This window comes from Streptococcus oralis, from assembly GCF_003943415.1.
GTDB lineage: Bacteria > Bacillota > Bacilli > Lactobacillales > Streptococcaceae > Streptococcus > Streptococcus oralis_BJ.
This window is the reverse complement of the sequence record NZ_RJPK01000006.1, coordinates 1-115,343: the sequence shown is the minus strand read 5'-3', so window position 1 is coordinate 115,343 and position 115,343 is coordinate 1. Positions and strand designations below refer to the sequence as shown.

General features: G+C 41.4%; 102 protein-coding genes, 1 tRNA gene, 1 rRNA gene, 4 pseudogenes and 1 CRISPR repeat array (1 of these 109 running past the window's edge). Of the genes and pseudogenes, 84 read left to right on the top strand and 24 right to left on the bottom strand.

Annotated elements, in window-relative coordinates; all coding sequences use genetic code 11:
• The 18 genes and pseudogenes from comA to purB all read left to right on the top strand — a co-directional run.
• On the top strand, positions 1-815 hold the 3' portion of the coding sequence (gene comA / locus D8801_RS08335) for a peptide cleavage/export ABC transporter ComA (protein WP_125849136.1). 1,339 nt of this gene lie to the left of the window's left edge; the window shows 815 of its 2,154 coding nt (coding positions 1,340-2,154); the start codon falls outside the window, past its left edge; its stop codon occupies positions 813-815.
• 12 nt (positions 816-827) lie between these two features.
• Positions 828-2,177: a competence pheromone export protein ComB gene (gene comB, locus D8801_RS08330; RefSeq protein WP_125849134.1), complete on the top strand. Its 1,350-nt coding sequence runs from the start codon at positions 828-830 to the stop codon at positions 2,175-2,177.
• Between the two features lie 167 nt (positions 2,178-2,344).
• The gene (gene purC, locus D8801_RS08325) at positions 2,345-3,052 is read left to right on the top strand and encodes a phosphoribosylaminoimidazolesuccinocarboxamide synthase (protein ID WP_038804295.1); all 708 of its coding nucleotides are present in this window, start codon (positions 2,345-2,347) and stop codon (positions 3,050-3,052) included.
• A 66-nt stretch (positions 3,053-3,118) separates the two neighbouring features.
• Positions 3,119-6,844 (top strand): phosphoribosylformylglycinamidine synthase, encoded by a 3,726-nt coding sequence (locus tag D8801_RS08320; protein WP_125849132.1) that lies wholly within the window; start codon positions 3,119-3,121, stop codon positions 6,842-6,844.
• A gap of 93 nt (positions 6,845-6,937) precedes the next feature.
• Positions 6,938-8,380 (top strand): amidophosphoribosyltransferase, encoded by a 1,443-nt coding sequence (gene purF / locus D8801_RS08315; protein WP_125416438.1) that lies wholly within the window; start codon positions 6,938-6,940, stop codon positions 8,378-8,380.
• Between the two features lie 44 nt (positions 8,381-8,424).
• Positions 8,425-9,447, top strand: a complete 1,023-nt coding sequence (purM, locus tag D8801_RS08310; protein WP_125416440.1) for a phosphoribosylformylglycinamidine cyclo-ligase — start codon at positions 8,425-8,427, stop codon at positions 9,445-9,447.
• Positions 9,444-9,995: a phosphoribosylglycinamide formyltransferase gene (gene purN, locus D8801_RS08305; protein WP_125416442.1), complete on the top strand. Its 552-nt coding sequence runs from the start codon at positions 9,444-9,446 to the stop codon at positions 9,993-9,995. The genes purM and purN overlap by 4 nt, the downstream gene beginning before the upstream one ends.
• Positions 9,996-10,039: 44 nt before the next feature.
• Positions 10,040-10,504, top strand: coding sequence for a GNAT family N-acetyltransferase (locus tag D8801_RS08300; RefSeq protein ID WP_000571268.1), 465 nt, complete (start codon positions 10,040-10,042; stop codon positions 10,502-10,504).
• A gap of 1 nt (position 10,505) precedes the next feature.
• Complete coding sequence (purH, locus tag D8801_RS08295) at positions 10,506-12,053, top strand: bifunctional phosphoribosylaminoimidazolecarboxamide formyltransferase/IMP cyclohydrolase (protein ID WP_125849130.1); 1,548 nt, start codon at positions 10,506-10,508, stop codon at positions 12,051-12,053.
• 121 nt (positions 12,054-12,174) lie between these two features.
• Positions 12,175-13,440, top strand: a complete 1,266-nt coding sequence (purD, locus tag D8801_RS08290; protein WP_125849128.1) for a phosphoribosylamine--glycine ligase — start codon at positions 12,175-12,177, stop codon at positions 13,438-13,440.
• 191 nt (positions 13,441-13,631) lie between these two features.
• Positions 13,632-14,120 carry a 5-(carboxyamino)imidazole ribonucleotide mutase gene (purE, locus tag D8801_RS08285; RefSeq protein WP_125849125.1) on the top strand — a complete coding sequence of 163 codons (489 nt, stop codon included), beginning with the start codon at positions 13,632-13,634 and terminating at the stop codon, positions 14,118-14,120.
• Positions 14,107-15,186, top strand: a complete 1,080-nt coding sequence (gene purK / locus D8801_RS08280; protein ID WP_125849123.1) for a 5-(carboxyamino)imidazole ribonucleotide synthase — start codon at positions 14,107-14,109, stop codon at positions 15,184-15,186. The genes purE and purK overlap by 14 nt, the downstream gene beginning before the upstream one ends.
• Positions 15,187-15,192: 6 nt before the next feature.
• A complete protein-coding gene (locus tag D8801_RS08275; protein ID WP_084975715.1) occupies positions 15,193-15,774 on the top strand; it encodes a hypothetical protein in 582 nt (193 codons plus the stop codon).
• 249 nt (positions 15,775-16,023) lie between these two features.
• Positions 16,024-16,248, top strand: a complete 225-nt coding sequence (locus tag D8801_RS08270; protein WP_084975716.1) for a phosphoribosylaminoimidazole carboxylase — start codon at positions 16,024-16,026, stop codon at positions 16,246-16,248.
• A 31-nt stretch (positions 16,249-16,279) separates the two neighbouring features.
• Positions 16,280-16,648 (top strand): hypothetical protein, encoded by a 369-nt coding sequence (locus D8801_RS08265; RefSeq protein WP_084975717.1) that lies wholly within the window; start codon positions 16,280-16,282, stop codon positions 16,646-16,648.
• Between the two features lie 107 nt (positions 16,649-16,755).
• Positions 16,756-16,985: pseudogene (locus D8801_RS08260) on the top strand (phosphoribosylaminoimidazole carboxylase).
• Between the two features lie 75 nt (positions 16,986-17,060).
• Positions 17,061-18,380, top strand: coding sequence for a hypothetical protein (locus tag D8801_RS08255; RefSeq protein ID WP_084975718.1), 1,320 nt, complete (start codon positions 17,061-17,063; stop codon positions 18,378-18,380).
• Between the two features lie 309 nt (positions 18,381-18,689).
• Entirely contained in the window at positions 18,690-19,988 is a 1,299-nt protein-coding gene (gene purB / locus D8801_RS08250) for an adenylosuccinate lyase (protein WP_000610729.1), read from the top strand.
• A 57-nt stretch (positions 19,989-20,045) separates the two neighbouring features.
• Here purB and strH read toward each other — a convergent pair whose 3' ends face one another.
• Together strH and D8801_RS08240 are read right to left on the bottom strand one after the other, a co-directional pair.
• Positions 20,046-24,077, bottom strand: a complete 4,032-nt coding sequence (gene strH / locus D8801_RS08245; protein WP_084975720.1) for an LPXTG-anchored beta-N-acetylhexosaminidase StrH — start codon at positions 24,075-24,077, stop codon at positions 20,046-20,048.
• Between the two features lie 299 nt (positions 24,078-24,376).
• Positions 24,377-25,093 (bottom strand): GntR family transcriptional regulator, encoded by a 717-nt coding sequence (locus tag D8801_RS08240; RefSeq protein WP_001007187.1) that lies wholly within the window; start codon positions 25,091-25,093, stop codon positions 24,377-24,379.
• A 315-nt stretch (positions 25,094-25,408) separates the two neighbouring features.
• Between D8801_RS08240 and D8801_RS08235 the strand changes: the two genes are divergently transcribed.
• The 13 genes and pseudogenes from D8801_RS08235 (at position 25,409) to D8801_RS08170 (ending at position 37,249) form a co-directional block, all read left to right on the top strand.
• Positions 25,409-27,196: a glycoside hydrolase family 35 protein gene (locus tag D8801_RS08235; protein WP_125849121.1), complete on the top strand. Its 1,788-nt coding sequence runs from the start codon at positions 25,409-25,411 to the stop codon at positions 27,194-27,196.
• A complete protein-coding gene (locus D8801_RS08230; protein ID WP_000156968.1) occupies positions 27,193-27,669 on the top strand; it encodes a PTS sugar transporter subunit IIB in 477 nt (158 codons plus the stop codon). Before D8801_RS08235 ends, D8801_RS08230 begins: the two co-directional genes overlap by 4 nt.
• Before the next feature lie 26 nt (positions 27,670-27,695).
• Positions 27,696-28,601, top strand: coding sequence for a PTS mannose/fructose/sorbose/N-acetylgalactosamine transporter subunit IIC (locus D8801_RS08225; protein WP_045616654.1), 906 nt, complete (start codon positions 27,696-27,698; stop codon positions 28,599-28,601).
• On the top strand, positions 28,588-29,409 hold the full coding sequence (locus D8801_RS08220) for a PTS system mannose/fructose/sorbose family transporter subunit IID (protein ID WP_000185284.1): 822 nt from the start codon (positions 28,588-28,590) through the stop codon (positions 29,407-29,409). The genes D8801_RS08225 and D8801_RS08220 overlap by 14 nt, the downstream gene beginning before the upstream one ends.
• Before the next feature lie 3 nt (positions 29,410-29,412).
• Entirely contained in the window at positions 29,413-29,817 is a 405-nt protein-coding gene (locus D8801_RS08215) for a PTS sugar transporter subunit IIA (RefSeq protein WP_081102481.1), read from the top strand.
• Between the two features lie 104 nt (positions 29,818-29,921).
• Positions 29,922-31,088, top strand: coding sequence for an SIS domain-containing protein (locus tag D8801_RS08210; RefSeq protein WP_125849119.1), 1,167 nt, complete (start codon positions 29,922-29,924; stop codon positions 31,086-31,088).
• Between the two features lie 10 nt (positions 31,089-31,098).
• On the top strand, positions 31,099-32,094 hold the full coding sequence (gene lacD, locus D8801_RS08205) for a tagatose-bisphosphate aldolase (RefSeq protein WP_125449455.1): 996 nt from the start codon (positions 31,099-31,101) through the stop codon (positions 32,092-32,094).
• A 146-nt stretch (positions 32,095-32,240) separates the two neighbouring features.
• On the top strand, positions 32,241-33,278 hold the full coding sequence (locus D8801_RS08200) for an aldose epimerase family protein (protein ID WP_125849117.1): 1,038 nt from the start codon (positions 32,241-32,243) through the stop codon (positions 33,276-33,278).
• Positions 33,279-33,389: 111 nt separating this feature from the next.
• Positions 33,390-34,244: pseudogene (locus D8801_RS08195) on the top strand (VOC family protein).
• Between the two features lie 450 nt (positions 34,245-34,694).
• Complete coding sequence (locus D8801_RS08185; protein WP_000185156.1) at positions 34,695-34,952, top strand: metal-sensitive transcriptional regulator; 258 nt, start codon at positions 34,695-34,697, stop codon at positions 34,950-34,952.
• 53 nt (positions 34,953-35,005) lie between these two features.
• The gene (locus D8801_RS08180) at positions 35,006-36,319 is read left to right on the top strand and encodes a DUF6630 family protein (protein ID WP_125849115.1); all 1,314 of its coding nucleotides are present in this window, start codon (positions 35,006-35,008) and stop codon (positions 36,317-36,319) included.
• Between the two features lie 31 nt (positions 36,320-36,350).
• On the top strand, positions 36,351-36,629 hold the full coding sequence (locus tag D8801_RS08175; RefSeq protein WP_125398986.1) for a hypothetical protein: 279 nt from the start codon (positions 36,351-36,353) through the stop codon (positions 36,627-36,629).
• Positions 36,630-36,760: 131 nt separating this feature from the next.
• On the top strand, positions 36,761-37,249 hold the full coding sequence (locus D8801_RS08170) for a prolyl-tRNA synthetase associated domain-containing protein (protein ID WP_125849113.1): 489 nt from the start codon (positions 36,761-36,763) through the stop codon (positions 37,247-37,249).
• A 44-nt stretch (positions 37,250-37,293) separates the two neighbouring features.
• On the opposite strand, the gene D8801_RS08165 is transcribed toward D8801_RS08170, so the two are convergent.
• The 3 genes from D8801_RS08165 to D8801_RS08155 are packed head-to-tail and all read right to left on the bottom strand — an operon-like array spanning position 37,294 to position 39,564.
• Entirely contained in the window at positions 37,294-37,590 is a 297-nt protein-coding gene (locus D8801_RS08165; protein WP_125849112.1) for a rhodanese-like domain-containing protein, read from the bottom strand.
• Entirely contained in the window at positions 37,580-39,235 is a 1,656-nt protein-coding gene (locus D8801_RS08160; RefSeq protein ID WP_125849110.1) for an FAD-dependent oxidoreductase, read from the bottom strand. Before D8801_RS08160 ends, D8801_RS08165 begins: the two co-directional genes overlap by 11 nt.
• Positions 39,236-39,255: 20 nt before the next feature.
• Complete coding sequence (locus tag D8801_RS08155; protein WP_125849108.1) at positions 39,256-39,564, bottom strand: rhodanese-like domain-containing protein; 309 nt, start codon at positions 39,562-39,564, stop codon at positions 39,256-39,258.
• A 177-nt stretch (positions 39,565-39,741) separates the two neighbouring features.
• Between D8801_RS08155 and D8801_RS08150 the strand changes: the two genes are divergently transcribed.
• Entirely contained in the window at positions 39,742-40,305 is a 564-nt protein-coding gene (locus D8801_RS08150) for a sugar O-acetyltransferase (protein ID WP_125849106.1), read from the top strand.
• Positions 40,306-40,592: 287 nt separating this feature from the next.
• Entirely contained in the window at positions 40,593-41,828 is a 1,236-nt protein-coding gene (locus D8801_RS08145) for a carbohydrate-binding domain-containing protein (RefSeq protein WP_125849104.1), read from the top strand.
• Between the two features lie 62 nt (positions 41,829-41,890).
• Here the strand turns inward: D8801_RS08145 and D8801_RS10065 are convergent.
• Positions 41,891-42,025, bottom strand: a pseudogene (locus tag D8801_RS10065) (low temperature requirement protein A); the annotation flags it as partial.
• A gap of 230 nt (positions 42,026-42,255) precedes the next feature.
• On the opposite strand from D8801_RS10065, the gene D8801_RS08130 reads away from it, so the two are divergent.
• From D8801_RS08130 to D8801_RS08020, 20 genes and pseudogenes are all read left to right on the top strand, one after another.
• On the top strand, positions 42,256-42,972 hold the full coding sequence (locus tag D8801_RS08130) for an ABC transporter ATP-binding protein (RefSeq protein ID WP_000854376.1): 717 nt from the start codon (positions 42,256-42,258) through the stop codon (positions 42,970-42,972).
• Position 42,973: 1 nt separating this feature from the next.
• Complete coding sequence (locus D8801_RS08125) at positions 42,974-44,056, top strand: ABC transporter permease (RefSeq protein ID WP_125849102.1); 1,083 nt, start codon at positions 42,974-42,976, stop codon at positions 44,054-44,056.
• Between the two features lie 39 nt (positions 44,057-44,095).
• The gene (locus D8801_RS08120; RefSeq protein ID WP_000361924.1) at positions 44,096-44,719 is read left to right on the top strand and encodes a TetR/AcrR family transcriptional regulator; all 624 of its coding nucleotides are present in this window, start codon (positions 44,096-44,098) and stop codon (positions 44,717-44,719) included.
• Between the two features lie 272 nt (positions 44,720-44,991).
• A complete protein-coding gene (locus tag D8801_RS08110) occupies positions 44,992-45,756 on the top strand; it encodes a nucleoside phosphorylase (RefSeq protein WP_125849098.1) in 765 nt (254 codons plus the stop codon).
• 33 nt (positions 45,757-45,789) lie between these two features.
• Complete coding sequence (locus D8801_RS08105) at positions 45,790-47,169, top strand: TrkH family potassium uptake protein (RefSeq protein WP_125849095.1); 1,380 nt, start codon at positions 45,790-45,792, stop codon at positions 47,167-47,169.
• A gap of 13 nt (positions 47,170-47,182) precedes the next feature.
• The gene (locus D8801_RS08100; protein ID WP_125426005.1) at positions 47,183-47,848 is read left to right on the top strand and encodes a potassium channel family protein; all 666 of its coding nucleotides are present in this window, start codon (positions 47,183-47,185) and stop codon (positions 47,846-47,848) included.
• Between the two features lie 155 nt (positions 47,849-48,003).
• A complete protein-coding gene (locus tag D8801_RS08095; RefSeq protein WP_125849094.1) occupies positions 48,004-50,091 on the top strand; it encodes an SSURE domain-containing protein in 2,088 nt (695 codons plus the stop codon).
• 80 nt (positions 50,092-50,171) lie between these two features.
• Entirely contained in the window at positions 50,172-50,870 is a 699-nt protein-coding gene (locus tag D8801_RS08090; RefSeq protein WP_125849091.1) for a response regulator transcription factor, read from the top strand.
• Entirely contained in the window at positions 50,867-51,901 is a 1,035-nt protein-coding gene (locus tag D8801_RS08085; RefSeq protein ID WP_042768210.1) for a sensor histidine kinase, read from the top strand. Before D8801_RS08090 ends, D8801_RS08085 begins: the two co-directional genes overlap by 4 nt.
• 202 nt (positions 51,902-52,103) lie before the next feature.
• Positions 52,104-52,715: a 30S ribosomal protein S4 gene (rpsD, locus tag D8801_RS08080; protein ID WP_000092756.1), complete on the top strand. Its 612-nt coding sequence runs from the start codon at positions 52,104-52,106 to the stop codon at positions 52,713-52,715.
• A gap of 212 nt (positions 52,716-52,927) precedes the next feature.
• Positions 52,928-53,440, top strand: a pseudogene (gene tnpA, locus D8801_RS08075) (IS200/IS605 family transposase).
• Positions 53,441-53,606: 166 nt separating this feature from the next.
• Positions 53,607-54,842, top strand: a complete 1,236-nt coding sequence (locus D8801_RS08070) for a toll/interleukin-1 receptor domain-containing protein (RefSeq protein WP_125849089.1) — start codon at positions 53,607-53,609, stop codon at positions 54,840-54,842.
• A 1,095-nt stretch (positions 54,843-55,937) separates the two neighbouring features.
• Entirely contained in the window at positions 55,938-56,255 is a 318-nt protein-coding gene (locus D8801_RS08055) for a hypothetical protein (protein WP_125849085.1), read from the top strand.
• 59 nt (positions 56,256-56,314) lie between these two features.
• Positions 56,315-56,527, top strand: coding sequence for a hypothetical protein (locus D8801_RS08050; protein ID WP_125849083.1), 213 nt, complete (start codon positions 56,315-56,317; stop codon positions 56,525-56,527).
• Complete coding sequence (locus D8801_RS08045) at positions 56,520-56,735, top strand: hypothetical protein (protein WP_125849081.1); 216 nt, start codon at positions 56,520-56,522, stop codon at positions 56,733-56,735. Before D8801_RS08050 ends, D8801_RS08045 begins: the two co-directional genes overlap by 8 nt.
• A gap of 3 nt (positions 56,736-56,738) precedes the next feature.
• Positions 56,739-58,052, top strand: coding sequence for an FtsK/SpoIIIE domain-containing protein (locus D8801_RS08040; RefSeq protein ID WP_125849079.1), 1,314 nt, complete (start codon positions 56,739-56,741; stop codon positions 58,050-58,052).
• A 525-nt stretch (positions 58,053-58,577) separates the two neighbouring features.
• A complete protein-coding gene (locus D8801_RS08035) occupies positions 58,578-58,997 on the top strand; it encodes a hypothetical protein (RefSeq protein ID WP_050104975.1) in 420 nt (139 codons plus the stop codon).
• Between the two features lie 4 nt (positions 58,998-59,001).
• Positions 59,002-60,018 carry a replication initiation factor domain-containing protein gene (locus tag D8801_RS08030; protein WP_125849077.1) on the top strand — a complete coding sequence of 339 codons (1,017 nt, stop codon included), beginning with the start codon at positions 59,002-59,004 and terminating at the stop codon, positions 60,016-60,018.
• Between the two features lie 61 nt (positions 60,019-60,079).
• On the top strand, positions 60,080-60,328 hold the full coding sequence (locus D8801_RS08025; protein WP_000571454.1) for a hypothetical protein: 249 nt from the start codon (positions 60,080-60,082) through the stop codon (positions 60,326-60,328).
• A gap of 15 nt (positions 60,329-60,343) precedes the next feature.
• Positions 60,344-61,840 carry a tyrosine-type recombinase/integrase gene (locus tag D8801_RS08020; protein WP_125849075.1) on the top strand — a complete coding sequence of 499 codons (1,497 nt, stop codon included), beginning with the start codon at positions 60,344-60,346 and terminating at the stop codon, positions 61,838-61,840.
• An 87-nt stretch (positions 61,841-61,927) separates the two neighbouring features.
• On the opposite strand, the gene D8801_RS09965 is transcribed toward D8801_RS08020, so the two are convergent.
• The 4 genes from D8801_RS09965 to rpmF all read right to left on the bottom strand — a co-directional run bounded on the left by D8801_RS09965 (position 61,928) and on the right by rpmF (position 63,812).
• Entirely contained in the window at positions 61,928-62,521 is a 594-nt protein-coding gene (locus D8801_RS09965) for a hypothetical protein (RefSeq protein ID WP_260468150.1), read from the bottom strand.
• A gap of 39 nt (positions 62,522-62,560) precedes the next feature.
• Entirely contained in the window at positions 62,561-63,310 is a 750-nt protein-coding gene (locus D8801_RS09960) for a hypothetical protein (RefSeq protein WP_260468149.1), read from the bottom strand.
• Positions 63,311-63,464: 154 nt separating this feature from the next.
• The gene (gene rpmG / locus D8801_RS08010) at positions 63,465-63,614 is read right to left on the bottom strand and encodes a 50S ribosomal protein L33 (RefSeq protein WP_001265622.1); all 150 of its coding nucleotides are present in this window, start codon (positions 63,612-63,614) and stop codon (positions 63,465-63,467) included.
• 15 nt (positions 63,615-63,629) lie between these two features.
• On the bottom strand, positions 63,630-63,812 hold the full coding sequence (gene rpmF, locus D8801_RS08005) for a 50S ribosomal protein L32 (protein WP_000290418.1): 183 nt from the start codon (positions 63,810-63,812) through the stop codon (positions 63,630-63,632).
• A gap of 230 nt (positions 63,813-64,042) precedes the next feature.
• Between rpmF and ilvD the strand changes: the two genes are divergently transcribed.
• The gene (gene ilvD, locus D8801_RS08000; protein ID WP_000137343.1) at positions 64,043-65,746 is read left to right on the top strand and encodes a dihydroxy-acid dehydratase; all 1,704 of its coding nucleotides are present in this window, start codon (positions 64,043-64,045) and stop codon (positions 65,744-65,746) included.
• A gap of 175 nt (positions 65,747-65,921) precedes the next feature.
• Here ilvD and D8801_RS07995 read toward each other — a convergent pair whose 3' ends face one another.
• Positions 65,922-66,263, bottom strand: coding sequence for a metal-sulfur cluster assembly factor (locus D8801_RS07995; protein WP_084859277.1), 342 nt, complete (start codon positions 66,261-66,263; stop codon positions 65,922-65,924).
• A 123-nt stretch (positions 66,264-66,386) separates the two neighbouring features.
• Here D8801_RS07995 and rgg point away from each other — a divergent pair, with 123 nt between their 5' ends.
• From rgg to D8801_RS07930, 12 genes are all read left to right on the top strand, one after another.
• On the top strand, positions 66,387-67,238 hold the full coding sequence (gene rgg, locus D8801_RS07985; RefSeq protein ID WP_125849071.1) for a quorum-sensing system transcriptional regulator Rgg: 852 nt from the start codon (positions 66,387-66,389) through the stop codon (positions 67,236-67,238).
• 304 nt (positions 67,239-67,542) lie between these two features.
• Entirely contained in the window at positions 67,543-68,790 is a 1,248-nt protein-coding gene (locus tag D8801_RS07980) for an MFS transporter (RefSeq protein WP_125849069.1), read from the top strand.
• 78 nt (positions 68,791-68,868) lie between these two features.
• Positions 68,869-70,149, top strand: a complete 1,281-nt coding sequence (gene hisS / locus D8801_RS07975; RefSeq protein WP_125849067.1) for a histidine--tRNA ligase — start codon at positions 68,869-68,871, stop codon at positions 70,147-70,149.
• 143 nt (positions 70,150-70,292) lie between these two features.
• Positions 70,293-70,496 carry a helix-turn-helix transcriptional regulator gene (locus D8801_RS07970; RefSeq protein ID WP_084945484.1) on the top strand — a complete coding sequence of 68 codons (204 nt, stop codon included), beginning with the start codon at positions 70,293-70,295 and terminating at the stop codon, positions 70,494-70,496.
• Positions 70,496-70,684: a hypothetical protein gene (locus tag D8801_RS07965; RefSeq protein WP_038804241.1), complete on the top strand. Its 189-nt coding sequence runs from the start codon at positions 70,496-70,498 to the stop codon at positions 70,682-70,684. Before D8801_RS07970 ends, D8801_RS07965 begins: the two co-directional genes overlap by 1 nt.
• Complete coding sequence (locus D8801_RS07960; RefSeq protein ID WP_001046133.1) at positions 70,671-70,868, top strand: hypothetical protein; 198 nt, start codon at positions 70,671-70,673, stop codon at positions 70,866-70,868. Before D8801_RS07965 ends, D8801_RS07960 begins: the two co-directional genes overlap by 14 nt.
• A 2-nt stretch (positions 70,869-70,870) precedes the next feature.
• Complete coding sequence (locus D8801_RS07955; protein WP_125849065.1) at positions 70,871-71,221, top strand: PspC domain-containing protein; 351 nt, start codon at positions 70,871-70,873, stop codon at positions 71,219-71,221.
• Positions 71,222-71,239: 18 nt separating this feature from the next.
• Positions 71,240-71,974, top strand: coding sequence for a DUF3169 family protein (locus tag D8801_RS07950; RefSeq protein WP_162284863.1), 735 nt, complete (start codon positions 71,240-71,242; stop codon positions 71,972-71,974).
• A gap of 9 nt (positions 71,975-71,983) precedes the next feature.
• On the top strand, positions 71,984-72,625 hold the full coding sequence (locus tag D8801_RS07945; RefSeq protein ID WP_084947401.1) for a CPBP family intramembrane glutamic endopeptidase: 642 nt from the start codon (positions 71,984-71,986) through the stop codon (positions 72,623-72,625).
• 17 nt (positions 72,626-72,642) lie between these two features.
• Positions 72,643-72,861, top strand: coding sequence for a hypothetical protein (locus D8801_RS07940; RefSeq protein ID WP_000832176.1), 219 nt, complete (start codon positions 72,643-72,645; stop codon positions 72,859-72,861).
• A 151-nt stretch (positions 72,862-73,012) separates the two neighbouring features.
• Positions 73,013-74,776 (top strand): aspartate--tRNA ligase, encoded by a 1,764-nt coding sequence (gene aspS / locus D8801_RS07935; protein ID WP_125849063.1) that lies wholly within the window; start codon positions 73,013-73,015, stop codon positions 74,774-74,776.
• Positions 74,754-75,695, top strand: a complete 942-nt coding sequence (locus D8801_RS07930; RefSeq protein WP_125849061.1) for a YitT family protein — start codon at positions 74,754-74,756, stop codon at positions 75,693-75,695. Before aspS ends, D8801_RS07930 begins: the two co-directional genes overlap by 23 nt.
• A gap of 33 nt (positions 75,696-75,728) precedes the next feature.
• Here the strand turns inward: D8801_RS07930 and D8801_RS07925 are convergent, their stop codons facing one another.
• The 5 genes from D8801_RS07925 to D8801_RS07905 all read right to left on the bottom strand — a co-directional run bounded on the left by D8801_RS07925 (position 75,729) and on the right by D8801_RS07905 (position 81,235).
• Positions 75,729-76,715, bottom strand: coding sequence for a LacI family DNA-binding transcriptional regulator (locus D8801_RS07925; RefSeq protein ID WP_045618053.1), 987 nt, complete (start codon positions 76,713-76,715; stop codon positions 75,729-75,731).
• 9 nt (positions 76,716-76,724) lie between these two features.
• Positions 76,725-77,525 carry a DUF1189 domain-containing protein gene (locus D8801_RS07920; RefSeq protein ID WP_125849059.1) on the bottom strand — a complete coding sequence of 267 codons (801 nt, stop codon included), beginning with the start codon at positions 77,523-77,525 and terminating at the stop codon, positions 76,725-76,727.
• A 180-nt stretch (positions 77,526-77,705) separates the two neighbouring features.
• Positions 77,706-78,548, bottom strand: a complete 843-nt coding sequence (locus tag D8801_RS07915; protein ID WP_125849057.1) for a sugar ABC transporter permease — start codon at positions 78,546-78,548, stop codon at positions 77,706-77,708.
• A 1-nt stretch (position 78,549) separates the two neighbouring features.
• On the bottom strand, positions 78,550-79,842 hold the full coding sequence (locus D8801_RS07910) for a sugar ABC transporter permease (protein WP_185758513.1): 1,293 nt from the start codon (positions 79,840-79,842) through the stop codon (positions 78,550-78,552).
• A gap of 124 nt (positions 79,843-79,966) precedes the next feature.
• On the bottom strand, positions 79,967-81,235 hold the full coding sequence (locus D8801_RS07905) for an extracellular solute-binding protein (protein ID WP_084874248.1): 1,269 nt from the start codon (positions 81,233-81,235) through the stop codon (positions 79,967-79,969).
• 473 nt (positions 81,236-81,708) lie between these two features.
• Between D8801_RS07905 and malQ the strand changes: the two genes are divergently transcribed.
• Entirely contained in the window at positions 81,709-83,226 is a 1,518-nt protein-coding gene (malQ, locus tag D8801_RS07900) for a 4-alpha-glucanotransferase (RefSeq protein ID WP_125849053.1), read from the top strand.
• 22 nt (positions 83,227-83,248) lie between these two features.
• Positions 83,249-85,507: a glycogen/starch/alpha-glucan family phosphorylase gene (glgP, locus tag D8801_RS07895; protein ID WP_125849051.1), complete on the top strand. Its 2,259-nt coding sequence runs from the start codon at positions 83,249-83,251 to the stop codon at positions 85,505-85,507.
• Positions 85,508-85,569: 62 nt separating this feature from the next.
• On the opposite strand, the gene D8801_RS07890 is transcribed toward glgP, so the two are convergent.
• Positions 85,570-86,418: a putative RNA methyltransferase gene (locus tag D8801_RS07890; RefSeq protein WP_125450486.1), complete on the bottom strand. Its 849-nt coding sequence runs from the start codon at positions 86,416-86,418 to the stop codon at positions 85,570-85,572.
• A 151-nt stretch (positions 86,419-86,569) separates the two neighbouring features.
• Here D8801_RS07890 and D8801_RS07885 point away from each other — a divergent pair, with 151 nt between their 5' ends.
• Together D8801_RS07885 and D8801_RS07880 are read left to right on the top strand one after the other, a co-directional pair.
• Positions 86,570-86,848, top strand: coding sequence for a DUF6110 family protein (locus tag D8801_RS07885; protein WP_000910908.1), 279 nt, complete (start codon positions 86,570-86,572; stop codon positions 86,846-86,848).
• Between the two features lies 1 nt (position 86,849).
• Complete coding sequence (locus D8801_RS07880) at positions 86,850-88,913, top strand: heavy metal translocating P-type ATPase (protein WP_125849049.1); 2,064 nt, start codon at positions 86,850-86,852, stop codon at positions 88,911-88,913.
• A 77-nt stretch (positions 88,914-88,990) separates the two neighbouring features.
• Here D8801_RS07880 and tyrS read toward each other — a convergent pair whose 3' ends face one another.
• A complete protein-coding gene (tyrS, locus tag D8801_RS07875) occupies positions 88,991-90,247 on the bottom strand; it encodes a tyrosine--tRNA ligase (RefSeq protein WP_000546899.1) in 1,257 nt (418 codons plus the stop codon).
• A gap of 140 nt (positions 90,248-90,387) precedes the next feature.
• Here tyrS and pbp1b point away from each other — a divergent pair, with 140 nt between their 5' ends.
• From pbp1b to D8801_RS07845, 6 genes are all read left to right on the top strand, one after another.
• A complete protein-coding gene (gene pbp1b / locus D8801_RS07870) occupies positions 90,388-92,850 on the top strand; it encodes a penicillin-binding protein PBP1B (RefSeq protein WP_125849047.1) in 2,463 nt (820 codons plus the stop codon).
• A gap of 80 nt (positions 92,851-92,930) precedes the next feature.
• Positions 92,931-93,839: a DMT family transporter gene (locus D8801_RS07865; RefSeq protein WP_093587106.1), complete on the top strand. Its 909-nt coding sequence runs from the start codon at positions 92,931-92,933 to the stop codon at positions 93,837-93,839.
• Between the two features lie 85 nt (positions 93,840-93,924).
• The gene (gene dapD / locus D8801_RS07860) at positions 93,925-94,623 is read left to right on the top strand and encodes a 2,3,4,5-tetrahydropyridine-2,6-dicarboxylate N-acetyltransferase (RefSeq protein ID WP_125849045.1); all 699 of its coding nucleotides are present in this window, start codon (positions 93,925-93,927) and stop codon (positions 94,621-94,623) included.
• 67 nt (positions 94,624-94,690) lie between these two features.
• Entirely contained in the window at positions 94,691-95,821 is a 1,131-nt protein-coding gene (locus D8801_RS07855; RefSeq protein WP_125849043.1) for an N-acetyldiaminopimelate deacetylase, read from the top strand.
• A gap of 11 nt (positions 95,822-95,832) precedes the next feature.
• Positions 95,833-96,372 (top strand): 5-formyltetrahydrofolate cyclo-ligase, encoded by a 540-nt coding sequence (locus D8801_RS07850; protein ID WP_125849042.1) that lies wholly within the window; start codon positions 95,833-95,835, stop codon positions 96,370-96,372.
• Positions 96,356-97,036, top strand: a complete 681-nt coding sequence (locus tag D8801_RS07845) for a rhomboid family intramembrane serine protease (protein WP_093587114.1) — start codon at positions 96,356-96,358, stop codon at positions 97,034-97,036. Before D8801_RS07850 ends, D8801_RS07845 begins: the two co-directional genes overlap by 17 nt.
• Before the next feature lie 48 nt (positions 97,037-97,084).
• Positions 97,085-98,176: direct repeats of the CRISPR family, unit length 36 nt; unit sequence GTTTTGGAACCATTCGAAACAACACAGCTCTAAAAC.
• A gap of 90 nt (positions 98,177-98,266) precedes the next feature.
• On the opposite strand, the gene csn2 is transcribed toward D8801_RS07845, so the two are convergent.
• The 6 genes from csn2 to D8801_RS07815 all read right to left on the bottom strand — a co-directional run bounded on the left by csn2 (position 98,267) and on the right by D8801_RS07815 (position 106,771).
• On the bottom strand, positions 98,267-98,929 hold the full coding sequence (gene csn2, locus D8801_RS07840; protein ID WP_125849040.1) for a type II-A CRISPR-associated protein Csn2: 663 nt from the start codon (positions 98,927-98,929) through the stop codon (positions 98,267-98,269).
• The gene (gene cas2, locus D8801_RS07835) at positions 98,919-99,263 is read right to left on the bottom strand and encodes a CRISPR-associated endonuclease Cas2 (protein WP_125849038.1); all 345 of its coding nucleotides are present in this window, start codon (positions 99,261-99,263) and stop codon (positions 98,919-98,921) included. Before cas2 ends, csn2 begins: the two co-directional genes overlap by 11 nt.
• The gene (cas1, locus tag D8801_RS07830; protein ID WP_125849036.1) at positions 99,260-100,126 is read right to left on the bottom strand and encodes a type II CRISPR-associated endonuclease Cas1; all 867 of its coding nucleotides are present in this window, start codon (positions 100,124-100,126) and stop codon (positions 99,260-99,262) included. The genes cas2 and cas1 overlap by 4 nt, the downstream gene beginning before the upstream one ends.
• Complete coding sequence (cas9, locus tag D8801_RS07825; protein WP_125849034.1) at positions 100,126-104,307, bottom strand: type II CRISPR RNA-guided endonuclease Cas9; 4,182 nt, start codon at positions 104,305-104,307, stop codon at positions 100,126-100,128. Before cas9 ends, cas1 begins: the two co-directional genes overlap by 1 nt.
• A 517-nt stretch (positions 104,308-104,824) precedes the next feature.
• On the bottom strand, positions 104,825-105,733 hold the full coding sequence (gene galU, locus D8801_RS07820) for a UTP--glucose-1-phosphate uridylyltransferase GalU (RefSeq protein ID WP_000811032.1): 909 nt from the start codon (positions 105,731-105,733) through the stop codon (positions 104,825-104,827).
• Positions 105,734-105,754: 21 nt separating this feature from the next.
• Complete coding sequence (locus tag D8801_RS07815) at positions 105,755-106,771, bottom strand: NAD(P)H-dependent glycerol-3-phosphate dehydrogenase (RefSeq protein ID WP_125849032.1); 1,017 nt, start codon at positions 106,769-106,771, stop codon at positions 105,755-105,757.
• A gap of 206 nt (positions 106,772-106,977) precedes the next feature.
• On the opposite strand from D8801_RS07815, the gene D8801_RS07810 reads away from it, so the two are divergent.
• The 8 genes from D8801_RS07810 to D8801_RS07775 form a co-directional block, all read left to right on the top strand.
• Positions 106,978-108,684: an ABC transporter ATP-binding protein gene (locus D8801_RS07810; RefSeq protein ID WP_125849030.1), complete on the top strand. Its 1,707-nt coding sequence runs from the start codon at positions 106,978-106,980 to the stop codon at positions 108,682-108,684.
• A 1-nt stretch (position 108,685) separates the two neighbouring features.
• Complete coding sequence (locus D8801_RS07805; RefSeq protein WP_125849028.1) at positions 108,686-110,452, top strand: ABC transporter ATP-binding protein; 1,767 nt, start codon at positions 108,686-108,688, stop codon at positions 110,450-110,452.
• 139 nt (positions 110,453-110,591) lie between these two features.
• Positions 110,592-111,281 (top strand): gamma-glutamyl-gamma-aminobutyrate hydrolase family protein, encoded by a 690-nt coding sequence (locus D8801_RS07800; protein ID WP_125849026.1) that lies wholly within the window; start codon positions 110,592-110,594, stop codon positions 111,279-111,281.
• A 168-nt stretch (positions 111,282-111,449) separates the two neighbouring features.
• The gene (locus D8801_RS07795) at positions 111,450-112,799 is read left to right on the top strand and encodes a glucose-6-phosphate isomerase (RefSeq protein WP_049551029.1); all 1,350 of its coding nucleotides are present in this window, start codon (positions 111,450-111,452) and stop codon (positions 112,797-112,799) included.
• Positions 112,800-112,926: 127 nt separating this feature from the next.
• Complete coding sequence (gene gltX, locus D8801_RS07790; protein ID WP_125849024.1) at positions 112,927-114,387, top strand: glutamate--tRNA ligase; 1,461 nt, start codon at positions 112,927-112,929, stop codon at positions 114,385-114,387.
• Between the two features lie 12 nt (positions 114,388-114,399).
• Positions 114,400-114,834 (top strand): cytidine deaminase family protein, encoded by a 435-nt coding sequence (locus D8801_RS07785; RefSeq protein WP_125849022.1) that lies wholly within the window; start codon positions 114,400-114,402, stop codon positions 114,832-114,834.
• A 116-nt stretch (positions 114,835-114,950) separates the two neighbouring features.
• A tRNA-Glu gene (locus D8801_RS07780) sits at positions 114,951-115,022 on the top strand.
• A gap of 242 nt (positions 115,023-115,264) precedes the next feature.
• Positions 115,265-115,343 (top strand): 16S ribosomal RNA (locus D8801_RS07775); the annotation flags it as partial.

Genomic DNA, 115,343 nt, shown 5'->3' with positions numbered 1-115,343 from the left:
AACTTCAGACAGCGCAGGTTGCCAATAATCGCTTAAATGAGGTTTATCTAGTAGCTTCGGAGTTTGAGGAGAAGAAAACGGTAGAAGATCTGAGCATGATGAAGGGAGAGATGACCTTCAAGCAGGTTCACTATAAGTATGGCTATGGTCGTGACGTCTTGTCGGATATCAATTTGACCATTCCGAAAGGATCTAAGATGGCTTTCGTGGGGATTTCAGGGTCGGGAAAGACCACCTTGGCCAAGATGATGGTTAATTTTTACGATCCAAGTCAGGGAGAGATTAGTCTGGGTGGTGTCAATCTCAATCAGATTGATAAAAAAGCTTTGCGCCAGTACATTAACTATCTGCCTCAACAGCCTTATGTCTTTAACGGGACGATTTTGGAGAATCTTCTCCTTGGAGCCAAGGAGGGGACGACACAGGAGGATGTTCTGCGAGCAGTCGAGTTAGCTGAGATTCGGGAAGATATTGAGCGCATGCCACTGAATTACCAGACAGAGTTGACTTCGGACGGAGCTGGAATTTCTGGCGGACAACGGCAGCGAATCGCTTTGGCGCGTGCTCTCTTGACGGATGCACCTGTCTTGATCTTGGATGAGGCAACTAGCAGTCTGGATATTTTGACAGAGAAGCGGATCGTGGATAATCTCATGGCTTTGGACAAGACCTTGATTTTCATCGCCCACCGCTTGACCATTGCTGAGCGGACAGAGAAAGTTGTTGTCTTGGATCAGGGCAAGATTGTCGAAGAAGGTACCCATGCAGACTTGCTTGCTCGAGGTGGATTTTACGCTCATTTGGTCAATAGCTAGAAAGAGGAGAAGATGAAACCAGAATTTTTAGAAAGTGCGGAGTTTTACCATCGTCGTTACCATAATTTTTCCAGTCGGGTGATTGTACCCATGTTTCTTCTGCTCGTGTTTTTACTTGGCTTTGCAGTTTATGCAGAGAAGGAGATTAGTTTGTCTACCCGAGCTACTGTCGAACCTAGTCGGATCATTGCCAACATCCAGTCGACTAGCAATCAACGCATCGTGGCCAATTATCTAGAAGAAAACAAACTAGTCAAGCAGGGAGATCTACTGGTTCAGTACCAGCAAGGGGCGGAAGCTGTTCAGGTTGAAGCATACACCAGTCAGTTGGAGATGTTTAAGGATCAAAAAAAGCAGTTGGGTTATTTGCACTCCAGTTTGAAAGAGGGGAGTGATCAATTTCCAGAGGCGGATAAGTTTGGTTATCAGGAGATGTTTCGAGACTATCTCAGCCAAGCTAGTAGTCTTAGGAGTAATGTTTCTCAGCAAAATGCCAGCATCTCCTCACAGAATGCGGCAGCAAGTCAGAGTCAGTCCGAGATTGGCAATCTTATCAGACAAACACAGGATAAAATCCGAGACTACAACACAGCTAAGTCAGCGATTGAAAAGGGAGATCAACTGGATAGTCAGAATCCAGCCTACTCTTTTTACCAGACCTATAAAAACCAAGCTGGAGAAGATCCGCAAGCTAAATCGCAAGTTATTGCACAGGTGGATGCTCAAATTGCCCAGCTAGAGTCTAGTTTAGCTACTTATCGTGTACAGTATGCGGGATCTGGAGCTCAACAAGCCTACGCAAGTGGACTGGATAGTCAGCTTGAATCCCTTAAGTCCCAGCACCTAGTCAAAGTCGGTCAGGAATTAACCCTTTTGGATCAGAAAATTTTAGAAGCGGAGTCGGGTAAGAAAGTCCAAGGAGGTCTCCTAGATAAGGGGAAGATTACAGCAAGCGAGGATGGGGTACTTCACCTTAATCCTGAGACCAGTGATTCTACCATGGTTGCAGAAGGAACCCTGCTAGCCCAACTCTACCCGGCCTTGGAACGAGAAAGAAAAACCAAACTCACAGCTTATCTCAGTTCAAAAGATGTTGCAAGACTTAAGGTAGGTGATTCTATCCGTTTTACTACAAACAAGGATGCCAACAAAGAGCTCGTTCTTGTTTCTGCGATTACGAATATTGATGCGACAGCTACCAAGACTGAAAAGGGAAATTTCTTTAAAATAGAGGCAGAGACAAGTCTGGCTCCTGAACAGGCAGAAAAACTTCGCTACGGTTCAGAAGGACGTTTGACACTAATCACAGGAAAGAAGAGTTATTTGCGCTATTATTGGGATCAATTTTTGAATAGAGAATAATGTTTGTCTTTAACGCAATATTATACTTTTAAAACTGTAAAATGTTTCGATTTTACAGTTTTTCTTAATGTTAAAAAGAGCTACCTTCGCCGTCGTTCGCAAATTCTTGCTATTTCCGTTATTTTGTAGTAGAATGAAGTAAAGAAATATGAAAGGCGAACTTTAAAATGTCAAAAGAATTGATCTATTCGGGAAAAGCCAAGGATATCTATACAACTGAGGATGAAAATCTCATTATTTCAACTTACAAGGACCAGGCGACTGCTTTCAACGGTGTCAAGAAGGAGCAGATTGCGGGCAAGGGAGTTTTAAATAATCAGATTTCATCTTTTATTTTTGAAAAGTTGAATGCTGCTGGTGTAGCGACTCACTTTGTGGAGAAACTTTCGGATACGGAACAACTCAATAAAAAGGTTGAGATTATTCCTCTAGAAGTTGTGCTCCGCAACTACACGGCTGGATCCTTTTCAAAACGTTTTGGCGTTGATGAGGGCATCGCATTTGAGACTCCGATTGTCGAATTTTACTATAAAAATGATGATTTGGATGATCCGTTTATCAATGATGAGCATGTGAAATTCCTAAAGATTGCAGATGACCAGCAGATTGCTTACTTGAAGGAAGAAACCCGTCGTATCAATGAACTTTTAAAGGCTTGGTTTGCTGAGATTGGACTTAAATTGATTGACTTTAAGCTAGAGTTCGGTTTTGACAAGGATGGTAAGATTATCTTGGCAGACGAATTTTCACCAGATAACTGCCGTTTGTGGGACGCAGATGGCAACCACATGGACAAGGATGTTTTCCGTAGGGGGCTAGGTGAATTAACAGACGTTTATGAGATCGTCTGGGAGAAGTTGCAAGGATTGAAATAATCGGTTTGCAAGACTCTCAAGGTCGTTGGGAACATTGCAAGAGCTGAAATAAAGGAATAAGAATTGATGGATAAACGTATTTTTGTTGAGAAAAAGGCTGATTTTCAGGTCAAGTCAGAGAGTTTGGTAAGGGAGCTCCAGCACAACTTGGGACTTTCAACCTTAAAAAGTATTCGCATTGTGCAGGTTTATGATGTCTTTGATTTGGCAGAGAACTTGTTTGCACCTGCGGAAAAACACATCTTCTCTGAGCAGGTGACGGATCATGTCTTGGACGAAGCGGCCGTGCAAGCGGATCTTGCCAACTATGCTTTCTTTGCCATTGAAAGCCTGCCTGGTCAATTTGACCAGCGTGCAGTTTCTTCACAGGAAGCCTTGCTTTTACTGGGAAGTTCAAGTGATGTAACAGTCAACACAGCCCAGCTTTATCTGGTCAATAAAGATATTGATGCGACTGAGTTAGAGGCGGTCAAGAACTACTTGCTCAATCCAGTTGATTCTCGTTTCAAGGACATCACGACAGGGATTGCCAAGCAGGAATTTTCAGAGTCGGACAAGACCATTCCTAAATTGACTTTCTTTGAAAGCTATACAGCAGACAACTTTGCTCGCTACAAGGCCGAGCAAGGGATGGCCATGGAAGTGGATGATTTGCTCTTTATCCAAGACTATTTCAAATCAATCGGGCGCGTGCCGACGGAGACGGAACTCAAGGTTTTGGACACTTACTGGTCTGACCACTGCCGTCACACGACTTTTGAGACCGAGTTGAAACACATTGATTTCTCAGCTTCTAAATTCCAAAAGCAATTGCAAGCGACTTATGACAAGTATATTGCCATGCGTGAGGAACTAGGTCGGTCTGAAAAGCCACAAACCTTGATGGATATGGCAACTATTTTCGGTCGTTATGAGCGTGCTAATGGTCGTTTGGACGATATGGAAGTGTCTGACGAAATCAATGCATGCTCGGTTGAAATTGAAGTGGACGTTGATGGTGTCAAGGAACCTTGGCTCCTCATGTTTAAAAACGAAACCCACAATCACCCAACGGAGATTGAGCCATTTGGTGGTGCTGCTACCTGTATCGGTGGGGCTATTCGTGACCCATTGTCAGGCCGTTCCTACGTTTACCAAGCTATGCGTATCTCAGGTGCTGGTGATATTACAGCTCCGATTTCAGAAACGCGTGCTGGGAAATTGCCACAACAAGTCATTTCTAAAACAGCGGCTCATGGTTATTCTTCATATGGTAACCAGATTGGGCTTGCGACGACTTACGTTCGTGAATACTTCCACCCAGGATTTGTAGCTAAACGCATGGAGCTAGGTGCAGTTGTTGGTGCGGCTCCTAAGGGCAATGTTGTCCGTGAAAAACCGGAAGCCGGTGACGTGATTATCTTGCTCGGTGGTAAGACTGGGCGTGATGGTGTCGGTGGTGCGACAGGGTCTTCCAAGGTTCAAACGGTTGAGTCTGTAGAGACTGCTGGTGCTGAGGTTCAAAAAGGGAATGCCATCGAAGAACGCAAGATTCAACGTCTTTTCCGTAATGGCGATGTCACTCGTCTTATCAAGAAATCCAACGACTTTGGTGCTGGTGGTGTCTGTGTGGCTATCGGTGAATTGGCAGATGGTCTTGAAATCGACCTTAATAAAGTGCCTCTTAAATACCAAGGTTTGAACGGTACAGAAATTGCCATTTCTGAATCACAGGAACGGATGGCAGTTGTGGTGCGTCCTGAAGACGTAGATGCCTTCGTTGCGGAATGTAATAAAGAAAATATTGACGCTGTTGTTGTGGCAACAGTGACTGAAAAACCAAATCTTGTCATGCACTGGAATGGTGAAATCATTGTCGACTTGGAACGTCGTTTCCTTGATACAAACGGTGTGCGCGTAGTCGTTGATGCCAAGGTTGTGGACAAGGATGCCAAACTTCCAGAAGAACGCACAACCAATGCTGACACACTTGAAGCTGATACCCTTGTGGTTCTGTCTGATTTGAACCATGCGAGTCAAAAAGGCTTGCAGACCATCTTTGACTGCTCGGTCGGTCGTTCAACGGTTAATCACCCACTTGGTGGTCGCTACCAACTCACACCAACTGAGGCATCTGTGCAGAAATTGCCAGTTCAACACGGTGTGACTCATACTGCGTCAGTCATGGCGCAAGGATTTAACCCTTATGTGGCAGAATGGTCTCCATACCACGGTGCTGCTTATGCGGTTATCGAAGCAACTGCTCGTTTGGTGGCTACTGGTGCAAACTGGTCCAAGGCTCGTTTCTCTTACCAAGAGTATTTTGAGCGCATGGACAAGCAAGCTGAGCGTTTTGGTCAGCCAGTAGCGGCTCTTCTAGGCTCTATCGAAGCACAAATCCAACTTGGCTTGCCATCTATCGGTGGGAAGGACTCTATGTCTGGTACCTTTGAAGAATTGACCGTACCGCCAACCTTGGTTGCCTTTGGGGTGACGACGGCAGATAGCCGTAAGGTCCTCTCTCCTGAGTTCAAGAATGTTGGTGAAAACATCTACTACATTCCAGGTCAAGCCTTGGCACAAGAGATTGATTTTGACTTGATCAAGCAAAACTTTGCTCAGTTTGAAGCCATCCAAGCTGGCCATAAAGTAACATCTGCATCAGCTGTCAAATACGGCGGTGTCATTGAAAGCTTAGCTCTTGCTATCTTTGGGAATCATATCGGTGCAGAGGTAACCTTGACTGAACTTGAAACGGCATTAACAGCTCAGCTAGGCGGATTTGTCTTCACCTCTCCTGAAGAAATTGCTGGAGTGGAGAAAATCGGTCAAACGACATCAGACTTTACACTCCTTGTCAACAGTGTGAAGCTAGATGGACACAAGCTTGACAGTGCTTTCCAAGGAAAACTGGAAGAAGTTTATCCAACAGAATTTGCCCAAGCTACAGAATTGGAAGAAGTTCCAGCTGTCGCTTCTACCGCAGTCATCAAAGCTAAAGAAACTATTGAAAAACCAGTGGTTTACATCCCAGTCTTCCCAGGAACCAACTCAGAATATGATTCAGCCAAGGCCTTCGAAAAAGAAGGAGCAGAGGTCAACTTGGTGCCATTCGTGACCCTGAATGAAGAAGCCATTGTCAAGTCAGTTGAAACCATGGTTGACAATATCGGCAAGGCTAACATCCTCTTCTTTGCAGGTGGTTTCTCAGCTGCGGACGAGCCAGATGGATCAGCTAAATTTATTGTCAATATCCTGCTCAATGAAAAAGTGCGTGCAGCCATTGATAGTTTTATCGCTCGTGGTGGCTTGATTATCGGTATCTGTAATGGATTCCAAGCCTTGGTCAAATCAGGTCTTCTTCCATACGGGAACTTCGAGGATGCCAGCAGTACTAGTCCAACCCTTTTCTACAATGATGCCAACCAGCACGTGGCCAAGATGGTGGAAACTCGGATTGCCAATACCAATTCGCCATGGTTGGCTGGCGTGCAAGTGGGTGATATCCATGCTATCCCTGTTTCGCACGGTGAAGGGAAATTTGTCGTGACGGCTGAAGAATTCGCGGAGCTCCGTGACAATGGTCAAATTTTCAGTCAATACGTTGACTTTGACGGCAAACCAAGTATGGATTCTAAGTACAATCCGAATGGTTCGGTAAATGCTATCGAAGGAATTACCAGCAAGAATGGTCAAATCATCGGTAAAATGGGACACTCAGAACGTTATGAAGATGGTCTTTTCCAAAACATCCCAGGAAATAAAGACCAGCACCTGTTCGCATCAGCTGTTCAATACTTTACTGGAAAGTAAGATTTGCAGATTTTCTAATAGATAGTATCAGTAATGTAAAAGTCAAGTAGATCTAGCTCTTGGTGCTACACAAATAAAAATTAGGTATAAAAAATGACATACGAAGTAAAATCTCTTAATGAAGAATGTGGTGTTTTCGGTATCTGGGGGCATCCAGATGCCGCTAAAATGACCTATTTTGGGCTCCACAGTCTTCAGCACCGTGGTCAGGAGGGGGCAGGAATCCTCTCCAATGACCAAGGACAATTGAAGCGCCATCGTGATATGGGGCTTTTGTCAGAAGTATTCAGAAACCCGGCTAATTTGGATAAATTGACAGGATCTGCTGCTATTGGACATGTGCGTTATGCGACTGCAGGAGAAGCTTCTGCGGATAATATCCAGCCTTTCATTTTTCGCTTTCATGATATGCAGTTTGGGCTGGCTCACAATGGGAACCTGACCAATGCAGAATCTCTTAAGAAAGAATTGGAACAAAGAGGTGCTATTTTCAGCTCAACCTCTGATTCAGAAATCTTAGCTCATTTGATTCGTCGGAGTCACAATCCTAGTTTGATGGGCAAAATCAAGGAAGCGCTCAGTCTTGTTAAAGGTGGCTTTGCTTATATCTTGTTGTTTGAAGATAAGTTGATTGCGGCCCTTGACCCTAATGGCTTCCGTCCGCTTTCGATTGGGAAAATGACCAACGGAGCGGTAGTGGTTTCCTCAGAAACCTGTGCTTTTGAAGTTATTGGTGCTGAGTGGATTCGAGATTTGAAGCCTGGAGAGATTGTGATCATTGATGATAAGGGCATCCAGTATGATAGCTATACAGATGATACACAGTTGGCGATTTGCTCTATGGAGTATATCTATTTTGCTCGCCCTGATTCTAATATCCACGGTGTCAATGTCCATACAGCTCGCAAACGTATGGGGGCTCAATTGGCGCGTGAATTTAAGCACGAAGCGGATATCGTGGTCGGTGTGCCAAATTCCTCACTCAGCGCAGCTATGGGATTTGCGGAGGAGTCTGGTCTGCCAAATGAAATGGGTCTCATCAAGAACCAATACACGCAACGCACCTTTATCCAACCGACTCAAGAATTGCGGGAGCAAGGGGTACGGATGAAACTGTCTGCCGTTTCGGGTGTTGTCAAAGGCAAACGTGTGGTTATGATTGATGATTCCATTGTCCGCGGGACAACCTCTCGCCGTATCGTTCAGCTTTTGAAAGAAGCAGGTGCGTCTGAGGTTCACGTTGCTATTGGAAGTCCTGCGCTAGCTTATCCATGTTTCTACGGGATTGATATCCAGACGCGTCAGGAGCTGATTGCGGCTAATCATACGGTCGAAGAAACCTGCCAAATCATTGGTGCGGATAGCCTGACCTATCTTTCTGTTGAAGGTTTGATTGATTCGATTGGTATTGAAACAGATGCGCCGAACGGTGGTCTCTGTGTCGCTTACTTTGACGGTGACTACCCAACTCCTCTCTACGACTATGAGGAAGAATATCGAAGAAGTTTGGGTGACAAGATCAGTTTTTACAAATAGACGGATAAAGACTCTCCATTAAATGAAAGGAAGAGGAGACAAAGATGACAAATAAAAATGCTTATGCCCAGTCGGGTGTGGATGTTGAAGCGGGTTATGAAGTTGTTGAACGAATTAAAAAGCATGTAGCTCGTACGGAGCGTGCAGGTGTTATGGGAGCTCTAGGTGGTTTCGGTGGCATGTTTGACCTTTCAAAAACAGGTGTCAAAGAGCCGGTCTTGATCTCAGGGACTGATGGTGTCGGAACCAAGCTCATGCTGGCCATCAAGTACGATAAACACGATACAATCGGTCAGGACTGTGTGGCCATGTGTGTCAATGATATCATCGCTGCAGGTGCGGAGCCTCTTTACTTCCTTGACTACGTCGCGACTGGCAAGAATGAACCAGCTAAACTAGAACAAGTCGTTGCTGGTGTGGCAGAAGGTTGTGTGCAGGCAGGCGCTGCTCTCATCGGTGGAGAAACGGCTGAAATGCCTGGTATGTATGGCGCAGATGACTACGATCTGGCTGGTTTTGCGGTCGGCGTGGCTGAAAAATCTCAAATCATAGACGGCTCAAAAGTAGCTGAAGGTGATGTTCTTCTCGGGCTTGCTTCGAGTGGTATTCACTCAAATGGTTACTCACTCGTGCGTCGTGTTTTTACCGACTACACAGGTGAGGAAGTCTTGCCAGAATTGGAAGGAAAGAAACTTAAGGAAGTCCTTCTTGAGCCGACTCGTATCTATGTCAAGGCTGTCTTGCCACTCATCAAGGAAGGGTTGGTCAACGGCATTGCCCACATCACGGGTGGTGGCTTTATCGAAAATGTTCCTCGTATGTTTGCCGATGACCTAGCTGCTGAGATTGAGGAAAGCAAAGTTCCAGTGCTTCCGATTTTCAAAGCCCTTGAAAAATACGGTCAGATCAAACACGAAGAAATGTTTGAAATCTTCAATATGGGTGTGGGGCTTATGTTTGCAGTTAGCCCTGAAAATGTAGGTCGTATTAAGGAATTACTGGATGAACCAGTCTATGAAATTGGTCGCATCGTCAAGAAAGAAAACGAAAGTGTCATCATCAAATGAAAAAAATAGCGGTTTTTGCCTCTGGTAATGGCTCAAATTTTCAGGTGATTGCCGAAGAATTTCCAGTGGAGTTTGTCTTTTCAGACCATCGTGATGCCTATGTGCTCGAGCGTGCAGAAAAGCTCGGCGTCCTGTCCTATGCTTTTGAACTCAAGGAGTTTGAGAACAAGGCGGACTACGAAGCTGCTCTTGTCGAACTCTTGGAAGAACACCAGATTGACTTGGTTTGCCTCGCTGGCTACATGAAAATCGTTGGGCCAACCTTACTTGGAGCCTACGAGGGGCGTATTATCAATATCCATCCAGCCTACCTGCCCGAATTTCCAGGAGCTCATGGGATTGAGGATGCTTGGGATGCTGGGGTTACTGAGAGTGGCGTGACCATTCACTGGGTGGATTCAGGTGTAGATACTGGAAAGATTATCAAGCAGGTCCGTGTGCCACGGCTAGATGATGATACTATCGAAAGCTTCGAAGCTCGTATTCATGAGGCTGAGTACAAGTTGTATCCAGAGGTGCTGGATAGCTTGGGAGTGGAGAGAAGGTAAGAAGTAAATCAAGTTTTGATTGCGCAATCTTGCTAGGAGAAAAAATGATTGAACTGAAATTGGTAGATGAGAGCAGTTTTCAGGCAGTGCTGGATTTGAAAATATCAGAAGCTGATGAACGAGCACGTTTCGTAGCTCCAAATGTGCGCTCTTTAGCTGATGCATGGCTCTACCGGAAAAACGAAGATGTGTTTCCGATGGCAATCTATTGGGATAAGCAAGTGGTTGGCTTTCTCCTGCTAGAAATAGACAAGGATGAAGCGGAATACTTTATCTGGCGGATAATGATTGGTCAGCAGTACCAAGGAAGAGGTTATGGTCGAAAAGCCTTGGAAGTTCTAATCAAAGAGGCCCAGATGGATAGAGCTTGCAGTCATATTACCGCAGATTATGTGGTTGGAAATGAAAAAATGAAGCACCTGTTGACTAGTCTGGGTTTTCAGGAAACAGGATTTATAGAAGAAAATAACGAAGTCGCTATGCGCTTGGATCTAAAGAAAGAGGAATAGAATGACGAAAAAGGCCTTAATCAGCGTCTCAGACAAAGCGGGTATTGTTGAATTTGCCCAAGAACTTAAAAAACTCGGTTGGGAGATTATCTCGACAGGTGGAACTAAGGTTGCCCTTGATAATGCTGGGGTGGAGACCATTGCGATCGATGATGTGACGGGCTTCCCAGAGATGATGGACGGTCGCGTCAAGACTCTCCACCCAAATATCCATGGTGGGCTCCTCGCTCGTCGTGATCTCGATAGCCACCTTGAGGCGGCTAAGGGCAATAAGATCGAGCTTATCGACCTTGTAGTGGTCAACCTCTATCCTTTCAAGGAAACAATCCTCAAACCAGACGTGACGTACGCTGACGCAGTTGAAAATATCGATATCGGTGGGCCATCCATGCTTCGTTCAGCGGCTAAAAACCATGCCAGCGTGACGGTTGTGGTAGACCCTGCTGACTATGCAGTGGTTTTGGACGAGTTGTCAGCCAATGGTGAAACGACTTACGAAACTCGCCAACGTTTAGCAGCCAGGGTTTTTCGTCACACAGCGGCTTATGACGCCTTGATTGCAGAGTTCTTCACAGCTCAAGTGGGCGAAAGCAAACCTGAAAAGCTCACTTTGACCTATGACCTCAAGCAACCAATGCGTTATGGGGAAAATCCTCAGCAGGATGCGGACTTCTACCAAAAAGCTTTGCCGACAGACTACTCAATTGCATCAGCGAAACAGCTCAACGGTAAAGAATTGTCCTTCAATAACATTCGTGACGCTGATGCGGCGATTCGTATTATCCGTGATTTCAAAGATCGTCCAACCGTTGTAGCTTTGAAACACATGAATCCATGTGGAATTGGTCAGGCAGATGACATCGAAACTGCTTGGGACTATGCTTACGAGTCTGACCCAGTGTCTATCTTTGGTGGAATTGTCGTCCTTAACCGTGAGGTGGATGCTGCGACCGCTGAGAAGATGCACGGCGTTTTCCTCGAGATCATTATCGCACCGAGCTATACGGATGAAGCGCTAGCCATTTTGACCAATAAAAAGAAAAACTTGCGCATCCTTGCTTTGCCATTTGACGCTCAAGATGCTAGTGAAGTGGAGGCAGAATACACAGGCGTGGTTGGTGGACTTCTTGTGCAAAACCAAGACGTGGTTAAGGAAAGTCCAGCCGACTGGAAAGTGGTGACCAAGCGCCAGCCAACCGAGACAGAAGCGACGGCTCTTGAATTCGCTTGGAAAGCCATCAAGTATGTCAAATCAAACGGTATCATCGTGACCAATGACCACATGACACTTGGCGTTGGCCCTGGTCAAACCAACCGTGTGGCTTCAGTCCGTATCGCCATCGAACAAGCTAAAGACCGCCTTGACGGCGCTGTTCTTGCTTCTGATGCCTTCTTCCCATTTGCGGATAACGTGGAAGAAATCGCCAAAGCCGGTATCAAGGCCATCATCCAACCAGGTGGCTCTGTCCGTGACCAAGAATCCATCGAAGCTGCTGACAAATACGGCTTGGCTATGGTCTTCACAGGCGTGAGACATTTTAGACATTAAAAAGATAAAAGGGAAGAAAACAGTTTCTTTCCTTTTTTGGCTTAAAATGCTAAGTGAAACAAGATTAAAACGAACGTCTGTGATATAATGTTAGTAAATAATTCGCAAAAGAGGTTGAAAGATGAAGCTGTTAGTTGTAGGTTCAGGAGGTCGTGAACATGCGATTGCCAAGAAGTTGCTTGAGTCAAAAGACGTTGAAAATGTTTTTGTAGCTCCTGGGAATGACGGAATGACTCTGGATGGTCTGGAATTGGTAAACATCTCTATTTCCGAACATTATAAGTTGATTGAATTTGCAAAAGCCAATGATATTGCTTGGGCCTTTATCGGTCCTGATGATGCCCTTGCCTCTGGTATCGTAGATGATTTTAACAAAGCTGGGCTCAAGGCTTTTGGTCCGACTAGGGCTGCAGCCGAGCTGGAGTGGTCCAAGGATTTCGCAAAGGAAATCATGGTCAAATATGGTGTTCCGACAGCAGCCTATGGCACTTTTTCAGATTTCGAGGAGGCCAAGGCCTATATCGAGGAGAAAGGCGCTCCAATCGTCGTCAAGGCGGATGGATTGGCTCTTGGGAAAGGTGTTGTCGTAGCTGAAACGGTTGAGCAAGCGGTCGAAGCCGCTCATGAGATGCTTTTGGACAATAAGTTCGGTGACTCAGGCGCGCGTGTGGTTATCGAGGAATTCCTCGACGGAGAAGAGTTCTCTCTCTTTGCCTTTGTCAATGGGGACAAGTTCTACATCATGCCGACGGCTCAGGACCATAAACGTGCCTATGATGGCGATAAGGGACCTAACACGGGCGGTATGGGAGCTTATGCGCCAGTTCCTCACTTACCACAGAGTGTGGTTACCACAGCGGTTGACACTATTGTCAAGCCAGTCCTTGAAGGCATGATCCAAGAAGACCGCCCTTATCTTGGTGTCCTTTACGCTGGTCTTATCTTGACAGCTGATGGACCTAAGGTGATCGAGTTCAATGCTCGTTTTGGAGATCCTGAAACTCAGATTATCCTGCCTCGCCTAACATCTGACTTTGCACAAAATATCACGGATATTCTCGATGGCAAGGAGCCGAACATCACGTGGACGGACAAGGGTGTGACTCTGGGTGTGGTTGTCGCATCCAAGGGCTACCCGCTAGACTATGAAAAAGGTGTCAAGTTGCCAGCCAAAACCGATGGCGATATCATCACCTACTATGCAGGGTCTAAGTTTTCGGAAAATAGCAGAGCACTGCTATCAAACGGTGGACGTGTCTATATGCTGGTTACCACAGCCGATACCGTCAAAGAATCCCAAGACATCATCTACCAAGAACTATCCCAACAAAAAACAGAAGGCCTCTTTTACCGAACAGATATCGGAAGCAAGGCAATAAAAGATTAACAGATACAAAAATTGTCATGGCGAGCGAAAGCGAGCCACTATAGGATAATCGTCGCAGTAGTGGAACTCCTAGTAGCAAAGCTACTAGGAGCGGAAAACTGGAGACCTAGGCTCCAGTTTTAGTAATGGAACGCCTTAGGAGGTCGCTTACGTCCGCACTACATTAGACGATTATTAAAAAAGGAGAAGAAATGAAACCAGCAATTTCCATTATCATGGGCTCAAAATCCGACTGGGTCACCATGCAAAAAACAGCAGAAGTCCTCGACCGATTCGGTGTAGCCTACGAAAAGAAGGTTGTCTCTGCCCACCGCACACCAGACCTCATGTTTAGACACGCCGAAGAAGCCCGCAGTCGCGGTATCAAAGTCATCATCGCAGGTGCTGGTGGCGCAGCTCACTTACCAGGTATGGTAGCAGCTAAAACAACTCTCCCTGTCATCGGGGTACCTGTCAAATCGCGTGCCCTTAGTGGTGTGGACTCGCTCTACTCTATCGTACAGATGCCGGGTGGTGTGCCTGTGGCAACTATGGCCATTGGTGAAGCAGGAGCGACAAACGCAGCCCTCTTTGCTCTCCGTCTCCTTTCAGTAGAGGACCAGGCTATCGCGACAGCATTGGCAGATTTTGCAGAAGAACAAGGAAAAATCGCAGAGGAGTCTACCAATGAGCTCATCTAAAACAATCGGAATTATCGGTGGCGGTCAGCTGGGTCAGATGATGGCCATTTCTGCTATCTACATGGGGAACAAGGTCATCGCGCTGGATCCTGCGGCGGATTGCCCAGCCTCTCGCGTGGCGGAAATCATCGTGGCCCCTTACAACGATGTAGAGGCTCTTCGTGAGTTGGCAGACCGTTGTGATGTTCTCACTTATGAGTTTGAAAATGTCGATGCTGACGGTTTGGATGCCGTTATCAAGGATGGACAACTCCCTCAAGGAACAGACCTGCTCCGCATTTCTCAAAATCGCATCTTTGAAAAGGACTTTCTCTCAAACAAGGCCCAAGTGACAGTTGCACCCTACAAGGTTGTGACTTCAAGCCAAGACTTGGCAGATATTGACCTATCGAAAAACTATGTCCTCAAGACTGCGACAGGTGGCTACGATGGGCATGGACAAAAGGTTATTCGCTCGGAAGCAGATTTGGAAGAAGCCTATGCGCTAGCTGACTCAGCAGACTGCGTTTTGGAAGAATTTGTCAACTTTGACCTTGAAATTTCTGTCATCGTATCAGGGAATGGCAAGGATGTGACGGTTTTCCCAGTTCAGGAAAATATCCACCGCAACAATATTCTTTCAAAAACAATTGTGCCTGCTCGCATTTCAGAAAGTCTAGCTGAAAAAGCCAAAGCTATGGCAGTGAGAATCGCTGAGCAACTGAACCTCTCTGGAACCCTTTGCGTGGAAATGTTTGCGACAGCCGATGATATTATCGTCAATGAGATTGCCCCGCGTCCACACAATTCAGGACACTACTCAATCGAAGCCTGCGACTTCTCGCAGTTTGACACCCATATTCTCGGTGTTCTGGGGGCACCATTGCCAGCTATCAAATTGTATGCGCCTGCTGTGATGCTCAATGTTCTGGGCCAACACGTCGAGGCTGCTGAAAAGTATGTCGCAGAAAATCCAAGCGCCCACCTCCACATGTATGGTAAAATAGAAGCGAAGCACAACCGCAAGATGGGGCATGTGACTTTGTTTAGTGGTGTGCCAGATGAGGTTGAAGAGTTTGGGGAGTAGTGATATATGGAAAGGTTTTTTGAAGGTATGAGTAATGAAACCAAGATTACATTGGTAACACTAATCTTAACAAATATGGTTACAATTGTTCTAGCTATAATCGGTTTTTACCAAAAGAAAAATGAGCAAGCAAATCAACAAAAATTAATTCAAGAAGAAAGACAGCAGTTGCGTATCAATTCAGATAGAGATATGTATATAAAAACGATCCAAGATTTTGCTTATGTGGCTGGAAACATAGTAACTATCATTGAATCTAAAATTGGACCTTCAACGAAGAAGAAACAAGACTTGAATCCACTTTTAAACTTTGATGAGGTTTACTATAAATTTTATATATTATTGACGGATGAAGCTGATAGAAAAATACTTCAAAAGTTTCAATATCAAGTGCGTTCATTGGCTGGTTTGCCTGATCCTGAAGGGGTTGCTGTCTGGGATGAAGCTGAAGAATTTGATAAATATCAACAATCCCAAGCAGAAGGTTATATTGAACCTCCCAGAGAAATATATAATAAATTGGAAGAATGTTTGTCAATTTGCAGAAAGTTAATTAAAGAAAAAATGTCTCTAGTATTAAATGATTAGTATATTGTTGTTAAACGATTTTGTGAAGCGTTCAAAATTTTGAATGTTTAGCAGTAGAATTGAGAACTTATGAAAGTGAACATAGAAAGGAAAGTGTGCTCATACAATCGACCTCGGACGAAACTCATGGAAGAATGCTAGTGTTTCTCCTTGAGATGTAAGTAAACCTAAACTTTTAAATTTATAGAAAGGAACAAGGGCTCTCGTATTCTCTAAACTGAATACGGGCTACGGACTTGATCAATTCTTATGATTCAAATAATAGTCAACGCATTTGTTGAAAAAGAGAAGACTGGAGCAGTCGTTGAAGTCTTGTATGCTAGTAGCGATCACGAAAAAATGAAAGCTAAGTATGAAGAGCTGGTTGCTCAATATCCTGAAAACTATTTAGCAATTTATGATTTACCATTGGATACAAATCTCAACGAATTACCTCACTACCCATCCGTGCTTATTGGGAAAGAAGATTTCTAGTGAGTTATTATTAGAATTAGAAGGAATTGTTATGGAAAATTTAAAAAAATTTTGCTTTTGCCTATTTAATATTGCTTATCCATTAGTTGCATTTTATTTAACTAATAACATTGTAATGAATTTAAAGGATATTAATATTGATGTATTTGGTGCTCTATTATTAAGTATATTCTTAATTATACCTTATGCAATTTTAAAATTCCTAAGTTGCTTTAGAAAAAGTACTCATCAATATTATTTCATTGTTGAAAATGTGTGGTTAATGATTTTTACAATTATTAGTCTAAGAAACCCTGATATGGAATATGCTGTCAATGTTTGGGGAATGGCTTTTGTTGGAATTACTATAGTAGATACGATTCATAAAATACTTGAAGATAGAAAAAGTTCAAACATTTGAACTCGAGCACTCAATCTTTGATAGAATGAAATAAACAAAAGAGGGACTAGAGTTCTCGTGTTTACAAAACTAAATACGGATTATGGTTACCGACTTGGTTAATCATTATGATTCAAATAATCGTTAATGCTTTTGTTGAGAAGGATAAGACTGGAGCTGCCGTTGAAAACTTGTTTGCAAGTGCCGTCCATGGCAATGTGCAAACTAAACGTGATGAATTAGTTGCACAATATACCCCGAAAACTATTTGGCGATTTGCGATTTATCATTGGCTACTATTCTCAATGAATTACCTAACTACCCATTTGTGTTTATTGGAAAAGAGGAGTTTGAGTGAAGAATGCATTATAATTTTAAGTTTATTTTAGTTTTTCACTAAATGAGCTACGAGGAAGGATGGTAAGTTTCAGGAATGGAGTTTATTGATGTTTTAAATAAAGAAAGTTGGAAATCAGTATACAGATTCCAAAAATCTGAGTCTAATTACGCGGTATGTTGCTGTATATGTGAATATAGCGGAACTGATATGGATTTAGAGGAAGCTGAACTTTCTGAACGTATTGATTTTACATTATTGGTTCCACTAGTAGTTTATAAGACAAATGATCAAAAATTCAGAAAATGGTTAATTGAATCTGGAGGCAAACCTTATAATTTTGGTGAATTACCTACTACATATAAATCATTAACAAATGTCAAATCTTACATAAGTGATTATTGTTTAAAAATAGAATTTAAAAAAAATGGTGTCCAAGAAGTAATTTCATTTGAACTTTCTGAAGAAGAAAGAAAGTTTATGAGTAGTGTAAGTACATTTAGTTTTGTAGTGGAGTCAAGGACACACACTACTGTAGGTAGAGTTAAATTTTCTACATCTGATGATGACCAACCTATATTTCCCATGTCTAAAATTTCAATAACTGACAATAAATTTGAGCAAAAAATTTCGTCTATTGTAAATAATATTAACCGTCTAAAACAGGTAATTCCTGGTAATTTCAACAACTATTTAGATATTATAGGTTCATCTGACTATGAAGTATACCAATCGACAACTAGTGGTGAATCACTACCCTCAAAATCAAATTTAAAATTGGGAAAATTATGTTATTCTTGTAATAAACCGGAAATAACGAGAGAACATTGCTCTCCTAAGTGGATGTCAGATAACTACCATGTCAAACCTCTTATAGGTAATATATTTTGTAGGGATTGTAACCAGTGGTTTGGCCAGTTTTTTGAAAAAGATGCACTAAATATCTTAACCATAAATAACCGTATAACTGAATTACAGCGTCTATTTATCAGTAAATGGTGTATAAAGACAGCAATAACAATGTCTATTGCGTCTGGAGTAGCTGTTAATCCAGTATGGTTACCACAGTTAAGAAATGAAAGATTTCCTGAAGGTTTTGAAGTGTACTTCAATCCTAATATTAAATTGAATGAACCAGGCTTTAATTATGGCGTGAGTAGATTTAACAAGCAGTTGTCTCGAGAGAATTTATTTTTATTTACTTTAGCATGTAAAGATTTTTCATTGGTTGTTATTAATAAGAATGGAAAAATGATTCCTTCTATACCATTTTATAAGTTATATCCAGAATTTGCGAATGGTTCGGGTAATAATGTTAATGATTTTGCTGATCTACATCAAATATTACATGAAATATTAGCAGATGAGAAAACTAAGGAGTTCCAGCTTCCAATTCGCATTCACAAAAATAACTAGCTAATGTAGTGTCATACTTCTAAAATATGTAAAGGCTATAATTTTTATTTTCCGCCCCAATTGGGAACAGAAAATAAAAGATTGAAAGCAAGAAAGGAGAAGAGGGCAAGTTTAAGCGTTTGAACTCGTGCTAAAAGCATCTCTCCTGTAAAAAATAACTTTAAAACTAGAAAGGAAAGGACATCAGGTTCCACTAACTTGAACCTGGACGGAAAGCTCGGAATTTAGATAATCCGCCTGGGATGCAAGCATCCTGCGTTGGGTTCCTAAAATTCAGTTGCTTTCTGGTCGTCCTTGGTATCTTAAATTATGATCAACCGTTACTCTCGCCCAGAGATGGCGAACATTTGGAGTGAAGAAAATAAATACCGTGCTTGGCTTGAGGTGGAAATCTTGGCTGACGAGGCATGGGCTGAGTTGGGGGAAATCCCTAAGGAAGATGTGGCTTTGATTCGCGAAAAGGCGGACTTTGACATCGACCGTATTTTAGAGATTGAGCAGGAGACGCGCCACGATGTGGTGGCTTTCACGCGTGCGGTTTCTGAGACTCTTGGTGAAGAGCGCAAGTGGGTTCACTATGGCTTGACTTCTACCGACGTGGTCGATACTGCCTATGGTTACCTCTACAAACAAGCCAACGACATCATCCGTCGTGACCTTGAAAACTTCACCAACATCATCGCTGACAAGGCTAAGGAGCACAAGTTCACCATCATGATGGGTCGTACCCACGGTGTGCACGCTGAACCTACAACCTTTGGTCTTAAATTGGCGACTTGGTACAGCGAAATGAAGCGTAACATCGAGCGTTTCGAGCATGCGGCGGCTGGTGTGGAAGCTGGTAAAATCTCTGGTGCGGTTGGAAACTTTGCTAACATCCCACCATTTGTTGAGCAATATGTCTGCGACAAACTTGGTATCCGTGCTCAAGAAATCTCTACACAGGTCCTTCCTCGTGACCTTCACGCTGAGTACTTTGCAGTTCTTGCTAGTATCGCAACTTCTATCGAGCGTATGGCGACTGAGATTCGTGGTTTGCAAAAGTCTGAGCAACGCGAAGTAGAAGAATTCTTTGCCAAAGGGCAAAAAGGGTCTTCAGCAATGCCTCACAAACGCAACCCTATCGGTTCTGAAAACATGACAGGTTTGGCGCGTGTTATCCGTGGTCACATGGTGACGGCCTATGAAAACGTCGCTCTCTGGCATGAACGTGATATTTCCCACTCATCAGCTGAGCGTATCATCACACCAGATACAACCATTTTGATCGACTACATGCTCAACCGCTTTGGAAATATCGTCAAAAACTTGACGGTCTTCCCAGAAAACATGATCCGCAACATGAACTCAACTTTCGGTCTTATCTTTAGTCAACGTGCTATGTTGACCTTGATCGAAAAAGGTATGACACGTGAGCAAGCCTATGACTTGGTGCAACCAAAAACGGCCTACTCTTGGGATAATCAAGTAGACTTTAAACCGCTTCTCGAAGCAGATCCAGAAGTGACATCACGCCTGACTCAAGAGGAAATCGACGAAATCTTCAACCCTGCATACTACACTAAACGAGTGGATGATATCTTTGAACGTATCGGACTGGGTGACTAATCATAACAACAAAAAGCGAGATTCAATCTCGCTTTTTTGTATTCTTGTCGAAGAGGTTTAATCCTCTTTTCTCTTAGTGAGTCCGTAGGCTGCTAGCGTAGCCATGAGTCCTACTGCGACCAAGCCTGCAGAGTCTTGGCTTCCTGTTGCAGGGAGTTGTTTTTCTTCTGCTTTGCTAGTAGTTGGTTCAGCTTGCTCAGTTTTCTCAACGGCAGTTCCGACTTCGACAACCTGAGCGACCGCTTCCTGCGATACTGCACTATTGACAAGGGTTCTTTCTTCCTTGCCGTCAGCAGTAGTGCTGACAGAGTAGAAAATCGTACGGCGACCATTTACTCCAGCAACGACTACTTGCGTTTGTCCGAGTGGTAATTGAGGATTTTCACGTGTCACAGTAGTGAACGGAATTTCTTCTTCTTGGATATCCAGTCTTGGTTTCGCTTCGGCAGCTGGAGCAAGACCGTGTTCGTCTCCTACATGGGTTACAAGGGTTCCGACTTCAATAACTTGGGTCACTGCTTCTTGAGTCACAAGGCTATCTACAAGAGTTTTCACTTCCTTACCGTCAGCACTAGTGCTCACAGAGTAGTAATGACTGCGACGGCCGTTAGCGCCTTTAGTAACGACTTGAGTCTTCCCTTTGAGCAAGAGTGGATTTTCACGTGTCACAGTAGTGAACGGAATTTCTTCTTCTTGGATATCCAGTCTTGGTTTCACTTCGACAGCTGGAGCAAGGCCACTTTCATCCCCTTTGTGGATAATAGGGGCACCGATTTCAACCACTTGGGTCACAGGTTCTTTGGTTACTTGGCTATCTAGAACGGTTTCTGTTTGTTTACCATTTTCAGTAAGGACAGAGATGTAATGAGTGCGTTCACCATCTACACCTGGTGTGATGATCTTTTCCTGACCGGCTGGAAGATTCGGATTTTCCTTCTTGATGACCTCAAATGGAATCTTTTCTGCTCTTGTGATGAGTTCCGGTTTGGTTTCAACATTGGCAGCTAGTTCGTTTTCATCGAGGCTTCCTGAGTGGGTTGCTGCTGGTTTGAGGCCTAGGCGGGCTGCCTTGAGTTTGGCTACGAGAGCGTCTAACTCGGCTTGTTTGTTACGGTTGAGGTTGTAGTTGAGAGCTTCTTTAGCTGCATTTAAGGCGTCCAAGCTTTCCTTGCTGTATCCATCCAAGCTTGCAGGGATTTGAGCAAGTTCCTCACGGAGAGCATTGTAGTTAGCGCGGAAGTAGTCTTTGTTATTGTCTGCAAAGGCAGTCATGAGTTCAAAGATTTCTTCTTCCTTATACTCAGCACTTGGTCTATCTGCCCAGATGGCAAGCATGCTTCCAACTGTTGGAAGGTCTACCTCAGGATATTTGGTAGATGCAAGCTGGTTAAATGGTGTTTTTTTAGTGTTTTCAATTGCTTTTTTGAGGAAACCGCCACCATCTTCAGGTTTTTGGCCGAGAATGTAGTACCAGTCTCCGTTAGTATTAAGGAATTTATAGCCTTTGCTTGCAAGGTACTGAGGAGATGCAAGGTTGTAGCCCCACCATCCTTTAGACCAGTAAGAGATGATGACATCCTTGTCAAACTCAACATCGTCCTTGTCCTCGTAGTAGAAGCCATCGTTGAAGGCCATTGGTTGAAGGCCTCTTTCTTTGGCCATAGCAGCAAGGGTGTTAGAGTACTCAGCAAATTTGCCATAGAGTCCATACCATTTGAGGTAGTACCAGCCTTGAGCGTTGGTGGCATCATTGGCATATTCGTCTGTACCGTAGTTGAAGATCTTTGTCTTGCCTGCAAAGAAGTCCATGTACTTGCCGATGAGGGCTTTGACAAAGTTCATCGCCTCTTCGTTTTCGAGGTCCATAGTTGTTTTGGAGACCTTGTCAAAGTTGGCTTGAGGATTCTTGATTCCAAGTTTTTCCATAGCGACGAGCATGGCATCCATGTGACCTGGGCTGTTGATCGCTGGTATGAGTCCGAGGCCTTTTGATTTTGCGTATTCAATCAATTCAGTGATTTCAGCTTGGCTAAGAGTAGTTCCGTTTGGATCATCGTAGTAAGCTTTTGTTCCTTCGATGATGGCCTTTTTGACATCATCACTTGCATAAGTTTTTCCGTTAGCTGTGATGGTCATGTCATCAAGGAGGAAGCGAAGTCCATCATTTCCTAGGAGAAGATGCACATCAGAGTAGCCGAGCTCGCTCGCCTTGTCTACGATGCGTTTGAGTTGGTCGAGCGTGAAGTACTTACGTCCAGCATCGATGGAGATTACCTTGTTCTTGGCAAGTTTTTCAACTTCACGTTTCGCGTCTTCTTCTTTTTGAGCTTCTGGTGTGAAGGTCAAATTGCTGACAGCTTCTTGGAGTTTCGCGATTGCTTGGTCAATGGTATCTTGTTGGGCACGGCTGAGGTTGCTATCGAGTGAGCGAATGGCTTTTTCAGCTTCTTTGACAGCTGCGACACTTTCTGCAGTATAGCGGTTAAGGTCTGTTGGTACTTCTTTCAGAGCTTGCTCAGCAGACTCATAGTCGGCAGCAAAGTATTCAGCATTGGCATTTGCGAAGCTACGCATAAGTTTGAAGAGGCGTGATGGTGAATAGCGTGCAGATGGGGTGTCCGCCCAAGCAGCTACCATACCCCCGATGAATGGAATATCTGCTCCTTCAGATTTTGGTATAGAAGTAATTGGAGTGTTCTTGATACCATTGAGTCCTTGATCGAGGTTGTACCAGCCTTGGCCGTCGGCATTTCGTCCGAGAACATAGTACCAAGCATCGTTGGTGTTAAGGATTTGGTGGCCTTTTTCAACTAGAAGTTTAGAAGAAGCGACGTCGTATCCGCCCCATCCACCAGTCCACATAGAAACGATGATGTCTTTGTCAAAAGTACCAAAGCTAGTATCACTATTGTAGTAGATGCCGTCGTTAAAGGCCATTGGTTTGAGGCCGTGAGATTTGACGATACGAGCAAGGTCATTGGCATAGGCGATAAATTTCTCATATCCTTTTTCAGGATAACCTTCATTTGGATAATATTTATCAGCCTGAAGAACGCTCCATCCCTTGGCGTTTGTAGCATCGTTGGCATACTCGTCGAGTCCGATATTGAAAATGTCAGATTTGCCAGCGAAGTAAGCAGCATACTTGTCAATCAGAGCCTTGGTAAATGCAACTGCTTCTTTGTTATCAAGGTCAACGGTACGAGCAGATTCCTTATCAAAGTAGGTAAAGTTTGGTTTTTGGATGCCTAGTTCTTTCATGGCATGCAAAATCGCATCCATGTGGCCAGGGCTGTTTACAGTTGGGATGAGACCAATACCTTTATTTTTAGCATAGTTGATCAAGTCCGTCATCTGACTTTCTGTCAAATGGTTGCCGTTTGGATCCTTGTAGTAGGCATCCGTTCCGTTTTCGAGTGCACGTTTGACATCATCACTTGCATAGGTTTTACCATTGGCTTTGATCGTCATGTCGTCCAGCATGAAACGCATGCCATCATTTCCAACTAGTAGATGGAGATCAGTATAGCCGTAGTGTTTGGCTTTGTCGATGATTTCTTTGAGTTGCTCAGGTGAGAAGTACTTGCGTCCAGCATCGATTGAGATCATTTTTCTTTTCGCCAGTTTTTCATTTACCTGACTTGCTCGTTCAGTGCTAGGAGCAACCACTGCTGGTGTAACGACTTCATTTTTCTTTTCTGAAGAAGTGCTTTCAGCAGGAGTTTCAGCTGGAGCAGGGCTTTCTTTCTCGGCAGTAGGAGTTGGAGCAGTATTTTCTGTCACAACTGGTGCGCTTGACTCTTCTGTTGTTGGAGTAACTGTTCGAGGAGCCTCCTGGTCTTCTTTGACCTCCTCTTTTACAGGCTCGTCAGCCTTTTCTTCCAATTTTTCTGGAACTTTGGAGTCTACAGCTTCCTTGACTGCTTGTGGACTCTCCTGAATAGTTTGAACAGTTTCTTCAGCTGTTGGAGCTGGAGTAATCCCGTCAGCAGATACGACTTGGGTACCAAAAGCAAATCCTATGAGTACAGAAGCTGCTCCAATCGCGTACTTACGAATGGAGAAGCGCTGTTTCTTTTCTAGTTTCATGATAAAACCTCCCTGTTATTATATTGTATGATAGCGTTTACACAAAACTGTTTTTATTTTATTATCTAAGATATAAAAAGTCAAGCGGCTTTATGAAAGAACTATAATAAATGGAGGAAATCATAAGATTTAGGAAAAAATTATCAAAAAACTAAAAACAAGGAAAATCTAGCCAATATTTAACTTGTTTTTAGTAAAAGCACTACTAATTAAAGAATTACCCTTCGTCATATGTTCATACTAAATGGTGCATGCTATAATGAACATAGAAAAAGCCTGAGCTAGGCTCAAGCTTTTTCTTAATGACCTCGATCACACGAGATGAATTTGATTTTGTAGTAGTCAGCTCGCTTATAAGTTTCACTATAGGCAAGGACTTGGCCAGTGGCTTCAAGTTTTGTAGTCTTTGTTTGGAAGACAGTTGGAAATTGTGTATCAATTCCCAACGTAGAAGCAGCATGCTCGGGTGTTGGGAATGCGATTTCGTTGATTTCCTCAAAATGCTCATCAGTCATGTGAATGCGGTAATCCAATTTGAAACGTTTATAGATAGAACTATAATAGTCAAGATTCGGATAGTTGGCGTTGATATATTGTTCGGGAATATAAGAAGTGTGGTAGATATAGGTCACACCGTTAGTTTGACGTGTCCGTTCGATCTTGTAGTAGAACTGGTCTCCACGCAAACCAAGTTTTTCCAAATATTCAAGCTTATTTCCACGTTCGATAGAAAGGACAGTTACCTTATCGTCTTTTGTTTCAAAAATTTCTACGTCTGAAAACTCAACGAGTTTGTGCTTACGAGCGCGTGAAACAAAAGTTCCTTTTCCTTGTTGGCGGACAATATAGCCATCTTTGGCAAGGTCGTTCAAGGCACGAACAACTGTGATAGAACTGACATCATACATGGCGATCAACTCTGCTTCAGTATAAAACTTGTCTCCACTCGCAAATTGACCTGAGATGATTTTATTCTTGAGTTCGTCTTTAATATATTGGTATTTTGGAATAGCCATAATTGCACCTCAATTTTTTTCTTTCTCCTTCTTTGATTTTACCACAAACACAAAGAAAATAGTAGCATTTAGATGAAAAAATAACATAATACATTAAAAATATTATTTTGCACATATATAAAAGCGCCGTCAAAACAGAGGTCGTGCAAAAGCCCTCATTTCATGCTATTTTTAGACAATTTTGGTAAAAAAGAAGTAAAAAAATAGAAAAATTTTAAAGAATTTTCTAAAACCTATTGACAAATGCAAAAGATTTGATTATAGTTAATATTATAATAAATGAAAGCGCAAACTTAATTCGTCAGAGGTAATAACATGACAAGATTTAAAATTGAGGACGATTTCTATTTAGACGAAAAACCGTTCAAGATTTTGTCCGGCGCCATTCATTATTTTAGGATTCCAGCAGAGGATTGGTATTATTCTCTCTATAACTTAAAGGCGCTTGGCTTTAATACAGTCGAGACCTATGTGGCTTGGAATTTACACGAACCTGTTGAAGGGGAGTTTGATTTTGAAGGTGCCAGAAATTTGGAGAGATTTCTTCAAATTGCACAAGATCTGGGTCTCTACGCCATTGTACGCCCGTCTCCATTTATCTGTGCGGAATGGGAATTTGGTGGCTTGCCGGCTTGGCTCTTGACCAAGGACATGCGAATTCGCTCGTCTGACCCGGCCTACATCGAGGCTGTTGCTCGCTATTATGACCAATTATTGCCAAGGCTTGTACCCCGCTTGTTGGATAATGGCGGAAACATTCTCATGATGCAAGTCGAAAATGAATATGGCTCTTATGGAGAAGATAAGTCTTATCTACGAGCGATTCGGAAATTGATGGAAGACCGAGGGATTGATTGCCCACTCTTTACTTCAGATGGTCCATGGAGGGCTACTCTGAAAGCCGGAACCTTGATCGAAGACGACCTCTTTGTGACAGGGAACTTCGGTTCTAAAGCTCCGTACAACTTTTCACAGATGCAGGAATTCTTTGATGAGTATGGTAAGAAATGGCCCCTCATGTGTATGGAATTCTGGGATGGTTGGTTCAACCGTTGGAAAGAGCCTATCATCACACGGGATCCTAAAGAATTGGCAGAAGCTGTTCGAGAGGTATTGGAACAAGGCTCTATCAACCTTTACATGTTCCATGGCGGAACAAACTTTGGTTTCATGAATGGTTGCTCGGCTCGAGGAACTCTAGATTTACCACAAGTCACATCTTACGACTATGATGCCCTTCTCGATGAAGAAGGAAATCCAACTGCTAAATACCTAGCAGTCAAGAAGATGATGGCAACACACTTCCCAGAGTATCCACAGTTGGAACCACTTTACAAGGAAAGCATGGAAATGGAATCCATTCCACTAGTCGAAAAAGTGTCCTTGTTTGAAACCCTGGATAGTCTCTCTAGTCCTACTGAAAGCCTCTATCCAAAAGCGATGGAAGAACTTGGACAAAGCTATGGCTACCTTCTCTACCGCACTGAGGCAAGTTGGGATGCAGAAGAGGAACGCCTCCGTATCATCGATGGACGTGACCGAGCTCAACTCTTTGTAGATGGTCAATGGATTGCTACTCAATACCAGACAGAGATTGGTGAAGACATCTACTGTCAGGGCAATCGAGAAGGCTGTTTAGAGATTGATATCCTGATCGAAAATATGGGGCGTGTTAACTATGGACACAAGTTCTTAGCAGATACGCAACATAAAGGAATTCGTACAGGTGTCTGCAAAGATCTACATTTCTTACTGAATTGGAAACAATATCCACTGCCACTGGATAATCCTGAGAAGATTGATTTTTCAAAAGGATGGACAGAAGGACAACCAGCCTTTTACGCTTTCGACTTTACGGTCGAAGAGCCGAAGGATACCTACTTAGACTTGTCTGAGTTTGGTAAGGGAGTTGCCTTTGTCAACGGGCGCCACCTAGGGCGTTTCTGGAACGTCGGCCCGACCCTCTCACTTTATATCCCTCATAGCTATCTCAAGGAAGGTGCTAACCGCATCATCATCTTTGAAACTGAGGGCGAATATAAAGAAGAGATTCATTTAACTCGTAAACCTACACTAAAACACATAAAGGGGGAAAACTTATGACAATTGTAGGATGCCGTATCGATGGACGTTTGATCCATGGTCAAGTAGCCAATCTTTGGGCTGGAAAACTAAATGTTTCACGCATTATGGTTGTAGACGACGAAGTTGTTAACAACGATATTGAAAAGAGTGGTTTGAAACTTGCGACACCACCAGGTGTGAAACTCAGTATCTTGCCAGTTGAGAAAGCAGCAGCAAATATCCTTGCTGGTAAATACGATAGCCAACGTCTCTTTATCGTTGCACGTAAACCAGACCGTTTCCTTGGTTTGGTCGAAGCAGGTGTTCCGCTTGAAACACTCAACGTCGGCAATATGTCTCAAACACCAGAAACTCGCTCTATCACACGTTCTATCAACGTGGTAGACAAGGATGTGGAAGACTTCCACAAACTAGCAGAAAAAGGTGTGAAACTCACTGCTCAAATGGTTCCAAATGATCCAGTTTCAGACTTTTTGAGCTTATTAAAATAGGAAAAAATTTTTAGGAGGTCATTGTTATGATACAATGGTGGCAAATTTTACTTCTCACTTTGTACTCAGCTTATCAAATCTGTGATGAGTTGACAATCGTTTCATCTGCAGGTTCCCCTGTATTCGCTGGTTTTATTACTGGTTTGATCATGGGAGATGTGACAACTGGTTTGTTTATCGGTGGTAGCTTGCAGTTGTTCGTTCTCGGGGTTGGTACCTTCGGTGGTGCTTCTCGTATCGACGCAACTTCTGGTGCGGTTCTTGCAACAGCATTCTCTATCTCTCAAGGTATTGATACAGACCTTGCGATTACAACAATCGCTGTACCAGTAGCGGCACTTTTGACATACTTCGACGTTCTTGGACGTATGACAACTACTTTCTTTGCACACCGTATTGATGCTGCGATCGAACGCTTTGACTACAAAGGTATCGAACGCAACTACCTACTTGGTGCGCTTCCATGGGCTCTTTCTCGTGCCCTTCCAGTATTCTTCGCTCTTGCTTTTGGTGGTGCTTTCGTACAATCAGTAGTAGACCTTGTTAAAGAATACCAATGGGTTGCAGACGGTTTGACACTTGCAGGTCGTATGCTTCCAGGTCTTGGATTTGCAATCTTGCTTCGTTACCTTCCAGTTAAACGTAACCTTCACTACCTTGCAATGGGATTTGGTTTGACAGCTATGTTGACTGTCCTTTACTCATATGTAACAGGTCTTGGTGGAGCTGTTGCGGGTATCCTTGGTACTCTTCCTGCTGATGTTGCTGAAAAGATTGGCTTTGCTAACAACTTCAAAGGTTTGTCTATGATCGGTGTTTCTATCGTAGGTATCTTCCTTGCAGTTGTTCACTTTAAGAACAGCCAAAAAGTAGCTGTAGCAGCACCTTCTACACCATCAGAAAGTGGGGAAATCGAAGATGACGAATTCTAATTACAAACTTACAAAAGAAGATTTTAATCAAATCAACAAACGTAGCTTGTTTACTTTCCAATTAGGTTGGAACTACGAACGTATGCAAGCTTCTGGTTACCTTTACATGATCTTGCCTCAATTGCGTAAAATGTATGGGGATGGAACTCCTGAATTGAAAGAAATGATGAAAGTTCATACTCAATTCTTCAATACTTCACCATTCTTCCACACAATTATCGCTGGTTTTGACCTTGCCATGGAAGAAAAAGATGGTGTGGGTTCAAAAGATGCCGTTAACGGTATCAAGACAGGTTTGATGGGGCCATTTGCTCCTCTTGGAGATACAATCTTTGGTTCACTTGTACCTGCTATCATGGGATCTATCGCAGCAACTATGGCTATCGCAGGTCAACCATGGGGTATCTTCCTTTGGATCGCAGTTGCAGTTGCTTATGACATCTTCCGTTGGAAACAATTGGAATTTGCCTACAAAGAAGGGGTTAACCTTATCAACAACATGCAAAGTACCTTGACAGCTTTAATTGACGCTGCATCTGTACTTGGTGTCTTCATGATGGGTGCTCTTGTAGCAACAATGATCAACTTTGACATTTCTTACAAATTGCCAATCGGTGAAAAGATGATTGACTTCCAAGACATCTTGAACTCAATCTTCCCACGCTTGCTTCCAGCAATCTTTACTGCCTTTATCTTCTGGTTGCTTGGTAAGAAAGGTATGAACTCTACTAAAGCGATCGGTATCATTATCGTTCTTGCAGTAGGTCTTTCATTCATCGGTAAATTCTTGCTTGGAATGGGCGCATAATTTATGAGTAAATCATTAATTTTGGTGAGTCATGGTCGTTTCTGTGAAGAACTGAAAGGTAGCACAGAAATGATCATGGGTCCACAAGACAACATTCATGCAGTGGCTCTTCTTCCAGAAGATGGTCCAGAAGAATTTACTGCAAAATTTGAAGCTGCTATCGAAGGATTGGATGATTTCCTAGTCTTTGCGGACCTTCTCGGCGGAACACCTTGTAACGTGGTAAGCCGTTTGATCATGGAAGGTCGCGACATTGAACTCTACGCAGGGATGAATCTTCCAATGGTGATTGAATTTATCAATGCTAGCCTTACAGGCGCAGATGCGGACTACAAGAACCGTGCTGCAGAAAGCATCGTGAAAGTCAATGACCTGTTAGCGGGCTTCGATGATGACGAAGATGAATAAGATGTGACTTAGAGCATCTTATATAGAATATACATGGGAATGGGAGTCAATCCCATTCCCATATTTTCAATAGGAATGAAACAACAATAGATTAGAGGAACTCTATGCTAAATTACACAAAAGAAGAATTACTTGAACTGGGTGCAGAAATCACGACTCGTGAGATCTACCAACAGCCTGATGTATGGAAAGAAGCTTTTGAAGCCTATCAAGCAAAACGGGAAGAAATTGCAGCATTCCTACAAGGAATCGCTGATAAGCATGACTATATCAAGGTCATCTTGACGGGTGCTGGTACTTCTGCTTATGTGGGAGATACCTTGGTGCCTTACTTTAAGGAAGTCTATGACGAACGCAAATGGAATTTCAATGCCATTGCGACAACTGATATTGTTGCCAATCCAGAAACTTATTTGAAAAAAGATGTGGCGACTGTCCTTGTTTCCTTTGCTCGTAGTGGGAATTCACCTGAAAGTGTGGCGACGGTTGATTTGGCCAAAGCCTTGGTTGATGACCTCTATCAAGTGACCATTACATGTGCTGCAGATGGTAAATTGGCTCTTCAAGCTCATGGCGATGACCGCAATCTTTTGCTCTTGCAACCAGCTGCTTCCAATGACGCTGGATTTGCCATGACTTCTAGCTTTACGTCCATGATGCTAACAGCTCTCTTGGTTTTTGATCCTACAGAATTTGCTGTGAAAGCTGAACGTTTTGAAGTTGTGTCTAGCCTTGCGCGTAAAGTTCTAGACAATGCAGAAGATGTCAAAGAGCTGGTTGACCTTGACTTTAACCGTGTTATCTACCTGGGCGCTGGTCCTTTCTTTGGGCTTGCTCATGAAGCTCAGCTCAAGATTTTGGAATTAACAGCTGGTCAAGTGGCGACCATGTATGAAAGCCCAGTCGGCTTCCGTCACGGTCCAAAATCATTGATCAACGAAGATACAGTTGTTTTGGTATTTGGTACAACGACAGACTACACTCGCAAGTACGACTTGGACTTGGTTCGTGAAGTTGCTGGTGATCAGATTGCTCGTCGTGTTGTGCTTTTGAGTGATCAAGCCTTTGGTCTCGAAAATGTCAAAGAAGTAGCCCTTGGTTGTGGTGGTGTCTTGAACGATATTTACCGTGTCTTCCCTTACATCGTTTATGCTCAACTCTTTGCCCTATTGACTTCGCTTAAAGTGGAAAACAAACCAGATACACCGTCTCCTACAGGTACCGTAAACCGTGTGGTACAAGGTGTAATCATTCATGACTATCAAAAATAAGGAAGTGTCTATGAGTAAATTACAATTAAGTCCCAATAAAGTAGCCTGCCTGCAAAAACTCTCTGACGAGAATGGCATCATCTCAGCTCTTGCCTTTGACCAACGTGGTGCTTTGAAACGCCTCATGGCTCAATATCAAACAGAAGAACCAACAGTAGCTCAAATGGAAGAACTCAAAGTCTTGGTTGCAGATGAATTGACCAAATACGCATCATCTATGCTTCTCGACCCAGAGTATGGACTTCCAGCTACAAAAGCGCTTGATCCAAATGCTGGTCTTCTCCTAGCTTATGAGAAAACTGGCTACGACACAACAAGCACCAAACGCTTGCCTGACTGCTTGGATGTTTGGTCTGCAAAACGTATTAAGGAACAAGGTGCGGATGCAGTCAAATTCTTGCTTTACTACGATGTAGACAGTTCTGACGAACTCAACCAACAAAAACAAGCCTACATCGAACGCATTGGCTCTGAGTGTGTGGCGGAAGATATTCCATTCTTCCTTGAAATCTTGGCTTATGATGAAAAAATCGCTGACGCTGGCTCTGCTGAATACGCTAAAGTAAAACCACATAAAGTTATCGGTGCCATGAAAGTCTTCTCAGATCCACGCTTCAACATCGATGTTTTGAAAGTGGAAGTTCCAGTCAACGTTAAATACGTTGAAGGCTTTGGCGATGGTGAAATCGTTCATACACGCGAAGAAGCAGCAGCCTTCTTCAAAGCTCAAGACGAAGCAACAAATCTTCCATACATCTACTTGAGTGCAGGTGTATCAGCTAAACTCTTCCAAGAGACCCTTGTCTTTGCCCACGAATCAGGTGCAAACTTCAACGGTGTTCTTTGCGGACGTGCAACATGGGCTGGATCAGTTGAAGCTTACATTAAAGATGGTGAGGCAGCAGCTCGTGAGTGGTTGCGTACAACTGGATTTGAGAACATTGACGAACTTAACAAAGTTCTCCAAACCACAGCGACTTCATGGACTGAACGTGTGGAAGCATAAAACAAGTATAGAAGAATTCCCTTTTGTTAAGAAGATACTTAAGGTTTTCTGACAAAGGATTCTGAAAATAAAAACTACAACCATAGATGGTGCATACACTCTCTATGGTTTGTTTACTTAAGAGAAATGGATCAAAGGAGAGAAGAATGAAAGCATACACAGAGCGTGTATTTGGAAATCATGAGGGCAAGGATGTCTTGGCCTATCGCTTTGAGACTGATGGTGGTTACCAGCTTGAAGTTATGACTTATGGTGCGACCATTTTGCGCTATGTCACACCTGACAAGGCTGGAAATTTTGCCAATGTTATCTTGGGCTTTGATGACTTTGATAGCTATATAAGCAATAGTCCCAAGCATGGAGCAAGTGTAGGTCCTGTAGCGGGTCGTATTGCAGGAGCGACATTTGAGCTCAATGGCCAGACCTATGACCTTGAAGTCAACAATGCCAGCAACTGTAACCACAGTGGTTCAACAGGTTGGGATGCGAGCTTGTTTGAATTGGTCGAGGTGAGCGACCATGGCTTGACCCTCTACACAGAGCGTACAGACGGGACAGGAGGATTTCCTGGTAATCTCAAGATCTGGATCAGCTATCACTTGGAAGAAACTGGTGCTTACGAAGTCAGCTATAAGGTGACGACAGATCAGGATACGCTTGTTAATCCAACTAATCACAGCTACTTCAACTTGTCTGGTGATTTTACGCAGACAATTGACCGCCATGTCTTTCAGCTAAATACGGAGGGAATTTACCCAATCGCTCCGGACGGTGTGCCAGCAAAAACTCCAGATGCTACTCGTGATGTGGTTAAACACATCTATAATGGAGCCTTGTTGAAGGACATCTTTTCAGAGGAAGATGAGCAAATCCAGTTGGTATCTGGTTTGGATCACCCATTTGCTCTTCCTGCAGGTCATGACAATGCTGGTTTCCTTTATGACCAAAACTCAGGTCGCTTCCTACTTTTCAAGACAGAGGCTCCTTGCCTTGTGGTCTACTCAGCAAACTTTGTGGATGAGAGTGTCATCATCGGAGGTCAACCAATGATACAGCACAATGGGATTGCCCTTGAAGCGCAAGCTTTACCAGATGCCATTCACAGCGACCTCAAAGACCAAGTCATTCTCAAAGCAGGTCAAACCTTTACCAGCAAAACTCGCTACAAGCTTGTTGTAAAATAAAAAGAAGAGCTGGTTCCCAGCTCTTTTTGAGTTGTCTTCGTTGACATTTTATCTCAATAGTGTATAATTGTTGTAATCAATAAAGTTACAATAAATAAAAGGAGACGCCCTATGACTTATGCATACCAAAGCCACATTTACCTAGCAGAGGCGGTTTTAAATGTCAAGGATTTGACGAGTCAAACGGCTTTTTATCACCAGATTATTGGCTTAGAGATTTTATCGCAAACAGAGACAGAAGCGATTTTGGGACTTGGTAGAAAAGCCTTGGTCCACTTGATTCAGGCCGAAAAGGATGGTGAAGTAAGGGAGTATTATGTGCTCTACCATCTGGCGATTTTGTTGCCGACACGAAAAGCCTTGGCAGATGTCCTGAAACACTTAAGTGATTTGCGCATTCCTCTGGTCGGAGGTGCGGATCATGGATACAGTGAAGCCCTTTATCTGGAGGATTTGGAAGGAAATGGCATTGAACTCTACCGTGATAAGCCAGTTTCTTCATGGGATATTCGAGAAGACGGTCGTATTATTGGTGTGACCGAGGCTCTTGCGGCACAGGGTATCTATGAGTTAGGGGAAAAGGTAGATCCCTTTTTCCTAGCTGAAGGGACGAGAATGGGGCATATCCATCTATCGGTTAAGGATAGCCACGCGGCGAGTCAGTTTTATCAAAAAGTGTTGGGGCTAGAGGATAAATTTAGTATTCCGAGTGCTAGTTGGATAGCAGCTGGTCAGTACCATCACCATCTGGCCGTCAACGAATGGGCTGGAAAAGGTCTAGCTCCGCGCAAATCGGGCTTGCCTGGCTTGGCCTACTACGTCCTTGAGGTCGAAAGCAAGGAAGAACTCTTAGCCATCGTTCAGCAAGCATAAGAGATAGAAGCTCCGATCAAGTGGGTAAATTCGAGTGAAGTGGATCTTGTAGACCCAGACGGCATTGTGACCCGCATTCGCTTGGAACGATGAGATGAGGAAAACACATCATTTATTTTAGAGACATAGAAAAAGGCGGACAAGCTCGTATTCTGTTTTTAGAATGCGGACTTGTTCGCTTTTGTATGAAATGATAAAGAGTGAAGCCATTACAACCAAACTGTAAAGGTAATCACCTGCTTTTTGTAGCTGACAAAGATTTTTCCTCTTTGTAGTTTGTAGCAGCTTTTTCTATATCTTGGACAAAGGTCTTCAAGATAGTGGGTAAGTAGACTTCGCAAGTGCCGTAGATAGAGTTCATAGGCTGGTCCATTCTAAGAATGGCTCGTATTGCTACGAGCATAGATTCTAATAGTATTTGTCATTCTATTATACCATGAAAGCGATAGCAGGGTAAGATTCTATAGATAAAGAGGGAACGAGAACTTTGACAAAGGAGTCCATTAGAGATATAATGAAGAAAAATCGACCAAGGATAAGAAGATGACAAACTCAAAGTATATTACACGCCTGAAACGTTCAGAGGGGCAGTTGCGTGGAATTCAAAAGATGATCGATGAAGATCGTGATTGTGCAGATATCATTACCCAGTTGACAGCGGTTCGTTCGAGTGTGGAGCGCGTGATTGAGATGATCATTACCGAGAATCTCACGGCCTGCATCAACCAACCCCTAGACGACCCTGAGGCTCAAAAAGAGCGCTTAGAAAAGGCTGTTCAGTACCTAATCAAACGAAAATAGTAGTTCTCTATGTGATAGAACAAGATAAGAAAGTGGATCACAGGAGGGGAAAGATGACAAAAGAAGAACGAGCAGAAAAATGGTTTCAGAGTGTTCCTGAGGCAGAAGCTATTCCTATACAAACTAAAATGGAGATCTGTAGTCAGGCAGCGAAGCGAATGGCGTTTATCTGGCTTGGCCTACTTGGTGTGGAATGTTTGTTCCTATTCTGGGGCACTGGGGGCGAACTTTTTAATCAAGTAGCGGACTTTCTAAATCAGTTATCAGAAGGGAGCCCCACAAAAAATCGATATAAGGGTCTCGCACTTGCAGGGACTCTTATTTGTCTGCCTGTCTTGATCTTTCCTAGTGTTGTTGCCCATTTCTTTAGACAAGGTTGGATTCGAAAAGAGGCTGAAAAGGTTGTCAAAGAGATGGCCTCTGTTACAAGTGATCAGCCCTATCTAGATGGAGACGATAGAGCAGATTTTGCGAGCATTTCAGGAAGAATCTTTGCGGATTGGGTGCTAGATGATGGTGAGAAGGAACAAAATGGCTTTGGATTTGAGGAAGTATGGCAGCAACTGGCAGCCGTCCAAGATGGTGGTAGGGATTTTCTCACTTTAATACCTCAGCAACCAGTTAAACTAAAGGGGAGTCAGCTTGTATCGGATTTTGTACAGGTTTGTCAGGATGAAGATTCGGACGGTTTTCATTTTGAGATCAGTGTTGCCGATGCCGAACGGATCGACGAGAATGTAATCTACGAAAAAAATGGGCTGAGCAAGAAAGAAACTCAAGACAAGCTTCGGGCATATTTGGAGAACAGAGTCACACCAGACCTAGAAGACTGGGAAATTGTACTAGATATGCGGACAGATGAGCAGAAAAATATCGCAATCTATCAGGAAATAACCCAATTGCTAACAGATGATAGTGAGGTACGATCTCGTTTGACCTCCTGTTTTGAATCACCGAAAGCCTATTTCAAGCAGTATGCAGAGAGATATGATGAGCGGGGCATAGGAGAAGAAGTCAATGAAGCTACGATTAAATGGCTTGCTATTGCTGATGAACTACTTGCTGTGGATGCAGTCATTGAGTTAGACTGGAAGACAGATAAGGACGAATTTCTGTACCAACTAGCACCTCTGGCAGCTAAACAAACTCTTGATTTGGAGGAGAATTGGTTTGACGAGGGTGATGACATCCCTACTTGGTGTAAAATTTTGGACGAAAGATGGGCTGGATACGATTTCTGTCTTGCTTGTATGGATATTAATAGTGATAGTTATGTGCTATTTATCTGCAAGAGGGATATTCTGGAAAAATTAGTCACCCTGAGTCACACAATCAATCAGCGTTTCGGCTATGCAAAAAATATGTAATTGCTAGTGTATTTCAAGGAGGGAGTTCAAGATGATTTTTGCATTTAAGGATGCACCCAACACAGCCTGTATAGTTTGTCACCATGTCTTGGCTGGGAAAAATCCGATCACCTTTATCTCCCACGATGAAGAGGATGGCATGTGGCAATTTTTGTGTTCAGAAGACCACACTGGAGAGGATGCACGCCTCATTTCCCTAGCTGAAGCATTTAAACTAGACGCATCTATCGGACAAGTCGCGGATATACCTTGTGGCTATGCGGTGGAAAGAAAAGATATGCTTGCTGGCTGGAAATCATGCCCATCTTAACAGTTGGAGTTCCGTCTAAGACAACTTGTATGAAAATGAAAGAAACCTAGAGATACTTGGATATAAATTGGAAGAAAACCCATTTTTTGGTATAATTAAAGGTAGTAAGACAAGTTAAAGGAGGCCAGCAAATGGGAGCATACGAAAAAGTAGTAGAAATGCTAAATGGGCTAGATATTCCTTTTGAAATCGTGGAGCACGAGACAGCCTTGACAACGGAGCAGGCCGACAGCTTTATCGAAGGGATCGAAGGCGTCCGTACCAAGACCATGTTTCTCACCAATAAAAAGAAAACCGCTTATTATCTCGTGATTATGGATGATAAAAAGCGTCTGGATATGGACCTCTTGAAAGACTTGGTAGGAGCTAATAGAATCCGTATGGCTTCCTCTGAGAGCCTGTTTGAAAAAATGATGTTACCAGCAGGTGTAGTCTCTCCATTTGGCTTGCTGAACAATACTGACAAGGACATTCAGGTTTATTTCGACAAAGAAATCATGTCTGAAAAACGGATGAGTTTTCACCCCAATACCAACGAGAAAACCCTCTTTTTGGATACGAAAGATATACTCAAATTCCTAGAAGCCATTGGCTATGAGGCTCATATCATCGAGTTATAAAGATTAAAGAAACCGACTAAGTTCATCTTAATCGGTTTTTTTGATTATTCTACCTCACCTGGCCAGTGGTTCATACCACCTTCTACGTTGATAACGGTGAGGCCTTGGGCACTGAGAAATTGACAGGCAGATGCAGAACGTACTCCACCTTGACAGATAACATGGTATGCATGGTCAGGCTTGAGTTCTTTGTAGCCTTGTTCCAAGGTGCTTAAAGGCAGATTTTTTGCACCTGGTGCATGTCCTGCTTGGAATTCATGTACTTCACGTACATCGATAAGATCTAGTTTTTCATTTTGATATTTTTCATAAAAGTCAGCCATGCTGATACTAGTTACCATATTCTACTCCTTCTGGGTTAGCCATTTTGTATAGTGAATAAGCGCCGTCAAGGTTTTGGACGGTAAATCCTGCTTGTTTGAGGATACGCTCTGCGATATAGCTGCGCAAACCACTGTGGCAGCTAACGATGTAGGCTTGGTTCTTGTCCAGTTCGTCCAAGCGTTCCCGTAGTTCGTTTAGGGGGATGTGGATGGTGTCGACTTTGAGTCGACCACTTTGGAATTCGCCACTGGTCCGCACGTCTAGGAATTTCTTTCCTTTAGCTAGTTCGTCTTCGAGCTGGTACCATTGAACATTATCGCTGAGACCTTCGATAAGGTTCAAGGCTGCGTAGCCCAGCATATTGACGGGATCCTTGGCAGAGCCAAATGGCGGGGCATAGGTGAACTCCAATTCTGGTAAGTCAAAGACGGTGAGATTTCCCTTGATAGCAGTTGCCAGGATATCGATTCGCTTGTCAACACCTTTCTTCCCGACTCCTTGGGCACCGTAGATTTTTCCAGTGGTTGGGTCAAAGAGGAGCTTCAAGGTCATATCAGTAGCGCCTGGATAATAACCAGCGTGGTCTTTACCGCTGACATGAAGAGCCTTGTAAGGAAGTTGATTCATGCGAAGGATACGTTCGCTGAGACCAGTCGAAGCGGCTGTCATATCAAAGGCACGAACGATAGCAGTGCCGATGCTGCCCTTGTTTGTACGACCGAGTCCTGCGATGACGTCCGCCACTTGGCGGCCCTGACGATTGGCAGGAGAAGCGAGAGAGATGAGAGCATCTTGGCTTGTAATCTCTTGCTTGACGACGATGGCATCCCCAACTGCAAAAATATCTTTTTGACTGGTTTCGTAGTGTTCGTCGACTAAGATACCGCCACGAAGCCCCAACTCAATCCCCGCAACCTTAGCTAGTTCATTTTCAGGTTCAACACCGACAGAAAGGATGGTGAGGTCAGAAGTGATCTTTTGACCGTTTTCGAGAACGATGACTTTTCCTTGGTCTTCAAATCGAGTTGCAGACTGGGAAGTGATAACGCGGACACCATTTGCCAGTAATTCTGCTTGGACAAAGGCCGCCATTTCCTGATCTAATGGTGGCAAGACATGCGGTGCTTTCTCCACGATGGTGACTTGCAATCCTCGTTTCGCCAGGTTTTCAGCCATTTCAAGCCCGATAAAGCCTGCACCGATAACGACAGCTTCTTTTGGATGATTGTCCAAGGCCGCCATAATCTCGTCAAGATCGGGAACATTGCGGAGCGTGTAGGCATTCTTAGCTTCTGCCAAACCTTCAATGGTAGGAACAAATGGTTTAGCTCCTGGGGAGAGGATCAGCTTGTCGTAGCTTTCTGTGAATTCCTGTCCATCATAGCGTACGGTCACAGTGTGATCTGCTGGCGAAATGCTGATGACCTCGTGAAATGGTCGCACATCGAGATTAAAGCGTGCTTTGAGACTTTCAGGAGTTTGTACTAATAAACTATCACGGTTTGAAATTTCTCCTGAAACATAGTAAGGAAGTCCGCAGTTTGCAAAGGAAACAAAGGGACCTTTCTCAAAAATAGTGATTTCAGCGTCTTCCATGAGACGTCTGAGGCGGGTTGCTGCTGACATACCGCCTGCAACTCCCCCGACAATGATAATTTTCATTGACTTTCTCCTTTATGCTTTTAGATGACCTTACCTGTCCAAGCGCTCATACCGCCTCGGACATTGATGACATCGTAGCCTTTTTTCTTTAGCTTCTTCGCAGCTAGTTTGCTTCGGACACCAGAATGACAAATGACATAAAGTGTTTCTTTTGTTGCAGGTGTGTAAGAACCGATTTCTGTTAAAGGAACATTCTTGGCGTTTTTGATATGACCTCTACGGAATTCCGTAGGCGTCCGAACATCCAGTAGTTGAATCGGTTCTCTGAGTTTAACTTCTAACTCGCTGGTAGAAATACTGTCAATTTTTGTAAATAATAAGTGAAACATAGGCACCTCCAAATATACCCTTATGGGGTATATTAAACCATGAAGTCAAGCTTTTGTCAAGCAAGTTGTTTTGACTTGGGAGAGGGCTTGGTTTTGAGAGTTTAGAAAGCAGGCTATTCTTGACCTTTCAAAGGCTTTTTGATATGATGGGCTCCAAAGTAAGTATGAGGTGATACTATGACCAGTGAATACCAGAAAATGATAGCAGGAGAACCCTATCATCCGTTTGATTCCGAGTTACGGGCCTTGGCTCAGGCTTCTCGCCAAAAACAGGTTGCCTTTAACCGAGAAGAAGATCCCTTGAAGGGTGCGGAGATTATCAAGACTTGGTTTGGTTCAACTGGGCAAAATCTCTATGTCAATCCACGTCTGGTGGTCGATTATGGGGTCAACATCCATCTAGGGGAAAATTTTTATTCTAATTGGAATTTGACCATGCTGGATGTTTGTCCGATTCGCATCGGGAACAATGCCATGATTGGTCCCAACTGTCAGTTTTTAACTCCCCTCCACCCACTGGATCCGCATGAACGCAATTCAGGGGTCGAATACGGCAAGCCCATCACCATCGGTGACAATTTCTGGGCTGGAGGTGGCGTCATTGTCCTTCCTGGGGTGACACTGGGAAATAATGTCGTCGCAGGAGCAGGGGCCGTGATTACCAAGTCCTTTGGAGATAATGTTGTCCTAGCTGGCAATCCTGCGCGTGTTATCAAGGAAATCCCAGTAAAAGAAAACTAAAAAGAACAGCTTGGGCTGTTCTTTTTATAATCTTTATCTTAGTCTTATAGATTTTTCTTTTTTTGCTTTTTGGGTTAGAGTGACATCGCACTTGGGGATGTTGCTTTTAAAAACTATTAAATGCATTTTAGTATTCTCAAATTGTTTCTAGTAGCCCTTTCTAAAAAATTACTAGGCGAAATCTAATCCAAACTGGATTTAAGGAAATTTTCAGAAAAGTTTTAGTTTTGTTTCAGGAATCTTCGGTAGACTGTCTAGCTATATCATACGAAGGAGAGGAAAAAGGTATGAAATCAAAAAAATGGACCCTACTCGCAACGAGTTTAACGGCAATGGTGCTGATGGCAGCATGTTCCCAGTCAACAACTTCATCCAAAACCAATGCAACGACAAATAGTGCAACAACAACTGCAACAAAGACAAATCAATCTTCCTATTTTACAGAGAAGGACTATGATACTTCTTATGATGAAAGTACAGCTTCTAAGATTGAGCTATCTGGCTCATCAGCAAACGTCTCTGGAGATGGGGTGACAGTCTCTAAATCAACAGTGACCATTACAACATCTGGCACCTATGTGATTTCAGGTCAGTCTGACGGAGTGCAGATCAAGGTCGAGGCAGATAAGTCTGCAGATGTTCATCTAGTCCTAAAAGGTGCGACCATGACCAATACCAATGCAGCGATATCTGCGACATCAGCCGGCCACGTCTACCTGACTCTAGCAGAGGGAACCACCAACAGTTTCTCTGACTCAAGCTCTAACAGCGATGAAAAAGCAGATGCAGCTCTCTTTTCTAAGGTGGATTTGACCATCAACGGGAAAGGAACTCTCAATGTAGATGGCAAGAAGAACAACGGGATCAAGGCTAATGACACTCTCCACATCACGGGTGGAACCTATAATATCACAGCAGTCGGCGATGCCTTTAATGTCAATGATGAACTCAACATCACTGGTACGACCATGACCATTGATGCCAAAGAGGATGGGGTCAAGGTCGACAATGATGAGGATACTTCAGTCGGAACCATGTACCTATCCAACAACAACATCACCATTACAGCAGGGGATGATGGCATCCACGCATCAGGTGATTTGGTTATTGATAGTGGTACCTACACCGTCAAGAATTCGACAGAAGGACTTGAAGGTAAGTCAATCACTATCAACGGTGGGGACATTAGCATCTATTCAACGGACGATGGAGTCAATGCAGCCAACAAAAATGCTCAACAGAGTGAAATCTTCTTCACCATGAACGGTGGGAACCTGACAGTAGAAGTCGGTCAAGGGGACACAGACCCAATCGACTCAAACGGCAATATCACAGTCACAGGCGGAACCATTAAAATGACTGGTCAAACAGGTTTTGACTTTGATGGAACTGCGACCTACACAGGTGGAGATATCTATCTCAACGGTGAAAAACAAACGGAAATTGTCAACTCTATGCCTGGAGGCGGTGGACCAAATGGAGGCCCTCAAGGCGGCGGTCCAGCCCCTGGCGGACAAGGATAAACAAAAACTCTCCTTTCTCGAAAGAGAAGGGAGACTTTTTGTGTTTGAGAGATGGATTGTAGCTAAAACAACTCCCAATTAGGTCTTGAAAATTTCTTAGTCTGTTTCATATAAAAATGAGTAAAATGAATTTCCATCGCCAAGGTCATTAGAGTTGCGATAGCAATGACGATGGTAGGATTGGCTGAGAAAAGTAGAGGAAGAATAGGCCTTTAAAAAGTGGACAGGAAAGATCATTTCGGAGTATAGAGAGGAAGTTCAAAAACATTTTTAGAAATAAGACATGTGCATTATAAAAATCAGATACGAATCTGGTGTTTTATTTTTTTAAAGAATTTAACCCTTTCTCTTGACAAGTGAGTGATTACTCACTATAATAGCTTCGGTGATTTAAAAAGTGAGTATTAACTCACCAAGGAGGAAGTAAATGAAAACATTACTACATTTACAAGATTTAGTAAAATCTTTTGACCATCAAATAGTTCTGAATCATGTCAGCTTTGAATTGCAGCCAGGAGAAATTATAGGCTTAATTGGTCCGTCTGGTGCTGGTAAATCAACTATGATTAAGACTACGTTAGGAATGGAAAAGGCTGATGGAGGCGTAGCTTTAGTGTTAAATCACACTATGCCCAATCGCTATATTTTAGGAGATATTGGCTATATGGCCCAATCAGATGCTTTATACGAGACCTTGTCAGGCCAAGAAAATCTGGAATTTTTTGGTCAGCTAAAGGGGCTTTCTAAAAAAGACCTGAAGGCGGAAATTGCTTATATAGCTCAAGTAGTAGATCTGACAGACTACTTAAACAAGGCGGTATCTGGTTATTCTGGAGGAATGAAACGGCGTTTGTCACTGGCTATCGCGCTTTTAGGAAATCCTCAACTCTTGATTTTGGACGAACCGACAGTTGGAATCGACCCTTCTCTTCGAAAGAAAATCTGGAAAGAATTATTCGCGCTTAGAGACAATGGGGTTGGGATATTAGTTACTACCCATGTTATGGATGAAGCAGAGTTGACGGATAAGGTCGGCTTATTATTAGGCGGAAAAATCATTGCTTTTGATACACCGCAACACTTAAAAGAAAGTTATCAAGTTTCAAGTATTGAAGAAGTATTTTTAAAAGCAGAAGGTGAGTAAAATGAGAACAATAGCGATTGCAAAAAAGGTCATCAAAGAATTACTTCGTGACAAACGAACTCTAGCCCTGATGTTTATAGCACCTGTTTTTATCATGTGGTTGATGAACCTCATGTTTTCAGCTAGTACAACCGTGAATGTCAAGTTAGCAACACAGGATCTACCAACTGGTTTGGTAACGAAAATGGATGAGCTCGATCATGTGGATGTCAAGACTTATCAAGACTTAGATCAAGCCAAAGAAGCGCTAGCAAATGAAAAAGTCGATGCTGTGATTTCTTATAAAGACGGTGAGTACCAGGTCGACTACGCAAACACAGATGCCTCCAAGACCTCTATGATACGACAAGTGTTACGGACAAGTATCGCCAGTGAAGGCACCGATCAGTTACTATCTCGTGTTAAAAAAGCTCTTCCACAATTGGACTCGGACGCAAAAACACCAGAAATCAAGGAGTCTTACCAGTATGGAGATGAAAATACAAGCTTCTTTACCAATATGATTCCGGTTTTGATAGGTTTTGTAGTTTTCTTCTTTGTCTTTTTGATTTCAGGTATGGCGCTTTTGAAAGAACGCACCAGTGGAACACTAGAACGTTTGTTAGCAACACCAGTGAAACGATCTGAAATCGTCTATGGCTATATGTTGTCTTACGGTATTATTGCGATTTTTCAAACGGCAGTTGTCGTTTTAGCAGCAATTTGGCTACTAGATGTAGAAGTTGTAGGAAGTATTTTAAATGTTATAATAGTTAATGTGGTACTGGCTCTTGTAGCACTAGCTTTTGGAATTCTCTTGTCTACTCTAGCAAAATCAGAATTCCAAATGATGCAATTTATTCCTCTCGTGATTATGCCCCAACTTTTTTTCTCAGGAATTATTCCATTGTCATCCATGGGAGAATGGGCTCTAACTGTGGGGAAATTTTTGCCATTAACCTATTCTGGTGATGCAATAAGTCAGATTATTCTTTACGGGCACAATCTTGGTGATATTTTGTCAAATCTTGGTGTTTTAATGATTTTCTTGATCATTTTAACAATTCTTAATATTGTTGGATTGCGTCGTTATCGTAAAGTTTAGAAATCAACATAAATAATGCTAAAAAGGTGTGAAGATTAGATGGATAAGACTGTTTTTGAATCGTTTGAAGATTACTTAGAAGAAGCGAATTACCCTCAAGGAAAGAAAAAAATCATGCAGGCAGCAGTGGATCTCATATCAACCAGGAGTTACCATGGGACCTCAACTCTTCACATAGCTGAGCGTGCTGGACTAAGCCAGGCAACTTTGTTTAAGTATTTTAAGACGAAGGATGATTTACTGACGGCTATTTTACATCCTGTAGTCCCAGGCATTTTCGGTAGTTTTTTTGAGGAACTCTTAGCTTTTGAAACGACAGAAGAGAGGGTTCGTTATCTCGTCCATGATCGTATGAGCTATCTCAAAAAAAATCGTGCTTTGATGAAAATCATTCTGCAGGAGAGTTTTTCAAATAAAAAACTAAAAAATGAACAGATTTTTATCTGGAATGCTATTCAAGATAAACTTCGAGTGCTTCATAAGGAATTGCTAGCAGATCCACGTGTAAATCCAGAGTTAACGATTCCTCAAATGGTTCGTATTTGTGTTGGTCCATTGTTGGCTTACTTCGCTCAGCTTTATATCGTTAGCGATAATGGAGAAATAAAAGAGGAAGACTTGGACTTATTAGAAAAACAGATTTTAGGTGGTTTGTGGAAATAAGGGAGTTCTAGAAGAACTAAGGTTTATTTACTTGACTTTCAAACAAGCTAAAAAAGACATGTTCTGCTTATTTCAGATTCATGTCTTTTTGTTATTGCATTTGATATGTGTTTATAAGTCCTCAATCATTTTGCCAAAACAGAAACCAACCTCTCCAGCGGTGCAACGATTTCTTAAGTGTATGGAAGAGGAGATTTCTGGCTTGCTAAAGTCTCCTCCTTGACACTCCGTCAGCTTTTGATACAATAGTACAAAATTAGAGGAGGTGGGCTATGATTCAGAAGCATGCGATTCCCATTTTAGAGTTTGATGACAATCCCCAGGCGGTCCTTATGCCAACACATGAGGGATTGAACTTAAAGTTGCCAAAGAAGTGTATCTATGCGTTTTTGGAGGAGGAGATTGACCGATATGCCCAGGAAGTAGGGGCGGATTGTGTTGGTGAGTTCGTTTCGGCCACCAAGACTTATCCAGTCTACGTCCTCAACTACAAGGGTGAGAAGATTTGTCTGGCTCAAGCGCCTGTTGGTTCTGCCCCAGCGGCCCAGTTTATGGATTGGTTGATTGGCTATGGTGTGGAGCAAATCATTTCCACTGGAACCTGTGGCGTCCTAGCCGATATAGAGGAGAATGCCTTTCTCGTCCCTGTTCGCGCCCTGCGAGATGAGGGAACCAGCTACCACTATGTAGCGCCTTCTCGTTATATGGAGATGCAGACTGAGGCTATCTCTGCCATTGAGCAAGTCTTGGAACAAAGAGGTATTCCTTATGAGGAAGTCATGACCTGGACGACAGATGGTTTTTATCGAGAGACTGCTGAAAAGGTTGCCTACCGTAAGGAAGAAGGCTGTGCTGTTGTGGAGATGGAGTGCTCTGCTCTTGCGGCAGTAGCTCAGCTACGTGGAGTTGTCTGGGGAGAGTTGCTCTTTACCGCAGATTCATTAGCGGATCTGGACAACTACGACAGTCGTGACTGGGGCTCAGAAGCTTTTGATAAGGCACTCGAACTCTGTCTTGCCATTGTGCACCACATGTGAGTGTTCTTACTGTTTTTATGGTAGAATGTAGTTATGTTATTCAAATCTTTTTTGGAAAAAATCAAGACGACGTTGTTTCGGTTATCACCAGCCCGTCGCATCTTTTTAAGTTTTGCCTTAGTGATCTTCTTAGGCTCGCTCCTTTTAAGCCTTCCCTTTGTGCAAGCAACAACGTCACAAGCGACCTATTTTGACCATCTCTTTACGACTGTGTCCATGGTCTGTGTGACAGGGCTTTTCACCCAGTCGGTAGCCTCGACTTATAATATCTGGGGTCAATTAATTTGCATGCTGTTGATTCAGATCGGTGGTTTGGGGCTCATGACTTTTATCGGAATCTTTTATATCCAAGGCAAGCAAAAGCTCAGTCTTCGTGGTCGTGAGACCATTCAAGAAAGTTTCAGTTATGGAGAAACCCAGTCTCTAAAGGATTTCATCCGTTCGATCTTTCTGACGACTTTTCTGGTGGAAGGGCTCGGAGCCTTTCTCTTGAGTTTTCGCTTTATTCCCGAATTTGGCTGGGGACGAGGGGTGTTAACCTCTATCTTTTTGGCTATTTCAGCTTTCTGCAATGCTGGATTTGATAATTTTGGAAGTACGAGTTTGGTAGCTTTTCAAACGGATCCCTTGATCAATCTAGTGATTGCTGGTTTGATTATCACGGGTGGTCTAGGATTTATGGTCTGGTTTGACCTAGCGACCCAGATTGGGAAAAAGAAAAAACGCCGCCTGCGTTTCCATACCAAGTTGGTTCTCTTTTTAACGGCGGGAATTCTGCTCTTTGGAACCGTATCGACTTTGTTCATCGAGTGGAATAATCCTGGAACGATTGGAAATCTCAGCGTCCCAGAGAAACTACTGGTTAGTTTCTTCCAGACCGTCAGCATGAGAACGGCAGGTTTTGCTTCCATTGACTACACCCAGGCTCGACCAGTGACCTTGTTCATCTATATCTTACAGATGTTTCTGGGCGGGGCACCTGGAGGGACAGCGGGGGGGCTCAAGATTACGACCGTTTTTGTCTTGTTGGTCTTTGCTCGTAGCGAACTATTGGGCTTGCCTCATGCCAATGTGGCTCGGAGGACCATTGAACCCCGAACCGTGCAAAAATCTTTCAGTGTCTTTATTATCTTTTTGCTAACATTCTTGCTGGGCTTGATCCTGCTAGGGATAACAGCAGAGGGAAATCCGCGTTTTATCTACCTCATGTTTGAGACCATTTCAGCCCTTGCGACAGTTGGAGTGACGGCGAATTTAACACCAGAGCTAGGCAAGATAGCCCTCAGCATCGTTATGTTGCTGATGTTTATCGGCCGTATTGGTCCCTTGACACTACTGGTCAGTGTAGCGGAATACCAGCCAGACAAGAAAGATATGATTCACTATATGAAAGCAGATATCACCATTGGGTAAGAAAGGAAGAACGATGTCAGATCGGACAATTGGAATTTTAGGCTTGGGAATTTTTGGGAGCAGTGTTTTGGCTGCCCTAGCCAAGCATGACATGAATATCATTGCTATTGATGACCACGAGGAACGCATTAATCAATTTGAACCTGTGCTGGCGCGTGGGGTAGTTGGAGATATCACGGATGAAGAACTCCTTCTATCAGCGGGGATTGACACCTGTGATACCGTAGTTGTTGCAACGGGGGAAAATCTGGAGTCCAGTGTTCTCGCGGTTATGCACTGCAAGAGTCTAGGGGTGCCGACAGTCATTGCCAAGGTCAAAAGCCATACAGCTAAAAAGGTGTTGGAAAAAATTGGTGCGGACGCAGTCATCTCACCAGAGTTTGAAATGGGGCGCTCATTGGCACAGACCATCCTCTTTCATAACAGTGTAGACGTCTTTCAGCTGGACAAGAATGTATCGATTGTCGAGATGAAAATCCCCCAATCATGGGTAGGTAAAAGCCTTAGTCAGTTGGATTTGCGTGGGCGATACAACCTCAACGTACTTGGTTTTCGTGCCTACGAAAATGCTCCTCTGGATGTCCAATTCGGACCCAATGACCTCTTGCAGGCAGATGCCTACATCATGGCCGTCATTAATAACCAACATCTGGACACCCTGTCTGAACTGAGTGAGTAGGAGAGGAAGGGCTACTCTCTCTCCAATAATTAACGAGTCAATATAAGTATTTTATAAGAGGGATTTAAGAAAAATTTTAACTTTTTCTTAATCCTTTTTAATTTTAGGAGATTATACTAGAGTCATCAAAAAAAGAAAACTCTAAGGAGAATCCTATGAAATTCAATCCAAATCAAAGATATACTCGTTGGTCTATTCGCCGTCTCAGTGTCGGTGTTGCTTCAGTTGTTGTGGCTAGTGGCTTCTTTGTCCTAGTCGGTCAACCAAGTTCTGCACGTGCTGATGTCGTCAATCCGACTCCTGCCCAAGTCGTGCCAGGCGCTGCTTCGGTGAGTGAAAAGAGCGACTTACCAGCAGAGGTTCTCAAAAAAGCAGTCGATGTAGCTCTTCCTTCAGAACAGTCTATTCCAACACCTAAAGCAAGTGTGGATACGACAAGCTCTTCAGAAAAAGCGGACGAAACTGCTAAAGAGCCAGTAGCAGCACCAAAAGAAGAAGTGCAAGCACAATCTGACTCTAAAAAACAAGCAGAAGATGCAGTTAAACCTGTGGAAAGTTCTGAGTCTACAGTTTCTGGACAAGACCGTGAAGCCAGTGAAGCACAACCAGCGACCACTCCAGCTGAAGTGCAAAAAGGTGTGGCTGACAACACCAAAGACACAGTAGATGTTCCGGCTAGCTACCTTGACAAAGCCAATTTCCCAGGCCCATTTACAGCTGGTGTCAATCAAGTCATTCCATATGAATTCTTCGCTGGTGACGGCATGTTGACTCGCCTTATCTTGAAAGCATCTGATAAGGCTCCATGGTCAGATAACGGAACAGCTAAAAATCCTGCTCTCCCACCAGTAGAAAAATTGGGCAAAGGTCTTTACTTCTACGAAGTGGATTTGGCAGGTACTCAAGGAAAATCTGATAAAGAGCTGCTTGACCTATTGAAACAAAATGGTACGCAAAGCTATAAGGCTACCATCAAGGTGTACGGTGCAAAAGACGGCAAACCTGACTTAACTAATCTGGTAGCAACTAAAGATTTGGATGTTAATTTGAATGGCTTAACCACTCCAGCTGAAGTACAAAAAGGTGTGGCTGACAACACCAAAGACACAGTAGATGTCCCAGCTACTTACTTGGACAAGGCTAACTTCCCTGGTCCCTTCACAGCTGGTGTCAATCAAGTCATTCCATATGAATTCTTCGCTGGTGACGGCATGTTGACTCGTCTTATCTTGAAAGCATCCGATAAGGCTCCATGGTCAGACAATGGAACGGCTAAAAATCCCGCTCTCCCACCAGTAGAAAAATTGGGCAAAGGCCTTTACTTCTACGAAGTAGACTTGGCTGGCACCCAAGGCAAATCTGATAAAGAGCTGCTTGATCTCTTGAAACAAAACGGCACTCAAAGCTATAAAGCTACTATCAAGGTGTACGGTGCAAAAGACGGCAAGCCTGATTTAACTAATCTCGTAGCGACTAAAGATTTGACTGTTAATTTGAATGGCTTAACCACACAAAATCAGGTTAAAGAGTCTGTTGTTAACAATGTCAAAGACATAATTGATGTTCCAGCTAGCTACCTTGATAAGGCTAAGGTTCCTGGACCTTTCTTGGCTGGCGTCAACCAAGTTATTCCATACGAAGCTTTTGGTGGAGATGGTATGTTGACTCGCCTCTTGTTAAAAGCTTCAGACAAAGCCCCATGGTCAGACAACGGAACAGCTAAAAATCCCGCTCTATTGCCACTTGAAGGCTTGGCTAAAGGCGAATATTTCTACGAAGTGGATTTGAATGGCAATACGGTTGGCAAAGATGGTCAGACCTTGCTTGAGCAACTTCGAGCTAACGGAACCCATACGTATCTAGCTACTGTTAAAGTCTATGGTGCAAAAGATGGCAAACCTGATTTGACCAATCTGATTGCTACTCGTCAAGTAACGATTCAACTTCGTGGAAAAGAAATGGCGACAATACCATCTCAACAAGGTCAGATGAATACGAAGCCTTCTGAAACAGGCTCTACAGGTACGACTGAGGGTATGATGGGTACAAATCACCATATGTCAGATATGAAAGTAGATCAACCAGCTTCTAGCCCAATGGCTAATATGATGAAAAAAGATGATAAAGCGATGCTACCCAATACTGGGGAAGCTAAAACGGCTACAGCTGGACTTGGTATCTTTGGTCTAGCCTTGGCAGGTCTTGTTGGACTTTTGGGTTTGACAACCAAACGAGAAGATTAAGATTCAAATCACTTAAACATTAGGGAAAATAGTGTTATACTAAAGCAAGTATAACACTGTTTTTATCGAAGGAGTGTCAGATGAAAAAGACAATTTTGCTGGTTGATGATGAGATAGATATTCTAGATATTCAAAACCGCTATCTTATACAGGCAGGTTACGATGTTTTGGTCGCCCATGATGGTAAGGAGGGATTAGAACTTTTCAGAAAGAAATCTATCGACCTCATTATCACAGATATCATGATGCCCAATATGGACGGTTATGATTTTATCAGTGAAGTTCAGTATATCGCTCCAGATCAACCCTTCCTCTTTACAACTGCTAAGACAAGCGAACAGGATAAGATTTATGGATTAAGTTTGGGGGCAGATGATTTTATAGTCAAACCCTTTAGCCCACGCGAATTGGTTTTAAGAGTGAATAATATCTTGCGTCGCCTTAGCCGTGGAGGAGAGACAGAACAGATCGAGTTTGGTGACTTGGTAATCAACCATGTGACTCATGAAGTTTGCATTGGGGAGCAACCTTTGGAATTGACAGTAAAATCCTTTGAGCTTCTATGGATATTAGCCAGCAATCCCGAGAGAGTCTTTTCAAAGACGGAACTTTACGAGAAGGTATGGCAAGAGGACTATGTGGATGATACTAATACACTCAATGTTCATATCCATGCTTTGAGGCAAGAGTTGACCAAGTATACAAATTCAAATGCTCCTGCTATCAAAACTGTCTGGGGTTTGGGCTATAAGATGGAAAGACCAAGAGGTAGAAAATGAAATTAAAAAACTATATTTTAGTGGGGTATCTAGTGTCGACTCTACTAACGATTTTGGTCGTTTTCTGGGCAGTCCAACGGATGTTGATCGAGAAAAGTGAAGTTTACTTTCTAGTTGGAATGACCTTGATTGCTAGTTTCATTGGCGCTGCAGTGAGCATCTTTCTTTTGTCGCCAGTGTTCTCTTCTCTGAAACATTTGAAAAAACAAGCTCAGGATATAGCCAGCAAGGATTTCAGCACAGAAATTGAAACCAAGGGACCATTAGAATTTCAAGAGCTGGGCCAGGCTTTTAATGACATGTCCCACAATTTGCAGGCTACCTTTCAATCACTTGATGAGAGCGAGCAAGAAAAGAGAATGATGATTGCACAGCTCTCTCACGATATTAAAACTCCCATTACCTCCATTCAGGTTACTGTGGAGGGAATTCTAGATGGAGTGATTAAGGAAGAGGAACGGCTCCACTACTTAACCACGATTGGTCGGCAAACTGAGCGTCTAAACAAGCTAGTGGAGGAATTGGATGTTTTGACTCTCAATACACAACCTCAAGATACTGCTGATGAAGAAGTCGAAGAGGTCTTTTTAGATCAATTGCTGATTGAGTCAATGAGTGAATTTCAACTCCAGATTGAACAAGAGGAGCGAGATGTTTACATTCAAGTGTCACCTGAGTCGGCGAAAATCAAGAGCCATTCTGACAAACTTTCTCGTATTCTGGTCAATTTGTTAAACAATGCCTTTAAATATTCAGAACCAGGAACCAGAATCGAGGTTCTTGCCCAATTAACAGAACAAGAGCTGACAATCAGTGTGAAAGACGAGGGTCAGGGGATCCTTCCTGAGGATTTGGAAAAGATCTTTAAACGACTTTATCGTGTAGAAACTTCACGCAATATGAAGACAGGTGGACATGGATTAGGACTTGCGATTGCACGAGAACTAGCCCATCAGCTTGGTGGCGAAATCACAGCAGAAAGTCAATATGGCTTAGGAAGCAAGTTTACATTCAGCCTCAATTTGAAATAAAGGCGTAAAATCCCTTTACAAATCTAGCTTTTCATGGTACAATAGCCTTTGTGTGAAATAGCAGCAGGAAAGCATGAAGCTCGTCAACAGGTGTCTTATGACAAGTAACCTTGGCTGTTTAGGCGAAGGGCATCTGCACGAATCAGGGCTTTCTAAGTGACTATTTCCACCGAAATATTATTTATATCAGGAGGACATACACATGTCACGTTATACAGGACCATCTTGGAAACAAGCTCGTCGCCTTGGCCTTTCACTTACAGGTACAGGTAAAGAATTGGCACGTCGTAACTACGTACCAGGACAACACGGACCAAACAACCGTTCTAAATTGTCAGAATACGGTTTGCAATTGGCTGAAAAACAAAAACTTCGTTTCACTTACGGTGTAGGTGAAAAACAATTCCGTAACTTGTTCGTACAAGCTACAAAAATCAAAGGTGGAATCCTAGGTTTCAACTTCATGCTTCTTTTGGAACGTCGTTTGGATAACGTTGTTTACCGTCTTGGTCTTGCGACTACTCGTCGTCAAGCTCGTCAATTCGTAAACCACGGTCACATCCTTGTTGACGGAAAACGCGTTGATATCCCATCATACCGCGTAACTCCAGGTCAAGTGATCTCAGTTCGTGAAAAATCATTGAAAGTTCCAGCTATCCTTGAAGCAGTAGAAGCTACTCTTGGACGTCCAGCATTCGTATCATTCGACGCTGAAAAATTGGAAGGTTCATTGACTCGCTTGCCAGAACGCGATGAAATCAACCCAGAAATCAACGAAGCGCTTGTCGTTGAATTCTACAACAAAATGCTTTAATTTTAAGAAATATCTTACAGAAAGCCTACAACAGTGGGCTTTTTGCTTATGTGACTATTAGTCCATCTCTCTCCGTAAGGTGCGAGGCAAATAAACCACCCGCTATGCGGGTGCGCGTCGAAGGTTATACCAAAAAAACTCCAAACGCGATACAATAAAGGTGTTCAAGCCAATTGTAAGGCGAAAGGAGAAAAATATAGCGCAAAAGGCACATAGTTTATCGCACACGTTTATCGCACACAAAGTGGCACTGTAAGTATCACATTGTGTTCACCCCTAAGTATAGACGAAAAGTAATCTATAATCAATATCGAAGTAGTTTAGGCGAAATATTTCATCGTTTGTGCAGTTATAAAGGTGTTGAAATTATCGAGGGTCACTTGATGCCTGATCATGTACATATGTTAGTAAGTATTCCACCGAGGATAAGTGTTTCAAGTTTCATGGGTTATTTAAAAGGCAAAAGTGCACTCATGATGTTTGATAAACACGCCAACCTCAAATACAAGTTTGGGAATCGGCATTTCTGGGCAGAAGGTTATTATGTGAGTACAGTGGGACTTAATGAAGCCACAATTAAGAAATATATTCAAGATTAAAGAAATTATCCAGTGGATGATTTCTTCACGAGTATGAAAATTCGAGAACGAGTAAAGCAGGATATAGCCTTGGATAAATTAAGTGTAAAAGAATATGAGGATCCCTTTAGGGATAGTGGTAAGTAATACGAACACCTCTTTGAGAGATTTGTGACGAGTCAAGAGCAATGAGGCTTGAACAAAGTGAAAGCCAGCGTCTTTAGGCGCTGGCTGGTAATTTGGGCTTATAGCCCTAGTGCAAACCACCCGTTAGACGGGTGGTTATGATTATATTTTGAGAGGAAAAGGTTAAATGAATAAGCCTACAGTTTTTTTCAGTCACTCTAGTTTAGATAAAGAAATCGCCAAGTCTTTAAAAGATAAGCTCATTGAGTACACTGGAGGAACGATTCAGATTTTTGTTTCAAGTGATGGTGAAAGTATACCATTTGGGAAAAATTGGTTGTCAACTATCGAGCGTGGTCTTGAAGAGTCTCGAATTATGTTTTTGCTCGTGACTCCAAACTCAATAAATAATTTATGGTTATCTTTTGAAGCAGGCTTCGGATATTCTAAAAATATAAGAGTTATACCACTGTGCTTTAAAGTGAGTGTTTCTGATTTGAAATATCCCTTGGGAATGTTACAGGGATATGATTTACAATCTGCTGATAGTTTTAATAATATTATCTCTATTTTAAATTCGGAGTTTGACTACTCTCATAAGTTATCTTTTACGGAATCTGACTTTTCAGAAATAAGTTCTATTGGGATTACAGATGATGTTAATCAAGAGTTTGCTAAAATAGTAAAGGTAGTAACGTGGTATAAGGATTTTCAACCTAATATAATTGAGAGTTTAGAGGGGGAGGAGCTAACGCTTTATAATAAGATTTGTTCGGGACTTCTTTATCCTACCGAGGAATTTTTACAAGAAAATCAAGTTAAATATTCTATTGTTAGTAGAAACAGGGATTCTGTCAGCTTGAATTTTTATGGAATCTTTTTAACGTTTAGTCTTCCAAAGGAAGAAGAAACAGAAGGTTTCTATTATCCTTTTATAAAAATAGAAATGAGTCCACATAAAATTAATGTTGGAATGAATTTACTGAAAAAATATCTTAAAAGAGTATTATGCTACTCTTCTGTAGATATTTTTGTCAATATTCACTTGCCTTATAACTTTAGAGCTAAACCTCAAGATGTATCAGCCCTTCTAATGGATGAGCATGAATTTCAAGCAGTTATTAATTGTGATGCATTTACTTGGCGAAATATTCAATTTAGTTTTTTCAAAACTTGGAGTGGAGAAGTCGAAAAACAAAGAATTTCTTTGAAATCTGTCATTGAAACAGAGAAGTTGGATGGTCAAAACTTGCAAGACTTAATTGCGAAATTGATTCAATTAGAGATTTTGTATATTGATGATTCGCTCTTTCCAGATCAAATAGCATTTCGAAAAAACAAGGAGAAAACTATAAAAGATATAGAAAAAGCTATTGAGAAAAGAGAAAATGAAATTGCGAGGGAGCTCCGTTTCAGATTTTAGTTGAGAATCTATTTTGAATTGTATATGCAAAAATCAAAAACCCTGCTATCGAAATGATAGCAGGGTTTAACTTCAATATCCAAATGATATATTTATCTAAAAAGGTAGAGTAAAAGGTAGAGTTTTTATTGATTTGTAGCTCAATGTAATGAATTTCGAAAAATCAAAAATCGCTTCAAATCAATATTTTGACGTCTATTGACGTGTACTGAAACCCTTACTTAACTTCTGTGAAGAAGATGTTGTTTTAAAGGTATGTAATGATATTTGAAAACCTTGATTTGATAGCCTTTCTACCTAAAATAAAATAAATGGTAAATAGAGAAATATGAATTTATTGAAATTTAATCAGTTAGGAATCAGTTACGATAAATTAATATTCTTTGAAAATCAGAATATAGCACTTATTAGTATTGCTTTATCATAGGTTAGATATTTTCTTAATTAGATAAGTGCGTTGTAGTTTCAATTTATGGAGTACATTAGTTTGTAGAGGTATTAAACAAAATTACTCGTTATGATAGTTCATCAAAGGTATTATTTTATATCAGATGTACAAAGTGTGGAGAGAAGTTTTCAGATAGGAATTACTTGAAAAGTATGTGTTTTTATGATATATATTATGTAGGAGGAATGTTATGGCGAAATTAACAAATTTTTATTTGAATAAACAGAATGAAATTAATTTACCAAGACTAGCTAAATTTTTTAAAGAAAAAAATATGCTTGAAAGAGAGAATAGGACTTGGGTGATTAATCTAGCGANAAAGGAACTTTTTGAAAGTCTGGAGTCTGAGATTATAGATTTTGAAAATAATAATTAATTGACGCACTGAGCGTCTTTTTTTTTTGCAACAATAAATATATATTCATGTATCTAACATGTAATACATATGCAACAAAGATGTAATGTTTAAACCTTGATTTTTTTTTGCCCGCATGATATGATATAACCATGAAATATGTTTGATACATATAAGAAATATAATTTTAGAATGAGGTTATGAATATGAGTAACAGTCGAGCTTCTCCATTCAAGATATAATTCAAAAATAAACTATATTTAATTTTAAAATTTTAAGGAGAAAGAAAACAATGAAGACATTTAAAGAATTGGTTGATATTGAGGGAATGGTCTTTCCTAATTCTTATGGGGTGAAGCGTGTGCAGAGGTTTAATCCTTCAGAGTCACCATGTTTCTATCTTGATGATGAGTCTAGAGAGTTACTTAAGAGAAAATTACCATTTGATAAAATTAATGAACCTACTTTGAAAAAATTTGCTGAGAATATTATTATATTAAATCGTCAAAAGCATCGTGTATCTGATAAATCTAGAATTGTTTTGATGAATGAGGTTAACTACAGCTATAGTGGTGAATCATTCTATACTAATATTGTTGAATATTATTAATTTTGGTAGGGGAGGTTTCTCCTCTATCGTTTTACTTATAAATAAGGAGAAATAAGAGTATGAATAAATATTATTTTTGGAGAAATATCTCTGTAACATTAATCATGATTTTTTCAGTATTTTCAGGATTTTCTGGAAACATGAATTTTAATAAATTTAATCCATTTCTGGCAATTCAGTCTTTTGTTTTGCTATCTCTTGTTTTGTTGATTATGCAACTCCCTGATTTAATATCAGCCTTATTAAAAAAACGAGGTGAGAGACATGAATGATATAAAATATATGCAAGTATCTTTTTGCGTGTTTATAATTCTAATGGGTCTTTCGGTTTTTATTTTCCATCCTATTGGAGAAGGGGTTTCTTTAATGTGTGCTATTATAGCCACCCCATTTTTATTCACATTTGCCTTTTACTATTTCAAAATAAAGATAAAAAACTTTCGCATTATCGTTAAGGATATGCTGGAAAAATTAAGGTAAAAAATGTTTCAAATTAAACAAACGGCTTCTTTGTCTGAGAATTACTTTGTTAATACATCTAAATTAAGGAGTTTTCGCTGGTTTACTATAGGATTTTTGAGCATATTGTCCCTTTCTAGTAGTATTCTTTTTAAGGGATGGTTTCTCCAAATGTTTACATTATCTGTTGGATTAATTATAACTTTGTACATTGAAAGAAAAATCAAGGGATGGGCTCAGCAGATTGAACCGCTGTTAATTGTCAGAGAAAACCTTCTATTTATGCTTCGCAGAAATTCCTTTCTTTTTACAGCAACAAAAGATGGTATTATTCTTAGTTCTGCTCGATTTAATTATGAAGTGAATGACATTTCAATCATAATAGAAGCTATTAAGAGTGGTGATGAGTTCGCGATAGAGATGGACAATTTAGACGTTCTCCTAAGCAGTGCTCTAGGAATAAGCCTATCGTCTAAAGAAATTTATGCTACTCATGTTGAATATGTTTTTGTGTATAGACCGCCCGAACGTCAACATATCACCTCCCTCCCTCTTGAAGATGATAGTCTGAAAATAAAAATTTATGATGAATTCGTAATAGATGTAAGAAAAAATTATAATTTATTGATATCTGGTTCTAGTGGTGCGGGTAAGAGTTATAGCACATATTTTATAGTGTCGAGATTTATTTCTCAGACTGTATGTGGTAGACATGCTAAGATTTTTGTGATTGACCCGAAAATGTCTGACATTTATAAACTGTGTCAGCGTTCGGGAATGCCAGTAGGAAATTATGGGACAAGTAATGAGGATGCCTTTAGAATTCTGCGTCACTATGTCAAGGAGCTAGATAGACGTATGCTAATCTATAATCAAAGTGATTTGTTTGATAGTATTGGTATAGACTTAGGCCTTCCTCCTTTACTTCTGATAATAGAGGAGTATTCATCGTTAGTGGCTTCGATGGACAGTAAGACTAAAAAAGATTTTGAAAATATGGTTGCCATCGTTGCTCAAAAATCCAGGTCTTTATCTATGGGGGTCTGTATTGTTATGCAACAACCCCGTTCCGATAGCCTTTCGACCAACATTCGAGAGCAATTGGCCCATGCTATATTCCTTGGAATGCCTACTCGCGAATCTAGTCAGATGATGTTCGGCACAACAGATGTGCCCAATGTCAAGAAGGATAAAGGAGTTGGGCTTTACTCTACAGAGAGAGAGCCTCCCAAGGAATTTCAAGCCCCAATTTTTGACAGAGATGTATTTGAGACAATACTCCCAGTTTGGGAATGTGCTGCTAAAGATTATATGAAGGATGAAGATGAGGATGTATGAGATAGAAATACTTGTGAAGCTAGGAGATGGAAATGTAATGAAGGATTATGAATCTGATACCAATCCATATAAGGCGTTGCTAAAAGCAATGAATATGGCTCATATGTTTATTGTTGATGAGCTGGAATAAAAGGATATTTAATGATATGATTTTAAAACATATCTGTGAAGTATGCGGAAAAATAGAGGTATTAATGAGGATAAACAATGAACCATTGAGTATATTGCCAAACTCAGACGACGGTCTTTCGAACTAGCAAAATAGGGACGATTGCCCAGGAGGGGCAGAATCGAGCGGAGCGTTCTTCTTTTTGCTAGGAGAAAGAGCCAACCGACTGCTTTTGCAGGAGGTCAGAAAAAACAGCCCCAGTACTAATAGGGGGTGCACACATACATGAAATGTACTCTAAACCCTTGGTACGTAAGGGGTTACGGCTTGCTAGTTGTACCAAGAGGTCGCAAACTCTTGGGAGAGTAAGGATGAGAGGTGTTTTCATGTAGGATACGGAATTAAGGAGAAAAAATATGGTTTACAATATGACAGATACAAACATTAAAATTGGATTGCTTGACCTTGAAATGTCACAGTTTGATATTCCTAAGAAAGTAGTGATTTTGTCAGTTAGGGTGAGCAACAAATACAAAGAAATCAACGGTGAAAACGTGAAGACAGATGAAGTAAGTAAAATTACTTCTACTGTGCTTGACGCTGACAAAGTGAAAGTTCTAACTGAAATGGGAATTTCTACTGATGACTTAAAAGCGATTAACCTAGAAATTATCGGAAATCTGGATAAGATTGCAAAACTTGCTCAAAATGATTCTTTGTTGAATGTTTCTGTTGAATTGATTCGGCCTAAGGTTCGACTAGCTTGGAACATGGCTAGAAGTAATTGGGCGGGTGTAAAAATTGTGTGTGAGGATATTAAAATTCTAGGAGAATAATCCTATGAATACTGTTAGAATAGATTATTTTGCTGTGACTGTTAAGGATGTTCCGCCAGAAAGAGTTCTGACAGACATCCTTCTGATTCCTCTTGAAAACTTTTCCTTGAATGATTGGGGCATAAATAAGTATAAGCAACATTATTCTTGTTCAGAAATTAAGGTGTATTTTAATGCTGATAGGCTTTCTATGGGTGTATTTATCGAATTAAAAGGGCAAGGTTGTCATCAATATGAAGAGTTTTTAAACAGTAACGAAAATAATTGGATTGCTTTGATAAATCGTTTATATCATCATAATGCCAACTTTACTAGACTAGATATTGCCCACGACATATTTGATGGTAGCTTAGATGTTCAACGAATATATGACTATTGCAAGAAAGGATTATGTATCTCGAAAGCAAAACACTTTGAATATCATGAGAAATCAGTTCTAGATTCTGGTGAGCGTGTAGGAGAAACAGTTGCAATAGGTTCACGAGGTAATCAGCAGTGGTGCATATATAATAAACGCATGGAGCAACTTGGTAAGCAAGAGCTTGTAGAAGTTTCGTCTTGGATTCGCGCAGAGCTTAGATGTTGGCAGGAAAAGGCTAATATAATTGCAGAGCAGTTATTTTTAAAACGTCCCTTATCGTCAATCTATTTTGAAGCTATCAATGGTCATTATCGCTTTGTTCGTCCAAATGCGACAGATAGCAATCATTGGAGAAGAAAAAAAGTCAAGTGGTGGATAGATTATCTAGGAACTGAAAACCAGACAGTTCTTAGTATTACAAGGGCTAAAACGACACTACGGCAGTCGGAGGCTTGGACAGAGAAACAAGTTGCGAAAACATTAGCAAAAGTCTATATTGCAAAGTATCAGGCTTATGATGTTCAAAAGGCGGAAGATTATATTCAAAGCTTGCTCAAAGAGGGACTTTCAAGGCTAACTGATAATGATGAAAAGGATATAGAACAATATATAAGAGAACAGAATAGTTCCCAATTTTGGGGACAAAAAAAGACGACTTGAAAATAAGTCGCCTCTAAAAATTAACTAACTAGATTATAGCATAAGAAAGGAAAGTATTCCAATGATAGAGCTTAAGACAAAGTCAGACTATGATTTAACTAAAAATTGGTATCGGAAGAAAGAATTTTTAGATGAACTTTGGAAGGGTATGAAATTACCTACATTGGATCACTATATTCGTCAAATGAGAAATAGTCCATATTCTTTTGGAATTTGTGGAACCCATGGGAATGTCTTTATTCATGCGGAGGTGTTTAAAGATTGGTTTGATTATAAGATTTTCCATGAAAATGAGGCAGTTATAGCTTAGTATAAGGGGGTAAAAATGAAGGTAGGTAAGACTACTCGAGTTCTGACTGTTTATCAATGGAAACCAGACCCTTCTAAAAAAGGAAATGTGCTTGTTAAGTTTGCAATGAGATATACTCATCCTTTGATAACAAAAAGTCGTTATAAGTACCTTACAAGGGGAGAAAATAAAGGGTGGTATACGACTAAGGCAATACCAACAGGAAAGGACAGTAAGGGACATGAGAAGTTACTTATTTCTGATATAAAGAATAGTCAGCTGATTACAAAAGTTTCAAAGATATTAAATGAAATGATTGATGAAACCGTATTAGATTTGACTGGAGAAAAACCAAAGAAATTAGAGCCTAGTAAAACTTTATGCCTCAAAGAGATAGCTAGACCGTATGATGAAAACAGTGAATTATACGGTTTAGCTTTTAAGTGGTGGGTCAATCGTGTTAAGCCTGCCAAGAATACTCTAAAGACTAGAGTTAGTGTTTATAACCAGCATATTTCCCCATATTTCAACGAAAATATGAGCCTTAAACAGTTCTGTATGGAACAGGAAAAAATGCAAGATATTATAAATAATGCAAGTGAGGGAACTTCAAAGAACATTCATATCTATCTTAAAATGATATTTGATTGGGCGGTAGAACAAGGAGAATTGACAGCGTCGCAACACCCTATTTTGAATAAGAGGGTTAAGCGTAAGACACTAACAAGTGCAGAAGAGCAGGCGAAACTTAGGGAAGATATAGCTGAAAAATATCTTGAAGTTGAAGAGGCTAATCAAGTATTTAAAATTATTGAAAATTGGACTAAGCGACATAATAATGAACTAGTTGCTGATGTACTCAGAATTATCTACTTGACAGGTATGAGACCGAGTGAAGCATTAGGTTTGAATGAAGATGTTCTAGATTTCAAGAATAAACTCATTAAGGTTCATTGGCAGAGGGCAAGCCATAATAAGACTGACAAAGAAATGGTAGAAGAAGGCTTGCGTGATGAGAAGGAACGATATAGAGCAATTCTAAAAACTAAAGAAAGCGTTAGAACTATTCCGATGTCACCAAAAGTAGAACAAATTTTACTTAAATATATTGAAAGAAATAAGTTTCAGGCGAGATTTAATCCGACTTATCATGATATGGGATATATTTTTACTAGGGTATACATAAAAGGGAAGAACCAGCAGGGCAGTCCATTGTATCATACAGAAATTTCAATGTTCTTAAGAGGTGGAACTAGTCAGTCCGCTAAGTATAATAAGAAAAGTGGAAAATCCTATAAGGATATTGATGACCTAGTCGATTTTGGTAGACCTGTTCACATAGTTCCCCATATGTTCCGACATAGTTTTGTTTCAGTCATGGCTGATAAGAATGTAAGCCTAAACGTTATTCGAGAGTTTGTGGGACATTCAGAAGATAGTAGAGAAATAGAAAAAATTTATCTTCATGTCATGCAAAAAGGAAAACATAAGATTGAACAAGCTATGGTAGATTTGGCTGAAATAATTACTTGATTTATTTTCACCAGTTGAGATTCAGTTGTTTTGTTAAAATCAAACGAAAAAAGCCTTTGAAACTTTGATTTCATAGGCCTTTAATTATTATTTTAGTATTCTTGCTATGATTATGAATATAGAAATAACAATAATACTAACTAAACTTATCAATAAAATCTCAATGTTATTAGTAAAGATATTTATTACTTGAAGAACAGATACGGAAGCAATAATAAAAAGTATTGCTTCCATAAGTTTAGTATTTCGTAATTCATTAAATTGATATTTTTCTTTAATTAAGTCATATTCCTCTTGCTTTACTTTTTCTACATATTCATCGTGAGTGAAATCAGAGTGCTCTTTAAGATGATTAAAAAGTTCAAAAATAGGTCTATAATTAAGTCGGTACATAAAAATATATGATTTTTTATAATTGTGAGCCCATTCATTAAACTGAATAAGATGTTTTTCATTTGAAAGGTGGAATTTTTCAAGTCCGTCCATAATAGTTTCTTCAAGGCAAACTAATTGAAAAAAAGGAGTAGCCGAAGCTAAAAAGAAGCTAGCTTGTTGTAGAAAATTGGACTCAAAATTATTAGAATTATTGTTTTTCCAGATGACATAATTAGAACCTTTGTTTATGTAGTTAATGTATTCTAAATCAAAATAGTCTGTTCTGTAATATTTTGATTTATTCATAGAGGATAGAGCTTGTGAAGTATATGGAGCGTTAATCATTCAAGTATACAATTTGTCTTTTTTAAAGAATTCTAATTTATTCATATCTTTCATATTAGTAATGAAATGGAGTGTAAAAACCCGTTCGCTTAATTGAATGCCTCCACTTATTGAAGATAATTCTTTTTTTATATAATTTAAAATATCATCTAACTGTTGAGAAGAGTCCAAAGAGTATGATTTGTTTCGCTTTTTAAAATCAGGAAAGAGTTTGGCTATCGTTTTGGTATACGGGTGTTGAAAGTCGACATCATAAAAAGAGTCTCTCAAATCCTCAAATAAATCAATTACTATTGATCCATTTTGATATACGGTAAGTGTGACAAAGTAGAGGTATATTTTGCTCTCTTTACCAAATTCTATAAGAGGAGTGAACACAAATTTAATAAATTGATTACTCTCTGTGCTATATAACCATTTTTGCTTTTCCTTCTCAAGTTTGATAAAGTATAAGTCAAGATAGTCATTGGTCTTTTTATCAATCGCATCTTTCAAATGATGTATTTCAGAGGGGATATTCCAAAATTTATTTTTTTTAGCAATAAGTTGGTTATCTTTAGTACCTATTAAAATCATTATCGTGGCAGGATGATTTTCAAATTTATTGGTAATAATATGTGTTAACTTTTTATTATCAATTTTATATAGGTCTGTACTTAACATATAAAAAGAAGTTATTTTAAATTCTTTGATTTTTTTAGAGACTTCAGAAATTTTTTCTCCCCAATTAATATTGATGGTCTTCTTCATACTAGGCTCCTTGATGATTTTCAAAATAATTATATCAAAAATATTCCCCTATTTGATATGAACAATCATATTCAGTTAAAATTCAGTTATTTTGCTAAAATTAAAAGAAAAAAGCCATTGAAACGTTGATTTCATAGGCTTTTACTGTGTTAAATTATTTAACCTCTGTGAACACAACGTGTTTGCGAAGTTTTGGTGAGTATTTCTTCAATTGAAGACGGTCTGGAGTGTTACGTTTGTTTTTAGAAGTAAGGTACAAGCGTTCACCAGATTCTTTGTGTTCAAGTGTGATATTTACGCGCATGGTATCTCCCTTCTATTATTCAGCTGTAGCAGCTTTAGCGATTTTACGTCCTTTGTAGTATCCTTTAAGTGATACGCGGTGAGAACGTGAGTAATCTCCAGTAGTTTCGTCAAAGTTTACAGATGGAGCTGTTACTTTGTAGTGTGTACGACGTTTGTTTTTCTTCGCTTTTGAAGTGCGACGTGCAGGTACTGCCATTTTGATTTCTCCTTTAGGTATTTAAATTCGATTCAATCTACTGATTTTCATCAACCATACTAGGATAACACATTTTTTTTGTAAAGTAAAGTTACTTGACAAAAAAAGATGAAAAAATTAGAAGCCATTCAATCAAATTAATCGAAATTTTCTGAAAATTCAAGAATTTTCTTCTGTTCATTGCTTTTGAAATGTGCTATAATAGTAAAAACTGAAACGGGAGGGATAAGATGACTGAATTAGATAAACGTCACCGCAGTAGCATTTATGACAGTATGGTTAAATCACCAAACCGTGCCATGCTTCGTGCGACTGGTATGACAGATAAGGACTTTGAAACACCGATTGTGGGAGTGATTTCAACTTGGGCGGAAAATACACCATGTAACATTCACTTGCATGATTTCGGAAAACTAGCTAAAGAAGGTGTCAAATCTGCAGGTGCTTGGCCTGTGCAGTTTGGAACGATCACGGTAGCGGACGGGATTGCCATGGGAACGCCTGGTATGCGTTTCTCTCTAACATCTCGCGATATCATCGCGGACTCAATCGAAGCGGCTATGGGTGGTCACAACGTGGATGCCTTTGTTGCTATCGGTGGCTGTGACAAGAACATGCCTGGTTCTATGATTGCCATTGCCAATATGGATATCCCAGCTATTTTCGCTTATGGTGGAACTATTGCACCGGGAAATCTTGATGGCAAAGACATCGATTTGGTTTCTGTCTTTGAGGGAATCGGAAAATGGAACCATGGTGACATGACAGCTGAGGACGTAAAACGTCTTGAATGTAATGCCTGCCCTGGCCCTGGTGGCTGTGGTGGTATGTATACAGCTAATACCATGGCGACTGCTATCGAAGTTCTCGGTATGAGTTTGCCAGGATCTTCATCTCACCCAGCTGAATCAGCCGACAAGAAAGAAGATATCGAAGCAGCAGGACGTGCTGTTGTTAAGATGCTGGAGCTTGGTCTCAAACCATCTGATATCTTGACTCGTGAAGCCTTTGAAGATGCCATCACTGTAACCATGGCTCTCGGTGGTTCTACAAATGCCACTCTTCACTTGCTTGCCATTGCCCATGCGGCTAATGTTGATTTGTCCCTTGAGGACTTCAATACGATCCAAGAACGTGTGCCTCACTTGGCCGACTTGAAACCATCTGGTCAGTATGTCTTCCAAGACCTTTACGAAGTCGGTGGTGTCCCTGCGGTTATGAAATATCTCTTGGCAAATGGTTTTCTTCATGGCGACCGTATCACATGTACTGGTAAGACAGTCGCTGAAAACTTGGCTGACTTTGCAGACCTTACACCAGGCCAAAAAGTCATTATGCCACTTGAAAATCCAAAACGTGCAGACGGTCCGCTTATCATCTTGAACGGGAACCTTGCCCCTGATGGTGCGGTTGCTAAGGTATCAGGTGTTAAAGTTCGTCGTCACGTTGGACCAGCTAAGGTCTTTGACTCAGAAGAAGATGCTATTCAGGCCGTTCTGACAGATGAAATCGTTGATGGCGATGTAGTCGTTGTCCGTTTTGTTGGACCTAAGGGTGGTCCTGGTATGCCTGAAATGCTGTCACTTTCATCTATGATCGTTGGTAAAGGTCAAGGAGACAAGGTTGCCCTCTTGACGGATGGACGCTTCTCTGGTGGTACTTATGGTCTGGTTGTCGGACATATCGCTCCTGAAGCTCAGGATGGTGGACCGATTGCTTACCTCCGTACAGGTGATATCGTTACGGTTGACCAAGATACCAAAGAAATTTCCATGGCCGTATCCGAAGAAGAACTTGAAAAACGCAAGGCAGAAACAACCTTGCCACCACTTTACAGCCGTGGTGTCCTCGGTAAATATGCCCATATCGTATCCTCTGCTTCACGCGGAGCCGTGACAGACTTCTGGAATATGGACAAGTCAGGTAAAAAATAAACAAGAAAAGCAAGCCATTTTCGGCTTGCTTCTTTTCATCTTCAAAAGTGATTTGCCTGCTTATACTCAATAAAAATCAAAGAGCAAACTAGAAAGCTAGGCGCAGGTTGCTCAAAGCACAGCTTTGAGGTTGGAGATAAAGCTGACGTGGTTTGAATTTGATTTTTGAAGAGTATTAACGAGGTGGCAGTCCAAGGGCAATGCGGCCGTAGCGACTGATTCGTGTGATCTTCCAAGCAGGTGACCAGGTAACTTCAACCTTGACATCTTCGATACCCTCGATTTGTTTCAGACCTGCGACGATTTCGATAGGCAGGCTTTCGGCGCAATCGCAGGCAGTGTCGGTGAAGGTCATGACAATCTTGCAGAGACCTGTTTCATCTAGACTGATTTCATAAATCAGCCCTAGATTGTAAACATCCAATTCCACATCTGTATCAAAAACCTTCTCTAGTTTTTCGATAATTTGATCTTGTAAGGCCAAAGCTCGGTCATTGATTTTGATATCGTCTCTCATAACAGTCCCTCCACGTGACAAATATCCTCTATTTTCTCATAATTCTGACAATTTGGCAAGTTTTTGATGAATTTTCTGAAAAATATGATAAAATGAAGAAAATACTCAATTAAGGGGAAGTCTATGGAGCAGATTGGAAAAGTCTTTAGACAATTACGAGAGTCAAGAAATATCTCGCTGAGACAAGCAACTGGGGGACAATTTTCGCCGTCCATGTTGTCCCGATTTGAAACAGGTCAGAGTGAGCTTTCGGTGGAAAAGTTTCTATTTGCCCTAGAAAATATATCTGCTAGTGTAGAGGAAATCCTCTTTCTGACGAGAGGTTTTCAGTATGATACAGATTCTGAGTTGAGAAAAGAAATCACAGATGTCTTGGATCCAAAGAATATAGCTCCGCTTGAGGACTTGTATCGCAAGGAGTATCAAAAGCATGCCCATTCTCAAAACAAACAGAAACATATTCTAAATGCCATCATTATCAAGTCTTATATGAAGAGCATGGATGAAAGGGTAGAGTTAACAGCAGAGGAAGGGAAAGTCCTTCATGATTATTTGTTTTCTACCGAGATTTGGGGAATCTATGAACTCAATTTATTTTCAGTCAGTTCACCATTTCTATCTGTTTCTCTTTTTACTAGATATGTACGAGAAATGGTACGTAAATCTGATTTTCTAATGGAAATGTCTGGTAATCGAAATCTGTTTCACACTATACTATTGAATGGCTTTTTAGCCAGCATTGAGTGTGAAGAATTTACCAATGCCTCTTATTTTAAACGTGTCATCAAAGAGCATTTCTACAAGGAAAATGAGACCTATTTCCGAATTGTCTATTTGTGGGCTGAAGGTCTTCTTGATAGCAAGCAGGGTAGAGTCAAGGAAGGGCAGAAAAAGATGGAAGATGCTGTCCATATTTTTGAGATGCTTGGCTGTAATAAATCTGCTGAATACTATCGAAAAACGACCGATTGTTGAATATCTGCAAATTAAGAAAATGATTTAAAATTTGAAGCGATAGAACTCCTGATCTCTCTCAGGCCATTAAAGAAGTTCTATCGTTTTTTTGCTTATTTTGTGTGTTGCATATATTCAAAAGTTCTCCCTCTTAAATTTCTAAGTGCTATACTGTAGTCATACTTCATATAGAACTTATACTCTTCGAAAATCAAATTCAAACCACGTCAGCTTCACCTTGCCGTACTCAAGTACAGCCTTCGGCTAGCTTCCTAGTTTGCTCTTTGATTTTCATTGAGTATTCGAACAAGAAGGGAGATTATCTATGAAACTATTGTTCAAAAATCAAGCTTATCGACTGTTGACTTTATCACGATTCTTCAATGCTTTTGGTGCTTCAATTTTTAACCTGGTATTTATCGTCTATGCATCGACCTTGCCACAAGCCTCTTTTGCGGTTGCTATGGCGAATATTGTGATGATTCTTCCGACTCTCTTTACAGTTTTTGTAGGGATTCGGGCAGATTACACGAGGGACAAGGTCAAATGGATGGTCTATAGCGGTTTGTTTCAGGCAGTTTTATTTTTTCTAGCAGCTTTAGTTGTTCAGCAAGCTAGTTTATTTGCCTTTTCTATCCTGTGTTTAATCAATGTCATTAGTGATATAATCAGTGATTTTGCTGGTGGTTTGCGCATGCCTCTCATTAAGGAAAAAGTAGCTGAAAATGATTTGATGGAGGCTTATTCTTTTTCCCAGTTTATCACCTATATTTCAGCTATTGGTGGTCAAGCTTTCGGAGTCTGGCTCTTAGGACTATCGGTCAATAATTTTTCTCTCGTTGCGGGAATCAATGCCTGTTTTTTCCTAGTATCAGCCGCTATTCTCTTTTTAGGAAAAAGCAAATTAAGCCTGTCAATTTCATCTCCTGATGGTGAAACCCTAAAAAATGAGAAGCTTTCTATCAAAGACCAGTTCCTAACAATTTACCGAAATTTACGTCTCGTTTTTCTTAAAAGTGGACAGAAAAACTTTGGTTTTATGCTCTTTGCTGTCTTGCTTATCAATGCCTTGGGTGGTGCTTTGGGAGGCATTTATAACATCTTCTTTTTGAGCCATTCACTCTTGAATTTTTCTTACACAGAGGCACTATTTATCAATCAAGTCTGTGTTTTAGTAGCAATCATCATCAGTAGCCTTACGGGTAATGATTATTTTGGGAAGCAGTCCTTGCCTAGATTGATGATGTGGGCGACCTTAGGACTCAGTCTAGTTGGTCTAGCTAATTTATTCAATCAAGTCGTGCTTGGTTTACTATTTCTCTTTTTAACTCTGTATGTGTCTGGTAAAGTTTCACCAAAGATTAGTGCCATGCTCATGAAAAATCTAGCTCCAGAGGTTCTAGCTCGTACCAGCAATTTTTTAAATCTTCTCTTTACCCTCTCTATTCCTGTGGGAACAGCCTGTTTTTCACTTGTAGCCGTATGGGATATGCAGTTGACCTGGATCTTATTTGTTGGACTTTCCTTGCTGGCTATCCTTCTGACAAGTCTTAATCTCAAAAATGATATTTGAATCCTAATTTTTTTTCATGCTGTTTTAATCCCTCTATTTATGGTAAAATAAGACTATTAAGTTTAAAGAGGATTCCCTATGAAATTACAAAAACCAAAAGGAACGCAGGATATTTTACCTGCTGAATCTGCCAAGTGGCAGTACGTTGAGGGCTTTGCCCGTGAAATTTTCAAGCGCTATAACTATGCGGAAGTGCGTACGCCTATTTTTGAGCATTACGAGGTTATCAGTCGCTCTGTCGGAGATACAACCGATATCGTAACCAAGGAAATGTACGATTTCTATGACAAGGGTGACCGCCATATCACTCTTCGTCCAGAAGGAACTGCGCCCGTTGTTCGTTCCTATGTGGAAAATAAACTCTTTGCTCCAGAAGTGCAAAAGCCAAGTAAGTTCTATTACATGGGACCTATGTTCCGTTATGAGCGTCCACAGGCAGGTCGTTTGCGCCAGTTCCACCAGATCGGTGTTGAGTGTTTTGGCTCTAGCAATCCAGCTACCGATGTGGAAACCATCGCTATGGCAGCTCATTTCTTGAAAGAAATCGGCATCCAAGGTGTCAAACTACACCTCAACACTCTTGGAAATCCTGAGAGCCGTGCTGCCTATCGTCAGGCTTTGATCGACTATTTGACACCGCTCAAGGAAACCTTGTCTAAGGATAGCCAACGTCGTTTGGAGGAAAATCCTCTTCGTGTCTTGGACTCTAAGGAAAAAGAAGACAAGGAGGCAGTAGAGAATGCGCCGTCTATCTTGGACTTCCTTGATGAAGAAAGTCAAGCTCATTTTGATGCTGTGCGTCAAATGTTGGAAAATCTTGGAGTAGATTACATCATCGATACCAATATGGTGCGTGGTCTGGACTACTACAACCACACCATTTTCGAGTTCATCACAGAAATCGAGGGCAATGACTTGACCGTCTGTGCGGGTGGTCGCTACGATGGTTTGGTTTCTTATTTTGGAGGCCCTGAAACTGCTGGATTTGGATTTGGCCTTGGTGTAGAACGATTACTTCTCATCCTTGAAAAGCAAGGTGTGGCCCTTCCTATAGAGAACGCTCTAGATGTTTATATCGCAGTCTTGGGTGAAGGAGCAAATGTTAAGGCCTTGGAATTGGTACAAGCTCTTCGCCAACAAGGATTCAAGGCAGAGCGTGATTACCTCAACCGTAAACTCAAAGCTCAGTTCAAGTCAGCTGATGTCTTTGCGGCTAAGACCCTCATCACCTTAGGAGAGAGTGAAGTCGAAAGCGGACAAGTGACAGTCAAGAACAACCAAACTCGAGAAGAACTGCAAGTGTCGCTTGATGCTATCAATCAAAATTTCTCAGAAATCTTTGAAAAATTAGGCTTTTAATAGTAGAAAAACTGGTCAGGAACCTACTCCTGACCTTTTTCTTTTGCAAAATGACAAAAATCATAAACTTTTTGACAAATATTGTTGTCAAAAAGAAAAAGATGTGTTACAATGTAAGCAAGTTAAGAGAAAAGGAGAAAGGAATGCTTAAAAATCGTTTAAAAGAGCTTCGGGCTCGCGATGGTCTCAATCAGACCGAACTGGCCAAGTTAGCAGGGGTTTCCAGACAGACCATTAGCCTACTAGAACGGGATGAGTACACCCCGTCCATTGTCATTGCCCTGAAAATATCTCAAATTTTCAACGAAACAGTCGAATCGGTATTTCGCTTGGAGGAGGACGAGTGATGAACAAGTATAAAGTGATTTATTATATGAGTGTTTTTGCCTTTATTGTGAATGCTTTCGCTATGATTGGAACATTATTCGGTTGGTTTTATTTTGTTGAAAGTAAGTATTTGTTTTGGATTAATTTAGTCCTCTTGTCCATTTTCAATTGGTTAAAGAAGAAGGAGAAAAATGATGAACAAGTATAAAGTAATCTATTATGTAGTTGCCATAGCTCTATTAGTCAGTGTGTTTCTACTGATTGGGATGGACCTAGGCTGGTTTAATCCGTATCAAAGTGACCAATTTGTTTGGGCCTACTTTGCTCTCATCCCAGTAGTTGAATGGATTGAAAAGAAAACCAAAAATCTAGCAAGTGAAAAAGGAGAATGAATATGAAAAAGTTTTTAGCAGATTTTCAAGTAGATACTGAACACAAAGAACTTGCAGGTGTTTGTGCAGGTTTAGGCAATTATTTTAACATTCAAGCCAATATCGTTCGTTTGGTGACAGTCTTGCTGTTTCTCTCTTCGACAGAGATTGGGATTATAACAGTAACTCTCTATGCATATCTAGCAGGTTGGCTTGGCAATGAACCCTTGGGAGATGGAGCAAAAAAAGCGAGAAACCAAGCTATTCTCTTGTTTGCTGTCTGTTTGATTTTAGTATCACTTGGTTCAGAGGGATTGACATCTATTTTTGAATCAGGCAAAGCGTTTGGTCACTGGTTGGTTGGCTTGGTTTAGTTTAGAAAGAGGATGAATATGAAAAAGAAACGTGGATTGTTATTTTTAGCGGCTGTTGTCTTGGGAGGTTTCTTGGGCAGTTTTGCAGGGATGTTTAAGACACGTGCAGAATCCCATGGAACTATTTTAGATGTAAAGGTCTTGATACCATGGATATCAGCTATTTGTTTACTGTTAGGTTTTATTAGCATTCTTTTGACTTTCAATTTCTTAAAGAAAAGTAGAAAGTTTCACTCCTTGTATCAAGAGGAAATGGATGATGATCTGAATGAAACCTATTATGTGCAAATGTATCGTAATCTTGAGTTTGGAACCATCGCTTTTAATATAACAGGCGTAGCGATTTTATTGTCTCTCTTCATTTCAGGAAGTGAAGTAATTGTACTGAATGTAAGCTATCTAACATTATATCTTTCTTTTTTAGCATTAGCGATGGTTTTCAGTGCTCAAAAATATCTCTATAAAACAATTGCAATCGTTCGTCAGTTTGATTTGGAATTCTTCTCTACACCAAAGGATGTTTTGGACTATATAAATTCTTATGATGAAGGGGAGCGTCAGGCTAATTTGGAACAGAGTTTTCGGGTTTTATTCCAATTAAATCAGTATGTTTTGCCAGGTCTCTACTTTCTGATTGATCTCTTTTCTTTATTGACAGGAGAGATTCAGTTACTAGCTTTCTTGCTCGTAGGAACTATCCATATTTACATCAATGTAATGCAGTTACCTATGGTAAAACGCTATTTCAAATAGGAGTCTTTTATGAAATTACTTAAAAATCTTGGCTGGTTTCTTCTAGCTGTTGTATCCTTTTTCTTTGGCTATGGTCTGGTTCAGAGTATGGCTTTATCAGCTCTTGGACTAGGGGCTTCAATCTTTGGAGTTTTGCCACTCTATATCGCCCTGTCAGGGGCCTATGTTTATGGAGTTTACAAGTGGTATCAGACAGAAAAAGTTAGCATCCAGACGACGGCTTTTAATCGTTATATCTGGTTGCCAACACTGGTTTTGCTAGTGGCGATTACAGCCCAGTTCTTTTTGCCAGATGATCCGTCGGTCAATCAACAAATCGTATCACAATTGACATTGGCTCAGCCTGTCTTTGGTTTCTTTATGGTGGTGGTCTTTGCTCCTCTGACAGAAGAACTCATTTTTAGAGGGATGTTAGCGCGCTATCTCTTTCCTAAACAGAACAACAGCAAACAGACAGCTCTGTTTCTCCTCGTATCGAGTGTGCTTTTTGCCTTGATTCATTTTCCAGGAACTTTGCAACAGTTTTTAGTTTATGCCAGTCTGGGATTGAGTTTGGGTCTGGCTTATGTGAGTCGAAAAGGTCTTCTTTATAGCATTTCTTTACACGCTTTGAATAATTTAATCGGCTTTTTGATGATACTCATGCTATAATAGAGTCAGGAGGTCACATGAAACGAGTAATTTTATTAGCAGTGATACAGGCGGTCGTTCTTTTCTTTATCATCGGGGCACTTGCCTATGCCTTTAAAGGCGACTTCTTTTACAACTATCTAGCAGTTGTCTTTGCGCCTATTGCAGGTGTCTTGCGTTTTGCTTCGGCTTATGCAACGGAGATTGTTCTACCTAAAAAGGCAGCTGAGATTGCTGAAAAGCGTAAAAAAGGTTAAGAATCATAATCAGAGAATCCGATGACGTTTTCATCGGATTTTTTGTCTGTTTGTTTTGATTTCTAAAGACAATCAAACTTTTCTGCTGATTTTCATGAAGAGCCTGCGCTTTTATGGTAAAATAGTAACAGAATAAAAGAGGAGAGAAAACATGAAACGTAGTATGTATGCTGGTCGTGTTCGTGAGGAACACATCGGACAAGAAATTACCTTGAAAGGATGGGTTGGGCGTCGTCGTGACCTTGGTGGTTTGATTTTTATCGACCTTCGTGACCGTGAAGGGATCATGCAGTTGGTTATCAACCCTGAAAAAGTTTCTGCAGAGGTTATGGCAACAGCTGAAAGCCTTCGTAGCGAATTTGTTATCGAGGTGACTGGTCAAGTCGTTGCGCGTGAGCAAGCCAATGATAAGTTGCCAACAGGTGCGGTTGAGTTGAACGTGACAGTTCTTACTGTGCTGAATACAGCCAAAACAACACCTTTTGAAATTAAAGATGGGATTGAGGCCAATGACGATACACGTTTGCGTTACCGTTACCTCGACCTTCGTCGTCCAGAGATGTTGGAAAATCTTAAACTTCGTGCTAAAGTGACCCACTCTATCCGTAACTACTTGGATGAGTTGGAATTTATCGATGTGGAGACGCCATTCCTTTCGAAGTCAACGCCAGAAGGGGCGCGTGACTATTTGGTACCATCTCGTGTCAATAAAGGGCATTTCTACGCTCTTCCTCAAAGCCCACAGATTACCAAACAGCTCTTGATGAATGCTGGTTTCGACCGCTATTACCAAATCGTCAAATGTTTCCGTGACGAGGACTTGCGTGGTGACCGTCAGCCTGAGTTTACTCAGGTCGACTTGGAAACGTCTTTCCTTAGTGAGCAAGAAATCCAAGATATCACAGAAGGCTTGATTGCGCGCGTGATGAAAGAAACCAAAGGCATCGAAGTAACACTTCCATTCCCTCGTATGAAGTACGATGACGCGATGGCTCTTTATGGTTCTGACAAACCCGATACCCGTTTTGATATGTTGCTTCAGGACCTGACAGAAGTGGTCAAAGGTGTTGATTTCAAAGTCTTTTCAGAAGCACCTGTCGTTAAAGCCATTGTAGTCAAAGGCGCAGCGGACAACTACTCACGTAAAGACATTGACAAGATGACCGAAGTAGCCAAGCAGTACGGTGCTAAAGGTCTTGCTTGGGTCAAGGTGGTTGATGGAGAATTAAATGGACCAGTTGCCAAGTTCTTGACTGATATCCAAGCAGACTTGACAGCAGCACTTGGTCTTGAAGATAAGGATTTGGTTCTCTTTGTAGCAGATACGCTTGAGGTAGCCAATGCAACACTAGGTGCCCTTCGTGGCCGTATCGCCAAAGAGCTTGGCTTGATTGATAACGATAAGTTCAACTTCCTTTGGGTGGTTGACTGGCCAATGTTTGAATGGTCTGAAGAAGAAGGTCGCTACATGAGCGCCCACCATCCATTTACCCTTCCACAGGAAGAGACAGCTCACGAATTAGAAGGTGATTTGGCTAAGGTTCGTGCCATTGCTTACGATATTGTCTTGAACGGTTATGAGCTTGGTGGTGGTAGCCTTCGTATCAACCAAAAAGACCTTCAAGAACGCATGTTCAAGGCTCTTGGTTTCTCAGCTGAAGAAGCAAATGACCAGTTTGGTTTCCTATTGGAAGCTATGGATTATGGTTTCCCACCACATGGAGGTTTGGCTATCGGGCTTGATCGTTTTGTGATGCTCTTAGCAGGAGAAGAAAATATCCGTGAAGTCATTGCCTTTCCTAAGAACAACAAGGCAACTGACCCAATGACACAAGCCCCATCAACAGTCACTCTCAAACAACTAGAGGAACTCAGCTTACAAGTAGAAGAAGATGAAACAAGCAAAACAAATTAAGCGGTGGCGCTATTATCTGCGCCGCTTTGCTTATCAGATAAAAATCTTACGAGTTTTACAAAGTATCTCTCGGGAAAAATATGATGAGAAAATCTCGGCTTCTCTGGTTTATGGCTTTCTGTCAGCAGTAGCGGTCAATTTCTTTTTTCAACCAGGACACGTTTACTCCAGTGGCGCGACGGGTCTGGCACAGATTATCTCTGCCTTGAGTCATCACTGGTTTGGTTTTTACATTCCGATATCGCTGACCTTTTATGCCATCAATTTTCCGTTGATGATTTTGGCTTGGTATCAGATTGGGCATAAGTTTACAATCTTTACCTTTATCACAGTATCCATGAGTTCCCTCTTTATCCAGCTTGTGCCAGTTGTGACCTTGACAGAGGATCCCATCATCAATGCTCTTTTTGGGGGTGTTGTCATGGGCTTGGGGATTGGTTTTGCACTCCGTAACAATATTTCTAGCGGAGGTACAGATATCGTCAGTCTCACCATTCGAAAGAAAACGGGTAAGAATGTCGGCAGTATTTCTTTCTTGGTAAATGGAACCATCATGCTGATAGCAGGTCTGACCTTTGGTTGGAAATACGCCCTCTACTCTATGATCACCATTTTTGTATCGAGCCGTGTGACAGATGCGGTCTTTACAAAGCAAAAACGCATGCAGGCCATGATTGTGACCAATAATCCTGACAAGGTAATCGCAAAAATCCATAAAAAATTGCACCGCGGAGCAACCATGATCCACGATGCAGAAGGAACCTATAATCATGAGAGAAAAGCAGTCTTGATTACGGTTATCACGCGAGCAGAGTTTAATGATTTTAAACACATCATGAAACAGGTCGATCCGACAGCCTTTGTCTCTGTATCCGAAAATGTCCACATCCTAGGACGATTCGTAGAAACAGACAATTAATAATACTCAAAAGACCAGCCTTGAGGCTGGTCTTTATTTTTCGATAATTTTGTGTCCAATCAACTGGCGGTAACAAATCTGTTTATTGTTTTTGGCATCGTTAATAATCTGGAGAATGGTTTCAAAGGAAACGCGCCCGAGTTCTAAGCTATTGATATCCACATAGGCTGCCAAGTTCAGTTTAGGGTTGACCGAGTCAAAGCTGAGGACAGGGACATCCAGTTGGTGTTTTGCGATGTAATCACAGACCCCTGCAGCAAGAAGGCTATCAATAGTAATAATAGCATCAATATTTGGATCATGCTCGAAGAGAAGTTTACTAAAGCGATAACCATTATCTTCAAGAAATTCGGTCGCAAAGTAGGTCAGATTTGGATCAATAGGAAGTTGGTATCGTTTAAGAGCTAACTCATAACCCATTAGACGATCTTGTGTTACGAAAAGTTTTTTGGTTCCTCCGATGAAGGCAATTCGCTTGCATCCTTTTTTGATGAAATATTCTGTTGCATCAAAACCTGCCTGGACATTGTCATTATCGACGAGCGGAATGAAGGGAGATAGAGATTTACCTAAGATAAGGAAAGGAAATTGCTCATCTGCTACTAGCTTAACCAAAGGATCCTCTTCTTGGGCATAGAGGAAAATCAAACCATCTACACGCTTACCATAGACCATCTGGGAAATAGCTTTGAGCCGCTCTTTTGCATCTTTCCCCGTTGCAATCTGGATAGCATAGTGGTTCTCAGATGCCACTTGGGCGATCCCTCGTAGAACAGATGGGAAGAAAGGATTTTGGTAAAAGGCATCCGAGTCGTCAGGAAGCACCAGGCCGATAACTTGAGTATAGCTACTTACCAAGCTACGAGCATTGAGATTGGGGTGGTAGTTGAGCTCCTTCATCGCCTTGCGAACTCGTTTTTTGGTTTCATCACTAATTGTTGATTTGTTTTGAATAACGCGGGTTACGGTTGAAGGTGAGACACCTGCTGCCTTGGCCACGTCTTTAATCGTAACGGGCATAAAAATCTCCTATTTATGATAATCTGGATCACGGAAGTGTGTCTTGTAAAAAATGGTGACCAGATAAAGAACAAAAAGAATGTTTTGTACAGTGATAAGGGTTGCCATATTTTGGCCAAAAAGCCCCAAAATAAGCGTAATCAGAGTGGGTAATCCTAAACAGTTCAAGATAAAATGGTAGCACTCTTTAAAAGTCCTAAATGAAAAGAGGCGTGATTTTTTTGTGATATAAAGAAGAAGACTAGCTCCAAGAGAGACAATGAAGAAATTCAATCCAAAGAGAAAGCTTGCACCAAGAACGAGAAAGAGACTGATATAGACCCGGTTTTGTTGATACCAGTCTTTAGAAATGGCCTGGGTAAGATCTTCCTTACTCTGGAAACTCTCCGTTTGAATGGCGTGGTAGCGAATGCGAGTCAGTTCCTTACTTTCCTTGCTGATGACGAGTTCTTCCGTATCAAAATGAAGTTGCAAGTCCTTTGGAAATTCCTTGCTTTGGCTTGGACCAATTAAAAGAGAAGGCTGATGATTCTTCGTACCTGAGTAGTTCAGCTTTCCATCAACGATTTGTGTATTCTCTGACAAGTCCATGATCGCTTCATCTGTCAGTGGAGTGTAGACATTATCGATAAAGGTATCCAGTGGATACGTTTCCTGTGAGCTGTTTTGAATGGCAATCGGAACCATAGACAAGCTGATGAGGAAAATGCTCGTAAAGAGAAGCTGAAACCAGTTGAGGCCGAAACGTTTTGATAGGGGTTTACGAAATCCCCAGATACTAGAGAAATACGAGAATGGATATGGAAGCATAGGCATCTTTCTAAAAGTGTTTTCTATATGAGTATTATTATATAGAGAAATGTGCTTTATTTCAAGTCTAGGAGATAAATTGCTGATTGAAAAGCCGATTTTGCGACTATTTGCTACCTTGTGTCCAATCCTGCAGCTTTAGCAACAAGATCCAAAATGAAAAAGGGTGGCGGGGATAGATTATCCCTTGTCGCCACCACTTGTAAGTCCTGAAACAAAGTTCTTTTGTAGGAAGAAGAAGAGAATACAGATTGGAAGGGCGATGAGGATAGCACCTGCTGAGAAGTAGGCGATCTTCATGTTTTTCACATTGCTAACGAAGGTTTGGAGACCAACGGCAACAGTAAAGTATTCTTTCTCACGAAGTAAGAAACTAGAGAGGATGTAATCCCCGAAAGGTCCCATGAAGGCCCAGAGGGCTTGTACAGCTACCATTGGGCGAACGAGTGGAAGGACAATTTGCCAGAAGCGACGGAAGTGTCCTGCACCATCTAGTTTTGCAGATTCGTCAAGAGACATTGGCACGGTATCAAAGTAACCTTTCATGAGCCAAGCATTCATCGGAATACCTCCACCGACGTAGAGGAAGATGAGGAACCAGCTATGGTTAAGGGCGTTCAACATAAGTGCCATAACGAAGAAGGCAGTCAAGGCGGCCATGGTTGGTACCATTTGGATGATTAAGAAGAAGACCAAACTTTGCTTACGAGCCAAGAAGTTGTAACGGCTGTAAGCATAACCAGCAAGGACGATGATACTTGTTTGAACAGCCATTGTGATAAAGGCAATAATCAAAGTATTAAGGTACCAAGTACCGTACAAGGTTTCGGTGAAGAGCCCTTTAAAGTTATTAAAATTGAAGTCGATGTTAGTATCTAGTTTAAAGGCTGCGACGTTACCTGCTTTGAAGGCGGACATGATGGTGATCAAAAGTGGATAGATAATGACAATTGATAGGCCTATCAAGTAGAGGTAAGTGAGGGTTTGAGTCAGTCTACGTTTGAGTTTGATTGAGTTATTCATCTTAGACGTCCTCCATATCAAATGCGTGTAGTTTCTTGAATGCGATCATAGAGATAGAGATGACAATAATTGAGATAATCAAGGTAACAGCTGCCGCCATGGAGTATTGAGGAGATGTACCTGTTGTCAAACGGTAAATCCATGAAATCAAGATATCAGTTGAACCGGCTCCGCCTCCGACAGTACCAGGACCTCCACCATTAAAGAGATACATGATAGAGAAGTTGTTAAAGTTGAAGGTGTATTGGCTGATCAATGTTGGAGCTGCAACAGCCAAAATCATTGGGAAAGTGATGTTGCGGAATTTTTGCCAAGCATTGGCACCATCGATGTAAGCCGCTTCGTAGAGGTCGTTAGGAATAGACTGCAAGATACCCAAGGTCAAAACGTAAATGTATGGGAATCCTAGCCAACCTTGCATCATAATCAAGGCAATCTTAGTCCAAGTTGGGTCTGTTTTCCAAGGGATAAGAGCTCCATCTAGGAAAGGAAGAACCTTAGACAAAAGAGGCAAGACTTGGGTGTTGATAGCACCGACACTATCATTAAACATATTTGAGAATGTCAAGATAGTGATGAAGGCTGGAACTGCCCAAGGAAGAAGGAAAATAACACCAAAGATACGTTTTCCTTTGATAAATGGTTGATTGGCAACGATTGCTGTAAAGATACCAATGACAATCTGCAAGGTAGAAGCAGCCAAGGCCCAAATAATGGTCCAAGAAAGAACGGAACCAAAGGCTGAACGGAAGGTACTCAAGCTCCAGATATTTGTGAAGTTTGTCAAACCAACCCAGTCCAATAATTTGTTTGGTGGCAAGTGTTGGAAGTCATAGTTGGTAAAGGCAATCATCAAGGTTACGATAACCGGAAAGATAATCGCAAATGTCATCGCTACATACGATGGGATAATCAAAAGGTATGGGAATCCATTCTCATAAATACCTTTAATCATATCCTTGAAGGTACGAGCTACAGGAATACCGTTGTTGATACGTTTAGCAGTCGTATGTGCGTCCTTGATATTAAAGATATAAAAGAGCAAGTAAACGACAACAAAGATAGAGTGAAAAGCACCACGAATCAGCATGAAAAGTGAATTGTCACGACCAGGTTTGTCACCAAGAGTGACCAAATTGCTCAATTCAGGGGTTGCAAGTGTTAGAAAATACAGAACAAATAAGACAGTAACACCAAGGAAAATAAATCCTTTCGCTTTTTGTTTGTTATAAATTTGTCCTAAACCAGGAATGATTGACAGCAAGGCTGCTTTGCGAGGCTGTTGTTTTTCCATGATTACTCCTTTCATAGGATGCGAGATAAAACTCGGATTCAATCGTAAGATACGTACGTATAATAATAGGCGTATCTATAAATTCAAAGGGGGATTTTGCTTCCACCCCCCTTGAACAAATCAATTATTCACCAAATTTTTGTTTGATTGTGTCCTTAATCAATGTTACAGCATCGTTAGCAGCTGTTTTCGCATCTTTCGTACCACTTACAGCTTCAAAGAGCATTGTTTTAGCTGGGTCCCAAACAGCTGACATTTGAGAGATGTTTGGCATTGGTTGAGCATTCTTGAACTGTTCAATCACGGCTGTGGTCAACTCATCTTTTTTGCCTTCAGCATAAGTACGAGCTTCAGTATTAGCTGGGATTTCGTTTGTTACATCGTAGAACGCTTTTTGTTGTTCAGTTGAAACTAGGAAGTCTACAAATTTTTGAGCGCCTTCAAGGTTCTTAGTGCTTGCTGGGATAACCCAAGCTTTACCACCACCAAATGTTTCATAGTTTTTACCGTTTGGAAGAGTTGGGATAGTCGCAACACCGTAGTTTACTTTAGCATCTTTGAATGCTTGAGCTTTCCAAGGACCATCGATGATAGCAGCAGTTTTACCTTCTTGGAATTGAGTTTGGATTAAGTTTGGAGCTCCTTCAGTATCTTGCATACCTTTAGGCCATTTTTCGTACCAAGATTTAGCATATTCGATACCTTTGATTGCTCCGTCGTTTGCAAGACCGATGTCTTTAGGATCTTTACCATTTTGGCCAAATACATAACCACCATTACCAGCAAGGAGTCCGTATGCGTAGTAGAAGTTTGTCCAGTCAGCTAGGAAGGCAGTAGTTTTGCCATCTTCACCGGCGAAAGCATATTTGCTATCTTTAGCAAGGTTTTCCAAATCAGCAAATGTTTTAGGAGCTTCTTTAAGCAAATCTTTGTTATAGTACAAAACGAGTGATTCGATGACAGCTGGAGCACCATAGACTTTACCACCAACAGTTACAAGTGATTTTGTTTTATCGTCTGTTTTCGCACCATCGCTAAGAGTTACTTCTGAAAGTTGTCCGTCAGTACCAAGGCTACCTACACGGTCGTATGGAGCCATCATAACATCAGGGGCTTTACCAGATTGGTTGTCAAGTGAAAGGTTATCAAGACCACCCATTTGGTCTCCTGTTTTGATAGTAACTTTTACGCCAGATTCTTTTTCGTAAGCTTTTGCAGCAGATTCAGCGAAGGCTTTATATTGGTCTTCAACGTAGAAAGTAAGTTCTTTTGCTTCTGAAGAGCTAGTATCAGCAGCTTTGTCAGCAGATTTGCTTCCGCAAGCTACCAAGAGCAAGCTAGCGAGAGTAGCAGTTCCGAGCACAGCAGCGCTCTTCATGAATTTAGATGACATAGTGTATTCCTCCTAAAGAATAACAGTATAATTTATTTAGAAAACGCAAACGTTTTCTTTTATGAGCCTAGTATAGCACAAATAGAAAACGGTTGCAAGCTTTTTTAAAAAGTTTTTTAAAAAAATTTTAAGGTTTCAAACATTTGTTAAAGCCTATATATAGGAAAGAACTTAAAATGTTTGTTTTTTTGAATTGAAAATATATTAGGAAAACGATTGCGTAAATTCGGCTCAGTTTTTCAGAAAATAGAGCAGATATTGGGAATGAATTATCTTAAATCAGAAAATCTTTAAAATTTTTTTCGCTTATTTCGTAAAATATCAGTGGGAATAAGTTTTAGTTAGATAAAAATAATTCAAAAAAATTTTTAAAAACGCTTGCATTTGTCTTTAAAATACGCTATACTTAACTTAACGCAAACGTTTGCGCCTTAATTGCGCAACGTTTTATAACAAACACATGAGGTGCTATTATGAAAAAACGTCAAAGTGGTGTGTTGATGCACATCTCTTCTCTGCCAGGAGCATACGGGATTGGATCATTTGGGCAGACTGCCTATGATTTCGTTGATTTCTTGGTTCGTACGAAGCAACGTTACTGGCAAATCCTCCCTCTTGGGACAACAAGCTATGGAGATTCTCCATACCAATCATTCTCAGCCTTTGCTGGGAATACGCATTTTATCGACCTTGATATCTTGGTAGAGCAGGGCTTGCTCGAAGCCAGTGACCTTAAAGGTGTTGACTTTGGTAGCGATGCATCTGAAGTTGACTATGCGAAAATTTATTACGCACGTCGTCCACTTTTAGAAAAAGCAGTGAAACGCTTCTTGGAAGTGGGTGATGTCAAAGATTTTGAGAAGTTTGCTCAAGACAACCAATCATGGCTCGAACTCTTCGCAGAATATATGGCTATCAAAGAGCATTTTGACAATCTTGCTTGGACAGAATGGCCAGATGCAGATGCTCGTGCTCGTAAAGCTTCAGCACTTGAAAGCTACCGTGAGAAATTGGCAGACAAGTTGGTTTACCACCGTGTGACTCAATACTTCTTCTTCCAACAATGGTTGAAATTGAAAGCCTACGCTAACGACAACCACATCGAAATCGTTGGAGACATGCCAATCTATGTTGCGGAAGATTCAAGCGACATGTGGGCAAATCCACATCTCTTCAAGACAGATGCCACTGGTAAAGCAACTTGCATCGCAGGATGTCCACCAGATGAGTTTTCTGCCACTGGTCAGCTTTGGGGGAACCCAATCTATGACTGGGAAGCAATGGACAAAGACGGTTACAAATGGTGGATTGAACGCTTGCGCGAAAGCTTCAAAATCTACGATATCGTTCGTATCGACCACTTCCGCGGTTTCGAATCTTACTGGGAGATTCCTGCTGGTTCCGATACAGCAGCACCTGGTAAATGGGTGAAAGGTCCAGGCTACAAACTCTTCGCAGCCGTTAAGGAAGAACTTGGTGAGCTAAACATCATCGCGGAAGACCTTGGTTTCATGACAGATGAAGTCATCGAGTTGCGTGAACGCACAGGCTTCCCAGGAATGAAGATTCTTCAATTTGCCTTCAACCCAGAAGACGAAAGTATCGATAGCCCACACTTGGCACCTGCCAACTCTGTTATGTACACAGGAACACACGATAACAATACAGTTCTTGGTTGGTACCGTAATGAGATCGATGATCCAACTCGTGAGTACATGGCGCGTTACACCAACCGTAAAGAGTATGAAACAGTGCCGCACGCAATGCTTCGTACAGTATTTTCATCAGTGAGCTTCATGGCTATTGCAACCATGCAAGACTTGCTAGAACTAGATGAGGCGGCTCGCATGAACTACCCATCTACTCTTGGTGGAAACTGGTCATGGCGTATGACAGCAGACCAACTCACACCAGCTGTTGAAGAAACTTTGCTTGACTTGACTACAATTTATCGCCGAATTAATGAAAATTTGGTAGAATTAAAGAAATAAGACAATATCAGGAGACACAAAAATGTTACCATTAAAAGAATTTGTACAAAAGCGTTACAATAAAACTATTGCAGAATGTAGCAATGAAGAGCTTTACCTTGCTCTTCTCAACTACAGCAAGCTTGCTAGCAGCCAAAAACCAGTCAACACTGGTAAGAAAAAAGTTTACTACATCTCAGCTGAGTTCTTGATCGGTAAACTCTTGTCAAACAATTTGATCAACCTTGGTCTTTACGATGATGTGAAAAAAGAACTTGCAGCTGCAGGTAAAGAGTTGATCGAAATTGAAGAAGTAGAATTGGAACCATCACTTGGCAACGGTGGTTTGGGACGTTTGGCAGCCTGCTTTATCGACTCAATCGCTACACTTGGTTTGAATGGTGACGGTGTTGGATTGAACTACCACTTCGGTCTTTTCCAACAAGTTCTTAAAAACAACCAACAAGAAACGATTCCTAACGCTTGGTTGACAGAGCAAAACTGGTTGGTTCGCTCAAGCCGTAGCTACCAAGTGCCATTCGCACACTTCACATTGACATCTACTCTTTACGATATCGACGTACCTGGTTACAAGACAGCTACTAAAAACCGCTTGCGTTTGTTTGACTTGGATTCAGTTGATTCTTCTATCATCGAAGATGGTATCAACTTTGACAAGACGGATATCGCTCGCAACTTGACTCTTTTCCTTTACCCAGACGACAGCGACAAGCAAGGTGAATTGCTCCGTATCTTCCAACAATACTTCATGGTTTCAAACGGCGCGCAATTGATCATCGACGAAGCAATCGAAAAGGGAAGCAACTTGCACGACCTTGCGGACTACGCAGTTGTACAAATCAACGATACTCACCCATCAATGGTGATCCCTGAATTGATCCGTCTTTTGACTGAACGTGGTATCGAACTTGATGAAGCAATCTCTATCGTTCGTAGCATGACTGCCTACACGAACCACACAATCCTTGCTGAAGCCCTTGAAAAATGGCCTCTTGAATTCTTGGAAGAAGTGGTTCCTCACTTGGTACCAATCATCAAAGAATTGGACCGTCGTGTGAAAGCAGAATACAAAGACCCAGCTGTTCAAATCATTGATGAAAACGACCGTGTACACATGGCTCACATGGATATCCACTATGGATACAGCGTAAACGGGGTGGCAGCACTCCACACTGAGATCTTGAAGAATTCAGAGTTGAAAGCTTTCTACGACATCTACCCAGAAAAATTCAACAACAAAACAAACGGTATCACATTCCGTCGTTGGCTCATGCATGCCAACCCAAGACTATCTCACTACTTGGATGAGATTATTGGAGAGGGATGGCACCATGAAGCAGATGAGCTTGAAAAACTCTTGTCTTACGAAGACAAGGCTGCTGTCAAAGAAAAATTGGAAAGCATCAAGGCTCACAACAAACGTAAATTGGCTCGTCACTTGAAAGATCACCAAGGTGTGGAAATCAATACAAACTCTATCTTTGATATCCAAATCAAACGTCTTCACGAGTACAAACGCCAACAAATGAACGCTTTGTATGTCATCCACAAATACCTTGATATCAAGGCTGGTAACATCCCTGCTCGTCCAATCACAGTCTTCTTTGGTGGTAAAGCAGCTCCTGCCTACACAATCGCCCAAGACATCATTCACTTGATCCTTTGCTTGTCAGAAGTGATTGCTAACGACCCAGAAGTAGCTCCACACTTGCAAGTTGTAATGGTTGAAAACTACAACGTTACTGCAGCAAGCTTCCTCATCCCAGCATGTGATATCTCAGAACAAATCTCACTTGCTTCTAAAGAAGCTTCAGGTACTGGTAACATGAAATTCATGTTGAACGGAGCTTTGACTCTTGGTACTATGGACGGAGCTAACGTGGAAATTGCTGAATTGGTTGGCGACGAAAACATCTACATCTTTGGTGAAGATTCAGAAACTGTTATCGACCTTTACGCAAAAGCAGCTTACAAGTCAAGCGAATTCTATGCCCGTGAAGCTATCAAACCATTGGTTGACTTCATCGTGAGCGATGCTGTTCTTGCAGTAGGTAAGAAAGAACGCTTGGAACGTCTTTACAACGAATTGATCAACAAAGACTGGTTCATGACTCTCCTTGACTTGGAAGACTACATCAAGGTGAAAGAGCAAATGCTTGCTGACTACGAAGACCGTGACGCATGGTTGGATAAAGTTATCGTCAACATTGCTAAAGCAGGTTTCTTCTCATCTGACCGTACAATCGCTCAGTACAACGAAGATATCTGGCACTTGAACTAATAATTACATAATTTAAACCCGTACCTTGAAGGTGCGGGTTTTGTCTTATCTGAAAAATTTTTTTACAGTGCTTTCCCAACCAAAATCTCTGCCTCAATGGTAATCTCAGTCAACTGACTCCAGTCAATATTGGTTTGATCAACGTGAAAGAGGAGAGGCGTCATAGCAAGCAAAGCTTGGCGTTGCTCTGCTGTGATAGGTTTTGTTAAGGAAGCAATCTGACGAGATTGGATGCTGAAGTGTTCCTGGAAATGTTCTTTGATATCTTGGTTGGAATAATCCTTCTTTGTCAGCTGGTCCTGCACCATTTGACGGATTTCTTTGAGGTGATTTTCAGTTGGGATGACCTTGATTAAAATACCGTCTTTGGATAAAACGCGACGGAATTCTCCATAGTTGGCAGGCGAGAAGATATCAAGCAAGATATCCATACTGGCATCTTCTATAGGAAGTCGGGCCAAGTCTCCAACGAACCAATTGACTGCCCAGTTGGGTTCGCTTTTGGTAGCGATTTGAACGGAATCTTTGGAAATATCAAAGGCGTAAAAGGTTTTGTCAGAGTGACTTTCTTGGAGCTTGCGAGAGTAGAATCCTTCGCCACAGCCGATATCCAAGACTGTTTTTGCGGATGGATTAGTTGCTAGTAAGTCCGAGATACCTTCTAAAATAGCCTGATAAAAACCAGCTTCAAGAATTTGCTGGCGATTTTGAAAGTTTTCTTTGTCGTAGTTGGCAGATTGCTTGATCTGAGGAGCCAAGTTGACATAGCCGAATTTTGCCAGGTCAAAAGAATGGCGGTTGCTACACTTGAGACTGCTCTCTACCAAGGTCAGATTTTCTTGACAGATAGGACAGGCAAAGGCAGTCGCAGAAGCAAAACGCTGGAGTTTGGGTTTGAGGTTTGTATTCATAGTTTAAGTGTATCAAAAGAGACAAGTGAAAGCAACTTCAGGAGTAAGTAGATGGGAGATTCAGTAGAAATAAAACTAATTCTTCAATTTATAAAATGAAATTGCTTTTATATCTAAATTGCTATATAATAATGATAAGGAGGAAATAAGTATGTTAAAAGAAGTACTAACCGTTGCAAAAGTTGCGAAAAAATCTTCATTATTTTTGGGTGGTGTCGCATTTGGTACCCTTGGTTTGAAAATCTTAGCAAGTAAGGAAGCTAAAAAAGGTTATTCTAAAGCTTTGGCTAAGGCTTACAAGTTTAAAGATGAGCTAGATGCATCTGTTTCTGTTGTGAAGCAACATGGAGACGATGTTTTGCAAGATGCTAAATATTTGTATGAGCAAGAGAAAAAAGAAGAGCAATTAGATAGCCTTATAGGAGAATAATATGTCTTTTAAAGTGCTATATAGAGGATATCAACATATCCGACTATCATCTTCTTTTTCACTTACCTTGGATATTCAAGACTATCTTCGTTCCTTGGCGAGAGATGAGAAGGGAATTGAGTCTATCCAGTTTTACATGGATCAACAGCACTTTACCCTACGTATAAAAGAAGGCTTCTCTGTATTAGACAATGCAGAAGCCTTTTTAAAAAGGATTGATAAAGGGAAAGTTTCTGAGTTGATGACTCTTCCTGTTCGTAGAGAAGAGAGTGCCTATTCTATCGTTTCAGGTGCAGCGATTAAGCGTGTGCTTTTTCGTAGTCTTGTGCCGTCTCCTATTCGCTATATATGGACTTGTTATCAGGCTTTTGGATATGTTAAAGAAGCCTATCAAACACTAGCGCGTAAGGAACTAACGATGGAAGTCTTGGACTGTTCAGCTATTTTATTGTCTTTGTTTATGAACCAATCCAAGACTGCCAGCAACATCATGTTTATGCTTGATTTGGGGAATCATTTAGATCAGTGGTCCTTGAAAAAAACTGCAACAGATTTAGAACAGAGTCTTCTTGCAAAAGAGAGCGATGTATTCTTAGTACAGGGCGATACGGTCGTTAGTATCAAGAGTTCCGATGTTCAAATAGGAGATGTCTTGGTCCTATCTCAAGGAAATGAAATTCTGTTTGATGGACAAGTAGTTTCAGGTTTAGGTATGGTCAACGAAAGTTCCTTGACGGGAGAGAGTTTTCCAGTTGAAAAAAGAGAGTCTGATTCGGTTTGTGCAAACACAGTCTTGGAAACTGGGGAGCTACGCATTCGTGTAACCGATAATCAGATGAACAGCCGTATTTTACAGCTGATTGAGTTGATGAAGAAATCTGAAGAAAATAAGAAAACGAAACAACGCTATTTCATCAAGATGGCGGACAAGGTCGTCAAATATAATTTCTTGGGGGCTGGTCTGACTTACCTATTAACGGGCTCTTTTTCTAAGGCTATTTCATTCCTATTGGTCGATTTCTCCTGCGCTTTGAAAATCTCTACTCCTGTAGCTTATTTGACAGCTATCAAAGAGGGGTTGAACCGTGAAATGGTGATTAAGGATGGAGATGTTCTAGAGAAATATCTGGAAGTTGATACTTTCTTGTTTGATAAGACAGGAACAATCACAACTAGCTATCCTATAGTTGAAAAGGTGTTACCTTTTGGGGACTATAGCGAGGAAGATATTCTCAGAATCAGTGCCTGTCTTGAGGAACACATTTATCATCCTATTGCTAATGCCATTGTCAAGCAAGCTGAGATAGAGGGGATTGAACATGAGGAAATGCATGGGAAACTCCAATATATTGCAAGCAAGGGAATTAAGTCCCATATTGATGGGCAACCAGTTCTTATTGGAAATTATGTCTTGATGCAGGATGAGCAGATTCATATCAGTTCGGAGCAAAATGCTTTAATTGAAGAGTACAAGAGTCACTACAATCTCTTATTCTTAGCTTATCAGAATGAATTGATTGGAATGTTCTGCATTCATACTCCTTTGAGAAAAGAAGCAAAAGTAGCCTTGGAGAAACTTAAGGCACAAGGGAAAAAATTGATTCTGGCCACAGGGGACACCCTGGTTAGGACAGAGGAATTAGTAAAAGATTTGCCGTTTGATCAGGTCTATACAGACTTGAAACCTGATGGGAAATTTGAGTTAGTAGAGGAACTGCAGAAAGCAGGTCATACTATTTTGATGGTTGGAGATGGGTTGAATGACTCAGCGGCTCTAACCCTATCAGATATCGGTGTGGTGATGAATGAGAGCGCAGATATTTCTAAGCAGATGAGTGATATCTTATTGTTAGATAATCGCTTGGATTTCTTCCAAGAGTTGGATTCGCTATCATCATCTTTGCAAATACTCATCAAGAAGAATATTCAAGATACCATTGTCGTAAATAGTAGTTTGATTGGCTTTGGCTTATTTAATTGGCTCAGTCCTTCAAATCTCTCTATCTTACATAATCTAACAACCTTGCGCATTGTCTTGCGTAGTCTGTCTATTAAAAATAGATAGATGAGAGTTATTAACAGAAAAAAGGAGTTACCTTTCTTGAGGTTAACTCCTTTGTTTATAGGTAAATGTTGAAGAGTTTAGTAAGTCAATACAAAGTATTTTTTCTTCCCGCGACGGATAACAGTTAGTTCGTTATCTAACTTATCTGCATCACTCAAGACATAGTCAAGGTCTTGGATGCGGTTGCCGTTTACGTAAATAGCTCCGTTTTGGACGTCTTCACGTGCTTGGCGTTTTGAGTTAACCACACCAGATGATACGAGAAGTTCTACGATGTTATGATTTTCGTCTGCTTGTACTTGATAGTTTGGAACTCCACGAAGTCCTTGTTTGAGTTCTTTAACAGAAAGGTTTTTGATGTTTCCTGCAAAGAGTTGCTCAGTGATGTTAAGGGCTTCCTTGTAGGCTTCTTCTCCGTGGACAAGAGTCACCACTTCACGAGCGAGGACTTTTTGAGCCAAGCGTTCGTGTGGAGCTGCTTCAAATTGTTTGCGGATGTCTTCAATCTCATCAAGTGATAAGAAAGTAAAGATTTTCAAGAAGCGAACAGCGTCAGCGTCCATGACGTTCATCCAGAATTGGTACATTTCGTATGGAGAAGTCTTTTCAGGATTGAGCCAGACTGCGTTTCCTTCTGATTTACCAAATTTCTTACCAGTCGCATCAGTGATAAGGGGAACGGTGATAACGTGACCAGTCTTGTCAGCCTTACGACGAAGTAACTCTGTACCAGCAGTCATATTTCCCCATTGGTCAGAGCCACCGATCTGTAGGGTGACGTTGTGGTCTTGGTTAAGGACAAAGAAGTCGTACCCTTGCATGATTTGGTAGGCAAACTCAGTGTAAGAAATCCCTGTTTCGATCCGTTTTTTAACAGACTCCTTACTCATCATGTAGTTGACAGTGAAGTATTTTCCTACATCACGGAGGAAGTCAATGAAGCTGATGCTGCCAAACCAGTCGTAGTTGTTGACCATGACAGCTTTATTTTCCCCATTTTCAAAGTCAAGAAAACGAGACAGTTGTCCTTGGATAGACTTGACCCAGCCATCTACCGTGTCTTTTGTTTGGAGACTACGCTCAGCATCTTTGAAGGACGGATCTCCAATGAGACCTGTAGCACCGCCAACGAGCGCATAAGGTTTGTGACCTGCTAGTTGCAAACGACGACTTGTCAAGATTGCGACAAGGTGACCGAGGTGAAGGCTGTCAGCAGTTGGATCGTAGCCAGTATAATAAGAGACTTGACCTTCTTCTAGGGCTTTACGCAAAGCTTCTTCATCAGTCGTTTGAAAAATCAAACCACGCTCTTTTAGCTCATCAAAAATGTGCATATGTCTTTTCTCCTTTATAAAATATTGTTTCTACCTATTGTATCACAAACTTGATTAATAGCCTAGTAGAATAGGGAAGAAAGTGGCTATTTTATTGAAAGTTTTCCTTTTATGGTATAATAAAGAAAGTGAGGACATTCATGAAAAAAAGAATTGATGAATTAAAAACAAAAATGCTGCATTTTTTCCAGCAACTAACTGCCAAATGGAAGAAAAAACAAGCAAGTAAAAATATCAATAAGAAAGTGGCTTCTTCTGACAAAGTCAGAAGGGTTGGGTCTATTTTGGCTAAGGTTTTGAGTGCTTTTAAAGTGACCTTCAACACTCTCTTTATTCTGGCCTTTATCGGTGGACTGTTTGGTGCTGGGGTGGCTATGGGATATGGCGTGGCTCTATTTGATAAGGCTCAGGTTCCGCAAACAGAAGAACTGGTCAAGCAAGTGAAGGATATTGCCTCTATCTCAGAAATCACTTATTCTGACGGCAGTACCATTGCCTCGATTGAGGGGGATTTGTTGCGCACTTCAGTTGCTTCGGATGCTATATCAGACAATCTAAAAAAAGCCATTATTGCGACAGAGGACGAGAATTTCAACGAGCACAAGGGAGTTGTGCCTAAGGCTGTTATTCGTGCGACCTTGGGAACCTTTGTCGGTCTAGGCTCGTCCAGTGGTGGTTCGACCTTGACCCAGCAGGTCATCAAGCAGCAGGTGGTTGGAGATGCTCCGACCTTGGCTCGTAAGGCGACAGAAATCATAGATGCTCTTGCCTTGGAGCGCGTCATGAGCAAGGACGAAATTCTGACAACCTATCTGAATATTGCTCCTTTTGGTCGCAATCATAAAGGTCAAAATATTGCAGGTGCCCAGCAGGCTGCAGAAGGGATCTTTGGGGTTAAGGCTTCGGATCTAACGGTCCCTCAAGCAGCCTTTATCGCAGGATTGCCACAGAGCCCAATTAGTTACTCCCCTTATGAATCTGATGGTAGTATGAAGAGTGATGAGGATATGGCTTTGGGAATCAAGCGTGCCAAGGATGTCCTCTACAATATGTACCGGACAGGTGCTCTGAGCCAGGAAGATTACGACAAGTACAAGGATTATGACTTCAAGCAAGACTTTCTACCATCAGGTAGTGTCAACGGAAGCTCACGCGACTATCTTTACTTTGCAACCTTGGCAGAAGCTACCGATCGGATGTATGATTATCTAGTTGAGAGAGATCATGTCTCTGCTCAAGAGTTAAAGAATGAGTCTATCCAGAAAGCTTATCATGACCTAGCAACCAAGGAAATTGAAAACGGTGGTTATAAAATTACCACTACCATTAATAAAAACGTGCATGCCGCAATGCAAAATGCGGTTGCGACCTATGGCTATCTGCTAAATGATTCGACAGGCCAGCCTGAGGTAGGAAATGTCCTTATGGACAACCAAACGGGAGCTATTCTTGGCTTTGTTGGTGGTCGTAATTATCAAGAAAATCAGAATAATCACGCTATTGACACCAAGCGTTCTCCAGCTTCAACCACTAAGCCTATACTGGCCTATGGTATCGCGATTGACCAAGGTTTGATGGGAAGTGCAAGCATCTTGTCTAACTACCCGACAAACTTTGCAAACGGCAATCCCATCATGTATGTCAATAGTCCTGGTACAGGGATGATGACCTTAGGAGAGGCCCTCAATTATTCATGGAATATCCCAGCCTACTGGACTTATCGTACGCTTCGAGAGAAGGGTGTCGATGTCAAGGGTTATATGGAAAAAATGGGTTATGAAATCCCAGAATATGGGATTGAAAGTTTACCGATGGGTGGGGGGATTGATGTTACAGTTGCCCAGCATACCAACGGTTATCAGACCTTGGCTAATAATGGGGTCTACCACAAGAAACATATGATTTCCAAGATTGAATCGACGACTGGGCAAGTGATTTATGAGCACAAAATTCAACCTGTCCAAGTTTATTCGAAAGCGACAGCGACCATCATGCAGAGTTTGCTTCGCGAGGTGATCTCATCTCGAGTTACGTCAAGTTTTCAGACTGATTTGGCCTCTATCAATCCAAGTCTGGCTCGTGCTGACTGGATTGGAAAGACTGGTACGACCAATGAAGATGAAAATATGTGGCTCATGCTTTCTACACCACGCTTGACTCTAGGGGGCTGGTTAGGTCACGATGATAACCGACCGCTAGCCAAAGGAGCAGGCCATTACCGCAATGCCAACTATATGGCCCACTTGGTCAATGCTATCCAGCAAGCTGAACCTGGCATATGGGGGAATGAGCGCTTTAGTCTAGACCCAAGTGTGACCAAGTCTCAAGTCCTCAAATCGACGGGAGAGAAACCTGGCAAGGTCACAATCAATGGCAAAGAAGTCACCGTTTCAGGTTCTACTGTAACGAGTTATTGGGCTACTAAAGAAGGGGCTCCGGCAACTACTTACCGCTTTGCCATCGGAGGGAGCGATGCCGATTATCAAAATGCTTGGAAGAGCATTTTAGGAAGTTTACCCACTCTTCCTACCCCAACTCTCCCAAGTTCAAGTGGTAGTTTGGGAACAAGCTCATCAACTCGCTCAAATCAATCAAATCGATAGAATAAAAAAGTAGCAAGTTTCATTTAATATTATGTTTCGTGCTACTTTTTTCTTTTTTCATTTCGTGTTACAATAGGAGAATGAATAAGTATCAAAAGAAGATTTTTAAGGGAACTCTATATTCACTGCTGTCAGGTCTGATTTGGGGAATTTGTGGTATTTTAGGAGAATATTTTTTCGCTCATTATCAGGTGTCGTCTGGCTGGATCACTTCCATGCGCCTGCTTTTGGCGGGTAGCTTGGTCTTGTTTTTATCTGCCTTTCAGTTACGCTTTCAATTATTGGACATTTGGCGAAATAAGAAAAACTATCTGCCTTTTTTAGCCTACGCTATTCTGGGGATTTTTTCTGTACAGTTTTTCTTCTATCTCTGTGTTGAATATTCCAATGCGACGACAGCAACGATTTTGCAATTTATCAGTCCAGTTTTTATATTGTTTTACAATCGCATTGTCTATCAAAAGAAGGCTTCTATCACAGCCATTCTATATGTTTTGATTGCCATGCTAGGTGTTTTTTTGATGGCTACAAAAGGGGATTTATCCAAGCTATCAATGACACCTCTGGCTTTGGTGACAGGGCTACTCAGTGCTGTAGGGGTCATGTTCAACGTTATCCTGCCTCAACGTTTTGCACGTGACTATGGTTTTGTGCCAACCGTTGGTTGGGGAATGTTGCTAGCAGGTGTTTTTAGCAATTTTCTTTATCCTGTTCATCAGATTACCTTTCAACTTGATGTGACGAGCCTTTTGATTTGTTTTACTATTGCTGTGTTTGGAACGGCTTTTGCTTTTTTCCTTTCGATGAAGGCTGTGCTACTCGTCTCACCGTTAGTTGTGTCAGTTGTGAGTGCCAGCGAACCTTTATCTTCCGCATTGTTAAGTGTGCTATTTCTAGGTATGGTTTTGGATGGTTTTCTAGCTTTGGCTATGATTTTGATTATCGTTCCAATGGTTTTCTTATCAATTGAGGAAACGAAGGAAAGGTAAAATGTTCTGTTCGAGTGCTTAAGGCTTCAAATTTGAAGCCTTTTTTGGTAGAATAGGTATCATTATAATGAATCAGGAGGCGCCTATGACTGCCACAAAAATGAATGCCCAAGAAATCATCCAATTTATCGCCAATGCGGAAAAGAAAACCAGTGTCAAAGTAACCTTTGAGGGAGAACTCGCATCTGCTCTACCTAGCTCTGTTGTCAAACTAGGGAATGTTCTATTTGGAGACTGGAAGGACGTCGCTCCGCTTCTCGATGGTTTAGTAGAAAATCAAGACTATGTTGTCGAGCAAGATGCTCGTAATTCTGCAGTTCCCTTGCTAGACAAACGTGCTATCAACGCTCGTATCGAGCCAGGTGCTATTATCCGTGACCAGGTGGAAATTGGTGACAATGCTGTTATCATGATGGGAGCTGTTATCAATATCGGTGCTGAAATCGGTGCTGGAACCATGATTGATATGGGTGCTATCCTTGGTGGCCGCGCCATCGTTGGGAAAAACAGCCACGTTGGTGCAGGTGTAGTTTTGGCGGGCGTGATTGAGCCAGCTAGCGCCGAACCAGTCCGTGTCGGGGACAATGTTCTCATCGGAGCCAATGCAGTGGTTATCGAAGGAGTCCAAATCGGTAGTGGTTCAGTTGTCGCTGCAGGAGCTATCGTGACTCAAGATGTCCCAGAAAATGTGGTAGTGGCAGGTGTTCCAGCTCGCATTATCAAAGAGATTGATGCCCAAACCCAACAAAAAACAGCGCTAGAGGATGCGCTTCGTACTTTGTAATTGTAAAAGTAAAAAAGAGGCGGAACCCTTTTTCCAGCCTCTTTCTGCTATATAGGAGGACAGATAGATGTTAGATTTGATTCAGACCAGACGAGATTTGCACCAGATTCCAGAGATTGGCTTGGAGGAATTCAAGACTCAGGCTTATTTGCTGGATGTGATTGAGAAATTGACTACGGGCAAGAATTTTGTTCAAGTTCGTACTTGGCGGACAGGGATTTTGGTCTATTTGCAGGGAAGCCAGCCGAAGCGGACCATTGGTTGGCGCACAGATATTGATGGACTTCCTATCCTTGAACAAACGGGCCTTCCTTTTTCTTCCCAACATCAAGGTCGTATGCATGCCTGTGGCCATGATTTTCACATGACCATTGCCTTGGGCTGTCTCGAGCGCGCCCTTGAGGAGCAACCCAAGAATAATTTGCTCTTCCTGTTTCAACCTGCTGAAGAAAATGAAGCTGGTGGCATGCTCATGTATGAGGACGGCGCTTTTGGGGACTGGCTACCAGACCAGTTTTATGGGCTCCATGTTCGTCCGGATCTGAAAGTCGGCCAGATTGCGACCAATACTCACACGCTCTTTGCTGGGACTTGCGAGGTTAAGATCCGTTTCAAAGGGAAAGGGGGACACGCAGCCTTTCCGCATGAAGCCAATGACGCCTTGGTGGCTGCTAGCTACTTTGTGACCCAGGTGCAGTCAGTTGTCAGCCGCAATGTTAATCCAATCGAGGGAGCGGTGGTTACCTTTGGCCTTTTCCAAGCTGGAACAACCAACAATGTCATCACAGACACAGCCTTTTTGCATGGAACTATTCGCGCCTTGACCCAGGACATGAGCCTCCTGGTACAAAAAAGAGTCAAGACAGTCGCAGAAGGGATTGCAGCAGCCTTTGATATGGAAGTCGAAGTAGAACTCAAGCAAGGAGGCTACCTACCTGTTGAGAACAATCTAGCCTTGGCGCGTGAACTGATGGACTTTTTTGAAGAGAAAGACGGAATCGAGTTGATTGATATCGAACCTGCTATGACAGGTGAGGACTTTGGCTATCTCCTTTCGAAGGTAGATGGCGTTATGTTCTGGCTAGGTATCGACAGTCCCTACGCCCTTCATCACCCTCAGATGAGTCCTAAGGAAGAAGCCTTAGCTATTGGGGTGGAAGCAGTATCTAGTTTCCTGAAAAAGAAGGCAGCAGAGTAGAGGTGCTAGCTATGAAAGCAGAACTACGAAAGCAAGTCTTACACGAAATGAAGGCTTTATCTCAGGAGAAAAAACAGGCTATGGATCGAGTTTTAACAGAACGATTTTTGAATCATCCTTTTTACCAAGATGCCAAAGCCATCGCAACCTATCTCTCCTTCCCTCATGAATTTCAAACGCAGGGACTGATTGACCAGGCGCTGAAGGACGGCAAAAAGGTTTTGATACCCAAAACCTATTCCAAGGGGCGCATGGAGTTTGTGGTCTACGATCCGCAGCAGTTGAAAAAAACTTCCTTTGGTTTACTGGAGCCCCAAGGGGACTTGGAAGTGGTGGATGCCTCTCAGATTGATTTAATTCATGTTCCAGGGTTGGCTTTTACGAAAGAGGGCTATCGGATCGGATATGGCGGAGGCTACTACGACCGCTATTTGGAGAATTTTGCTGGTCAGACCATGAGCACAATCTATCCTTGTCAAGTTCAAGAATTTAACTCGGAAGACCACGATATTCCCGTCCAGGAGGTGCTAATCTATGAAGGAAATCTTTGATAAACGTTACCCTGTTACTAGTCTTTTTCTCCTAATGACAGCTTTGGTATTTCTCTTGATGTTGATTACTACGGGTATCAACTTTGATCAGACAAAAACTCTGTTTCAGTTTGGAGCTATGTATGGACCGATCATTCGCCTGTTCCCAGAGCAGATATGGCGCCTTTTTTCGGCTATATTTGTGCATATTGGTTGGGAACATTTCATTGTCAATATGATTTCACTCTACTTTCTTGGGCGACAGGTGGAGGAGATTTTCGGCTCTAAGCAATTTTTCCTTCTTTATCTCTTATCAGGAATGATGGGCAATCTCTTTGTGTTTGCTTTCACACCGAAAGTCCTAGCAGCAGGAGCATCCACCTCTCTCTATGGATTATTTGCTGCGATTATCGTTTTGCGCTATGCGACTCGCAGCCCCTATATCCAGCAGTTAGGGCAATCCTACTTGACGCTTTTCGTGATAAATATCATTGGAAGTATTCTGATTCCAGGAATCAGCCTAGCAGGGCATATTGGTGGCGCAGTAGGTGGTGCCTTTCTAGCAGTCATCTTTCCAGTTAAATGGGAGAGAAAGATGTATAGTACCAGCCAGCGAATCGGAGCAACCGTACTTTTTGTCGCACTTGCCATTTTCCTTTTCTACAAAGGGATGAGTTATGTGTAGGGATGGAATAGTTAAAAAGCTACTCAAAAAATGAGTAGCTTTTTATGTGAATTTGAACCATTCGAAACAACACAGCTCTAAAACCCTTGTCCGCCTGAAGGTCGATAGGTTCGGGTTTTGGAACCATTCGAAACAACACAGCTCTAAAACTCTTAAATTATTAAAGGGGCCTAGCATTTTGTTTTGGAACCATTCGAAACAACACAGCTCTAAAACTAGATAGCGCCAATATCAACCAATGGACAGGTTTTGGAACCATTCGAAACAACACAGCTCTAAAACTTTGGAATCCTTTTTCCATGCACCATATTTGTTTTGGAACCATTCGAAACAACACAGCTCTAAAACTTTAAACCTGTCCAGCTGTCTGTTACTTGCGTTTTGGAACCATTCGAAACAACACAGCTCTAAAACCCTTATTCGCCGATACATGGAGAGCAAGGAGTTTTGGAACCATTCGAAACAACACAGCTCTAAAACATGTTAGCTCTAGGTAATATTGAATGGGCAGTTTTGGAACCATTCGAAACAACACAGCTCTAAAACATCGACTCCGTAACCTAAATCAGCAAAGGCGTTTTGGAACCATTCGAAACAACACAGCTCTAAAACTAGCTTTAAAGTTTACTGGGGAAACATAGAGTTTTGGAACCATTCGAAACAACACAGCTCTAAAACGGCATGAACAACAAAGATATTAACTCAGCTGTTTTGGAACCATTCGAAACAACACAGCTCTAAAACTCAATTGTAATAGGTGAAATCTTAACTCTAGTTTTGGAACCATTCGAAACAACACAGCTCTAAAACCCTTTTTATTGATAATTGCAATTTTTTATTGTTTTGGAACCATTCGAAACAACACAGCTCTAAAACCAAGCACGAGCAAGGTGTGTTTGTGTCATTGTTTTGGAACCATTCGAAACAACACAGCTCTAAAACCTTCCCTACAAACCAACTTGCAATAGGATTGTTTTGGAACCATTCGAAACAACACAGCTCTAAAACTCTGTCTGCGATCTGGTCTCGACCATCTGCGTTTTGGAACCATTCGAAACAACACAGCTCTAAAACCAAGCACGAGCAAGGTGTGTTTGTGTCATTGTTTTGGAACCATTCGAAACAACACAGCTCTAAAACCTCGTAGAAAAATTTTTCTCACGAAATTTCGTAATCGCGCCATTCGTCTCAGCCAGACTTCAGCTCGTCAGGATCCAATTGTTACTCTTATTATACCATATTTTCAGGGTTCAAGAAATAGTCTTGATCCAATACATACTGCGGAAAATCATAGATTTTCCGAGGCTCAACAAACAAGACGGACAGTTGATTGAGTTGGACATACTCTATCAAATTTACTAACTCATCCTTTGATAGATAGGCGGATGCATTGATGAAAACAAGAAGTTTCTTTTTAGAGAGATATTTAAAAACCTGGACAATTTCTAGCATCTTTTCAAAAGGTGTATCACTCAGGGTTTCGACTTTGACACCAAGTGCATCGATTAACTCTAGAATGGTAATTTCATCATACTCTAGGTCTAACTCGTTTTCCAAACATTCAAATGCCAGTAATTCTGTAATCGTAGCAACCAACTTTTCAATCATGGACTTGACTTCGGGCTTGTCATTGAGTTGATTTTCTAAATCAGCATGTATCAACTTGAGCATGGCAGGCGAGTTGAGATTATAGCCCAAGATATCCGTTATCACTAGTAACTCGGACTCTTTCAGTGCTTTTAGATTTCTATCAAACAACTTCAACTCCCCATCATCAGTATATTGGTAGAACTGCTTGACGATAGTTGAAAAGGTAAACTGGTCTTCCAACACCAAAAAAGTTGCATTTTCAATAGCTAATGGTTCGTCTAATAGCGGAAAATTAATCTTCATCTCTAGGCTCCTCTCCTAGAAAAACCAAACGTGCGTCGGAGTTTGCTACGCTGGTATTTCGCTCGCCATTCAAGTAAATCATACGAGAAAACTGCTTTTCTGTAACGGTTAAGAGGGTAATATTTCCTTTTTTAGGATTGTGCGTCTTAAGGCGTTCAATCATGGCATTATTAGCAGAGTTATTGAGCAAGAGCTTGCTATAGATGGAGAATTGGTGCATGATAAATCCCTCATCTATGAGGAACTTCCGAAATTTCCGATAGGACTTGCGTTCCTCTGCGGTATCAACTGGCATATCAAACATTAAAATCATACGCATATATCGATAACTCATATCCTAAACTCAGGAACTCCTTTCTCGGGTTGATTGAGAGCTTGGATGACTTTCTTAGTATAGTCGCTGACGATATTGGTCAGATACATATCCTTTCCATTGTAGTGAAAGGTATCTGAGAAAATGGTAAAAAGTTCTCGCTTGATTTTGATAAAAGAACTGTTTCGATTTTCATAGACAATTCTGTCAATAATCGGACGAAAAGGCTCCATAATATCGCTGGCTAGGTTGAATTGATTAAACTGATTAGCATGTTTCAATCCAAACTGGGTCATACAGCCAGACAACACAATCTCACGCGCAAACATACTCAAAATCAAGGTGTAGCCGTAGTCCAAGGCAGCATTGATATCACTATCTTGCTCACGACTAAAATCATTCCCAAACAAGGTATTAAAATAAATACGAGCTGCGTGTCCCTCACGGTTACTAGGATCAAATAAATCCAACCCATGATAGAGATCGATGACGGATTGAGATTTTTCTAGAAAACCACAACTCCCTAGATAAAAAGCCTGATTGAGAATCTTTTGTGCAATAATGGTTGTCCAAATTTCCGCCTTTACATCTTCATTCCAAGCAATTTGCCGAGAAAGTTGTAAACTGGAATCGTGTCGACCATAGTAAGGCATTAAGTATGCCGTTGGCAAGCGTTTATCATCACAAAAGATGACCAGAATATTTTCATCCACCAGGCGCTTTATCAGCATAGTGGAGAGAACGATGTCCGTCGTCTCCAAAAGCAGGATGTCCACCTCGGACAGGTGAATCAACTCTGTCCGAGAGGCATCTTTAAAAATCAAGTGGTTGTTCTTGTAGGAAAGCTTAGAGTGCGTATTGACAACAACGGTTCTCCATCCCATTAGTCTTCTCCTAGTTTGCTTAAATCAATCCGAGTCTCGTAGAGACCAGTGATGGACTGGTGGATGAGGGTGGCGTTGAGGAGTGATGAAGGTGTATAGTCCCTGTATCGTGGAATTTTTACTCCTAAAAATTCGAAATCAGAGGCGCTTCCTTGTGATGTCAATTCGAATAAACCAGCATTTTTACTATTTTCTGGACCAATGAAGCTGAAACACAATTCTTTGATATCTACTGTTTCCCAATCTGTAAATGCTTGCCGGATTCTCTCTCCATTTTTTAACGCCCCAACATACTTTTCGTTAAAATCAAGTACATAATCTAAAAGTTTTGCAAACTCATCCCTATGTTTCTCAACATACTCTAAGTGTTCTGGTTCGAGTGCCTTATTAATATTCTTAGCATGATACAAAAGAGTCGTATATTTTTCGGAGATGACCAATTCATTACCTTTATGAATTTCTCCTCGTTTATTGTTTGTTGATAGAATACTTGCAAGTCTTCTTCTTGTACCATCAGGAAACTCAAACAAACTATACTTAGGCAATGTAATAGTTGAAAGAATTTTTATATATCCTTTTTCAAGAAGGTAGTTTTCCTTGTTATTTTCAAAATTTATTTTATCTAAAATAGAGATACCTTGAAACTCAAGAATTGTCTTTTGTTGTTTTTTTGCTCCTTTTTCGATAATAGCTTTAACTAAGATCGCGTATGAGTTAGAAATACCAGCGTAACCACCGTATTTTCGTGGATCAAGTCCTTGTTTAATTGGAACAAGATTTTCTTTACTACCTTCTGATGGTTTAGGAGATGGATTAGAATTGAACAATCCTTTAGGCTTACCTCTATCTAGACCATGTGTCTGAATTTCTGTTTTCTTCACAATATTCACCTGCGGAAGTGAAAGAACTTTTTTGATTGTAGCGAAATCTTTTTCCTTATTCCAAGCGATTTCTCCAGTATCCTTGGAGTATTCGATATTCTCTCTTTTTACGATAGTTCCGTCTGCGTAATGTACCTCTTCTTTAAAGAAGTTCAACAAGTTTGAGTAGAAGAAATACTTTTCAGTTGCTTTTTCGACTTCTTTAGGGTCTTTGGATTTTGAGATGTATCGCTTAAGGTCATACTTTTGATAGTCACCATAGACGAATTCAGGCTCTAGTTTAGGATATTTCTTAAGGATAGCCTTAGCAACCACTGCATTTAAGTAGGCATCATGTGCATGGTGGTAGTCATTGATTTCCCGTACCTTGTATAACCTAAATTCTTTACGGAAGTTGGAAACCAGATTGGATTTCAAAGTGATGATTTTGACGGTACGGTTCTTCTTATCCTTCTCATTCACTTCTGTATTATAGCGAGCATCCAAAATCTGTGCAACGTGTTTTGTGATTTGCCGTGTTTCAACTAGTTGGCGTTTGATGAAACCAACTTTATCAAGCTCATTTAGCCCGCCTCGCTCTCGCTCTGCTTTGGTTAAATTCTTAAATTTACGTTCTGAAATTAACTTAGAATCCAACAGTTGTTGCCAAAAAGCTTTTCTTTTTTGAACAACTTCTAAACTTGGAACATTATCGGATTTCCCACGATTATCCTTTGAACTCGTCAAGACACGGTTATCAAGCGAATCATCTTTTATAAAGGCCTGTGGGATGATGTGGTCAATGTCATAGCTACTTAATTGATTGATGTCAAGAGCTTCCCCTGTGTACATATCTTTTCCATTTTGGAGATAGTAAAGGAAGAGGCGGTCGTTTTGAAGTTGATTATTATCTGTTGGATTTTCTTTTAATATATTTGAATCAAGCCCAGATGCTAATATTTTCAGTGAATCTTCAATGCGTTTATATCTCTGTTGGGAATTCTTTTTCCCTCTGACAGTTGTCTGATTTTCTCGAGCCATTTCAATTACAATGGACTCAGGAGCATGCCCCATAACCTTGACAAGTTCATCAACGATCTTGATACTTTGTAAAATTCCCTTTTTAATGGCAGGGCTTCCTGGAAGTTCTTGAACAACTTGCTTCAAATCATCTGTTTTGCCAACGACTTGTGCTTTTTGGATAATTTCTTTGAAAGAAAGTCTGTCATCATTGATTAACTGCATAAAGTTACGATTGTTGTAATCGTCATCGATCAGATAATCAAGAATCGTTTTGCCAGTTTGTTTATCGCAGATACCGTTAATTAGCTTAGCAGAAAGTTTCCCCCATCCAGTATACTGTCGACGAGTCAGTGCCTTGATCACTTTTTCATCAAAGAGAGAATTATATTGAGCAAGGCGTTGCTTAATCATCTCACGATCTTCAAAGATAGTTAGCGTGTGGACGATATTTTCAAGAATTGCTTCATTTTTAGCATCATCCATAAACTCCTTATCCTTGATAATTTTGAGTAAATCATGATAAGTAGAAAGACTAGCGTTAAATTGTTTTTCAATTCCTTTTAGTTCGATTCCATCGTAGCCATCAACATTGTGTAGATAATGAATGAGATCTTTTTCGGTTACTTTTCTTTTTTCTTTGAAACATCTATCAACAATTTGCTTCTTCTGCCCACTATCAAGGAATTGATAGTCTCTCAATCCTTCTGCAATAAATTTTACTTTTGTTAATTCATTATAGACAGCAAATGTTTCATACAACAGACTGTGCTTAGGCAAAACTTTTTCCTCTGGGAGATACAAGTCATAGTTAGTCATCTTATTGATGAAGTCTTCCGCAGAGCTTGCTTTATCAACAATTTCTTCGAAATTCCAAGGTCGGATTGCTTGGTCAGAATTTCGAGTAAGCCACGCAAAATCACGATTGCCACGAGCCAATGGGCCAACGTAGTAAGGAATACGGAAAGTCAAGATTTTCTCTATCTTTTCTTTATTTTCCTTCAGGAATGGATAATGTTCTCCTTGCCGACGGAGAATGGCATTCATTTCTTGAAGATGAATTTGATGAGGAATAGAACCGTTATCAAAAGTACGTTGTTTTCTCAAAAAATCTTCACGTTCGATTTTCTCAAGGAAATAATCTGCTCCTTCGAATTTAGAGAGAAGATTTTTGATATATTTGTAAAATGATTCTTGTGTGGTCTTGCCATCGATATATCCAGCATACCCATCTTTAGATTGGTCAGAAAAAACTTCAACACATTTTTCTGCTGGAAGATTGTTTTTGATGAATTGTTTTAAGGCAACTAAGTCTTCTTCATGTTCTTTGAATCGAATGACCATTTTTGCTGATAAAGGCGCATGTGGGGATTCGTCTGAAACGATACCTGCTAATAAGATACCATCACTTAGATTTTTCACCGCAGAAAAGAGTTCGATGAAATTTTCTCCGATTAGTGCGAGGAGATTTCCAAGATCTTCTTCATAGCTCTCCGATGATATTTGTAATTTAGCATCGTTTTCTAAACTAAAGTTTGTTTTAAAATTAGGTGTCAATCCTAGAGCTAGTCCGATTAAATTACCGAATAAGGTATTCTTCTTTTCACTTGGGTAGTTCTTAAGAAGTTGTTCCTGTTTTTCAGACTTAGGGATTTTAGCAGTTAGAATTTCTGTGACATTCAGTTTGATTTTGGAAAGGGAGGTTTCTTGAACATTATCATATTCTTCAACAAATTTTTCAAACAGTCCTTGGATGTCATTATTTTGAACTTTAAACTTGGGATCGTCAATCAAAAAATGCCCGCGGTATTTAATCATGTGAGCAAGAGCTAGATAGATCAAACGTAAATCTGCTTTTTCATTTGACTCTGCCAGTTGCTTTCTCAAATGATAGATAGTCGGAAATTTCTTATGATATTCTTTTTCTTCTGCCAAGGTAGCAAAAATAGGGTACTTACTTCCTCTTTTATCGTCAGGAACTAAAAAGGAGTCATCTAATCGATGAAAGAAACTACTATCTACCTTGTTCATTTCCTCAGCAAAGATTTCTTGAAGATAGCGAAGACGATTTTTCCGACGAGTATAGCGACGACGTGCTGTTCGTTTGAGACGTCTATCCTCAGCGGTAGTCCCTTCATCAAATAACAAAGCCCCGATGAGATTTTTCTTGATAAAGTGTTTATCAGTATTGCCCCGAACTTTCATCTTTTTCGATGGAACCTTATAGTCATCTGTAATGACGGCCCATCCGACGCTGTTTGTTCCGACATCTAGTCCGATAGAGTAAGATTTTTTAGTCATCTATTGCTCTCCATTTTATTGTAATTTTAGAGTCGTATCAGCAAGTGCTAATATATTAACTTTAACTAAATTATATATCTTTTTGCTATTAAAAGCAACAAATTATAAAACGCTTTCAATATAGTTTTTTTATATTTGTAAAATAAAATGTTATTCTATTTTATATAGATTTTTTCTTGCTATTTTTAAAAGAATGGTATATAATATAGCTGTTGGAACCATTCGAAACAACACAGCGAGTTAAAATAAGGCTTTGTCCGTACACAACTTGAAAAAGTGAGCACCGATTCGGTGTTTTTTATTTTATTATACTAACTTAGTATACTCCTATTTTTATAAAAAACAAACAGAAGTATAGTGCTTTCACAAAATTTGGCAAATAATTAGAGACAAGTGTGGGAACTGCTCGACCTATCGATTCTTTTCTTCGATGATAGGCAAAGTACAGGGATGAGATGAGTGTAAATAAAAAAAGAACTAGGATAGTCAACCACCCTAGTTCTTCTTTTGTTATAGATTATTTTTTTAATTTCTCTCCAGCTAACTCTTTTCCGAGTTGGATGAGGTAGTCTTTCAAGTCGTCTTTGACTTGTGGGTGTCTCAGAGCGTAGTCGATGGATGTTTTCATAAAGCCAAACTTATCTCCGACATCGTAGCGGGAACCCTTGAACTCACGAGCAAATACACGTTGTGTTTTATTGAGGGTATCGATCGCATCTGTCAATTGAATTTCATTTCCTGCACCTGGAGCTTGGTTCTCGAGGATTTGGAAAATTTCAGGTGTGAGGAGGTAGCGTCCAATAATAGCAAGGTCGCTAGGAGCGTCCTCTGGCGCAGGTTTTTCAACAAAGGTTTCAACGCTGTAAAGGCCGTTTTTCCCTTCGCCTTGCGGAGCAATAACCCCATAGGCAGATACTTCATCGTGAGGGACTGGCATGACAGCGATAGTAGATGCGTGAGTACGTTCATAGTCATCCATGAGTTGTTTGGTGAGCGGAACGGCCTTTTCATTAGTGATATCCATCAAGTCATCCCCAAGCATCACGACAAAAGGTTCATTTCCGACGAAAGCCTTGGCTTGCAAAACAGCATCTCCGAGACCGCGTGGATGAGTTTGGCGGATAAAATGCAGGCGCATGCCAGTTGTTTCATCAACTAGCTTCAAAAGATCTGTTTTCCCTTTTTCTTTGAGGTTGTATTCCAATTCGAAGTTTGAATCAAAATGGTCCTCAATGGAACGTTTTGACTTACCAGTAACAACCAAGATATCTTCGATTCCAGATTTGAGGGCTTCTTCAACGATAAATTGGATGGTTGGTTTATCTACGATTGGCAACATTTCCTTGGCCAAGGCCTTAGTTGCTGGGAGGAAACGAGTTCCCAATCCAGCTGCAGGGATGACTGCTTTTCTGACTTTTTGTTTCATAATGTTCCTTTCTATAAGGGTCTAAGACCATTCGTTTTCTGCTTTAAATTCGTTGTTCATGATGCCGTTGATTGCTTCTTTGATATTGACACCTTCATAGATAACTCGATAAATGGCTTGTGTGATTGGCATGTAGACACCCAATTCCTGAGCCAGTTCGTAAGCTGCTCGAGTCGTTGAAATTCCTTCAATGACCATGCCCATGTTGGCTTCGATGTCTGCGAGGGATTCTCCACGACCGAGAGCGTCACCTGCCCTCCAGTTACGAGAGTGGACAGATGTCCCCGTTACGATCAAATCACCAACTCCAGAAAGACCGCTATAAGTCAGAGGATTAGCTCCAAGAGCGACACCTAGACGGGTGATTTCTGCCAAGCCACGGGCGATGATGGCTGCCTTGGCATTGTCGCCAAACCCTAGGCCATGTAATGCACCTGCGCCAACTGCGATGATATTTTTAAGAGCACCAGCGGTTTCAACCCCGATAACATCCGTATTGGTATAGAGGCGGAAGTAGTGATTACTAAAGAGATTTTGAACGTACTGGGCAGTTTCAAGATCTTTAGAGGCTGCAGTGATCAAGGTAATATCCCGTACAATCGTTTCCTCAGCATGGCTCGGTCCTGAAACAACGACGACTTTACTGCGAAGGTCAGCTGGGATTTCCTCTTCCAGAATGGTTGATAGGCGTTTGTGACTATCTGGTTCCAAGCCTTTGGAGGCATGCATGATGACAACCTTGTGATTGAGTACCTTTGCTACTTGTTGGGCAACCAGTCTCGTTACTTTTGTTGGGACTACAAATAAAACAGCATCCACATCCTTTAGTGTTTCTTCCAAGTCATGGTATGCCTTGATGTTTTCGTCGAGTAGGATGTCTTTAAAGTAGCGTTTGTTTGTATGTTGGCTATTGATTTCATCGATTTGGTCAGGAATATTTCCCCAAATCCGAACCTCGTGTCCATTGTCGTTTAGGACCTGCGAAAGGGCAGTTCCCCAAGAACCAGGACCCAAGACAGCGATGGTTTGTTTCTTCATCTTCTCCTCCTTGTAAGAGTTCTTCTTTTCATTTTACCATAAAAAGCCTTTTCATGCATTACTTGCGAGTGAAAGCGCACTAATTTATAATAAGAAAACGCCTTTGACAAGATTCCTCTTTTTTGCTAGAATAGCATCAACATGAAAGAATGAGAGGAGCTGGCGAATTTCGTCACTCCCTTTTGTCTATCTGATTAGGAGGAAGTATGCTGATTGAAAAAATTAAAGCCTATAAATGGCAAGCCTTGGCATCCTTTGTGATGACAGGCTTGATGGTTGCGAGCTCGCTCTTGCAACCTCGCTATTTGCAGGAGGTTTTAGATGCTCTACTGGCTGGCCGACATGAGGCTATTTATAGTATTGGGGCATGGTTGATAGGAGTAGCCCTCGTGGGTCTGGTTGCAGGTGGTGTCAATGTTATTCTTGCAGCCTATATCGCTCAGGGAGTATCTTCGGATCTTCGGGAAGATGCTTTTCGTAAGATCCAAACCTTTTCTTATGCCAACATTGAGCGGTTTAATGCTGGGAATCTGGTTGTTCGTATGACCAATGATATCAACCAAATTCAGAACATGGTGATGATGGTTTTCCAAATCCTTTTCCGTCTCCCTTTGCTTTTTATTGGTTCCTTTATCTTAGCGGTTCACACCCTGCCTTCGCTTTGGTGGGTAATTGTCCTTATGGTAGTGCTGATTTTTGCGCTTACAGGTATCATGATGGGAATGATGGGGCCGCGCTTTGCCAAGTTTCAAACCCTTCTTGAACGAATTAATGCCATCGCCAAGGAAAATCTACGTGGTGTGCGTGTGGTCAAATCCTTTGTGCAGGAAAAAGAGCAATTTGACAAGTTTACTGAGGTCTCAGATGAGCTTCTGGGACAAAATATTTATATTGGTTATGCCTTTTCAGTAGTGGAACCTTTTATGATGCTCATTGGGTACGGAGCGGTTTTCCTCTCCATCTGGTTGGTTGCGGGAATGGCTCAGTCGGATCCGTCAGTCGTTGGTTCTATTGCTTCCTTTGTTAACTATCTCAGTCAGATTATCTTTACAATCGTCATGGTTGGATTTTTAGGGAATTCTGTCAGTCGGGCTATGATTTCGATGATGCGTATCCGTGAGGTTCTAGATACCGAGCCAGCGATGACTTTTAAGGATCTTCCAGATGAGGATCTAGAAGGAAGTCTCTCTTTTGAAAATGTGACCTTCACTTATCCTACCGATGAAGAGCCCATGCTTAAGAATGTAAGTTTTGAAGTTGCACCAGGTCAGATGATCGGTGTGGTTGGAGCGACTGGGGCAGGGAAGTCCACCCTTGCCCAGCTAATTCCACGACTTTTTGACCCACAGGAGGGTTCGATCAAGATTGGTGGCAAGGATATTCGAGATGTCAGCGAAGGAACCTTGCGTAAAACAGTTTCCATCGTCTTGCAACGTGCTATTCTTTTTAGTGGTACCATTGCAGATAATCTCCGTCAAGGAAAAGGCAATGCCAGTGTGTCCGAACTGGAACGTGCGGCACGGATTGCTCAAGCCAGTGAATTTATCGGACGCATGGAAAACAAATTTGAGAGTCAGGTCGAAGAACGTGGCACCAACTTTTCTGGTGGACAAAAACAACGGATGTCGATTGCCCGTGGGATTGTCAGCAATCCCCGTATCCTGATTTTTGACGATTCGACTTCGGCCTTGGATGCCAAGTCAGAGAGACTCGTGCAGGAAGCTTTGAACAAAGACCTGAAAGGGACGACAACCATTATCATCGCTCAAAAGATCAGTTCAGTCGTCCATGCAGACAAGATTTTGGTCTTGGACCAAGGGCGATTGATTGGAGAGGGAAGGCATGCAGACTTGGTTGCTAGCAATGCCGTCTACCGTGAAATCTACGAAACACAAAAGGGAAAGGAGGAATAAAATGAAAACAGTTCGATTTTTCTGGAATTATTTTAAAGTTTACAAGCTCTCCTTTGTCATTGTGATTCTGATGGTTGCGATTGCGACAATTGCCCAAGCCCTCTTCCCTGTTTTTTCAGGTCAAGCAGTAACAGAGCTTGCTAACCTAGTTCTAGCTTATCAAAATGGAACCTCCGAACTAGCCTGGCAGAGTTTGTCAGCTCTGATGCTGAATCTAGCTCTGGTTGTCCTTGTCTTGGTGGTGTCTAGCTTGATTTACATGACCTTGATGACCCGTGTGATTGCCGAGTCGACAAATGAGATGCGAAAGGGTCTCTTTGGCAAACTTTCTCGTTTGACGGTTTCTTTCTTTGACCGCCATCAGGATGGCGACATCCTTTCTCGCTTCACGAGTGACTTGGATAACATCCTTCAAGCCTTCAATGAAAGCCTAGTTCAGGTTATGAGCAATATTGCTCTTTACATCGGTTTGATTTTTGTCATGTTTTCAAGAAATGTGACGCTAGCCCTGATAACAGTAGCCAGCACCCCGGTGGCCTTTCTCATGTTGGTTTTCATCGTGAAAATGGCCCGCAAGTACACCAATCTCCAGCAAAAAGAGGTTGGGAAACTCAATGCCTACATGGACGAAAGTATTTCAGGTCAGAAAGCTGTTATCGTACAAGGAATTCAAGACGACATCGTAGCAGGCTTTGTGGAGCAAAATGAGCGCGTACGCAAGGCGACCTTTAAGGGAAGAATGTTCTCAGGCATCCTCTTTCCAGTTATGAATGGGATGAGTTTGGTCAACACAGCTATCGTCATTTTTGCAGGTTCGGCTGTCTTGCTGAACGATCCAAGTATCGAAACAACGACAGCCCTAGGTTTGATTGTTATGTTTACCCAATTTTCTCAGCAGTACTACCAGCCGATTATCCAGGTGGCTGCGAGTTGGGGAAGTCTTCAGTTGGCCTTTACTGGAGCGGATCGTATCCAAGAAATGTTCGATGCAGAAGAAGAGATTCGCCCGCAAAATGCACCAGCCTTTACGGAATTGCGAGAAGGTGTTGAAATCAGTCACATTGATTTCTCTTATGTGCCAGACAAGCCGATTTTAAAAGATGTTAGCATTTCAGCTCCTAAGGGGCAGATGATAGCAGTTGTAGGTCCGACTGGTTCAGGGAAAACGACCATCATGAACCTCATCAATCGTTTCTACGATGTGGATGGAGGTAGCATTTCTTTTGATGGAAAAGACATTCGTGACTACGACTTGGACAGCCTGCGGAGCAAGGTCGGGATTGTCTTGCAGGATTCGGTCTTGTTTAGTGGAACGATTCGGGACAATATCCGCTTTGGTGTGCCAGATGCCAGTCAGGAAATGGTTGAAGCTGCTGCCAAGGCAACTCATATTCATGACTACATCGAAAGCTTACCTGATAAGTATGATACCCTTATTGATGATGAGCAAAATATCTTCTCGACTGGGCAGAAACAATTGATTTCCATCGCTCGGACCTTGATGACAGATCCTCAAGTCCTAATCTTAGATGAAGCGACTTCCAATGTCGATACCGTAACAGAAAGTAAGATTCAACATGCCATGGAGGCAGTAGTAGCAGGTCGAACCAGTTTTGTCATTGCCCATCGTCTCAAGACCATCCTCAATGCCGATCAGATTATTGTCCTCAAAGATGGAGAGGTCATTGAACGTGGAAATCATCACGAGTTGCTCAAACTCGGCGGTTTCTACTCAGAACTGTATCACAATCAATTTGTCTTCGAATAAAAAAGAAGTTGCCCTCGTTGGGCAGCTTTTTCTTATCCATAAAAAATACTTATCACGGTCTTTAAAAAAACATATTAGACAGGAAAGGGTTGGAGTGATAAGATAAGACTGTTGCAAGAAAATCGAAAGGAGACACATCATGGCTAGAACGGTTGTAGGAGTTGCTGCAAATCTATGTCCTGTAGATGCAGAAGGGAAAAACATTCATTCGTCTGTATCCTGTAAATTTGCAGAGAGCATTCGTCAAGTCGGAGGTCTCCCTTTGGTTATTCCTGTTGGTGATGAGTCCGTTGTGCGTGATTATGTGGAAATGATCGACAAACTCATCTTGACAGGTGGGCAAAACGTCCATCCCCAGTTTTATGGGGAAAAAAAGACCATTGAGAGCGATGATTACAACCTTGTACGCGATGAGTTTGAACTAGCTCTCTTGAAAGAAGCGCTCCGTCAGAATAAACCAATTATGGCAATCTGTCGTGGGGTTCAGCTGGTCAATGTTGCTTTTGGCGGCACCCTCCACCAAGAAATTGAAGGTCACTGGCAAGGCTTGCCTTTTGGAACATCTCATTCTATTGAGACGGTAGAAGGAAGCGTGGTGGCTAAGTTGTTTGGCAAAGAAAGTCAGGTCAACTCAGTCCATCGACAAAGTATTAAAGATTTGGCACCTAATTTCCGTGTAACTGCTATTGATCCAAGAGACCAGACTATCGAAGCGATTGAGTCTATAGACGAGCATCGTATCATTGGTTTGCAGTGGCATCCAGAGTTTTTGGTCAATGAAGAAGACGGCAATTTAGAACTCTTTGAGTATTTATTAAATGAATTGTAACGGTTAGAATATCTAGCCGTTTTTATTCGTCCTTTCAGATTTTTTGTATTTTAGCATTTTTACGCAAACGTTTGAATTCTGATAAAAATTGGGCAAATTCAATAAAAAAACTTGAAAAAATCGAAGGTAAGCGTTATGATAGAAAAGAAGAAATATTGGAGGAATATCATGTCACATATTAAATTTGACTATTCAAAAGTTTTAGACAAATTTGTTGCACCACATGAAGTGGAATACATGCAAGCACAAGTAACAGCAGCAGACGAATTGATCCGCAAAGGAACTGGTGCTGGTAGCGACTTTTTGGGTTGGTTGGACCTTCCTGAAAATTATGACCGCGAAGAATTCGACCGCATCTTGAAAGCTGCTGAGCAAATCAAGTCAGATAGCGATGTTTTGGTTGTTATCGGTATCGGTGGATCTTACCTTGGTGCCAAAGCGGCCATCGACTTCTTGAACCACCACTTTGCAAACTTGCAAACAAAAGAAGAGCGCAAAGCGCCACAAATCCTTTACGCTGGAAACTCAATTTCATCTACTTACCTTGCTGACTTGGTAGAGTATGTAGCTGACAAAGACTTCTCAGTAAACGTGATTTCTAAATCAGGTACAACAACTGAACCAGCCATCGCTTTCCGTGTCTTCAAAGAACTCTTGGTTAAGAAATACGGTCAAGAAGAAGCCAACAAACGTATCTATGCTACAACTGACCGCCAAAAAGGTGCTGTTAAGGTTGAAGCAGATGCTAATGGTTGGGAAACATTTGTAGTTCCAGACGACATCGGTGGACGTTTCTCAGTATTGACAGCAGTTGGTTTGCTTCCAATCGCAGCGTCAGGAGCTGATATCAAAGCCCTTATGGAAGGTGCCAACGCAGCTCGTAAAGACTACACTTCAGATAAGATTTCTGAAAATGAAGCTTACCAATATGCAGCAGTACGTAACATCCTTTACCGCAAAGGCTACGCTACTGAAATTTTGGTAAACTACGAACCATCACTTCAATACTTCTCAGAATGGTGGAAACAATTGGCTGGTGAATCAGAAGGGAAAGACCAAAAAGGGATCTACCCAACTTCAGCTAACTTCTCAACTGACTTGCACTCATTGGGTCAATTTATCCAAGAAGGAACTCGTATCATGTTTGAAACAGTTGTCCGTGTTGACAAACCACGTAAGAACGTGATCATTCCTAGTTTGGAAGAAGACCTTGATGGACTTGGTTACCTTCAAGGAAAAGATGTTGACTTTGTAAACAAAAAAGCGACTGACGGTGTTCTTCTTGCCCACACTGACGGTGATGTACCAAACATGTACGTGACCCTTCCAGAGCAAGATGCCTTCACTCTTGGCTACACTATCTACTTCTTCGAATTGGCTATCGCCCTTTCAGGTTACTTGAATGCCATCAACCCATTTGACCAACCAGGTGTTGAAGCATACAAACGCAACATGTTTGCCCTTCTTGGAAAACCAGGATTTGAAGAATTGAGCAAAGAGCTTAACGCACGTCTATAATAGAAGAAAAGAGTGGCTTGCCCACTCTTTTTACTCTCTTTATCCGTAGAAATTGGACTCAGGCGAGACTTGTGATATAATATAGAAAGCAAAAAGGCAGACGCCTAGAGACTTTATAGGAGAAACTATGTCAAAAGATATCCGCGTACGCTACGCACCAAGTCCAACAGGACTACTACACATCGGAAATGCCCGTACTGCATTGTTTAACTACCTTTACGCACGCCATCATGGTGGAACTTTTATCATTCGTATCGAAGATACTGACCGTAAACGCCATGTTGAGGATGGTGAACGTTCACAGCTTGAAAATCTTCGTTGGTTAGGAATGGATTGGGATGAAAGTCCAGAAACTCATGAAAACTATCGCCAATCAGAGCGTTTGGAACTCTATCAAAAATACATCGACCAATTGCTAGCTGAAGGAAAAGCCTACAAATCTTACGTTACAGAAGAAGAATTGGCAGCTGAGCGCGAACGTCAAGAAGCAGCTGGCGAAACACCACGTTACATCAATGAATATCTTGGTATGAGCCAAGAAGAAAAAGCGGCTTACATCGCAGAGCGTGAAGCGGCAGGTATTGTCCCAACCGTTCGTTTGGCTGTTAATGAGTCAGGTATCTACAAATGGCGTGATATGGTCAAAGGCGATATCGAATTTGAAGGTGGCAATATCGGTGGTGATTGGGTTATCCAAAAGAAAGATGGTTACCCAACTTACAACTTTGCTGTCGTTATCGATGACCACGATATGCAGATTTCTCATGTTATCCGTGGAGATGACCACATTGCCAACACCCCAAAACAGCTTATGGTTTATGAAGCCCTTGGTTGGGAAGCTCCAGAGTTCGGTCACATGACCTTAATCATCAACTCTGAAACTGGGAAAAAATTGTCTAAACGCGATACCAATACCCTCCAATTTATCGAAGATTATCGTAAAAAAGGCTATTTGCCAGAAGCAGTCTTTAACTTTATCGCTCTTCTTGGTTGGAATCCTGGTGGCGAAGATGAAATCTTCTCTCGTCAAGAATTGATTGAGCTCTTTGATGAAAACCGCCTCAGCAAGTCTCCAGCTGCCTTTGACCAGAAAAAGATGGACTGGATGAGCAATGAATACATAAAGAATGCAGATTTTGAGACAATCTTTGAAATGGCAAAACCATTCCTAGAAGAAGCAGAACGCTTGACTGACAAGGCCGAAAAATTGGTAGAACTCTATAAGCCACAAATGAAATCAGTAGATGAGATTGTTCCGCTGACAGACCTCTTCTTCTCAGATTTCCCAGAGTTGACAGACGCTGAGCGTGAAATCATGGCAGGAGAAACTGTTCCGGTTGTTCTAGAAGCCTTCAAAGCGAAACTAGAAGCAATGACAGATGAGGAATTTGTGACAGAAAACATCTTCCCACAAATCAAAGCAGTTCAAAAAGAAACAGGTATTAAAGGGAAAAATCTCTTCATGCCTATTCGAATTGCTGTATCAGGTGAAATGCATGGACCAGAATTGCCAGACACCATTTTCTTGCTCGGACGTGAAAAGTCAATTCAGCATATCGAAAACATGCTCAAAGAGATTTCTAAATAAGAAGAACTGCCAATGGATATCTGGGAAAAGATGTATGAAGAAGCACGAACCTTATACAATCCCCACGAAGTTTCTGACTTTGTTTATGCTAACCATGTCGTTGCTGCGGTAGAAGCAGAAGATGGTCAAATATTCACAGGATTTTGTATAGAGGGCACTTGTGGCGTTTTTCATCTCTGTGCAGAACGAGCGGCTCTCTTCAATATGTATCAATTTTCAGGACAAACTAAAGTTAAGAAAATCCTCGCCTTTCGAGATAAACCTCCCTACGGCGAAGGATCAGGTATGCCCTGTGGCGCATGCAGAGAATTTCTCTTAGAATTGAATGCTGAAAATAAAGAAGCAGAGTTCATGATGAACTACGAAACAAGAAAAACAATCAAAGTTGCCGAATTGATCCCTTACTGGTGGGGAGAGGAACGTGCGACTAATTGGCAAGATAAATAGAAGGAGTCAGTTTAACTGGCTCTTTTCTGTTATCATAGAAAAATTTGTATAGGAGATTAAAAAAGATCTTGACAAAGGAAAAAAAGTAGGTATAATAGAAAGAGTTGAAAAGCTCAGGTCCGTTGGTCAAGGGGTTAAGACACCGCCTTTTCACGGCGGTAACACGGGTTCGAATCCCGTACGGACTATGGTATGTTGCGGATGGAACACTTGATGAAAAAAGTTCAAAAAAGTTTCAAAAAAGTGTTGACATAGGTCANCAGCTGTGATATACTAATATAGTTGTCGCTTGAGAGAGATTGAGTGACAAAGACCTTTGAAAACTGAACAAGACGAACCAATGTGCAGGGCACTACAACTGATGTTGTAGTACTGAACAATGAAAAAACAATAAATCTGTCAGTGACAGAAATGAGTGAGAACTCAAACTTTTAATGAGAGTTTGATCCTGGCTCAGGACGAACGCTGGCGGCGTGCCTAATACATGCAAGTAGAACGCTGAAGGAGGA

Bases quoted from the DNA above. Each gene is read 5' to 3' on its own strand.
- D8801_RS07855 (WP_125849043.1), top strand. From the start codon at position 94,691: ATGTTAGATTTGATTCAGACCAGACGAGATTTGCACCAGATTCCAGAG.
- galU (WP_000811032.1), bottom strand. From the start codon at position 105,733: ATGAAACAAAAAGTCAGAAAAGCAGTCATCCCTGCAGCTGGATTGGGA.
- D8801_RS07970 (WP_084945484.1), top strand. From the start codon at position 70,293: ATGCTTAAAAATCGTTTAAAAGAGCTTCGGGCTCGCGATGGTCTCAAT.
- glgP (WP_125849051.1), top strand. From the start codon at position 83,249: ATGTTACCATTAAAAGAATTTGTACAAAAGCGTTACAATAAAACTATT.
- D8801_RS08270 (WP_084975716.1), top strand. From the start codon at position 16,024: ATGATTCAAATAATAGTCAACGCATTTGTTGAAAAAGAGAAGACTGGA.
- ilvD (WP_000137343.1), top strand. From the start codon at position 64,043: ATGACTGAATTAGATAAACGTCACCGCAGTAGCATTTATGACAGTATG.
- purN (WP_125416442.1), top strand. From the start codon at position 9,444: ATGAAAAAAATAGCGGTTTTTGCCTCTGGTAATGGCTCAAATTTTCAG.
- D8801_RS08155 (WP_125849108.1), bottom strand. From the start codon at position 39,564: ATGTTTCACTTATTATTTACAAAAATTGACAGTATTTCTACCAGCGAG.
- rpmF (WP_000290418.1), bottom strand. From the start codon at position 63,812: ATGGCAGTACCTGCACGTCGCACTTCAAAAGCGAAGAAAAACAAACGT.
- lacD (WP_125449455.1), top strand. From the start codon at position 31,099: ATGAGTAAATTACAATTAAGTCCCAATAAAGTAGCCTGCCTGCAAAAA.
- D8801_RS08025 (WP_000571454.1), top strand. From the start codon at position 60,080: ATGATAGAGCTTAAGACAAAGTCAGACTATGATTTAACTAAAAATTGG.
- D8801_RS09965 (WP_260468150.1), bottom strand. From the start codon at position 62,521: ATGAATAAATCAAAATATTACAGAACAGACTATTTTGATTTAGAATAC.
- D8801_RS07945 (WP_084947401.1), top strand. From the start codon at position 71,984: ATGAAATTACTTAAAAATCTTGGCTGGTTTCTTCTAGCTGTTGTATCC.
- D8801_RS08300 (WP_000571268.1), top strand. From the start codon at position 10,040: ATGATTGAACTGAAATTGGTAGATGAGAGCAGTTTTCAGGCAGTGCTG.
- rpsD (WP_000092756.1), top strand. From the start codon at position 52,104: ATGTCACGTTATACAGGACCATCTTGGAAACAAGCTCGTCGCCTTGGC.
- dapD (WP_125849045.1), top strand. From the start codon at position 93,925: ATGACTGCCACAAAAATGAATGCCCAAGAAATCATCCAATTTATCGCC.
- D8801_RS08275 (WP_084975715.1), top strand. From the start codon at position 15,193: ATGGAAAGGTTTTTTGAAGGTATGAGTAATGAAACCAAGATTACATTG.
- D8801_RS07880 (WP_125849049.1), top strand. From the start codon at position 86,850: ATGTCTTTTAAAGTGCTATATAGAGGATATCAACATATCCGACTATCA.
- D8801_RS08050 (WP_125849083.1), top strand. From the start codon at position 56,315: ATGAATAAATATTATTTTTGGAGAAATATCTCTGTAACATTAATCATG.
- purM (WP_125416440.1), top strand. From the start codon at position 8,425: ATGACAAATAAAAATGCTTATGCCCAGTCGGGTGTGGATGTTGAAGCG.
- D8801_RS07785 (WP_125849022.1), top strand. From the start codon at position 114,400: ATGGATATCTGGGAAAAGATGTATGAAGAAGCACGAACCTTATACAAT.
- aspS (WP_125849063.1), top strand. From the start codon at position 73,013: ATGAAACGTAGTATGTATGCTGGTCGTGTTCGTGAGGAACACATCGGA.
- purB (WP_000610729.1), top strand. From the start codon at position 18,690: ATGATCAACCGTTACTCTCGCCCAGAGATGGCGAACATTTGGAGTGAA.
- D8801_RS07940 (WP_000832176.1), top strand. From the start codon at position 72,643: ATGAAACGAGTAATTTTATTAGCAGTGATACAGGCGGTCGTTCTTTTC.
- D8801_RS07930 (WP_125849061.1), top strand. From the start codon at position 74,754: ATGAAACAAGCAAAACAAATTAAGCGGTGGCGCTATTATCTGCGCCGC.
- purC (WP_038804295.1), top strand. From the start codon at position 2,345: ATGTCAAAAGAATTGATCTATTCGGGAAAAGCCAAGGATATCTATACA.
- tyrS (WP_000546899.1), bottom strand. From the start codon at position 90,247: ATGCACATTTTTGATGAGCTAAAAGAGCGTGGTTTGATTTTTCAAACG.
- D8801_RS08230 (WP_000156968.1), top strand. From the start codon at position 27,193: ATGACAATTGTAGGATGCCGTATCGATGGACGTTTGATCCATGGTCAA.
- D8801_RS07915 (WP_125849057.1), bottom strand. From the start codon at position 78,548: ATGAATAACTCAATCAAACTCAAACGTAGACTGACTCAAACCCTCACT.
- comB (WP_125849134.1), top strand. From the start codon at position 828: ATGAAACCAGAATTTTTAGAAAGTGCGGAGTTTTACCATCGTCGTTAC.
- D8801_RS07955 (WP_125849065.1), top strand. From the start codon at position 70,871: ATGAAAAAGTTTTTAGCAGATTTTCAAGTAGATACTGAACACAAAGAA.
- D8801_RS08030 (WP_125849077.1), top strand. From the start codon at position 59,002: ATGAATACTGTTAGAATAGATTATTTTGCTGTGACTGTTAAGGATGTT.
- D8801_RS07800 (WP_125849026.1), top strand. From the start codon at position 110,592: ATGGCTAGAACGGTTGTAGGAGTTGCTGCAAATCTATGTCCTGTAGAT.
- D8801_RS08035 (WP_050104975.1), top strand. From the start codon at position 58,578: ATGGTTTACAATATGACAGATACAAACATTAAAATTGGATTGCTTGAC.
- D8801_RS08210 (WP_125849119.1), top strand. From the start codon at position 29,922: ATGCTAAATTACACAAAAGAAGAATTACTTGAACTGGGTGCAGAAATC.
- cas9 (WP_125849034.1), bottom strand. From the start codon at position 104,307: ATGACTAAAAAATCTTACTCTATCGGACTAGATGTCGGAACAAACAGC.
- D8801_RS08255 (WP_084975718.1), top strand. From the start codon at position 17,061: ATGGAGTTTATTGATGTTTTAAATAAAGAAAGTTGGAAATCAGTATAC.
- D8801_RS08215 (WP_081102481.1), top strand. From the start codon at position 29,413: ATGAGTAAATCATTAATTTTGGTGAGTCATGGTCGTTTCTGTGAAGAA.
- D8801_RS07795 (WP_049551029.1), top strand. From the start codon at position 111,450: ATGTCACATATTAAATTTGACTATTCAAAAGTTTTAGACAAATTTGTT.
- cas1 (WP_125849036.1), bottom strand. From the start codon at position 100,126: ATGGGATGGAGAACCGTTGTTGTCAATACGCACTCTAAGCTTTCCTAC.
- D8801_RS07965 (WP_038804241.1), top strand. From the start codon at position 70,496: ATGAACAAGTATAAAGTGATTTATTATATGAGTGTTTTTGCCTTTATT.
- D8801_RS07920 (WP_125849059.1), bottom strand. From the start codon at position 77,525: ATGCTTCCATATCCATTCTCGTATTTCTCTAGTATCTGGGGATTTCGT.
- D8801_RS08145 (WP_125849104.1), top strand. From the start codon at position 40,593: ATGAAATCAAAAAAATGGACCCTACTCGCAACGAGTTTAACGGCAATG.
- D8801_RS08085 (WP_042768210.1), top strand. From the start codon at position 50,867: ATGAAATTAAAAAACTATATTTTAGTGGGGTATCTAGTGTCGACTCTA.
- D8801_RS07850 (WP_125849042.1), top strand. From the start codon at position 95,833: ATGAAAGCAGAACTACGAAAGCAAGTCTTACACGAAATGAAGGCTTTA.
- D8801_RS07960 (WP_001046133.1), top strand. From the start codon at position 70,671: ATGAACAAGTATAAAGTAATCTATTATGTAGTTGCCATAGCTCTATTA.
- D8801_RS08045 (WP_125849081.1), top strand. From the start codon at position 56,520: ATGAATGATATAAAATATATGCAAGTATCTTTTTGCGTGTTTATAATT.
- csn2 (WP_125849040.1), bottom strand. From the start codon at position 98,929: ATGAAGATTAATTTTCCGCTATTAGACGAACCATTAGCTATTGAAAAT.
- hisS (WP_125849067.1), top strand. From the start codon at position 68,869: ATGAAATTACAAAAACCAAAAGGAACGCAGGATATTTTACCTGCTGAA.
- D8801_RS08160 (WP_125849110.1), bottom strand. From the start codon at position 39,235: ATGAAAATTATCATTGTCGGGGGAGTTGCAGGCGGTATGTCAGCAGCA.
- D8801_RS08120 (WP_000361924.1), top strand. From the start codon at position 44,096: ATGGATAAGACTGTTTTTGAATCGTTTGAAGATTACTTAGAAGAAGCG.
- D8801_RS08170 (WP_125849113.1), top strand. From the start codon at position 36,761: ATGGGAGCATACGAAAAAGTAGTAGAAATGCTAAATGGGCTAGATATT.
- D8801_RS08320 (WP_125849132.1), top strand. From the start codon at position 3,119: ATGGATAAACGTATTTTTGTTGAGAAAAAGGCTGATTTTCAGGTCAAG.
- gltX (WP_125849024.1), top strand. From the start codon at position 112,927: ATGTCAAAAGATATCCGCGTACGCTACGCACCAAGTCCAACAGGACTA.
- D8801_RS07950 (WP_162284863.1), top strand. From the start codon at position 71,240: ATGAAAAAGAAACGTGGATTGTTATTTTTAGCGGCTGTTGTCTTGGGA.
- D8801_RS07845 (WP_093587114.1), top strand. From the start codon at position 96,356: ATGAAGGAAATCTTTGATAAACGTTACCCTGTTACTAGTCTTTTTCTC.
- purE (WP_125849125.1), top strand. From the start codon at position 13,632: ATGAAACCAGCAATTTCCATTATCATGGGCTCAAAATCCGACTGGGTC.
- cas2 (WP_125849038.1), bottom strand. From the start codon at position 99,263: ATGAGTTATCGATATATGCGTATGATTTTAATGTTTGATATGCCAGTT.
- D8801_RS08105 (WP_125849095.1), top strand. From the start codon at position 45,790: ATGTTATTCAAATCTTTTTTGGAAAAAATCAAGACGACGTTGTTTCGG.
- D8801_RS07995 (WP_084859277.1), bottom strand. From the start codon at position 66,263: ATGAGAGACGATATCAAAATCAATGACCGAGCTTTGGCCTTACAAGAT.
- purD (WP_125849128.1), top strand. From the start codon at position 12,175: ATGAAGCTGTTAGTTGTAGGTTCAGGAGGTCGTGAACATGCGATTGCC.
- malQ (WP_125849053.1), top strand. From the start codon at position 81,709: ATGAAAAAACGTCAAAGTGGTGTGTTGATGCACATCTCTTCTCTGCCA.
- D8801_RS07890 (WP_125450486.1), bottom strand. From the start codon at position 86,418: ATGAATACAAACCTCAAACCCAAACTCCAGCGTTTTGCTTCTGCGACT.
- D8801_RS08100 (WP_125426005.1), top strand. From the start codon at position 47,183: ATGTCAGATCGGACAATTGGAATTTTAGGCTTGGGAATTTTTGGGAGC.
- D8801_RS08055 (WP_125849085.1), top strand. From the start codon at position 55,938: ATGAAGACATTTAAAGAATTGGTTGATATTGAGGGAATGGTCTTTCCT.
- purF (WP_125416438.1), top strand. From the start codon at position 6,938: ATGACATACGAAGTAAAATCTCTTAATGAAGAATGTGGTGTTTTCGGT.
- D8801_RS07815 (WP_125849032.1), bottom strand. From the start codon at position 106,771: ATGAAGAAACAAACCATCGCTGTCTTGGGTCCTGGTTCTTGGGGAACT.
- D8801_RS08175 (WP_125398986.1), top strand. From the start codon at position 36,351: ATGATTTTTGCATTTAAGGATGCACCCAACACAGCCTGTATAGTTTGT.
- D8801_RS07805 (WP_125849028.1), top strand. From the start codon at position 108,686: ATGAAAACAGTTCGATTTTTCTGGAATTATTTTAAAGTTTACAAGCTC.
- D8801_RS08070 (WP_125849089.1), top strand. From the start codon at position 53,607: ATGAATAAGCCTACAGTTTTTTTCAGTCACTCTAGTTTAGATAAAGAA.
- D8801_RS08240 (WP_001007187.1), bottom strand. From the start codon at position 25,093: ATGGCTATTCCAAAATACCAATATATTAAAGACGAACTCAAGAATAAA.
- D8801_RS08130 (WP_000854376.1), top strand. From the start codon at position 42,256: ATGAAAACATTACTACATTTACAAGATTTAGTAAAATCTTTTGACCAT.
- D8801_RS07885 (WP_000910908.1), top strand. From the start codon at position 86,570: ATGTTAAAAGAAGTACTAACCGTTGCAAAAGTTGCGAAAAAATCTTCA.
- D8801_RS09960 (WP_260468149.1), bottom strand. From the start codon at position 63,310: ATGAAGAAGACCATCAATATTAATTGGGGAGAAAAAATTTCTGAAGTC.
- D8801_RS08150 (WP_125849106.1), top strand. From the start codon at position 39,742: ATGACCAGTGAATACCAGAAAATGATAGCAGGAGAACCCTATCATCCG.
- D8801_RS08185 (WP_000185156.1), top strand. From the start codon at position 34,695: ATGACAAACTCAAAGTATATTACACGCCTGAAACGTTCAGAGGGGCAG.
- D8801_RS08200 (WP_125849117.1), top strand. From the start codon at position 32,241: ATGAAAGCATACACAGAGCGTGTATTTGGAAATCATGAGGGCAAGGAT.
- D8801_RS08220 (WP_000185284.1), top strand. From the start codon at position 28,588: ATGACGAATTCTAATTACAAACTTACAAAAGAAGATTTTAATCAAATC.
- D8801_RS08225 (WP_045616654.1), top strand. From the start codon at position 27,696: ATGATACAATGGTGGCAAATTTTACTTCTCACTTTGTACTCAGCTTAT.
- D8801_RS07905 (WP_084874248.1), bottom strand. From the start codon at position 81,235: ATGTCATCTAAATTCATGAAGAGCGCTGCTGTGCTCGGAACTGCTACT.
- D8801_RS08125 (WP_125849102.1), top strand. From the start codon at position 42,974: ATGAGAACAATAGCGATTGCAAAAAAGGTCATCAAAGAATTACTTCGT.
- D8801_RS07810 (WP_125849030.1), top strand. From the start codon at position 106,978: ATGCTGATTGAAAAAATTAAAGCCTATAAATGGCAAGCCTTGGCATCC.
- rgg (WP_125849071.1), top strand. From the start codon at position 66,387: ATGGAGCAGATTGGAAAAGTCTTTAGACAATTACGAGAGTCAAGAAAT.
- D8801_RS07980 (WP_125849069.1), top strand. From the start codon at position 67,543: ATGAAACTATTGTTCAAAAATCAAGCTTATCGACTGTTGACTTTATCA.
- D8801_RS08165 (WP_125849112.1), bottom strand. From the start codon at position 37,590: ATGGTAACTAGTATCAGCATGGCTGACTTTTATGAAAAATATCAAAAT.
- D8801_RS07865 (WP_093587106.1), top strand. From the start codon at position 92,931: ATGAATAAGTATCAAAAGAAGATTTTTAAGGGAACTCTATATTCACTG.
- rpmG (WP_001265622.1), bottom strand. From the start codon at position 63,614: ATGCGCGTAAATATCACACTTGAACACAAAGAATCTGGTGAACGCTTG.
- purK (WP_125849123.1), top strand. From the start codon at position 14,107: ATGAGCTCATCTAAAACAATCGGAATTATCGGTGGCGGTCAGCTGGGT.
- pbp1b (WP_125849047.1), top strand. From the start codon at position 90,388: ATGAAAAAAAGAATTGATGAATTAAAAACAAAAATGCTGCATTTTTTC.
- purH (WP_125849130.1), top strand. From the start codon at position 10,506: ATGACGAAAAAGGCCTTAATCAGCGTCTCAGACAAAGCGGGTATTGTT.
- D8801_RS08110 (WP_125849098.1), top strand. From the start codon at position 44,992: ATGATTCAGAAGCATGCGATTCCCATTTTAGAGTTTGATGACAATCCC.
- D8801_RS08235 (WP_125849121.1), top strand. From the start codon at position 25,409: ATGACAAGATTTAAAATTGAGGACGATTTCTATTTAGACGAAAAACCG.
- strH (WP_084975720.1), bottom strand. From the start codon at position 24,077: ATGAAACTAGAAAAGAAACAGCGCTTCTCCATTCGTAAGTACGCGATT.
- D8801_RS08265 (WP_084975717.1), top strand. From the start codon at position 16,280: ATGGAAAATTTAAAAAAATTTTGCTTTTGCCTATTTAATATTGCTTAT.
- D8801_RS08040 (WP_125849079.1), top strand. From the start codon at position 56,739: ATGTTTCAAATTAAACAAACGGCTTCTTTGTCTGAGAATTACTTTGTT.
- D8801_RS08090 (WP_125849091.1), top strand. From the start codon at position 50,172: ATGAAAAAGACAATTTTGCTGGTTGATGATGAGATAGATATTCTAGAT.
- D8801_RS08095 (WP_125849094.1), top strand. From the start codon at position 48,004: ATGAAATTCAATCCAAATCAAAGATATACTCGTTGGTCTATTCGCCGT.
- D8801_RS08020 (WP_125849075.1), top strand. From the start codon at position 60,344: ATGAAGGTAGGTAAGACTACTCGAGTTCTGACTGTTTATCAATGGAAA.
- D8801_RS07925 (WP_045618053.1), bottom strand. From the start codon at position 76,715: ATGCCCGTTACGATTAAAGACGTGGCCAAGGCAGCAGGTGTCTCACCT.
- D8801_RS08180 (WP_125849115.1), top strand. From the start codon at position 35,006: ATGACAAAAGAAGAACGAGCAGAAAAATGGTTTCAGAGTGTTCCTGAG.
- D8801_RS07910 (WP_185758513.1), bottom strand. From the start codon at position 79,842: ATGGAAAAACAACAGCCTCGCAAAGCAGCCTTGCTGTCAATCATTCCT.